This window comes from Alistipes sp. AF14-19, from assembly GCF_003461645.1.
GTDB lineage: Bacteria > Bacteroidota > Bacteroidia > Bacteroidales > Rikenellaceae > Alistipes > Alistipes shahii.
Window position 1 is genome coordinate 57,672 of record NZ_QTXM01000005.1, and the last position, 115,343, is coordinate 173,014.

Genomic DNA, 115,343 nt, shown 5'->3' on the forward strand with positions numbered 1-115,343 from the left:
GATGCGCGCCATTTTCGACGACGTGGACCTCGGGGTGCTGCACCGGCTGATGGACGTCAACTTCTGGGGTACGGTCAACTGCTGCAAGTTCGCATTGCCGTATCTTCAGGCGTCGAAAGGCTCCGTCGTGGGCATTTCCTCCGTCGCCGGGCTGCACGGACTGCCGGGCCGCACGGGCTATTCGGCTTCGAAATACGCCATGACGGGATTCCTCGAAACGCTGCGTATTGAGAACCTCAAAAAGGGATTGCACGTGATGATCGCCTGTCCGGGTTTCACCGCTTCGAACGTCCGCTTCTCGGCCCTCACGGCCGACGGGAAGCAGCAGGGCGCCACGCCGCGCAACGAGTCGAAGATGATGACCCCCGAGGAGGTGGCCCGCATCGTGGCGAAGGGCATCCTCCGGCGCAAACGTCTCTGCCTGATGGAGAGCGAGGGGCGCGCCACGCACTTCGTCAAGAAGTTCGCCCCGGCGTTTCTCGACCGGATGTTCTACTTGGTGATGTCCCGCGAGCCGGATTCGCCTTTCAAGTAGCCGGAAGTCGGATGACAGGGGCGGGAACTTACGAAAGGTTCCCGCCTTTTTGCACCCTTTCCGCGGGACCCGTTTTTCGGCGGGCGGGCGGGGGCGGTTGCCTGCCTACGGAGTATGTCCGCAGCCGCACCAAGGGCGGAGAGAAGGCGGGGTAGTCCTTCTTCCGTGAACGGAAAATTCCCCGGAACCTTTGCGGAAAGGTTCCGGGGAATTTTCTGGGTGGAAGCCGGTTCTCCTATTTGGAGAAGATCGACGAGATTTCCTTGTAGTTGTGCACGCGCTCGATGACGTCGGCGAAGAGGTCGGCGACCGACAGGACGGTGAATTTGTGCAGGTCCTTGTTGGGGTTGAGCGGAATGGTGTCCGTCACGATCACCTCCTCCAGCGCGCTTTCGTTGATGCGCTCGTAGGCCGGGCCGGAGAGCACCGGGTGGGTGATGGCCGCGCGGACGCTCTTTGCGCCGCGCGACATGAGCATGTCGGCGGCCATGCAGATCGTACCGGCCGTGTCGATCATGTCGTCGACGATCAGCACGTTGCGGCCTTCGACGTCGCCGATGGCCGTCATCTTGCCCACGACATTGGCCTTGGCGCGCTCCTTGTGCGAAATGATGATCGGCGTGCCGAGCAGTTTCGAATAGGTGTTTGCCCGCTTGGCGCCGCCCATGTCGGGCGCTGCGATCGAGAGGTCTTCGATGTTGAGGCTCTTGATGTAGGGCACGAAGATGCCGCTGGCGTAGAGGGCGTCGACCGGAACGTCGAAAAATCCCTGGATCTGGTCGGCGTGCAGGTCCATCGTCATCACACGGTCGACACCTGCGGCCATCAGCATGTTGGCTACCAGCTTGGCGCCGATCGGCACGCGGGGACGGTCCTTGCGGTCCTGACGCGCCCAGCCGAAGTAGGGCATCACGGCCACGACCTGATGGGCCGAGGCGCGGCGCGCGGCGTCGATCATCATCAGCAGTTCCATCAGGTTGTCCGAGGGCGGGAAGGTCGATTGGATGATAAAGACCGTACAGCCGCGGATCGACTCGTTGTAGCAGGGCTGGAATTCGCCGTCGCTGAAGCGCAGGACTTCCGACTGTCCGAGCGTCGTGCCGAAGCTCGCGGCGATCTTTTTGGCCAGATACTCCGAATCGCGACCGGTGAAAATTTTGATTTTGTGGATAGCCATAGATTTCGAGGATTTTTTTGACGTTGCAAATATAGAACAATACGATGAAAAAACACGCCCGCCCGGGCGTGTTTTTTCAACATTCGGTTAAACTTTTCCGCTGCGGCCCGGTTTTCATTCCGTAGCCCCGGGACGTTTCTTCCCGTTGCGTGACGGCAGGGGTCAGTTCTGTCGCAGACATTCGCCGATGAAGTCGAGGATCTCTTCGCGCCCCACGGCCTTTTCCGACGAGGAGACGAACATCGGCGGCAGTTCCTCCCACTGCTGGGCGAGTGCGGTCCGGAACCGTTCCACGCTCTTTTCGCGCTGGGTTTTCGAGAGCTTGTCGGCCTTGGTGAAGATGATGCCGAAGGGGATGCCGTTTTCGCCCAGCATCTCGATGAACCGCAGGTCGATCTTCTGGGGTTCGAGGCGGATGTCCGCCAGCACGAACAGGAAGTGCATCTTCTCGCACTTGATGACGTAGTCGGTGATCAGTTTCGAAAACTCGCTGCGCTGTGTTTTCGACGTGCGGGCGTAGCCGTAGCCGGGCAGGTCGACCAGATACCAGGCATCGTTGATGCGGAAGTGGTTGATGAGACGTGTCTTTCCGGGCGTCCCCGACACCTTGGCCAGCCCTGTGCGGGCTGTGAGCATGTTGATGAGCGACGACTTTCCGACGTTGCTGCGCCCGATGAAGGCGATGTCTTTCAGGTCGTCCTTCGGGACCTGCGAAATGCGCTCGGACGAGCATTTGAATTCGGCTTTGGTGATCTGCATCGGTATCTGGTTTTATACAAAGGTACGAAAAAGCCGGATGGCTGCAAAACCGGATTGCGTGCGGCTCCGTGAAACCTTCCGACTGCTAAAAGGGTCGTTACGACCCCAAAGGTACGAAAAAGCCGGATGGTTGCAAACCTGGGTTGCGTGCGGCTCCGTGAAACCTTCCGGCTGATAAAAGGGGCGTTACCTCCTTAAGGCCGCGGAAAAGTCCGGATTGCGCCTGCGATTTGCGTAACGCAGGGGGCGGCTACTTTTTCCACGCGAGCGACACCCACAGCGGACAGTGGTCCGAGGCGACGGTCGAGGTGTCCACCTGCCGCTCGGTGACGACGGCCGATTCGGGCAGTCCGCGGCCGAGGATGTAGTCGATGCGGATGGAGGGCTTGTCGGACGGGAAGGTCATCTGCGTGGTGTCCGAAAGGGGCCGGAATGTGCCGCCCAGCCCGTCGAGGACGGTTTTGGCGACCTTCATGTTGAAGTCCCCGGCCAGCAGCACCGGTTTGCGGCAGGTGTCGGTGACCGTGCGGATGATCGGCAGCGACGCGCGCTGGTCCTCGGGCGTAAGCGAGAGGTGGGTGACGCAGACCACGTAGTCGGGAAACTCGGCGACGAACAGTACGCGGGACTCTTCGCGTCCCGGAAGCGGGATGCGGCGCACGGCGAGCGGTTCGTCGCGCGACAGCAGGCCGACGCCGTAGGCGCCGCCGTCGTAGTCGATGGCGCGGCAGAAACGGGCGTGCATGCCCGTCATTTCACCCAGCTCCCCGGGGATGAAGCGTCCGGCCATGCGTCCGGTCACGCTGTCCAGTTCCTGAAGGGCCACGATGTCGGGGGCCGTGCGGTTGATGATCTCCGCCACGCGGCCGAGATCCTGAACATTGTCGATGCCGCGGCCGTTGCGGATGTTGTAACTCATAAATTTCAGGGTCGTCTGCCGCTGCGTGCAGGCGCCCAGCAGCAGGCCGCACACGGCGGCCGGCAGGAGAATGCGCAGAAAGGGTTTCATGTCGGGAAAGTCAATTTTCCACAAAGATAAGGCAACCTGCGCGAAAGATCAAATTTATTTCCTCCGGAAATGCGGGTTTAGCATCCGATTTGAAGCGGACGACGTGTGATTCCAAAATTTTCGCAGTCTATGAAAACACCTTTCCTGACGATGCTGTGCGCCGCTGCGCTGGCCGTCTTCCCTCCGCAGGCCGAAGCCTGCACCCGCGCCGTTTACCTCGGACCCGACGGCATGACCGTCACGGGCCGGACGATGGACTGGCGCGAAGATCCGCTCACCAACCTCTACATCTTCCCGCGGGGCGTCGTGCGTCGCGGTGCGAACACGGACAAGACCGTCTTCTGGACCTCGAAATACGGGTCGCTCTCGGCCGCCGGTTACGACATCGGCATCACCGACGGCATGAACGAAGCTGGGCTGGTCGCCAACCTGCTGTTCCTGCCCGAGTCGGTCTACGAACGTCCCGGCGACACGCGCCCCGTCATGGGGTTGAGCGTCTGGACGCAGTATGTGCTCGACAATTTCGCCACCGTGGACGAGGCCGTGGCCGAACTTTCGAAGGAGAAGTTCCGCATCGACGCTCCCGACCTGCCCAACGGCGTGCAGTCGCGGCTCCACCTGGCGATTTCCGATCCTTCGGGCGACAGCGCGATCTTCGAGTATCGCGACGGCAAACTGGAAATCCACCACGGACGGCAGTGTCAGGTGATGACCAATTCGCCCTTTTACGACGACCAGCTGGCGATTCTCGGCTACTGGCGGCAGATCGGCGGCCTGACGATGCTGCCGGGGACCAACCGCGCTTCGGACCGCTTCGTGCGGGCGTCGTTCTACATCGACGCCGTCGTGCAGACCTCCGACCCGAAGATCGCCGTGCCGGCCGTGATGTCGGTCATGCGCAACGTCTCGGTTCCCTACGGCATCTCCACGCCCGACAAGCCGCACATCGCCTCGACGCGCTGGCGCACGGTCTGCGACCAGAAGAACCGGGTCTACTATTTCGAACCGACGCTGGCCATGGAGACCTTTTGGGTCGACCTGGCGGCGATCGACTTTTCGGAGGGCAGCGGCGAGCGCATCCTCACGCTTGCCGGCGGGCAGACCTATGCGGGCGACGCCACGGCGAAATTACGGAAATCGGCCAAGCCCTTCGTCTTTCTTTTCGGAGTTTAGGGGGAACGTAAAATGCGCAATTTCGGCTTCGCTGAAACAATTGCACGATATTTACGTCAGCAAACTAAATAATTGTGAATTATGAATTGTGAATTGTGAATTGTTCAGCGGAGCCGCGGGTATTTGTTGTTGAACCGGTATCCGACGCCCAGCATCAGGAAGTTGGGCATGTGGAAATCGCGGAGACTGTAACCGATGTGGACGTAGGAACTGCGCGTCACGGCCACCTTCAGGGTAAGCATCTGGTAGAAGGCTTTCAGGTCGCCGCCCTTGTGCAGGAAGTTGGTTCCCAGACCGACCCCGATGTTGAAATAGGGCATCACGAACTCGGCACGGGCCGAGACGCCGAGCGCCAGCTGCCTGTCGACGCCGGGTTTCTCCACCGTCAGGTCGGCGCTGCTGCCCATCTCCACGATCTGGTCGGCGATGGCTACGTTGGCGCTGCCGTCGTACACGCCGTCGAGCGACACGCCTGCACGGAACTTGTAGCCGAAGTTATACATCGAGGCGAAGTTGAATCCCAGAACCGTGTAGGCATCCGGCGCGGCATACTGCTTGTCGCCCACTTCGATGCCTTTGCGCCGCCACGAGCCGAAGAACGTGAGGTCGTAGCTGAAATGGCGCGGGAATGCGGGGCAGACCGTCCGCGGGGCCATTTCGGACGACTTCCGTCCGAAATTGTAGGTCAGGCCCGCGCGCAGTCCCACGGCGTTGAGTCCCGCGTTGGGGAATTTGGTGTTGCCGTTGGAGAAGTGCGTGAGGCTCAGGCCCGCCGTGAAGTCCACCTCGCGCGTGACGCGCCAGTCGAGGAAGAAATCGGCGTTGAGATAGGCGTTCATCTTCGAACCCATCATCTTGTTGAGGGGGTTCACGGCGTCGTCGTAGGGTTTCCAGCCGAACGAGAGGCCGAAATTCCATTCATAGTTGAACGACAGCCGCGGGCTGATCCGTGCGATGCGCGCGCCCTGGAACAGGTAGACGGCGATCGGGTTTCCGAGTTCGTCGGGGTTTCCGAAGTCGTAGTAAGCGGCCCCGATGCCCTGATAGGCGCCGCCGTAAATTTGGTCGGGGATTGATCCGGGGCGGAACTGGAACGAGTAGCGGAGGTGTCCCGAGAGGGAGAGGTCGATGGGCTGTCCGGCGCGGTTCTCGCCTTCGACGAAGGGGTTGGTCGGGAAGATGTATTCAGGGCGGAACTCCGCGCCGATGCGGTGCATGAAACGACGCCCGGAAGCGGTCGTGTCGCGGGTCGGGACGATTGATCCGTCGGCGTAGCGGGTGGCTGACGCCCGCCCGGAACTGTGGGGTTGCGTCGCTGTCCGCCGCCCATGGAGGTATCCGGCTCGGTATCCCGCCTCGTATCCGGCTTTGTAGCTTGCGCGGCAGTCGTTGTCCCAGCCTTTGGGGATCGCTGCGCTGTCCGCCGCAATCACTTCGGCCGCCGTTTTTTCCATTCGCTCCGAACGCGGTTCCGAAGCCTGTGCCGGGCTGTTCAGAAACAACATGCCGAAGAGCGTATATTTCAGAATCGGGGCCCGCAAGGCAAATTTCATAGCAGGGTAGAAGTTCGAAAGTTTCGGCGAATATACAAATTTTCCCCGGAATCGAGACCGTTTCGGCCGGAATTGTCGCGAAGTTTTTTATCTATTATGTGAAATAACGGATTATTTTTAGTTGAAATGTGTAATTGAATATTTATATTTGTATAAGCGCCTGTACGGGTTTTGATGATCCAACTGGAGACCGGGAGGGAGACGGCGAGCCTGACATCCCGCTAACAGTTATTCTTACAGAAGATAAATATGCTGTATGTATCGGCGTGGGTGTCGCTTCATACAGTGCAAAATATCGGGAAGCAAGATGAAAGAGACGGATACTATGCAGTCGTATAAATACCTGCAAGCCATTTTTGGGGACAAGTGGGTCGATTGGGGCGTGAGCGTCGGGTTTCTCCTGCTCATCGCGAGTTGGTTCGTTCCGCGGAATACGGTGGATTTCTTGGTTGATTTCATCGTTACGGGGCTTATGCTGGTTGTGGCGATCCGGATCGGCTGTGTGATCGTCCGTGTCCGCCGGGGTGATGAATTGTCGCGGGAGTCCGCCCGGTCGGTTCGTTTCCGGGAGGTGATGGGCAATGTCGTCTTTCTCTCGTTTTTTGTCATTGCATTACTGCTGATCGCCTGGCGTTATTTGCGGTAGCGATCCGGCCGAATGCCACTAAAAAATCCACCTTGGAAGAGGTGGATTTTTTAGTGGCGGAATATGCGGCTTAATACCCGAGTATGCGCAGCGTCGAGCGGTAGGATTGCTCCCTGGCGAACAGGTCGCCCGAAGTGTAAGTCCCCCTTCTCAAAGGGGGATTTAGGGGGGGATTGTCTGTGCGGTGTATTGCACGCGCCCCGTCGGGGCGTTCGGATTTAGTACCCGAGTATGCGCAGCATCGAGCGGTAGGACTGCTCCTTGGCGAACAGGCGCGTGTAATACTCGTTGTCCGACTTGTCGCGGTCGATGATCACGTGCTTGGGTGCGGGGATCAGGCAGTGCTGGATGCCGCCGAAGCCGCCGAGCGACTCCTGGTAGGCTCCCGTGTGGAAAAATCCGATGTACTGCGTGTTGCCCGCTTCGAGTTTGGGCAGGAAGATGGCGCTGGTGTGGCACTCCGAGTTGTAGAAGTCCTCGCTGTCGCAGGTCAGCCCGCCGAGCAGCACGCGCTGGTATTCCTTGTCCCAGTTGTTCACGGCCAGCATGATGTAACGCTGGTTGATGCCCCACGTGTCGGGCAGGGTGGTGATGAACGACGAGTCGATCATGTACCAGTTCTCGCGGTCGTTCTGCTGTTTCTGGTTGACGATCGAGTAGAGCACCGCGCCGCTTTCGCCCACGGTGAACGAGCCGAATTCGGTGAAGATGTTGGGTTCCTCGACGCCGTTGCGTTGGCAGATGTTCTTGATCTGCGCCACGATCTCCTCGGTGAGGTACTCGTAGTCGTATTCGAAGTTGAGCGAGTTCTTGATCGGGAAACCGCCGCCGATGTTGAGGCTGTCCAGCTCGGGACAGATGGCCTTCAGCTCGCAGTAGACGTTCATGCACTTCGACAGCTCGTTCCAGTAGTAGGCCGTGTCCTTGATGCCGGTGTTGATGAAGAAATGCAGCATCTTGAGCTGGAATTTCTTGCTGTTGCGGAGTTTTGCCTTGTAGAAATCGACGATGTCGTTGTAGCGGATTCCCAGCCGCGAGGTGTAGAAGTCGAACTTGGGTTCCTCCTCGCAGGCGATGCGGATGCCGACCTTGCACTTCTTGGTGAACGAGTCCTCGAACAGCTCCAGCTCCTCCTTGTTGTCCAGCACGGGGATCGTGTTCGAGAAACCGTCGTTGACGAGCTGGGCGATATTCTCGACGTACTGCGGGCGTTTGAAACCGTTGCAGATGATGTAGCGGTCCTTGTCGATGATGCCGCCGTCGTAGAGGGCGTTGATGATGTGGATGTCGTAGGCCGACGAGGTTTCCAGATGGATGTCGTTCTTCATGGCCTCTTCCAGCACGAACGAGAAGTGGCTCGACTTGGTGCAGTAGCAATAGTTGTACGAACCCTTGTAGTCGACCTTCGCCATCGCCACGTTGAACATGCGCTTGGCGCGGTTGATCTGCTGGGAGATCTTCGGCAGGTAGGTGATTTTGAGCGGAGTTCCGTACTGTTTGATCAGTTCCATCAGCGGAATGTCGTGGAAATTCAGCTCGTTGTCCTCGACGGAGAACTCATCCTGCGGGAAATCGAACGATTGTTCGATCAGGTCGATGTACTTGTCTTTCATGGCTCGTTCGGTAAAGTTTTTACAATCCGGCCCGGTTACTTTGCAATTTTCGGGCGAAAGTAGCTCGCCCGGATTTTGGAAAAAATCGGGATGCAAAATAGGCGAATATTTTTCGGATAACCAACACTTTGCCCGATTATTTTGAAAAAGCCCTCCGGAATATTGCTTTTTCCGCTGAAAAAGGGTAATTTTGAACCCGGATTTAAAGGATTTTCAACCGTGCTGATTCATACCCTGATACAATATCTGGAGTCGCACAGGCGGCTCGTCGTACCCCAACTCGGAACGTTCATCGTCAAGGAGCCGGGCCGGAGCGTCGTCTTTTCGGAACTGCTCAAGCGCGACGACGGCGTGCTGCGGGGGCTTCTCCGCGCCGAGGGGATGGGCGAACTGGAGGCCGCGGGCGAGATCGACCGCTTCGTTTTCGAGATCCGCCACGCCGTGGAGCATGGCTCGGAGTACCGCCTGGAGGGCTTCGGGGTGATGAAACCCGGTCCCAATGCGACCATCGCCTTCGTCTACGAGCCGCAACCCGCGTCGGAATCCCCCGTGCAAGAACCGGCTGCCGGGAAACGTCAGCCGCTGCAACCCGAGAAGGTGGCCGAGGCCGTCAAGACGGCTTTCACGGAGCCGCGCGTGTCGACTTCGGCGAAGATGAATCCCGATCCTTCGGTGCGGGGGCTGCGCTACGGCAAGCCGCCGAAGAACACCGATGCCTACCGCTACGTCGACCGCGTGCCGCGCCGCCGCGCCGACCGGTTCATCTGGATCGCCGTGATCGCCGCCCTGCTGGCCGTGGCGGCCATCGCCTTCGGACTTTGGCGCGACGCCCGGGAGAAGCAGGCCGAAAACGAATACATCGAACTTCCGCAGGCGGCGGAACTCCCGTCCGCCGCGTCCCAACCCGAACAACTCAAATAAATGACAGAGATCACCACCGTAAAACAACGCTTCGGCATCATCGGCAACTCCCCGCTTCTGGACAGGGCGCTGGAGGTGGCCCTGCGTGTGGCCCCTACCGACCTGACGGTGCTCGTTACGGGCGAGAGCGGTGTGGGCAAGGAGTTTTTCCCGCAGGTTATCCACGCCTATTCCGCGCGCAAGCACAGCAAATACATCGCCGTCAACTGCGCGGCGATTCCCGAGGGTACGATCGACTCCGAACTGTTCGGCCACGAGAAAGGCTCCTTTACCGGCGCCGTGGAGGCCCGCAAGGGGTATTTCGAGGAGGCTGACGGCGGTACGATCTTCCTGGACGAGGTGGCCGAACTGCCGCATCCGACGCAGGCGCGCCTGCTGCGCGTGCTTCAGACGGGCGAGTATATCCGCGTCGGTTCGTCGAAGGTGCAGAAAACCAACGTCCGCGTGGTCGCCGCCACGAACATGAACCTCCAGGAGGCCATCGCCCAGGGGCGTTTCCGCGAGGACCTTTACTACCGTCTGGGGACGGTCCCCATCACGGTTCCCTCGCTGCGTGAACGCCCGGAGGACATTCCGCTGCTGTTCCGCAAGTTCGCCGCCGACGTGGCCGTGCAGTACCGCATGCCTGCCGTGACGCTCGACGATGCGGCGCGCGAGATGCTGAAGAACTACTACTGGCGGGGCAACATCCGCCAGCTGAAGAACGTCGCCGAGCAGATTTCGGCCATCGAGCAGACCCGGGTGATCACCTCCGAGGTGCTGGCGAAATACCTGCCCCCGCAGGGCGGGGGCGCGCCGATGGCCGCCGGGACGATGCGCATGGACGACACGATGTCGACCGAGCGCGAACTGCTCTACAAGGTGCTGTTCGACATGCGCGCCGACATCAACGACCTCAAGCGGATGATCTCCGAACTGATGAAGGGCGGCGTGCCGTGCCCCGAGCCGGTCCGTGACGTCAAGGCCCTGCTGCCGACCACGGCGCAGAGCAGCTACGTTCCGGCCGTCGCTTCCTATCCCCAGCCTCCGGTCTATGCCGAGAGCGAGGAGGTGACCGACGAGCCGCCCCGCGAGATGACCAAGGCCGACATGCAGCGCGAGCAGATCATCCGCGCCCTGCGCCGCAACAACGGCCGTCGCCGCGAGGCCGCTGCCGAACTTTTCATGTCGGAGCGCACACTATACCGCAAGATAAAGGAGTTAGGAATTGAAGACAATTCCTGACTCCAATTAAAAATTAAGAATTAAAAGAATGCGCAGATTCCGAGATAATTTTTCATTTTTCATTTTCCGTTTTTCATTGCTGGCTATCGCCGCGGTGATGACCGGCTGCGGCGTGTCCATCAAATACTCGCTGTCGGGCGCCTCGATTCCGCCCGACGCCAAGACCTTTTCGGTGGCCTACTTCCCCAACAACGCCACGATGGTGTCGCCGATTTTGAGTTCCACGCTCACCGAGGCGCTGGTCGACATGTTCACGCGCCGCACGCGCCTGATGCAGGTCGACGAGGGCGGCGACTTCGCCTTCGAGGGCGAGATCGTCAACTATACCTCGACGACGGCTTCGGTTTCGAGCGACGACTACGCCCTGCTCAACCGCTTGACGATCACCGTCAAGGTGCGCTTCACCAACGCCCTCGACGAGAAGATGTCGTTCAACCGCACCTTCCAGGCCTACGAGGACTACGACTCCACGAAACTGCTTACGGAGGTCGAAGGCGAGCTGATCCCCCAGATCGTCGACAAGATCGTGACCGACATTTTCCAGGCCGCGGCCTCCAACTGGTAATTCCGACGCGCGATGTCCGACCTGAAAACATACTTTGCGGCGCCCGGCCGGGCGGAGACGCCTTCCGCTGCCGAAGCCGGGGACCTTGCGGTGCGCTTCCCGTGGTTCCTTCCGGGGCGTATCCTGCGCGAGACGCTTACGGGCGAATCCGATCCACGGGTGGCGCTGACGGCCCCGTGGCGGGCCGAGAGTTCGCTGCGCAGGGCCGCCGTCGACGCCTCGGCGCTCACGCAGCTCTCCTCGGAGGAGATCATCGACCGTTTCCTTCAGGAAGAGGACCTGCGCATCGTCGCCGGCGAGGGCGAACCCGAGGAGGAGGTCGTTCTGCAGCCCGAACTGGACGACGACGACGAGGTGGTCACCGAGGAGCTGGCCGAAATCTATCTCGCTCAAGGCCTTCGGGACAAGTCCGTGGCGATTTATCGCAAATTAAGTTTGCGAAATCCCGAAAAAAGTGTTTACTTTGCCGAACTTATTGGCAAAATAGAAAACAATATTAAAATTTAAGGTAATATGTTATACACGATTTGCATTGCCCTGATACTCGTTGCGAGCGTACTGGTGATCCTGGCGGTATTGGTGCAGAACCCCAAGAGCGGCATGGCCGCCAATTTCGGCGCGTCGAACCAGGTGATGGGTGTGCGCGAGACTACGAACTTCCTGGAGAAATTCACCTGGTCGATGGCTATTGCCATCGTGGTTTTGAGCCTTGCGGCTACGTTGGCCATGGACCGCGGTCTGGTCGCCGACAGCAATTTGGAGATTTCGAAGGACGCCAAGGCGCTTCAGGAGCGGGTCATCGAATCCGAGGCCGCCGCTACGATGCCGCAGGCCGAGATTCCCTCTGCCGGACAGACCGAGCAGCAGCAGGCCGAGTAGCCTCCGCGCTCCGTCCGGAAACGCCGGAGGGGGGGGGAGACCTCGCCGTTATAGAAGACCGTGGATTCTTTCCGCGGTCTTTTTTTCGCCCGTCCGGAGGAGGTCCCGCATGGGACGATTCATCGGGGGCCGGAACGGTCCCGCAACAGAGACCCCGGAGGGGCCGCCTTGCAATATCCGAGGTTGTTTGCCTCCCGGAACGGGACGGTGAATTCCCGCCCGTGTTTTGCGCCCGGCCGGAACCTCTCCGATTCATGTATTGGAAAAGCCCGCGGGATGCTCCGCGGGCTTTTTTTGTGCCGCTTCGAATCGCTCCGGGAGGAGCCCCCCCCTGGGCGAAAACGGTCAGAGATGCTGCGGACTGAAAGCCCCGATGGTCTTGATCCGCTCCTCGAAATCGTCGCGCGAGACGAGCGTGTGCCCCTTGATCTTCGACCGGTAGTTGTAGATCGTGCTCACGGAGTAACGCAGCAGCGCGGCGATTTTCGACGAGTCGTTGATGCCCAGCCGGATCAGCGCGAAGATGCGCAGCTCGGTCGTCAGCAGCTCGCCCTTTTTCGGCTCGATGCGCGCCTCCTTGTCCAGCAGGGAGTTGAAATCCTCGATGAACGTGGGGTAGAGTTGCAGGAACGTCGTGTCGAAGTTGCGGTAAAACTCCTCCAGTTCGCGGCTGTCGCCGTCGGTCGGGGAGTACTCCTTCCGCAGTTCGTCGACGCGGCCGTCGCGCAGCAGGCGGCGTACGTGGCGGCGCGAGTCGATGATCTTGTCGATGTACTCCGAGCACATCGTCAGGAAGATGCCGATATACTCCTCCTTCACTTCGTTGGCCTCTGAAATCTGGCTGTTCAGTCCTGCCAGTCGCTTGTTGATGTGCTGGAGGTCTTTGTTCGAGATGTTGAGCCGGTTGTTGGCCTGCTGCAATTCGAGCCGCGCGAGGTTCAGCTTGCGGTTCTGCCGCAGGACGAAGACCACGCCCCCGAGGGCCAGCAGCATGAAGCAGCCGATCGACACGACGAAGATGTTGTACATGGCGTCCATCCGCTGCCGCCGGACCCGGTAGGCCTCTTCGATGACGTGCAGCGCCAGTGCGTCCTGCCACGGGCGGAGCCGCGAATTGAAGAACCGTGCGTCGTCCATCACGATCCGCATGTAACGCATGGCGCGCTGGATGTTGTCGTCGTCGAGCAGCGTGTTGGCGAGGCTTTTCAGTGCGGCGTTGTCGCGGATCGCCAGCTGGATGTCGGTCATCGCCGAGCGTGCGAACCACACCTGCGCCGTGGGCGTGTCGTCCATCAGGTCCGCCACGAGGGCGCGCATGTACGACGCCTCGGCATATTCGCGCGAAAGGGGTTGCAGGGTGCTGCACAGCCGTTCGGAAATCTCCACGGCCTGCGGGTAGTCGCGGGCGCCGATCGCCTGGCGGAGCCGGAAGTTGAGGTGCGTGACCGACTCCGGTTCGGTGTTCTCCACGATCAGCTGGGCGTAGATCACCGTAAGCCGCCACGATTCGTGTCCCTGCGCCGAGTCGTGGGAGTAGAGCTGGAGTTCGTCGTTGAGTTTGTGGCGGGCGATGTAGTAGTCGACCAGCTGCCTGCGGTCCAGCGCCGTGGTGTCGACCAGTTTCAGCATGTTCGCCGCTTCGAGGTAGATACCCGCCGAACTGTACAGGTAGGCCAGCTGGATACGGCTCTCGTTGAGGTGCCCCGCGTCGTTCATGCGTGTCGCCAGGGCGATGTTGCGGTAGAGGTAGTCGATGGTCGAATCGGCCTGGTAGGGGGTGTATTCGTCGATCAGCTGCTGGTTGAGGATGTAGCGCTGGGCGTCCGAGAAATCCGATTTCCGGAGGATGTTTTTCAGCGATTCGATCCGCTGTTCGCGTCCGGCGATGTAGGAGTCCCGGTGCGAAAGGGTGGCGTCGAGCTGTGAAAGCACGCTTTTCAGGTCGTTTTGTGCCGAGGCGGCGAGCGTTGCGGCGAGCAGCAGTACGGTTGACAGAAGGTTTCTCATGTGCGGACGGTTCACGGTTTGTTCCTGACAAAGATCGGAAAAAGGACGGATGGTTCCAAGACCGAATCGGGTACGGTGCGGTACTTTCCGGCTGATAAAAGTGTCGTTACGGCACCAAAGATAGGAATAATCCCGGGAAAATCAATACCGGGCGGCGCGCTTTCCGCCGGTCGGACCGTCCGGCCGTTTTTCCCGGCAGGACAGGCGGCCGGCCCGGCGAACGGAACGTGCTCCGGGAGCCGGATTTATTTAAAATATTTTATTATATGCCGTTTCCAGGGTTCCGAGGCGGTTGTGAAAATTCCGATCAATCTACTTTTTTTTGCAATCGTCAAATAATTAATATATTGAATATCAAGTAGGTGTATTTTTATAAACGGGTTTTGAGTTTACAATTTGCTGTTTAATTTTTTTTCATGTCGCGGAGGATAGTTACTTTTATTTAAACGGAAATAAGGCGATGAAGTGTCGATTTTTTAAGAACTGCGCCTTACCTATTTATAATATTAACTTAAAACTTAAAAACCTTAAATTCCTATGGCACATTTTTGCAAGAAACTGCAAGCGGACTGCCGGAGAGGGTGGATGCTGGCACTGACGGCGATGCTGATCGTCTTTGCGCCGGCGGCCTTCGCCCAGTCGGCGCCGACAGTGACGGGAACGGTCACCGACCAGTCGGGACAGCCCGTTATCGGAGCCACGATCATCGAGCAGGGAACTACGAACGGCGCTACGACGGGCGTGGACGGCTCTTATTCCCTCAAACTGCGAGGGGGGGGGAATTCTGCTAACCTGATTTTCCAGTCGCTCGGATTCGTTTCGCAGACGGTCGCCGTGAACGGCCGCACGAAGATCGACGTGAAACTCGCCGAAGACGCCGTGGCCCTCGACGCCGTGGTGGCGATCGGTTACGGCACGGTCAAGCAGAAGGACCTCACGACGGCCGTTTCGGTCGTCAAGACCGACGACCTGGCCCGCCGCCCGATCACCTCGGCCTCGGGCGCCCTTCAGGGCAAAGCCGCCGGCGTGCAGGTCATCCAGCCCAACGGCTCGCCCGGACAGGGCATGGTGGTCCGCGTCCGCGGCGCTTCGTCCATCTCGTCGAGCAACGACCCGCTCTATGTGGTCGACGGCGTTCCCGTGGGCGAAGGAAACTACGCCATCGCTTACCTCTCTCCCAACGAAATCGAGTCGATGCAGGTGCTGAAGGACGCCTCGTCGGCCGCCATCTACGGTTCGCGCGCCGCCAACGGCGTGGTGCTCATCACCACCAAGCAGGGCAGCCGGAAACGGGGCCCCGAGATTTCGTTCTCGACCTTCGTCGGCATTTCGAAGGTGACCAAGAGCTACGACGTGCTCAATGCCCGGCAGTACCGCGACCTGATGGAGGAGAACGGCGCCGTGTCGGGGCTTCCGGCCGATCTGACCGACCGGACCGACTGGTTCGACGAAACCTACTCGACGGGCGTCAACCAGAACTACCAGTTCTCGGTCTCCAACGGCGATGAAAACTCGTCCTATTACCTCGGCGGCGGCTACACCAACGAAAAGGGCATCATCAACACCACTTCTTCGGACCGTTACAACGTGAAGGCCAGCTTCGACAAGAAGATTTTCAAATGGGTTTCGGCCAACGCCTCGACGACTTTCTCGCACTACACCACCAAGGGCACGATCATCTCGGGTCAGGGCGCCAACCGCGCCGGCGTGGTGGTGTCGGCCATCACGACCCCGACCTACGCGCCGATCTGGGACCCCGAGAATCCCCAGCAGTTCTACAATAATTTTTACGGCGCCAACCTCACCTCGCCGCGTGAGAACATGGCCCGCACGGATTACAACCAGGATGTCACCGACCGCCTGCTGCTCTCCGGCGGCCTGACGTTCTACCTGGCCAAGGATCTGACCTTCAAGTCGACGGTTTCGATGGACCGCCGCTGGGTCCACTCGTCGTCGTTCCTCGACCCGATCCGCACCTCCTACGGACGGACGCAGCACGGAACCGCCTCGGACACCCGTTCCGACGATATGCGCATGATTTACGACAACATCCTGACCTGGAACAAATCGTTCGACCGCCACAGCCTCGAAGTGATGGCCGGCACGTCGGCCACGACCTCCGTGTGGGAGCAGTTGAGCGGCTCGCGCTCCTATTTCTCCTCGACCAACAACAACGCCATTCCCAACCTGAACGGCGGTAACAACGGCGGCGTCCGCGGCCAGAGCTACGGCAAATCGGAGTGGTCGATCATGTCCTATCTGGCGCGCGTGTCGTACAACTACGACAGCAAGTACCTCGTGACGGCCAATTTCCGCGCCGACGGTTCCTCGAAGCTGGCTCCCGGCCACCGCTGGGGTTACTTCCCCTCGTTCTCGGCCGCGTGGCGTATCTCGGGAGAGAAGTTCCTGCGCGACGTGTCGTGGATCAACGACCTGAAACTGCGCGCCGGCTGGGGACAGACCGGTAACCAGGCGGGCCTGGCGGAGTACGGCTGGATGCAGCAGTACAGCACCAACTACTACGACTGGACGCTGACCGAGAACGCGCAGGCCGTGCCGACGGTCGGCGGTCGCAAGAACATCAAGAATCAGGACCTTACGTGGGAGACCTCTTCGCAGACCAATGTCGGACTCGATTTCGCGCTGCTGAACAACCGCCTGAACCTGTCGCTCGACTATTACTACAAGTACACCAAGGACATGCTGATGGACGTGCCGCTGCCGTCGCCCTATCCGAGCATCTACCGCAACGACGGCGAGATGTCGAACCAGGGCTTCGAGATCACCCTTTCGTCGGTCAACATCGCCCGGAAGGATTTCAACTGGTCGACCGACCTGAACGTTTCGCTCAACCGCAACAAGGTCGAAAAACTCAACCTGAAGCAGGTATACTACTACGCCACGACCTCCGACGCGACCAACGACAACGTCGTGCGCATGACTCCGGGCCACCCGCTTTCGATGTTCTGGGGCTATGTCTCCAAGGGGGTCGATCCCGAGACGGGCGACCTGGTTTACGAGGACCGCAACGGCGACGGCGAGATCACGCCGCTGGACAAGACCTGGATCGGCAACGCCAATCCCAAGTTCACCTTCGGCATGACCAACAACTTCTCGTGGAAGGGGCTTAACCTGAACATTCTGATCACGGGCTCCTACGGCAACGACATTTTCAACGCCTCGCGCATCGAGACCGAGGGCATGGCTTCGGCCAACAACCAGACCACCACGGTCCTGCGGCGCTGGCGCATTCCGGGCCAGCAGACCGACGTGTTCCGCTCGGACAACCCCGCCTGGAACGTGAAGAATTCGTCCTACTGGGTCGAGGATGGCTCCTACCTCAAGGTGAAGAACATCACCCTGTCGTACGACATCACCTCGCCGAAGCTCAAGCGCATCAACATCACGCGCATCCAGCCTTACATTTCGCTCCAGAACTTCATCACCTGGACCGGCTATTCGGGCTACGATCCCGAGGTGAGCCAGTCGGAAAGCGCCACGCAAATGGGCATCGACTGGGGAACCTATCCCAACGTGCGCACGGTCGTCGTGGGTCTGAATCTTACTTTCTAACCGCTGAAAAAAGAACCGATTATGAAAAAGATATTTTTAATTGCCGCGGGTCTCTCGCTGGGGGTTGCCACCACGTCGTGCAGCCTTGAGAAATTCCCCGAGACGATGTATGCCGAGAACAACACCTCCGGCACGGGCGACAGCGAGACGGCCATCAACACCCGCGAACTGCTCGAAGGCCAGCTTACGGCCATGTACAACTACATGAAGGGCGACCTTCAGACCTACTGGTATCAGCTGACCACGCTCGCCGAGGCGCGCGCCGACAATGCCTACGGCGGCAACATGGCCGAGACGAAGGTCGTCAGCGTCGAGTCGAACCACATCGACAGCGACAACGAATTCGCCTCGAACCTGTGGAACTACTCGATGAACGCCGTGGACTATGCCAACCAGGTCATCTGCAACATCGATCTGGTGAAGGAGAACGATCCGTCGCTCACCGACAAGGAGTATCAGGAGTGGCTCTCCGAAGCGCTCTGCTGGCGTGCCTATATCTGGATGAACATGATGCAGCTTTTCGGAGAAATCCCGATGCTGACCGAAATCCCGCCCGCCATCAACGCCGGGAACGTCGAGGAGGTCTATCCGCTCTATTTCCCGGCCCGCGTGTCGAAGCAGACCGTCGGCGAGCAGATCGTCAAGGACATCGAGGAGTATGCCTGCAAATACGCCCCCGACATGGACGCTTCGAACAAGTTCCGCATCACCAAGGGTTTCGCCTACGGCCTGATGGCCCGTTTCTACTCCATGCGCGAGTTCCGCGACTGGTCGAAGGTCGTCTCGGCCTGCGAAGCGGTCGAAGGGATGGGGTACAGCCTTTGCGACAAGTACGGCGACCTGTGGGCCTACACCACCGGCGATACGGGCATGGCTGCGATGAACACCCGCGAGTCGATTTTCGAGGTGCAGTGGACCAGCCAGACCTCGGGTTCGTGGATGTGGATGATGTTCCACCGCAACGCCTATGTCCCGGGCGACAGTTTCTCGTGGGCCAAGTGGTGCACGCCGTCGCGTAACCTGACGAAGGCTTACGACGCCGAGGGCGACACCGAGCGCAAGAATGCGTCGGTCGTCTACGACGAATGCGGCTGGTCGTACCACTATCCGAGCGACGAATACGCTTTCATGCACAAGTTCCCGACCAACGTGACCCCGGTTTACCTGATGCGTCTGGCCGAGATCCGGCTCCTGCATGCCGAAGCGCTGGCCAATACGGACGATCCGGGAGGCGCCGCCGACATCGTGGACGAGATCCGCGGCCGCGCCGGCATTGGCAAGCTGACTGCGGCGCAGCGCGCGTCGGCCGACCTGATGCGCGAAGCCGTGCTCCACGAACGCCGTCTGGAACTGGCCATGGAGGGCTTCCGCTGGTTCGACCTGATGCGTTACGGCGACGACTATTCGAAACTGTTCGAAATCTGCGACGGCGTCAACATCAAAGGCTCGGCGTCCTACGACTCCTACTTCCAGACCCGCCGCGCGATGAACGACAACCGCGTGCTGATGCCGGTGCCGACTTCAGTGCTGGAGGATAACACCAACATCGAACAAAACCTGGGCTATTAACCTTAAAATTGCGATTCTGCCATGAAATTTACGATCAATAACAACCTGCGCCTGCTGACCTGCCCGCTGCTGCTCGCCGGAGCCGTATGCTGTTCCAGCGGGAACGATGGCGACACGCCGGCTCCCGGTCCTGGCCCCGATCCCTCGCCCGTGACGGGCGATGTTCTCGCCTACGTCACCTCGGCCGACGGCAACCGCCTGTTCACGGAGGAGGGACTCGACTACTCGAAGGTCTCGATGTCGCCCTACCGGGTCACGATCGACCCCTCGACGACCTACCAGACCGTCGACGGTTTCGGCCCGGCCATCACCGGCGCCACGTGCTACAACCTGCTGCAAATGTCGCAGGCCGACCGCACGGCGATCCTCCGGAAGTGCTTCGACCCCGAGACCGGAGCCGGTTTCAGCTTTATCCGCGTGCATATCGGCGGCTCGGACTTCTCGATGGACGAATACACCTGCTGCGACCGGGAGGGCATCGAATTCTTCGCCATTCCCGCCGTGGAGAAGGATGGCATCTTTCCGGTGCTGAAAGAGATTCTGGAGATCAATCCCGAAATCAAGATCATGGGTTCGCCGTGGTCGTGCCCCAAATGGATGAAGGGCACGGTCGCCGACCCCTCGAAACCCTACGATTCGTGGACCGGCGGGCGTCTCAATCCCGCCTATTACGACGATTACGCCGAGTATTTCGTGCAGTGGGTGACCGAGATGGAGGAGAACGGATTCCCGATCTACGCCATCACGATGCAGAACGAGCCGCTGAACAAGGGCAATTCGATGTCGCTCTACATGCCGTGGGAGGACCAGCTGGCCTTCGTCAAGAAGCTCGGCCCGGCATTCCGCAAGGCGGGCATCGACACCAAGATCCTCTGCTACGACCACAACTACAACTACGATAACGTCGCCGGCCAGCAGAACTACCCGCTCAACATCTACGCCGACGCCGATGCTGCGCAGTGGGTCGATGGCTCGGCCTGGCACAACTACGGGGGCAGCGTGAGCGAGCTGGACAACATCCGCGCCGCCGCGCCCGACAAGACGATCTACTTCACCGAGGCCTCGATCGGCACGTGGAACTACAATTTCGAGAGCTGCGTGATCGACGACTTCGAGTCGATCTTCCTGGGGACGCTGAGCCGCTACGGCAAAGGGGTTCTGCTGTGGAACCTGATGCTCGACGACAAGGGCGCTCCGAACCGTCCTGGAGGCTGTACGACCTGCTACGGGGCCATCGAGATCAGTTCGTCGGATTACAAGACGCTCAAGTACAACAGCCACTATTACGACCTGGCCCAGTGCGCCAAGGTCATCCGGCCGGGTGCCGTGCGCATCGGCGCGTCGGGTTACACGGCGTCGGGGCTGACCTACCTGGCCTTCCGGAATCCCGACGGATCGAAAGCCTTCGTGGCGCTCAACAGGAGCGCCGGCGAACAGACCGTCGCCGTGTATGAAAACGCCGACCGTTCGTTCAAATACACCATCCCGGCCAAGTCGATCGCCTCGTTCCGCTGGGGCGCCGGAGCCGAAAACTAACCTTTAAAATTCGCAGAACATGAAAACGCTGAAATACATCGCACTGTCGCTGCTCGTCGCTGCCTCGACGACGGCGTGCAAGGACGATCCCGAACTGCTCACCACCGACGTCGGTCCCGAGATGACCGTCGTTTCGGCCGATGCGTCGGGCGTCTACGGCGGCAAGGTCGACTTCGAGGTGACGATGACCGACCGCTATGCGCTCTCGACGCTCAAGGCGCAGGTATTCTTCGACGACGAGATGGTCGCCGAGGAGGTGATCCGCACCAAAAGCGACGGAACCTACACGGGGGCTGTGACGCTTCCCTTCTACAAGAACATTCCCGACGGCGAGGCCACGCTGCGCTTTGTGGGGCAGAACGTGCGCTTCGGAACGACGACCGTCGACCGGCCGCTCGCCGTATCGCGTCCCAAGCCCGCCTACCTGACGTTCTTCCTCGATGACGCGGAGTACCGCATGGAGCCTACGGGTAACGACTACGAATACGCCGTGACGGACGAGTTCCCGCAGAAGCCGCAGGGCTACATCGCGACGCCCGAACTCGACGCCGCTGGCTCGGTGGTGACCTTCGGCTACGACTCCGGGGCCGGCGGCATCGTCTCCGATTCCACCGACGCCATTCCCTTCGCCAATTCGAATGCCGGGGAGTTCACGATCACCTTCAACCTGCTGACCTTCGAGGGGTCTCCTTTCATCAAGCTGCTCTTCGGCGAGACGGAGATGACGATGGTCGACAATGACAATTACAGCATCGTCACCACGCTGACCGAGGGCCGGACCTACACGCTGACGGGCGTTTCGGACTTCGCCGACTGGGATGTGGACCGCGACTTCTTCGAACGCGCCGATGTTTCCGATCCCGAGACGCTGACCTTCCTGCCGATGACGGGCATGTACAAGGTGACGGCCAATTTCAAACACAGCTACCTGCGTATCGAGGCCATGAAGTCGGCCACGGAGTATGCGTCGCTCGCCGCCGACGGTTCGGGCAATGCGATCTGGACGGTCGGAGCCGGTATCGGCAAACCCGTCATCAAGAACGGCGACGGTTGGGATATGGGCTCCACGGGCTTGTGTCTGGCTCGCGTTGCGGACAAGAAATTCCAGATCTCGCTGGTGGCCGGCGTTTCGATCAACGCTTCGAACTTCGACTTCAAGTTCTTCTGGCCGAAGGACTGGGACAAGGGCGAATTCCTGGGTAAGACGGATGCCTCGTTTGCCAATCCCTACGGGGTCCTGACCACTACCAGCGATTTGATCGAGATTTCCGACGGTGGCAACTTGGGGCTTGCCGAGGGCAAGACGCTCGACTTGGGCGGTATCTACCGCTTCACGATCGACGTTTCAGGCGGCACGATGGCCGCGGTGCTGACCGTCGAGAAAGTGGGCGAGCAGGAGCTTCCGCCCGCCGACATCACCGTCAACGGAACGCCGATGGCCCAGCTCGACGTGGACAACTACCAGCTGGACCTCGACCTGACGCAGGGCCAGACGCTGACGCTGGGCGGCGCCGACGCCTTCACGCCGGCGTGGATCAATCCCGACTTCTTCGAGGCGGCCTCCGCGACGAGCGTCAAGCTGGTCCCCGTCACGGGCAAATACCGCATCACGGCCAATCTGGCGACCCGGGTGATTGATGCGCTGGTGCTCAACGCCGACGGCTCGGGGCTTGCCACGTTGAGCGACGACGGCCACGGGGCGGTTTATTTCATCGGCTACGGCATCGGTTCGCCCGCGGCCGTGAACGAACCGGGCTGGACCACCGAAAAGGGCGTCTGCGTGCCCGAATCCGCTCCCGGCATCTACACGATGACGGCCCAGGCGGGTCTGGAAGGCAGCACGACCCTCGGACAGCGTTTCCGCGTGAGCGGCTGGAGCGGCAAGTTCTTCCGGAACCGCGGCTGGGACGGTCTGGGAGCCTTCACGCTGGCGCCGGGCGCCGAGGCGTTCTTCTCGATCGCCGGGGACGGCAACATCGAGATCGCCTCGGGAGTCACCCTTGAGGAGGGCGCGACCTATCGTCTGACACTCGACGTGACGGCGGGAAAAGACAACCCCGTTTTGTCGCTGGTTAAGAAATAATCGTTAATTTTGCAAACGGAGTGCGCGGCCTCTCGACTGTGCACTCCGTTTGTGAATATGCACTAATCCATTCCAGACATGAAAAATAAAATTCTGTTGAAGAGTCTCGCCGGGCTGTGCGCCCTGGCGGCGGTCGCCTGCGGAGGCGGGCCGGGGCCGCAGGGCAGCGTCGCCGTCTACCTCGACGAGTCGCAGCCGATCGAAAAGCGGGTCGAAGACGCCCTTTCGCGCATGACCCTCGAAGAGAAGGTCGCCATCCTGCATGCGCAGTCGAAATTCTCGTCGGCGGGCGTTCCGCGCCTGGGCATTCCCGAGGTGTGGTGCACCGACGGCCCTCACGGCATCCGCCCCGAGGTCCTGTGGGACGAATGGGATCAGGCCGGCTGGACGAACGACTCCTGCACGGCTTTCCCGGCGCTGACGTGCCTTGCCGCGACGTGGAATCCCGAAATGTCGGCGCTGTATGGCAAATCCATCGGCGAGGAGGCGCGCTACCGCGAGAAGGACATCCTGCTGGGACCCGGCGTGAACATCTACCGCACGCCGCTCAACGGCCGCAATTTCGAGTACATGGGCGAGGACCCCTACCTCTCCTCGCGGATGGTCGTTCCCTACATCGAGGAGGTGCAGAAGAACGGCGTTGCCGCCTGCGTGAAACATTTCGCACTCAATAACCAGGAGACCCACCGCCACGGCATCGACGTCGAGGTCGACGACCGTGCGTTGAACGAGATCTATCTCCCGGCGTTTAAAGCCGCCGTTCAGGAGGGCGGCGCATGGGCCGTCATGGGCGCCTACAATAAATACAAGGGAGAGCATTGCTGCCACAACCGCTACCTGCTGAACGACATTCTGAAACGCGACTGGGCCTTCGACGGCGTGGTCGTCTCCGACTGGGGCGGCACGCACGACACGAAGCAGGCCGCCGAGAACGGTCTCGACATGGAGTTCGGTTCGTGGACCGACGGTTTGAGCTGGGGTGCCAGCAACGCCTACGACAACTATTACCTCGCCGCCCCCTACCTCGATATGCTCCGCAAGGGCGAGGCTTCGACGGCGACGCTCGACGACAAGGCGCGCCGGGTGCTGCGGCTGATTTTCCGCACGGCGATGAACACCCGCAAACCGTTCGGGTCGCTCAATTCGCCCGAACATCTGGCCGCTGCGCGCCGTATCGCCGGCGAGGGCATGGTGCTGCTGAAAAACGAGGGCGGGGTGCTGCCCATCGACCTCGGGCGTGCGAAGACCATCGCCGTCGTGGGCGAGAATGCGATCAAGATGATGACCGTGGGCGGCGGCTCCTCGTCGCTCAAGGTGCGGCACGAATATACGCCGCTCGAAGGCATCCGCGCCGCTGCGGCCGGCAAAGCCGAGGTGATCTACGAACGCGGCTACGTCGGCGACGTGACGGGCGACTACAACGGGGTGAAGACCGGGCAGGATTTGAGCGAGAGCCGTTCCGAGGCGCAGCTGATCGCCGATGCCGCGGCCGCGGCCCGCAAGGCCGACGCGGTGATCTTCGTCGGGGGGCTGAACAAGAGCAACCACCAGGACTGCGAAGGCGACGACCGCCTGCAATACGGCCTGCCGTATGCGCAGGACAAAGTGATCGGGGCGCTGGCCGAAGCCAATCCCAATCTGGCGGTGGTGATCGTCTCGGGCAACGCCGTGGCGATGCCGTGGATCGACCGTGTTCCGGCGGTGCTGGAGGCGTGGTTCTCGGGTTCCGAGGCGGGCAATGCGCTTGCCGACGTGGTGTTCGGTGCGGTGAACCCTTCGGGCAAGCTGCCCTTCACGTTCCCCGTGCGGCTGGAGGACAACGGCGCGCATGCGCTGGGCGAATACCCGGGCGCGGACAAGGTGAAGTATAACGAGAGCATCTTCGTCGGTTACCGCTGGCACGACAAGGAGCAGCTCAAGCCGCTGTTCGCCTTCGGCCACGGGTTGAGCTACACCGCCTTCGCCGTCGGCAACGTGAAGGCCGACCGTACGACGCTCGCCCCGAACGGCAGCATCCGTATTTCGGCCGACGTGACCAACACGGGCGACCGTGCGGGCGCCGAGGTCGTGCAGCTTTACATCGGCGACGAGCAGTCGTCGCTGCCGCGTCCCGTGAAGGAGCTGAAAGGTTTTCAGAAAGTTTCGCTGAATCCCGGGCAGACGCGGACCGTGACTTTCGAGATCACCCCCGGGATGTTGCAGTACTACGACGACGCAAAGGGTGCGTGGGTGGCCGAGCCGGGCGCGTTCACGGCCTATGTGGGCGCCGCGTCGGACGATATTCGCGGCACGGTGGAATTCGAGTTGAAATGATTCCGCAGCCGGAAAGGAGAAGTCCGCGACCTCTGACAGGTCGCGGACTTTTTCATTGTTCGGTCCGGATGCGATAGAGGGCGTGCCTGCGCAGGGGATGCCCCTCGGGCAGGGCGGGGTGGTCGAACTCTCCGACGCACGTCATGCCGAGCTTCTGCATCACGCGCCGGGAACGCCCGTTTCCGACGAACGTGAAGGCGACCAGTTCCGGAATGCCGAGTTTCGCGGCGTGTGCGATGCATGCCCGGGCCGCCTCAGTGGCGTAACCCTGGCCCCAGGCGTCGTGCCGCAGCCGCCAGAGTATCTCGACCTGGCCCTCCAGCCCGCCGGAGAACGTCACGCGGTGCAGTCCGGTGAATCCCAGCAGCTCTCCGTCCGAAAGACGTTCGACGGCATACGGACCGAATCCTTCGGTCGAAAACTCGTCGCGGATGCGGTCGAGCAGGTCGGCCGACTCTTCGGCGGTGAGCGTCGCGGGGAAATACTCCATGACCCGCTCGTCGGCGTTCATGGCGGCGAAAGCCGGCTGGTCTTCCTCCCGCCATGCGCGCAGTGCGAGGCGGGCCGTTCGGGACGGGTAAAGCATACTTGCTTATTTTGGGTGTTCGGGGAGTGTTGCGGAAGCGCGGAACGGAATGGCCGGTCCGGAAACCTTCTGCCGCCCCTGAATCCGGTGCCGCTTATTCGGCGACCTCCTTTTTCGAGCGTTTGCGCGTGTTGATCGTCAGGTAGCGTTGCAGGGTCTGCTGCAACCGCACGGGGTCGATGTTCAGGCGGATTTCGCCGCCCTGTGCGATCGAGATGTCGCCCGTCTCCTCCGAGACGACGACGATGATGGCGTCCGAAATCTCGCTCATGCCGATCGCCGCGCGGTGCCGCGTGCCGAACGACTTGGGCACGTCGCTCTGCGTCACCGGGAGGATGCACTTGGCCGCCACGATCCGGTCGCCCTCGATCAGCGCCGCGCCGTCGTGCAGCGGGGCGTTCTTGAAGAAGATGTTCTTGATCAGCGACGTCGACACCTTGGCGTCGAGGGCGATGCCGCCTTCGGCGATCAGCCGCAGGTCGCTCTGCTGACCGATGACGATGAGCGCCCCGGTCTTCGTCTCGGACATCTCGCGGCAGGCCGTGACGATCGGCACGACGTTGGTCTGCACGGTGTCCTCGCCCGTCGAGAAGATGCGGGTGATGAAGTTGAAATGTTTCTGGCGCATGCCGATCATCTGCAGGAAGCGCCGCAGTTCGGGCTGGAAGACGATGATCAGCGCGATGGCTCCCACCGAGATCAGCTGTCCGAGGATCGTCGACAGCAGCTCCATGTTCAGCGCCCGGACGACCACCCACAGCAGGTAGACGGCAATGATTCCCGAGAGAATGTACGGCGCATTGGTTCCCTTGGTCATGCGGTAAATCCAGTACATGATCACGGCCACCAGAATGATGTCTATCAGGTCGACGAATGTGAACGGAACGAATCCCATCGTGTATCAGAAAATTTATCAGGTTTCAGTTATCGCACAAAGATACGAAAAAGTTGGGCCGCTGCAAAACCGGACCGCATGCGATTCGGCAAAACGCCGCGACTTTCCGACAGTGTCGTTACGACGCCCAAGATATAAAAAATACCGACTTCCGCCGTGCGGGGAAGCCGGTTTTTTTGTTTTTCGCGGGCGGGGCTACTTCTTCTCGGCCTTTTTGTCGGCGGCATACAGCTCGTTGACCTTCGCCAGCACGGCGGGGGTGATGTTGAGCGTCGTGTCCGCGTCGATCAGCGCCGAGGCGTTGAGGATCAGTTTGTACTTCTTGCCGCTGTTGATCTCCTGCACGGCGCGGTGCAGCAGGTCCTGGGCGCGGTTGGTGAACACGTAGTTCTCCTCGTCGAGCGTCTGGGCCTCCTTCTGGGCGTTGCTCTGGTAGGAGGCCACCTTCTTCTGGATGCTCTCCTGCTGTGCCTGCGCGTCGCGCGAGGTGATCAGTCCCTTTTCGTACTTCTGCTGCAACTGGGCGGCTTCGGCCTGGAGGTTCTGTTCGCGCTGCGCCCAGCTCTTCTGCGCCTTCTCGGTCTTCTCCTGAAGCGCTACGCCTTCGTTCTTGTAGAGGTCGCACTGGGCCAGCACGGCTTCGACCTGAACGTATGCGATGTCGCTCGAAACAACCTGCTGCGCCGCCGCCTCGGCCGCAACTTCGGCCTGCCCGGTGGTCTTCGTGCCGCAGGCCGCGAGGACGAGAGCCGCAGCCAGCGCCGGAAAGAGAGTTTTTTTCATATCGTTTTTTGGTTTGTTTAGTTAATTATTCAGCATTTGAGACACAAAGGTAAAAAAAAATCTTTACTTTTGCCCAACCCGCAGCAAAATTTGAAACACATGTACGAATACATCAAGGGCACAGTCGCCGAAGTGGCTCCCGCTTACGCAGTTATCGACGTCGGCGGGGTGGGCTACTACCTCCATATTTCGCTCGAAACCTACTCCGCGATCGAACACGAGACCGAGACCCGGCTCTACGTCCATTACGTCGTGCGCGAGGATGCGCAGCTGCTCTACGGCTTCTCGACCAAGGCCGAGCGCGAGTTGTTCCGCCTGCTGATCAGCGTTTCGGGCGTGGGCGGCAACACGGCGCGTATGATCCTTTCGACTTATTCGCCGCGCGAGTTGCAGGGAATCATCACGGCGGGCAACGCCGTGCTGCTGAAAAACGTCAAGGGGCTGGGCCTCAAGACGGCGCAGAAGATCATCGTCGAGTTGAGCGGCAAGCTCATGGCGCCGGGCGCCGACGACGGAGGGGCGCAGCCCGGGGCGGGCGGGAGCTTCGACGAGGCCCTTGCGGCGCTGTCCATGCTGGGCTTCGCCCGCGCCCCGGCCGAGAAGGTTCTGCGGGGCGTTCTGCGCGAATCTCCCGCGGCTCCGGTCGAGGAGCTGATCCGAATGGCGTTGAAAAAACTCTGAATCCGCCATTCCGGAAGTGCGGATATGCCGCATGTGTGGTCGGAAACCGTAAACTTTTGGAAAATAGGTCTGAAAGTCTCCCGGCATTTTGTTTTGGATCTATTTTGTCTTATATTTGCGTCGCCTAACAAAACGCCTCATTTTAATTCGCCTCTATGGAAGACATTCCGCTTGGATTCATTTTGATTCTGTTCGGCTTCTTTGTCGCGGCTATTGTGCTGACAGCCATCGTTATCGTGTGGAAGCAGCGCAGGTTGCAGCGGCTTAAGGACCCGCACAAGGACTATTACCGGAAAAAGGGATAGCCGGTTTTTCTGATCTTTTCAAGTACGCCCGCATGCAAAGCGGGCGATTTTTTACGTTTCTTGTTCGTAAATCGGATTGTTTTTGTAAATTTGCACGATTATATGCCGATGAAACGAATATTCGCCACATTGATTTTCGCCCTGCCCCTGCTGTTCTGCGGTTGCTCGGAGGAGGAGGACATCCTTCCCGAACAGCGCCAGAAGATCGTCTCGTATCTTGAGAGGACGCACTCCCCGGCGCTGATCCCGGAGTCGCAGGTCGAGACCGGGAGCCAGCAGCGGTTCTACACCATGTCGGGCAGCACGGTTTACCGGTATATCGACAATTTCTACCGGGACGGGCGGAGCGAGCTTCCGGAGGTCACCGCCGCCGCGAAAGCGACCATCACCTTCCGGGCCTACGTCTTCGCCTTCTCGAACATCACCGATTCGACCTTTCCGTTCTACTCGAACGATCCCGCCTTGCAGCAGGCCTACGAGGACATGGGGCTGACGCCCGGAGCGTGGTCGTTCGAACCGCTGACGCTCGATATGCGCGGCGACATACTAAACGGGCTGCGGCATGCGTTACTTGGTTGTCGCGAAGGCGACGTCGTCGAAGCCTACATGACCTACAATATGGCTTACGGGGACAAATATGTGAGCACGATTCCGAGAGAAAGCCCCGTCGCGTGGTTTTTCACGGTCGAAAGCGTGGAGTACGACGAATAGACAGAACACCGAATTTATAGAATTGTATAACAAGATATGAAGTTGATCACCCGTTTTCTCTACCTCTCGGCAGCCGGCATCATGCTGCTGACATCCTGCGCCAAGGAGCAGACCGAGTCGTATGACAAATTCGAGAACCAGGCCCTTGAGGCGTGGATGACGCAGAACCGCCGGGAGCTGCTGAAAAATTACCAGCCCGAAGGCGGCTATTACGTCGAAATCCTCGCTGCCGGGAATCCCGACGCCAAGCCGGTGAACGACACTGCCTGCTGGGTGAAGTTCGACTTCTCGGGCCGCGATTTGAGCGGCAACATCGTGCTTACGCGCCGTGCCAATGAAGCCCGCCAGCTCGGCACGTTCACCAAATACACCCACTACGTTCCCTTCTACCGCTACTGCGGCACGGAGAATACGAGCCTGATGGAGGGCACTTTCCTGGCCATGCGCAATACGCTGCACCTCGATCCGGACTATGCCGCCGGCAAGGGAGTCGATCCCGAGTTCCTGCTGCGCGAAGGCTCCAGGGTGCGGCTCTACCTTCCCTCGCGCATCGTCGGCAACGGCGTGGAGGGCGACGGCGGCTACGAGGGGCAGTTCGACTTGAGCGCCAAGCGTCCGCTCATCGTCGATATGGAGATCTGCGATACGGTGAAGAACCCGCTGGAGGCCGAAGGCTCCTTGGTGGACGCCTTCTGCGAGGCCAACGGCGGAATGGTGATGTTCACCAAGGACGGCGAGGACGATTCGGAGAAACGCCCGACCGATCCCGAGGATGCGAAACATCCCTACAACCGTGCCGAGCGGTGGGTGAGCGCCTGCGATACCGTGGCGCAGCTCTATGTCGACGTGCGCTACGACCCGGCCAAGGAACTTGCCGGCGACAGGTTCACCTTCTCGTTTCCCGTCGGCAGCGAACGCAACGAGCCGTATAACGTCGGGTTCGAACCCTACAACGGCTCCGATCTGGAGAAGAAGATCGCCGAGGCGCTCGTGAAGCGTTTCCACGGCGAGGGCGACGACTACGAAGCCTACAAGGGCGTTGCGGACCTCGACGCCGATTCGGTCGGCATGGAAGGTACGGCCAAGATCTGGTATATCGGCCGTTTCCTCGACGGGTTCATCTTCGACACGAACATCGACGAGGTGAAGCAGATCATCTACGGCGAGGTGCGCAAAACCGGTTCGGCGCACTCGTACGACGTGCAGAATCCCGATCTGATAACCGCGTTCTATTACATCGTCCCGCATCTGAAATACGGGCAGTGGGCGACGCTGGTCACCACGTCGACCAATGCCTACGGCACGACGGGCAAGAGCGGCGGTTCGAGTACGTCGACCTCCTCGAACGGCTACACGTCGAGCTATTACGATTACCTGAACTACCTGAACTATTCGCAGATGTATTACGGCAATAACGGCTATTACGGCGGTTATTACAACGATTACTACGGCTACGGCGGTCTGGGCAACTACGGCTATTACGGCGGTTATTACGGGGGCTACGGCGGCAATTACGATTCGGGCGAGACCGTAACCACGACCGAGGTCTATACCGACATTCCGTCCTTCTCGCCGCTGATTTTCCAGATCTACATCGAGCCTGACGGCGAATGATCCGCTTTTCCGGCGGTGTGGAATGCACCGTGAAATCTGAAAAGTCCCCGCTTCGGCGGGGGCTTTTGTTTTGGAACAGGGGACTTTCGCTTCTTTTCTTTCGCGTTGCATTTTTATTACACTTTTTCAGGCAGAAATTTTGCAGTTCCGTAAAATTGTATTAATTTAGTTGTGTAGAACCATCAACCAAAAATTCAACGGATATGATTATCACATTTAACGAGTTGCGCCGTATCAAGGACCGGTTGCCCAGCGGCAGCTCGCAGCGCATTGCAGATGAGTTAGGAATCGACGTAGACACTGTCCGCAATTACTTCGGCGGTAAGCACGAATCGAAGGAGTGCGTCGGCGTGCACTTCGAACCGGGACCGGACGGGGGTGTCGTTACGTTGGACGATACGACGATTCTCGATGTTGCAATGCGCATCTTGAGCGAGCAGTAACGGAGTTATAGCGATTTGTCCGGCATCCGCCGGAAGAAGGGCCTGCGTTTTGCAGGCCTTTTTGTTTGTGCTTTTGTCACCGAGAGTACATGAAACATTCCGCGGTCCTCGCCCGCGGGGTATCGCTGCCTTTTGGTGGCAAAGATCTTCGCAGTCCGGCGACGGCGGGTCCTTTTAGTCTTTTCGTTCGCCCCAGCCCTTGGGAGCGTCCGCTTGAGCGGCGCGGGTTGTTTGCAGCCCGGCAACCTGCGGGTTTTTTGCTGCCGTTGCGTTCTCCCCAGCCCCCCCCCTTGGGGGCGATCGTAGGCTTCTGTGCTTTCTGCTTGTCCCGGACGCATCCTTCCCGCCGCGGAACGCGGCGAACGATTCCGGCCCGATGCCGTAGCCGTGAAACGAAGGCCCGGCTAAAAGTGGCAAGAAACGGGGCCGGGGCGCGTGCGCCCCCGCGAATAGGCCCCCGTTTCGAACGTTAGCCGGGACGAAGTAGGCGGAGGCATCTGCCGGGGAGTTTTTGGGTACCTTTTTGCGGAAAAAAGGTACAAAACACCCGCGACATCGTCGCGGCTTTCTCTGTACTTTTGATGGCAAAAGTACCAAAACCATCCGCATGTCGCTTTTCGCGGGAACAACCTCCGGCCCGCGTTGAGCGGGCGCAGTAAGATCAAGCCTTTACAGCCTCCCGCTCCGGGCACGCGGGCTGTCGGTTGTTCTTCTTCCGCTCCAAGCGATAATGCGGCGGTTGAAACCCGCTTCCAGGGGCGATCGTAGGCTTCTGTGCTTTCTGCTTGTCCCGGACGCATCCTTCCCGCCGCGGGACGCGGCGAACGACTCCGGCCCGATGCCGGAGCCGTGAAACGAAGGCCCGGCTAAAAGTGGCAAGAAACGGGGCCGGGGCGCGTGCGCCCCCCCGAATAGGCGCCCGGTTCGAACGTTAGCCGGGACGAAGTAGGCGGAGGCATCTGCCGGGGAGTTTTTGGTACTTTTTGCGGTCAAAAAGTACATAAGTTTCCGCGGGCGGAGACCGCGGTTAACCGCTGACCAAAAAGCGGCAAAAAACGCAAGTCGCCGGACTGCGAACACCCCCGAGTGCGCCGCGCCCCTCAAAAACCGCTTTTCAGGCGGGTGACAAAATGCCGTGCGCCATGACGTTGCACGGCATTTTTCTGCCATCGGGCTGACAATTTGGCAGGGATTGCCGATCGGCACGACCTTTGTTCGGTTCGAGGGCGTAACCGGCGGCCGGAGTCGGAAAAAGCCCGGACCGGCGGATACGCAACCGAAAAATAAACAATTAAAACATATTACTATTATGGCAAAGATTATCGGTATTGATTTAGGAACCACGAACTCCTGCGTGGCAGTGATGGAGGGCAACGAGCCTGTTGTAATCCCCAACTCCGAGGGACACCGCACGACCCCTTCGGTCGTGGCTTTCACGGCCGACGGCGAGCGTAAGGTCGGCGACCCCGCGAAGCGTCAGGCGATCACCAACCCCAAGCGCACGGTCTTCTCGATCAAGCGTTTCATGGGTGAGACCTACGACAAGGTTTCGGCCGACATCGCGCGCGCTCCCTATGCCATCGTCAAGGGCGACAACAACACCCCGCGCGTGGACATCGACGGACGTCAGTACACCCCGCAGGAGATTTCGGCCATCATCCTCCAGAAGATGAAGAAGACGGCCGAGGATTACCTGGGCCAGGAGGTTTCGGAGGCCGTGATCACGGTTCCGGCCTACTTCTCCGACTCGCAGCGTCAGGCTACGAAGGAGGCGGGCGAGATCGCCGGTCTGAAGGTCCGCCGCATCATCAACGAGCCGACGGCCGCCGCATTGGCCTACGGCCTCGACAAGAAGTCCAGCGACCAGAAGATCGCCGTGTACGACCTGGGCGGCGGAACGTTCGATATTTCGATCCTCGAACTGGGCGACGGCGTTTTCGAGGTGAAGTCCACCAACGGCGATACGCACCTCGGAGGCGATGACTTCGACCACGTGCTGATCGACTACATGGCCGAGTCGTTCAAGGCCGAGCACCAGATCGACCTGCGTCAGGACCCGATGGCCTTGCAGCGTCTGAAGGAGGCCGCCGAGAAGGCGAAGATCGAACTGTCGTCCTCGACCACCACGGAGATCAACCTGCCGTATATCATGCCTGTCAACGGCATTCCGCAGCACCTGGTGATGACGCTCACGCGCGCCAAGTTCGAGCAGCTGTGCGACCACCTGATCCGCAAGACCATCGAGCCTTGCAAGCTGGCGCTTCGTGACGCGGGTCTGGACGCCTCGCAGATCAGCGAGGTGATCCTCGTGGGCGGTTCGACGCGTATTCCCGCGATCCAGAAGATCGTCGAGGAGTTCTTCGGCAAGACCCCGAACCGTTCGGTCAACCCCGACGAGGTCGTGGCCATCGGCGCCGCCATTCAGGGCGGTGTGCTCACGGGCGAGGTGAAGGACGTGCTGCTGCTCGACGTTACGCCGCTGTCGCTGGGTATCGAGACCCTGGGCGGTGTGATGACCAAACTCATCGACGCCAACACGACGATCCCGACGCGCAAGTCGGAGACCTTCTCGACGGCTGCCGACAACCAGCCTTCGGTGGAGATCAACGTCTGCCAGGGCGAGCGTCCGCTGGCCCGCGACAACAAGTCGATCGGCCGCTTCCACCTCGACGGCATTCCCGCCGCACCGCGCGGCGTTCCGCAGATCGAGGTTACGTTCGACATCGACGCCAACGGCATCCTGAACGTTTCGGCCAAGGACAAGGGCACGGGCAAGGAGCAGAAGATCCGCATCGAGGCCTCCTCGGGCCTTACCGAGCAGGAGATCCAGCGCATGCGCGACGAGGCCAAGGCCAACGAGGAGAAGGACAAGGCCGAGAAGGAGCGCATCGACAAGATCAACGCCGCCGACTCGAACATCTTCACCACCGAGAAGCAGCTCAAGGAGTACGGCGAGAAACTTCCCGCCGACAAGAAGGCCGCCATCGAGACGGCGCTCGGCAAGCTGAAGGAGGCGCACAAGAACGCCGACGTGGCCGCCATCGACACGGCGATGGCCGAGCTTAACGCCGCATGGCAGGCCGCTTCGCAGGACATCTACGCGCAGCAGCAGGCACAGCAGGGCGCACAGCCCGGAGCCGATGCCGGTCAGCAGTCGCAGTCGAACGCCGGCGGCCAGCAGGGCGGCGGCGACGGGCAGCCCGAGGATGTGGAGTTCGAAGAGGTGAAGTAGGGCTTCGCCAATTAAAAATTAAGAATTAATTCGACGCGAAAGGGCGCGATTCCTGCGGGAGTCGCGCTCTTTATTTTGCCCGGGATGTAAAATTTGCTATCTTCGTCCGTAAAAATCGTTTCCGATGGCTTGGCTGTATCTGATTCTGGCAGGACTTTTCGAGATGGGGTGGCCGCTGGGGTTCAAACTTGCGAACCTCTGCCCGCGTTACCATTTTCTTTTTCTGGCCCTTTCGGTCGTGTCTATGGGCGTGAGCGGCTGGCTGCTCTACGTGGCCCAGAGGACGATCCCGATGGGTACGGCCTACATGATCTGGACCGGTATCGGGGGCGTGGGAACCGTGGTCCTCGGCATCGTTTTCTTCCACGACGCCGTGACCTTCTGGCGGATGTTCTTCCTGTCGCTGGTCTTCGTCGGCATCGTCGGCCTGAAGATGGTGCATTAGGCCCGCTCCGCCCGCCACATTCCGTAGAGGATCAGCGCCGCTCCGGCCAAAGCGGCGAGGGTGATCCGCTCGCCGATGCAGAGTGCCGCCGCGACGATCGTCACCAGCGGGTTGAAATAGATGTAGTTGGTTGTCCTGACGGCTCCCAGACGATGCATCGCGGCGTTCCAGAGCACGTAGCAGAGCATCGAGGCCACGACGCCCAGAAAGAGCAGGTTGCCCCACACGACGGGCCGCGACAGCACCTCCCAGTCCGCGCCGAAAGGCCGGAACGCAAAGACCGGGAGGATCGTCACGAGTCCGTAGAAAAAGACTTTCCGGGTGATGAAGATAGCGGGGTAGCGGCCTCCGAGGCGTTTGATCACCAGCGAATAAACCATCCATAGCATCGCCGCCGAGAGCGCCAGCATGTCGCCCCGCGGCGAGAGGCGGAGCACGAAATGCCCGTTGAGTACCACGAGCACCATCCCCGCGAATGCCAGCGTCGAGCCTGCGATCTGCCGCCGCGACATCCGCTCGCCGCGATAGAAGAGGCTCATCACCACGGCGGTCCACACGGGCGCCGTGCAGACGATCAGCGAAACGTTCGAGGCCGGGGCGTACTCCAGAGCCATGTTTTCGGTAAGGAAATAGAGCGACCCTCCGCTCAGCCCCGCGGCCGCCAGCAGCAGTTCGTCGCGCAGGTTCGCGGCCCACATGCGTCCGCGGGCGAAGGGCAGGATGCAGACGTATGCCATCGCGAACCGGAGCAGGAAAATTTCCGCCGGAGTCAGCGAGTTGGCGATCAGGACCTTCGTCGAAACGAACGTCGCGCCCCATACGGTCACCGTGAACAACGCCGCGAGGTGGTATTTGTATTCCGTGTATTTTATCATACGGCTCCAAAAATACGGATTTTTTTGCGCCGGCGCACTACTTTTCACCTTTCACCTTTCACTTTTCACTTTATTTTTCTATCTTTGCGTGCTATTGTGCGTAATGACAATAATTACAACAAATAACAATAACTATTTTTCACTCAAATGCAAAGTAAAGGTTTTATTAAACTCATTGCGGTCCTGCTGGCTCTCGCGTGTGTTTATCAGCTCTCGTTTACGTTCAAGACGCGTGGCGTAGAGAAGCAGGCGGCCGCTTATGCCGCGCAGTTCCCCCTCGACCAGCAGGGCGAGGCCGAACAGCATTACCTCGATTCGGTGCAGAACCTGCCGGTTTACAACCTGGGCTTCCGCAAGTTCACCTACAAGGAGTGTAAGGAGAAGGAGCTGAACCTGGGTCTGGACCTCAAGGGCGGTATGAACGTCATGCTGGAGGTGCAGGTCGAGGATGTCGTGAAGGCTTTGGCCGGCGACAGCCAGAACGACCCGGCTTTCATCGAGGCGATCGGCGTGGCCAACGAGGCGATGAAGCAAGGCTCTTCGACCGACTATATTTCCGACTTCGTGAAGGCGTATTCGCGCCTTTCGAACGGCCGTCCCATCGCCGAGCTTTTCGTAAGCCCCGACCGCAAGGACATCACGCTCGAAAGCTCGGACGCCGACGTCGAGAAGATCCTCAAGAAGGAGACCGAGGCTGCCATCGGCGCATCGTTCAACGTGCTTCGCAGCCGTATCGACCACTTCGGCGTTACGCAGCCCAACATCCTGCGCCTCCCGAACTCGCACCGCATTCTGGTCGAGCTTCCGGGCGTGAAGGAGCCGCAGCGCGTCCGCGACCTGTTGCAGGGAACCGCTTCGCTGGAGTTCTGGACCACCTACGACGCCAATGAGATCTTCCCCGCGCTTTCCGCTGCCGACAAACTCATCAAGGCCGAACTGGCGCAGGCTCCCGCCGCTGCGCCCGAGACCGCTGCCGCCGAGGCTGCCGTTGCCGCCGGGACTCCCGCCGTCGAGGCCGAGGGCCTGATCGCCGAGGTCGGCGCCGCCGATTCGACCGCCACGGCCGAGACCGCCGTTCAGGAAGGCAACTTCGACCACTCGCAGAACCCGCTCTTTGCAGTCCTCAATCCCCGCTTCGCAGGCGGCGCCTCCATCGGAGCCGCTTACAAGGCCGACATGGCAGCCGTCAACGAGTACCTCGCCCAGCCGGCCGTCCGCGAGCTGTTCCCCGCCGACATCATGTTCAAGTGGGGCGTCAAGGGCGACGACAAGATCGACGGTCGTTTCTACCTCTACGCCATCAAGGTTTCTACGCCCGACGGCAAGGCTCCGCTCGACGGTTCGGTCGTTACGGAAGCCACCGAGCAGTACGCCCAGCGCGGCGCCACGGCCGAGGTTTCGATGACCATGAACGCCGAAGGTACGCAGGAGTGGTCGCGCATGACGGGCGAAAATATCGGCAAGTGCATCGCCATCGTTCTCGACGGCTACGTCTATTCGGCTCCCCGCGTCAACTCGAAGATCGACAAGGGACAGTCGCAGATCACCGGCGATTTCACCATCCAGGAGGCCAAGGACCTGGCCAACGTGCTCAATTCGGGTAAGGTTCCCGCTCCGGCCAAGATCATCCAGGATACGGTCGTAGGTCCTTCGCTGGGCCAGGAGTCGATCAACGCCGGTATGATCTCGTTCGTGATCGCCTTCATCCTCGTGCTGCTCTACATGGGTCTGTTCTACAAGACGGCGGGCTGGATGTCCGACGTCGCGCTGCTCACGAACGTCTTCCTGCTGATGGGCGTTTTGGTGTCGTTCGGCGCCGTGCTGACCCTTCCGGGTATCGCGGGTATCGTGCTGACGATGGGTATGGCCGTCGATGCGAACGTGATCATCTACGAACGTATCAAGGAGGAGCTTCGCGGCGGCAAGGGTCTTTCGCTGGCCATCAAGGACGGTTTCTCGAAGGCCTATTCGGCCATCATCGACGGTAACCTGACGACGATCATCACGGGTATCGTGCTGTTCATCTTCGGCAACGGTCCGGTTCAGGGCTTCGCCACGACGCTGATCATCGGTATCATCACCTCGTTCTTCTGCGCCATCTTCATCACGCGCCTGCTGATCGAGTGGATCGTCGGCAAATGGGGTCACATCACCTTCTCGCGCCGCTGGTCGGAGAACTTCCTCAATAACACGCGCGTCGACTTCATCGCCAAGCGCAAACTGGCTTACGGCATCGCCGTTGCCCTGATGGTTCTGTCGTGCGTTTCGTTCTTCGCCCGCGGTCTGAACCTCGGCGCCGAGTTCACGGGCGGCCGCGCTTACGTGATCCGTTTCGACAAGCCCGTTTCGGCTGAAGAGGTTCGTCAGAATGTGGAGAAGGCTTTCTCGCAGTTCGCCGATGCCGACGCTTCGTCGATCAGTTCCGAGGTGAAGCAGTACGGCAAGGAGAACCAGATGCGCATCGTGACCCAGTATCGCTACGACGACACGTCGGACGAGGCTACCTCGGAGGTCGAGCAGATCATCTACGACGCTCTGAAACCGCTCTACTCGTATGACATCACCTTCGAGCAGTTCCGCAATACGCAGACCGACGCCAACGGTATCCTGACGGCCGACAAGATCGGTCCCTCGATCGCCAAGGACATGACGTGGAACGCCATCTATTCGGTGCTCTTCTCGCTCATCGCCATCGGTCTCTATATTACGTTCCGCTTCAAGCGCTGGCAGTGGGCTTCGGGCGCCACGGCGGCCCTGGCCTTCAACGCCCTGCTGATCATCGGCATCTTCTCGATGTTCTACGGTCTGCTGCCCTTCAACCTCGAGGTCAACCAGGCGTTCATCGCCGCGATCCTGACGATCATCGGCTATGCCATCAACGACACGGTGGTCGTCTTCGACCGAATCCGCGAGTACCTGGGTCTCTACCCGAAGCGCAACCTGAAGGAGACCGTGAACAACGCCATCAACTCGACGCTGTCGCGTACGATCAACACCTCGGGCACGACGCTCGTGACGCTGCTGGCCATCTTCTTCTTCGGCGGCGAGACGATCCGCGGCTTCATCTTCGCGCTGATCATCGGCGTGGTCGTAGGTACGGCCGCCACGATCTTCCTCGCGACGCCGATCGCTTACGATCTGATGACGAAGCGCGCCAAGACCGACGTGGAGAAGTAATGGATAGACTCCCGATCCGACAAAAACGGACCGCACCGAGAGGTGCGGTCCGTTTTTTCAAATAAATTTGGCATTGCGGCCGGCTTGCACTATCTTTGCGGGCAAGCAGACGCCCGCTTGGGCAGGCTGCGGCTCGGCAATGTGCAAAATAAATTTGATATTGCCCCGCCTTGCACTATCTTTGTCATACGGATATTATAGGTTCCCATGATGGAAAATTGGTTGAAATGGATGCACCGCTACGTGTCGCCGGTTTTTCTGGCGCTGCTCGTCGCGTCGTTCATCCTTTGGTATATCGCGAAATTGAGCTATACGTACACCACCGAGCAGACCGTGAGGGTGAGTGTCGACGGACAGCCTTTCGAGGTTACCTGCGTGGTCGAGGGCGTCGGTACGAACCTTTTCGGCTACCGGGTCTACATGAACAAGACGCTGCGCATTCCGCTTGCGGAACTCAAGACGAAGCGTTCGTATGAGGAGGGGCACGAGGGTAAACTCATCATCGACCCCCAGTCGCTGCAAAACGCCCTTGCGCCGCGGTTCAGCGACATCAAGATCATTTCCATCGGGGACATTCCCGAAATCGACGTTCCCCGTAACCCATGATGAAGGTCGGAATCACAGGCGGCATCGGCAGCGGCAAAAGCACCGTTTGCCGTCTTTTCGCGCGTTTGGGCGTCGCGGTCTATGACTCCGATGCCGGGGCCAAACGGCTGATGACGGAGGATGCGGAGCTGCGCCGGCGCATCACGGACCGTTTCGGGGCCGAAGCCTATGCGGACGGGACCTTGAACCGTACCTACCTTGCCGGGCGGGTCTTCTCCGAGGCGCAGGCCCTCGCCGACCTGAACGCCATCGTCCACCCGGCCGTCCGGGCCGATTTCGCGGCGTGGGCCGAACAGCAGGAGGGCGACTACGTGATCCTCGAAAGCGCCCTTCTTTTCGATGCGGGGTTCGATGCCTGCGTCGACCGCACGGTTGCCGTCCTCGCCCCCGAGGCGCTGCGCATCGAACGCACCTGCCGCCGCGACGGGCGCACACCCGGGGAGGTCCGCCTCCGTATCGCCGCCCAGACGGACGACGATACGTTGAGCGCGAAGGCCGACTACACCCTTGTCAACATCCTCGAATCCGACCTTGAACCCGCTGTCGCGGAATTGCACCGAATTTTCAGCCATGAAGCCCATGAACATTGATTTTTCCTCGCCGCAGGTGATGGCGATTCTTAACGTCACCCCCGATTCTTTCTATGCCGGCAGCCGCACTCCGGAGGCCGAATCCGTCGAGCGCCGCGTCCGCGAAGCCGTGTCCGAAGGGGCGCAGCTGATCGACGTCGGGGGCTACTCCTCGCGTCCCGGGGCCGACGAAGTCCCCGCCGACGAGGAGTGGCGTCGCGTCCGGCTGGGCGTCGGGACCGTGCGTCGGCTGGCGCCCGGCATGACCGTCTCGGTCGACACGTTCCGCAGCGAAGTCGCGGCGAAGGCTGTCGAAACGTTCGGGCCGCTCGTCGTCAACGACATTTCGGCCGGGGAACTCGACCCTGCGATGCTCTCCGTCGTTGCGGACTGCGGCGTACCCTACATCGCCATGCACATGAAGGGCGATCCGAAAACCATGCAGTCGCAGACCGACTACCGGCGCGACATCGTCACCGAGGTCGTCGGCTATTTCCGCCGCCGCACCGACGAGATGCTCGCCGCGGGCATCCGGCGTGAAAACATCATCCTCGACCCCGGCTTCGGCTTCGCCAAGACCACGGAGCAGAACTACGAATTGCTCGCGGGTCTGCACCGCCTCTGCGCGCTGGGTTACCCGGTGCTGGCGGGGCTTTCGCGCAAGTCGATGATCTATAAGGTCCTCGACGCCACTCCAGCCGAATCGCTCGCCGGAACCGTTGCCCTGGGCTGGGAGTGCCTGCGCCAGGGTGCGGCGATACTCCGCGTCCATGACGTGCGGGAAGCTGTGGACACGGTCAAACTGTTCAATATGTTCCGCCAATGATACGGGCTACCGACATACACAAGAGTTTCGGCACGCTGGAGGTGCTGAAAGGCGTTTCGCTCGACGTGGCGCAGGGCGAGGTGGTCTCCATCGTGGGGGCCAGCGGCGCTGGCAAGACCACGCTTTTGCAGATCATCGGCACGCTGTCGCGTCCCGACGGCGGGCGCGTGGAGATCGACGGCCGCGATGTCTCGGCCTTGGGCGATCGGGCCTTGTCGCAGTTCCGCAACGAGCGCATCGGCTTCGTGTTCCAGTTCCACCACCTGCTTGCGGAGTTCACGGCTTTCGAGAACGTCTGCATTCCGGGGCTGATCGGCCGGCGTCCGCGCGTCGATGTCGAACGCCGTGCCGCCGAACTGCTCGACATGATGGGCCTCGCGGCGCGGCGCGACCACAAGCCCGGACAGCTTTCGGGCGGCGAGCAGCAGCGCGTGGCCATCGCCCGTGCGCTGGTCAATTCGCCCGCCGTGTTGCTGGCCGACGAACCCTCGGGCAACCTCGACTCGCACAACCGCGACGAGATCCATCGCCTGTTCTTCGACCTGCGCGAACGGCTCGGCCAGACCGTCGTGATCGTCACCCACGACGAAAACCTCGCCGCAATGGCCGACCGGAAGATCACCATGTCCGACGGTCTGATCCTCGGCTGCGAAACGGTCCGGTAACATGAAAAAACTGCTTTGGCTGCTTCTTCCGGCTCTTGCCGCCTACGGTGCGTGGGACCTCGTGCGCGAGGTGCGCGGGGCGTGGACCTCGGACTACTCCCGGACCTATTCGCGCGCCGTGGGGCAGACGATGTCCCGGGCGTTCGATTCGCTGAACCTCTCCGGACGGGGCGTCCGCATCGGGGTGCTGGACGCGGGTTTCGGGGGCTTCCGCACCGACCGCTGGACGCGGGGGCTGCACGTCGCCGCCTGGCGCGATTTCACGGGCGGCGACGAGACGGCATTCTTCGACGACGCCACAGACCACGGCACAAGGGTCTGCACCAACCTCGGAGGCCGTTCGGGCGATACGATCCGCGGGCTGGCATGGGGTGCGGAGTATTATCTTGCGAAAACCGACCGTGCCGAAGTGGAGCCTCGCGCCGAGGAGCGGCAGCTGATCCGCGGCATCGAGTGGCTCCTGGCGCATGACGTCGACGTGATCTCCTCGTCGTTGGGCTATACGACGTTCGACGATTTCAGCGGCTATACGCCCGCGATGCTCGACGGCTGCACCTCGACGCTCTCGCGCTACCTCGACAGCCTGCTCACGGCGCGCCCCGGACTCGTTTTCGTGCAGAGCGCCGGCAACGAGGGCGACAAGGCGTGGCGCAATGTCTCCTTTCCGGCCGATGTCCGGCAGGTCATCACGGTCGGTTCGTGCGATTCCGACGGTGTTTCCCGCTCCCGCTCCAGTGGTGTCGGACGCGAAGATGTCGGCTATGTGAAGCCCGATTTCGTCGCCGGAGCCTCGCCGTTGGGAACTTCGTTTTCGACGCCGGTTATCGCGGGGCTTTGCGCCTGCCTGCTCGAATACCGTCCTATGGAACGCGGCGAACTCATCGGACTGCTGCACGCTTCCGGCACGCGGGCCGCAGCTCCCGGCTGCGAACTGGGTTACGGCATCCCGCAAACCGATGTCTTGCTCCGAATGCTCCGCACGCCATGACGAACACCGATCTGAAGGAGCTGCTCGACGCGCTCCACGACAAATACAACAGCCCCGACTTCATCGCCGACGATCCGATTTCGGTACCGCACCGCTATACGGACCGCGCCGACCGCGAGATCGCGGGATTTTTCTCCGCGACCATCGCCTGGGGCAACCGTAAGGCCATTGTCCGCAGTGGCCACCGCATGATGCACTTCATGGACGACGCTCCGGCGGATTTCGTGCGCAACGCCTCGCAGCGCGAACTGGCGCTGCTTTCGTCCTACGTCCACCGCACGTTCAACGGCGGGGACCTGCGCGATTTCGTGCTGGCCCTGCGGCGTATGGAGGAGCGTCACGGCGGCATCGGGAATTTCTTCGAGACGCGCTATGAGGCCGCGCAGAGCATGCCCGCCGTGCTGGCCGACTTCCGGCGCGAGTTTTTCGCCGGGGAGCACGCTCCGCGCTGCGAGAAGCATGTTTCGTCCGTCGAGCGCGGCGCGGCCTGCAAGCGGCTGTGCATGTATCTGCGGTGGATGGTGCGCCGCGACGACCGGGGTGTCGATTTCGGTCTGTGGCGGCGTATCCCGATGTCGGCCCTCTACCTGCCGCTGGACGTCCATGTCGGCGAGACGGCGCGTGCGCTGGGACTGCTTGGCCGCCGCCAGAACGACTGGCGGGCCGTCGAGGAGTTGACGGACGCCCTGCGCGCATTCGATGCGGAGGATCCTGCGCGGTACGATTTCTCACTGTTCGGCGCAGGCATGGACGGCTATTTGAATGAACAATGAATAATACTCATAAATCCCGCTTCTTAAGCGGGTTTCGGTTTAAACAATTCACGGTCCGTCAGGACCGCTGCCCGATGAAGGTCGGGACCGACGGCGTTCTGCTGGGTGCATGGGCCGCGGTGCGGCCGCAGGACCGGCGGATGCTCGACATCGGCACGGGCACGGGGCTGATCGCCCTGATGCTGGCCCAGCGCGCCCTGGAGGCGCATGTCACGGGCGTCGACATCGACGATGTCGGGCAGGCCCGCGAGAACGCCGCCGCTTCGCCCTGGAGCGGCAGGGTGGCGTTCGCTCAATGCCCCGTGCAGGAGTTCGAGACCCCGGAGCCGTTCGATCTGATCGTCTCCAACCCGCCGTTTTTCGTCGACTCGCTCACCTGCCCCGACGGGGGACGCACCGCGGCCCGCCATGCCGTGCACCTGCCGTTCGGCGACCTGCGCGACGCCGTCCTCCGCCTGCTGGCTCCCGGAGGCCGGTTTGCCGTCATCCTTCCCACGGCCGAAGCGGAGCGTTTCCTCGCGGTCTGTGCCGGGCGACTGGCCCTCGTGCGCCGCACCGACGTGCGCACCACGCCCCGCCGCCCGGCCAAACGGGCGCTGATGGAGTTCGTCCGCGCCGACCGCCCCGCCGCCCCTCCCGCCGATTGTTCCGCCGACCGCCCCGCCGACCCTCCCGCCGATTGTTCCGCCGCCGTGCCCGAGGTCTCGGAACTGGTCGTCGGCACGGGAGAGCACGAATGCTACACGCCCGAATACCGCGCCCTGACCCGTGATTTTTACCTGAAATTTTGACGGCACGCGAAAATAAGCTACATTTGTGAAACCGCAATAAAATTTTCGGACCATGAAATTCAGACTTTTGGCATTTGCCCTGCTGCTTTCGGGCGGCGTCTCGGCCCAGAACCCATACATCTCCCTTCAGGGCGCGAACGAAACCGCCGGCGGCCTTACCGTCGCCCAGCCGCGCACGATCCTTGCCGTCGACGTCACCGTCGAACACGACGTCACCTTGAGCGGACCCTATGCGCGTTATGCGCAGAAATACCTCGGGGTGCGCGCTCCGCTCACCGACAAGACCGTGTGGAGCGTCACCGGGGCGCAGATCGCCCTGCTCGACGGCGACACCTACCTCAATGCCGCGGCTCCGGCTCCGGCCTCGACCCGCGTGCTGTCGCACACCGCCTCCGAAAACGAGTTCGCGCGCTTGCAGCCGGACAAGACTGACATGACGACGCCCGCGCTGGAGGACGCCGCGCGCACCGCCGCCGCGCAAATCTTCTCGCTGCGCCGCCACCGCATCGAGCTGGTCACGGGCGAAGCGGGCGAGAACGTCTTCGGCGAGGGCCTGAAGGCCGCGCTGGAGGAGATCGACCGTCTGGAGCAGAGCTATCTGGAGCTGTTCCTCGGCAAGCGGATCGTCTCGACCGAGACCCGCCGCTACGTGGTCTGCCCGCAGGCCGACAAGAAACAGTATATCGTCTGCCGCTTCAGCCCTGCGGCCGGACTGCTTCCCGACACGGACCTTTCGGGCGACATCGTGCTGTTGCAGATCGAACCTTCGGGCGTCGCGAAGAGCGACCTCGAGGCCGGTCCGAAGGAGACGCAGGTCGTGGCGTGCCGCGTGGCCGATCCCTCGACCTGCATCGTCGTCTCGGGAGGCCGCGAGTATGCCCGCGCCGTGCTTCCTGTTTTCGAATTCGGCCGTACGATCAACGTCGCCCTGCCGCGCCGCAAATAATCTTCCGATGGATTTCACCTCCCGCATGGCGGCGCTGCTCGGGGCATTCCGCCGCGAGCGCAACGGCGCTGTTGCCGATTCGATGCGCTTCTACGGCGCACCCTGCGGCCTGAATTACGGCGTGAGCCTGCCGACGCTCCGCACGCTGGCGCGTGCCGAGGCCGCCGATCACGATTTCGCCAAATACCTCTGGCGGCAGGATGTCCGCTGCCTGCGCCTTGCCGCGCTGCACATCGCCGATCCGGCGCGCCTTACGCCCGGGGAGTTCGCCTTCTGGGGCGACGGGCTTCTCAATTCTGAAATCGCCGCGGAGGCCGCCTTCGCGCTGTTGAGCCGCATCGGGGCGTTCCCCGAACTGTTCGCGGCGTGGATTGCGCCCGATGCCGGGTGGCTGCGGCAGTATGCGGCCCTGATGGCCGCGGCCCGCGTTCCGCATCCTTCTCCGGCGTGGGCCGTTCCGGCTGCGGCCGTCGTGCACGGGGCCGCTGCGGCCAGCATCCCGGAAGCGCACCTGCTGGCTCATGGCGCCGTGGCGCTGTTCACGGCCCTCGGGACGCGAAACGAAGAGAACCGGCAGGCGGTTCTCCGCGCGGCCGGCTCTCTGGGTCAGCTCCCTGCCGAAGCCTGCGTCCACGAGGAGCTGGCCTGGCGACTGGAGGTTTAGGGCTGCATCACCTGTTCGCGCTTTTCGAGTTCGTTCAGCACGTTGATCAGGTGTTCGTACCCCACGCGGCCGCTCTCGCGCCACAATACCTCTCCGCGGCAGAAAAACATCAGTGTCGGGACCGACATGATGTTGTAGCGCCGTATGATTTCACGCATCGAGGGGTCGTCGATGTCCGCTTTGTAGACGTCGACGCGGCCGTTCATCCGCTCCCGAAACTTGTCGATGGCCGGCATCATCATCCGGCACGGCCCGCACCAGGTGGCGAAGAAGTCTACGAACGTCAGCGCGTCCCGCCAGATGATCTTGTCAAAGTCCGTCATGGTCATATCTTCCGATCAGTTTATTTCCACCCACGATATTCCCGCATAGTTCTTCTCCGCAAGTTCCTTTTCGACGTAGCTGATCGTGCGCCGCAGGCCTTCGATGAGCGGTGTGCGGGGCGCCCAGTCCAGTTCGCGCCGTGTCGCCGAGATGTCGGGCGTGCGGCGGCGTATGTCGTCGATGCGCGCTTCGGCGTGGACGATGTGCGAGCTGCTGCCCGTCAGGGCGATGATCTTCTCGGCCAGCGAGCGGATCGTCACCTCGTGACTGCTGCCGAAATTGGCCGTGCGCGTCGTCTCGGCCGGCGGGGCCTCCATCAGCCGCACCAGTCCGTCGACCACGTCTTCCACCCAGCAGAAGGTCCGCAGCTGCTCGCCGCTGCCGTTGATCGGAATGTCGCGGTTCTGCAACGCCGCCACGATCATCTTCATCACCTCGCGCTGGTCCATCAGGTCGGCGCCGCTGCCGTAGGTGTTGAAGATGCGCGCGATGCGTGCGTCGACCCCGAATTCATACTGGTAGGCGCGGTGCAGGGCCTCCCCGGCCCGTTTGCCTTCGGCGAGGGTGCGGTGTGTCGGACAACCGTCCGCCGCCTCGACCGAGGTGTCGCGGTATCCCGTGCCGTAGATGTCTCCGGTGGATGCGTAGAGGATGCGTGCGTGCTCCGAACGGGCCGTGTCGAGGGCGTTTATCGACCCCAGTATGCTGACCTTGAGCGACTCGACGGGCAGCGCCTTGTTGTAGCGCACGCGCGAGGGCGCCGCGAGGTTGTAAATCTCGTCGCAGCGGATGCCGAATGCGTTGACGATGTTGTGGCGGACGTACCGGAATTCCGGGTGCGGCGGCATGTCGCGCAGCAGCGGCGAATCGGCGGTGTCGCGTATGTCCACGCAGAAGACTTCGTGCCCGTCGTTCAACAGACGCAGGCACAGGTGGGAGCCGATGAATCCCACGCCGCCCAGTACGACTATTCTCTTTTGCATTTTCTTCCCTTTTACCGGGGAAAAAGCAAAATCCATTCCATACCGGCGGCAATCCGGCCGGAAGCCCATGCGAGGTCGGAAGATTCGCTCTCCGGAACTTCTGTCGCGTTTTCAGGCGGCAGCTCGCGGTGGTCCGCTCGAAGGGCTGTTACGAGCGGCTCCGCAGGGCGGAGCTGCGGCCTGCCGATTCACCCGAGGCGAATCGAAAATCTTCCGGCCGCGACTGCCAGAAGCCGCTCCTTTCCTTATCTGTTGTTTTTGATGTCGGCCTATTCTGTGAAAAGCGCCTTCGGGAGCTGGTCGACGCTGTTTATCGGGACTACCTCGATGCCTTTGGGACGCTTGCCGCCTTTGGCCAGATAGCCCGACACGATGATGCGCCTGAATCCGAGCCTTGCGGCCTCGCTGATGCGCTGTTCGGTGCGGGGCGCGGGGCGCACTTCGCCCGACAGGCCTATTTCGCCGGCGCAGCAGACCCCCTCGGCCACGGGACGGTCGTAGTAGGACGAGATCACCGCCGCCACGACCGCGAGGTCCAGCCCCGGGTCCGCGACCTTGAATCCGCCCGCGAAATTCAGGAAAACGTCTTTCTGGAACATCTTCATCCCCACGCGCTTCTCCAGCACGGCCAGCAGCATGTTCATGCGCCGTGCGTCGTATCCGGTCGTCGAACGCTGGGGCGTGCCGTACGCCGCACCGCTCACCAGCGCCTGCACCTCGATCAGGTAGGGCCTCACGCCGTCGGCCGATGCCCCCACGGCGATGCCGCTCAACGGCTCCTCATAGTGCGTCAGCAGGATTTCCGACGGATTGTCAACCCCCCGCAGTCCGGCGTCGAGCATCTCGAAGACCCCGATTTCGAACGTCGCTCCGAACCGGTTCTTGATACCCCGCAGGATGCGGTAGATGTTGTTGCTGTCGCCCTCGAACTGCAACACCACGTCGACGATGTGTTCGAGTATCTTGGGACCGGCTATCGAGCCGTCCTTGGTGATGTGGCCGATGATGAAGATCGACGTTCCGGTCGATTTGGCGTATTTCAGAAGCGTCGCCGCGCATTCGCGGATCTGCGACACGCTTCCCGCCGACGAGTCCAGGAGGTCGGTGTAAATCGTCTGTATCGAGTCGATCACCACCAGGTCGGGACGGTGCTCGGCGATCTGCGCCACGATGTTTTCCAGCAGCGTTTCGGGATAGATCAGGCACTCGTCGTTGCCGATGCCGATGCGCGCGGCGCGCATCTTGATCTGCTCGGCCGACTCCTCGCCCGAGACGTAGAGGGTTTTCAGTCCGTTCGCCGCCAGCGCGATTTGCAGCGAGAGGGTCGATTTGCCGATTCCCGGCTCGCCGCCCACGAGGACCAGCGACCCCGGGACCATCCCGCCGCCCAACACGCGGTTTACCTCGGCGTTTCCCAGATCGAGGCGGACGTGCTCGCTTTCGCGGATGTCCCTCACGCGCTGAGGCTTCGCCGCGGGCAGGGGACCCGCCGCGACCGCCGGGACCGAACCGCTCTCGCGGGCGATGATCTCCTCGGCGAACGTGTTCCATTCGCCGCACGAGGGGCAGCGTCCCAGCCATTTCGGGGCTTCGAACCCGCAGTTTTTGCAGAAAAATGCCTTTTTGACCTTTGCCATACGTCCTCCTATTTTGCGTTTGCCGAGGTGTACTCCCGGCGCACGGCCTTCGTGATTCCGGCTTCGGGGTAGAGAGCTTGGTACTCTTCGGTCAGGTCGACCGTCAGGAGGGTCTTGCTCGTGCCGTCCTCGGCCTTGTAGGCCGAGACGACGCAGGTGTACTTCATCGCCGGTTCCGGACAGTAGACGAGGATGTCGGTTGCGCCCGGGTCCTTGAAGAAGACGCCCCGCACCCGGTCCGCCTCCGCCGTCTGTCTGATCCGGAGGCGCCCGCCGTTGTATTTGGTGAATTCCAGCACGTAGCTTCCGCCCGCCTTCACGGGAGCCGCCGCTTCGATCTCCTCCCTGATCCGTTCGACCACGGGGTCCGTTTCGTTTTCCCCAGCCTTCGTCTCCGGTTCCGTGGGATCGGTGGGGTTCGTGGGGTCTGTTGGGTCTGTTGGGTCTGTTGGGTCTGTTGGGTCTGTTGGGTCTGTTGGATCGGTGGGATCAGTGGGGTCGGTGGGATCGGTTGGGCCCGGTTCGGGGTCCGGAAGGGTGATTTCGGCCTCGACGCGCACGACGGGATAAACCGCCGTGTAAAATGCGTCGGAATCGTCTCCGCAGGCGGCTGCCAGCAACAGCAGGCAGGTCGTGCCGTATTTCAGTTGTTTCATCATAATCCGGAATCTTCGTCGATCAGTATTACCAACACCCGTTTGTCGGGCCAGCATCGCAGCATTTCCATCCGGGTGTTGCAGATGCGGTCCTGCGAGTTGCAGTCCGCGCAGACGCCCGTTTTGGCGCAGGGGGTGCGGAATCCGGGGTGTCGCGCTACGTTCTGCGGGGCGGCGATCCGGCGGATGCGCTCCTCGGCCTCGTCGCGGTCGGCCACGATCTTGTTGCGTCCCGCCACGATGATCACCTTTCGGGGACCGAATGCCACCGGTGCGATGCGGTTGCCCACCTTGTCCAGCCAGTGCAGTGTTCCCTGCTCCGTCACGGCGTTCACGCCCGTGATGAAAAGGTCCGACAACAGCGCGCGGCGGCGGATTTCCAGCCGCTCCTCGTAGGGCTTCGAGGCGTCGAATCCGTCGAGCAGCGTCAGCCGCCCGTTGCTCCGCAGCCACTCGACGATGCCCGTTCCGCGCATCGTCATGGAGTCGCCGAACGACACGAGTTGCGGGTTTTCGGCCTCCACGACGGCCTTCATCAGGGCGAAGGCCGCTTCGGCGTCCTTCACCACCTCGGCCTCGAAACGGTGTCTCCGCAGCGCCGCGGCGCAGGCTTCCGTTTTTTCCGCAGTTCGGTTTGTCATCGGCTCCGCATTTATTTGATAAAGAACCGGTAAATGTCGTTGCCGTTGGCGTAGAGCAGCAGGAACAGAATGATGATCAGTCCGACATACTGCGCCGCTTCGAGCACCTTGTCGCTCACCTTGCGGCCCGAGATCATCTCCCAGAAAGTGAAGATCGCGTGCCCGCCGTCGAGTCCCGGGATCGGCAGAATGTTCATCACCGCGAGGATGATCGACAGGAAGGCGGTCTTCATCCAGAAGTCCTGCCAGTCCCACGTGGAGGGGAAGATGCTGCCGATGGAGATGAATCCGCCCAGCTCCTCGTACATCTTGGTTTTGGGCTGCACGATCATCTTCAGCTGGTCCCAGTAGGAGGAGATCACCTTGCCCGTCCTTTGAATACCGGCCGGAATCGCCTCCAGGAACGTATATTTCTGCGTGCGCAGCGCGAGGCCCTTGCGGATGACTCCGAGCGTGCCGTTCTCCGAGACGGGCGCTTTGAATTCAAAGAGCATGTCCCCTTCCCGCAGGACTGTCAGCAGCACCGAATCTCCGGCGTGCGCCTTCAGGTATTGGCCGTAGCCCGCAAAGTCGAGACCCGAAACGTTGTCGATGGCTACGATCTCGTCTCCCTTCCGCAACTGTGCGACGGTCGGGTTTACGACGCTGTCGATCAGAAAGGGGATGCGGGGCAGGAGAAAATTTTCGTATCCCTTCTGCTGGCGCATCGAGATCAGCTCGTCGAGCGGGAGGATCAGTTCCACCTGCCGTCCGTTGCGTTCGACCACGACGCTGCGGTCGCTTTCGGTGATGATCAGCGAGTTTACGACCTTGTTGATGTCGTCCGCCTCTTCGCCGTCGATGCTCACCAGCCGGTCTCCGTCGTGGAATCCGAGTTTGTGCCCGGCCTCGTTGAAGTTGTAGCCCCACTTGGCGTCGGCGTTCGAGAAATAGGTGTCGCCCCACGTGTAGCAGATGCCGATGTAGATGGCCACGGCCAGCACGACGTTCATCACCACGCCGGCGATCATCACCAGAAAACGCTGCCAGGCGGGTTTGGCGCGGAACTCGTCCTGTTTGACGGGCTGTTTCATCTGTTCCGTGTCCATCGACTCGTCGATCATGCCGGCGATCTTGACATATCCGCCCAGCGGCAGCCATCCCAGACCGTACTCGGTGTTTCCGCGTTTGAATTTGAACAGCGAGAACCATGGGTCGAAGAAGATGTAGAATTTCTCGACGCGGATTTTGAACACCCGCGCCATGATGAAGTGACCCATCTCGTGAATGCCTATCAGGATGGTGAAACAGAGGAAGAACTGAATGATTTTTACAAGAATGTCCACAAGCTTTAATTTTTAATTTTTTAATTGTAGGAACTCCGCCGCCAGCGCGCGGGCTTCGGCGTTCGCCTCGGCGTAATCGGCCAGGGTGGGCGAGGGGACGAATGCGGCGTGCTCCAGCGCGTAGCGGATGGCGCGCACGATGTCGAGCCATGCGCATTTGCGGGCGAGGAACGCCGCCACGGCCACCTCGTTGGCGCCGTTCATCGTGCAGGCCGCCGTGCCGCCGCGCCGCAGACAGTCGTAGGCGATGTCGAGCGCCGGGTATTTCGCGCGGTCCACTTCGGCGAAGGTCAGCTGCGGATGGTTCAGGAAGTTGAACCGCTCGCCGGGACGGTTCGCCCGGTCGGGGTACAGCAGCGCGAAGCTGATCGGCAGGCGCATGTCGGGCGTTCCGAGCTGGGCCTTGATCGCGCCGTCCTCGAATTCGACCATCGAATGGATGATCGACTGCGGGTGGAGCAACACCGAAATCCGTTCCGCCGGGGTCCCGAACAGCCAGTGGGCCTCGATCACCTCGAACCCCTTGTTCACGAGCGTCGACGAGTCGATCGTGATCTTCGCGCCCATGTCCCACTGGGGGTGGCGCAGGGCCTGCTCCACCGTGACGTTCGCCAGCTCTTCGGCCCGGAAGTCGCGGAATGCGCCGCCGCTGCACGTGACGATCAGCCTTCTGACCGGGGCGCGCTCGCCCACGAGACACTGGAAGATGGCCGAATGTTCCGAGTCGATCGGAATCACCGGGGCTTTCCGCTCCCGGGCCAGCGGCATCACGCAGGCGCCGCCCACCACGAGCGACTCCTTGTTGGCCAGCGCGAGCTTCTTGCCCGCCTCGATGGCCGCCACCGTGGGAGCGAGTCCGGCGTAGCCCACCAGGGCGTTCACCACCACGTCCGTGCCGCCTCCGGCCGCGACCTGCGCCACGGCCTCCTCTCCGGCATATACTTTGGTGTCGGTTCCCGCGAGTGCGTCGCGCAGCTGCGCGTAGTGCTGTTTGTCGGCGATCACCGCCGCGTCGGCGTCGAATTCCCGGGCCTGCCGGGCCAGTCGTTCCCAGTTGCGGTTGGCCGTGAGGACGCGGACCTCGAAGCGGCCGGGGTTTTCGCGGGCGATGTCGAGCGTCTGCACGCCGATCGAGCCGGTCGAACCCAGTATTGCGAGTCTTTGTTTCATGCGTTTGTCAGAAGACGATGTACCCCTCGGGGTCCACGGGTTTGCCGTTGTTCCAGAGTTCAAATTCGAAGAGCCGGACCTCTCCGTCCTGCACTTCGGCGTTGTAGCCGATCAGTTCGCCCGAACGGATGGTCTGGCCGGTCGTTACGAGCGACTGCGAGAGGTTCTTGTAGACCGAGATCAGGTTCCCGGCGTGTTGCAGGACCACGATGTAACCCGTCTCCGGGGTCCAGAGGCTCTGAACCACCGTGCCGTTGTCGATGGCCGTGATGCGGTCGGCGGCGGTCGCGGCGATCTTCACACCGAAATTTCCCTGCCGGATGTCGAATTTTCCGGTTATGATTCCCTCGACGGGCGTCGCCAGCTCGATGGCCTCGCGCACCTTGCGCCGCGAGCCGCCCTGTCCGGCGATGGCGTATTCGCCGTCGCCCTCCATCTGGGCCCGCAGGAGCGAGTCTTCGTGCGAGGGCATCACCAGCACCTTGCTGATGCGCGACGAGTCCGACGAGGCGAGCACGCGCGCCACGGGCGTGCGTCCCTCCATGATCAGGGCTATGTTCTCGTTGTAGGTCAGCATGTCGTTCATCATGCGCTCCATCGAGTCGAGCCGGATGATGTTCTGCACGAGGCTTTCGCGCGAACGGTCGGCCTCGGTGCGGTATCCGGGCAGGAATTCCAGGATGGGGGAGTACGCCACCAGCGACAGCGTGAGGATGAAGAGCATCAGCATGAACGCCACCAGTCCCGCGAGGATACTCGCCGGCGAGAGGTGCATGTGCCACTCTTCGGTGTTGTCCGTGGCGTTGAGCATGTTGAACCGGCGTTTGCGGAACAGGCCGCGCCACCATGCCCGTATGGTTTTCAGAAATTTCATCTCTCCGGGTACGATTTCTCTTTGTTAACCCTACAAAGATAGGCAAATTTGCATAAATCCTTTGCGGGGCGCGCTTAATTTTTTACCTTTGTGGATGTTTTGAACCAATGTCATAAACAGATAAAATAACATGGTAAAACCCACATTACTGGTACTCGCCGCGGGCATGGGCTCCCGCTACGGGTCGCTCAAACAGATGGACGGTGTCGGTCCCAACAACGAGGCCATCATCGACTATTCGGTCTACGACGCCATCCGCGCCGGTTTCGGCAAGGTCGTCTTCGTCATCCGCCACTCCTTCGAGAAAGAGTTCCGCGAGGTCTTCTCGGCCGACCGTTTCGGCGGGCGCATCGCCGTGGATTTCGTTTTCCAGGAACTCGACTACCTGCCCGAAGGTCTTGCCGTTCCCGAAGGCCGTGTCAAGCCGTGGGGTACGAACCACGCCGTGATGATGGCAGCCGATGCGGTTCACGAACCCTTCGCCGTGATCAACGCCGACGATTTCTACGGCGCCGAGGCCTATAAGACCATCGGGGACTACCTGGCGCAGCTTGGCGAGAGCCGCAACAGCTATTGCATGGTCGCTTACGACCTGAACAAGACGCTTTCGGAGAACGGTACGGTTTCGCGCGGCGTCTGCGGCGTCGATCCGAAAGGCGACCTCACGTCGATGGTCGAGCGGACGCAGATCGAGCGGATGCCCGACGGCCGGATCGTCTTCCACGACAACGGCGCCGACGAGCCTCTTGCCGAGGACACTCCCGTTTCGATGAACCTCTTCGGCTTCACGCCCGACTTCTTCACCTACTCGAAGGAGTACTTCAAAGTCTGGTTCGAGGCCAACAAGGACAATATCAAGTCGGAGTTCTACATCCCGACGATGGTCAACAAGCTGATCGGCGACGGCACGGCTACGCTCCGCGTGCTGCGTTCGGCCGCCCAGTGGCACGGCGTCACCTACAAGGAGGACAAACCCGCGCTGATGGCCGCCATCGAGAAGATGATTGCCGAGGGTAAATATCCCCGGAATCTCTGGGCGTAGTTTTCGATTCTCACGGGCATCTTTCGCCCTGCCTTGTCCGGCCCGAACGGGAAATACTTCGGTATGTCCCGTCCGGGCCGAACTGCGTTATGGCAAAATCTGCTCCGCGATAATCAAAAACCGGTTCCGCTTCAGATGCAGTCATTTCCGTAATTCCCTCGAACGGGACGAATGGGACGTACTCGAGTACTACCCATCCGTCCCGTTCTTCGCGATGCCCGGAACTTGCCAGCTCCTATTGTCTCTGTCATTATAGGCCTACCTCTGCCTGTTTTTGCCACCGCCTGTATACTTCTGCCCGCCGCTCTGCCGCTCTGCCGCTCCAGCCCGCCTGCAAAAAAAGCGAGACATTCCAAAGTCTCGCTTTTTTATTATCCGGTTTGGGCCTTCGTCAGCCCCCCCCCGACTTTCTGCGCGTCAGTCCAGAAAACCTTCCCGGACGAGCTGCTCGCGGATCTTGGCCCAATCGGCCACGGGATGTTTCTCTCCGTCGACGAACCGCAGCGGACAGCCCAGATTGCAGTCGTCGATGTAAAGGTCTGCATGAATCTTCGGCGACGAGGTCCAGCGCTTCTGCGACGGATTTTCGTTCACGGCGTAGAGCGGAATGCCCCGGACGCGGAACCATTCCACCGCGCGGTCCAGCAGTTTTCCATGCCGCATCGAGTAGAGGATCAGTCGGCAACCGTTGTCCGTCAGCTCTTTCAGCACGGGCGCCGCTCCCGCATCCTCACCGATCTCCGGGTAGGCATGCGTTACGACCGTACCGTCGAAGTCGATGGCTATTGTTGCGTCGTGAATGGCCATCGTTACCGTTTTACTTTATGTGCCAGCGACCGGAAGAAGTGCTTGATGCGTTTGCGGTAGCTTACTTCCTTGTAATCGTCTCCGTAGCCGTATCCATAACCGTAGCCGTAGCCATACCCGTATCCATATCCGTGACGGCGGGCGCGGGTGCTGTTTAGAACGATGCACATGTTGTGGAGCTTCTTCTCGCGGTAGAGCCGCTCGATGTCGGGCAGCTGGCGCCGGTCGAGCACACCCTCGCGTACGATGTATATACAGAGGTCCGCAAGCCGGTCGGTGATAATTGCGTCGGCCACCGACATGGCGGGCGTACTGTCGAGGAAGACATAATCGTATCTGCCGCGCATTTCGGCGATGAGCTTGTCGAGTTTGTCCGAAAGGAGCATCTCCGCCGGGTTGGGCGGCTGCACTCCTGCGTAAATCACGTCGAGATTCTGGTGGAATCCGGAGTTCTGGATCATGCTCTCCACATCGGAGACCGTTCCTGCGAGATAGCTCGTGATGCCGGTTTTGCTGTTGCTGTGGCCCAGCTGGGACGACAGGGCATGGCGGCGCAGGTCGAGGTCGATCAGCAGCACGCGCTTGCCGGCCATGGCGAGGGTCATGGCCAGGTTCGTCGCCACGAAGGTCTTGCCTGCGTGCGGGTCCGACGAGGTGAAGAGAATGGTGCGGATGTCGGTTCCGGCCGAGACGCTCATAAACGTCATGTTCGAGCGCAGAATGCGGAAAGCCTCCGACAGGGCGTCGCGGCCCGTTTCGCGCACCACGATCCCGGCCTTGCCGCCGCCCTCGTGGTAGGGGATGTCGCCCAGGAACGGGGCGTTGACATTGTCCTCGATGTCCTTGCGACCGCGGATGGTCGTGTCGAGCATGCCGATCAGGTAGAGCAGGCCGAAGGGAATGGCCAGACCCACGATCAGGGCGATGCCCAGAATCATCATCGGTCGGGGCGATACGGGAGCGTTGCTGCCGTAGGCGTAGTCGATCGACCGCGAGTTGCTCTCTGCCACGGCGTAGTTGAGCTGGTTCTCCTCCTGCTTGTTCAGCAGGTAGAGGAACAGTTCTTCCTTGATCTTCTGCTGGCGCGTGATGCCCAGGATGATCTTCTCCTGCGAAGGCATGGTCGAGATGCGGATGTTGGCCTGCGTCTCCTCCTTGCGCATGGCGTCGCGCTGGATTTCGAGCGTCGAGATGTTGGAGTCGAGCGACGAGATGATCGAACGCCGCACGGCGGCCAGCAGGTTGTCGAGGTCCTGAATGACGGGGCTGCGCTCCGAACTGTTCTCCAGCAGTTTCTCGCGGCGCAGGATCGCCGAGTTGTAATCTTCGATTTGCTTGGCGATGGCCGTGTTGGTTCCCGCGGCCGCCATCGCCGGAATCAGTTCACCGACGTTTTTCGGGTCGTTCAGGTAGGTGCGAATGTACTCCGCCACGTTGATCTGGTTTTCGAGCGAAAGACCTTCCGTCTTGTAGCGCGAACTTTCCGACACGCTGCGCGCGGCCTCCGAGGTGATGTCCACCATCCGGTTGTCCTTCTTGATGTCCTCGATATTGCGGTCCACGTCGCCCAGCTCGCGTCCGATAACGTCCAGACGGGCCTTGATGAACTTGCCCGTGGCGACCGACACGCGGCGCTTGTCCTCGATGGCGTCTTCGTTGTAGGCCTCGATCAGCGTGTTGATCACGTCTTCGGCGCGCCGGGGGACGGTGTTGTTCATCGAGATGGTCACCACCGAAGCCTGCTTGTTGGCCACGTCGCTTTTCACGGCTGCGCGGTAGGCGTTAGTGGTCCGTCCCAGCGAACTCTTGGTCACGCGGATCGGAACCCCGATGTAGTCGGGGGCCATGTAGAGCGACTTCTGCACCACGACCTGACCCACGGGAGTCGGGATCGTGTCACCGTAAGCCGCCGTGATGACGCTGCGGCTCTCGTGCTTGGTGACGAACTGGTCTTTGAATTCGCTCAACCGGATTTTGTCGTCGTCGATCGGCGTGATCTCCATTGCGAGCGACTGGTTGTCGTTGTCGTTGATGAACTTCACGTCGATCGGGGCCTGGCCGTAGAGGTCGCGCCGGCGGAGCCCGTCGCTCACCGAATAGTTGACCGTCAGGTTGAGCTGCTTGACCACGTTGGTCATCAGACGCCGCGACTGGAGGATGAATACTTCGTTGTCGACGTTGCGGCGGTTCTGGAATCCCGCCAGATCGCTGAATGCCGTGAGATCCACGTCTCCGCCCTTGCGGCTGTCCTTGACCAGAATGGTCGCCGTGCGGCTGTAAATCTTCGGGGTGCTGGCCAGATAGTAGTAGGCCGCGCAGAGACAGCATACGGTCGAAAGCACGAACCAATACCAGTTGGCGATCACCATGCGGATGATGTCGTGCAGGGTGATCGTGTTCGTCAGTTCTTCGTTGTTGGTCTGTATCTGTGAATTGATCTGTTGTTCTGCCATGGAGCCTTGCTATTTGGTGAGGGTTACGATGAGTGTCGCCACCGAAATCGCCGTTCCCACCAGCGAAAGGTAGAAATTGCGGTTCTGGCTGATCTCGCCCGTCTGCGCCTTGTACTTGTTGGGTTTCACGTATACCACGTCGTTCTGCTGGAGGTAGAAAGCCGGGGAGTTGAAGATGTCGGTCGATGTGAGGTCGAGGTATTCGATCGTGCGCACGCCGTCCACCTCGCGCGTCACGGCCACCTCCGAACGCACGCCGTATACGGTCATGTCGCCGGCCATCGCCAGAGCGTCGAAAATCGAAACCTTGTCGCGTGTGACATCGTAGAATCCGGGGCGGGCCACTTCGCCGATGACCGAAATCTTCATGTCGGCGAACTGTACGTTGACCGTGGGGTCGTTGATATATCCGCCGTCGATGATCTTCTTGGCGATGGCCTGGGCCAGTTCGCTGCGGGTCTTGCCCTTGCATTCGATCTTGCCGATCACGGGCATTTCGAGCATGCCGTTCTCGTCGACGGTGCGCATCTGGAGCGCCTGCGAGTTTGCCGCGCTGGAGACGTTGGTTCCCGTGAGCGAATTGTAGGAGGTCGCCGAGTTGAACGGCACTGCCAGTTCGGGGTCCTTGCTGTTGACGACGATCGTCAGCCGGTCGAGCGGCTTGATGCGGATCTGTCCGTTTTCGGCGATTTGTTCGGGTGTGAAGGGCTGGGCGTCCTGCAGATACCATACGCGCTTCTGTGCGGAGCACGAAACGAGCAGTATGCCGAGGACCGCTGTCCCGATGAGAAGGCAGAGTTGCTTCATTTTTAATAAGGCGTTGATTGTAATTACGTGCGCAAAGATATAAATTAATTCTGAAAAACAGCCGCTTTTCGAAGGTGATATTTTACAAGTATGTAGGTAATGCGTTGCCGGATACGTGTTTTTTTTGCAAAAAAATCGTATCTTTGGTATCCGAAATTCAAAAAATGATAGACTGCTGCATATTCGATTTGGACGGAGTTGTCGTCGATACGGCCCGCTACCACTATCTGGCGTGGGCCGCGCTGGCTCGTGAACTGGGCTTTGAATTCACGCCCGTGCAGGGCGAAGCGACCAAGGGTGTGAGCCGCATGGCGTCGCTGGAGATCGTCCTGCGCGCCGGAGGACTTGAGGGGCGTTTTTCCGCCGCCGAGAGGGAGCGTCTCGCCGCCGAAAAGAATGCGCGTTACCTGCGTTTTGTTTCGCAAATGACACCCGCCGAGGTGCTTCCGGGCGTGGCGGCGTTTTTGCACGACGTGCGCAGCCGCGGCGTGCGGACGGTGCTCGGCTCGGCGTCGAAGAACGCGGGGACGATCCTCGACCGGTGCGGCCTTCGGCCGCTGTTCGACGCCGTGGTCGACGGCAACGAGGTTTCGCGGGCCAAACCCGATCCCGAGGTTTTCCTGAAGGGTGCCGCCGCCGTGGACGCCGCGCCTTCCGTGTGCGTGGTCTTCGAGGACGCCGCCGCGGGTATCGAGGCTGCTTCGCGTGCGGGCATGCGTTCGGTGGGCGTCGGGGGCGGTGCGTCGCTTTCGGCCGCCACGATGCGGCTGGAAACCTTCGCGGGGTTTACGTTTGAACAATTGGCGATGAAGATCGACCGGGACTGATTGCAACCCCGGCGCAACGCCGCGGAAGGCTGCGGCCGGGGCGGTGAAACGAGCGATAAAGAGTATAGATTATGAACGACGGATATGTAAAAACCGATCCCTGGCGCCTCGTCGAGGATCGCTTCGACCCTTCGCGGGCGCTCTCTTCCGAGTCGCTCTTCGCGCTGGGCAACGGCGTGATGGGCGGCCGGGCCAATTTCGAGGAGCGTTACTCGGGCGAGACGCTTCAGGGCAATTATATCGGCGGGGTCTATTATCCCGACAAGACCCGCGTGGGGTGGTGGAAGAACGGCTACCCGGAGTATTTCGCCAAGGTCCCGAACGCCGCGTTCTGGATCGGGGTCGATGTCGCGGTCGACGGCGAGCCGCTCGACCTGGCGACCGTCGCGGAGGTGAAGAGCTTTTACCGCGAGACGGACATGCGCCGCTCGGTGCTGACGCGCCGCATGAGGGTCGTGCTGAAAAACGGCGTCGAGGTGGCCGTCGAGACGGTTCGTTTCCTCTCGCTGGCGCGCCGCGAACTGGGCGTCGTGAAATACGCCGTCACGCCGCTCAACCGGGCGGCCCGGATCACCTTCTCGCCCTATGTCGACGCCGACGTGCGCAATGCCGACGCCAACTACGACGAAAAGTTCTGGGAGGAGGTCTCGACCGAGGCCGACGCCACGCAGAGCCGTACCAAAAAGAGCGGTTTCGAGGCGGCCTGGGCGCAGGCCGTCGAGCTGGACGGCGCCGAGTGGCATTGCGAAACCCGCCCCGAGAAGGTCCGGGCCACCGCAGCGGTCAGCCGTGAAAAGGGCTGCGCCGCCGTCTTATATAAATATGCGGGCATCTGCTCGTCGCTCAACCACGCTCCGGCGGACCTTATCGCCGCGGCGCGCTGCGTCGCGGCTTCGGGACAGGAGGCGGGCTTCGAGGCCCTGCTCAAAGAGCAGACGGCCGCCTGGGCCGCCCGCTGGCACGGCTGCGACATCGAAATCGGGGGCGACGCCCGGGCGCAGCAGGGCATCCGCTTCTGCATCTTCATGTTGCTGCAAACCTATACCGGGGTGGACACCCGTCTGAATATCGGTCCGAAGGGCTTCACGGGCGAGAAATACGGCGGCGTGACCTACTGGGACACCGAGGCCTACTGCCTGCCGTTCTACCTGGCCACCGCCGGGCGGGCCGTCGCCCGCGAACTGCTCGTCTACCGCTACAACCAGCTCGACAAGGCCATTGAAAACGCCGCGAAGCTGGGCTTCCGCGACGGTGCGGCGCTCTACCCGATGGTCACCGTCAACGGCGAGGAGTGCCACAACGAGTGGGAGATCACCTTCGAGGAGATCCACCGCAACGGCGCCGTCGCCTACGCGATTTTCAACTACATCCGCTATACCGGCGACACGGCGTATTTGGCCGACTGCGGGCTGGAGGTGCTGCTGTCCGTGGCGCGCTTTTGGGCGCAGCGCATCACGTGGTCCGGGGCGCGGCAAAAATATGTCATGCTGGGCGTCACGGGTCCCAACGAGTACGAGAACAACGTCGACAACAACTGGTATACCTCCTACATCGCCTGCTGGTCGATGCGCTATGCCGCCGAGTCGGCGGCGTGGGTGCGTGAAAACCGGCCTGCGGACTACGCGCGCATCTGCGCGAAGCGACGTTTCGACGAGACGGCCGAGACGAAGCGGTGGCTCGAAATCGCCGACGGCATGTACTTCGGCGAGGACCGCGAACTGGGCATCTTCCTCCAGCAGGACGGCTATCTGGACAAGGAGCAGACGTTGGCCAAAGACCTCGACCCTGCGGATCGCCCCATCAACCAGCGCTGGTCGTGGGACCGCATCCTGCGCTCGTGCCTGATCAAGCAGGCCGACGTGTTGCAGGGGCTTTATTTCTTCGGCGACGATTTCGACCTCGACACCGTCCGCCGCAACTTCCGCTTCTACGAGGCGCGCACGGTCCACGAATCGTCGCTCTCGCCCTGCGTCCACGCCATCCTCGCCGCGCGTATCGGCGATCTGGACAAGGCCTACGAACTCTACCTGCGCACGGCGCGCCTGGACCTCGACGACTACAACCGCGAGGTCCGCGAGGGCTGCCATGTCACTTCGATGGCGGGTTCGTGGCTCTCGGTGGTCGAGGGTTTCGGGGGCATGCGCGTCCGCGACGGCGTGCTGTCGTTCGACCCGCAGCTGCCGGCCGCGTGGGAGTCCCTCTCGTTCAAGGTCAATTTCCAGGACCGGGTCCTGACGGTCCGGATCACCCGCAATGCGGTCGAGGTGGCGAACGAAGGTGCCCCCGTCGAACTTGAAATCCGCGGCGTGCGCCGGCTGATCGCGGACAAGGTAATTATGAATTGTGAATTATGAATTGTTTTTGGCCGCAGGCTGTCCTGTATGAAATGAACGTGCGCCAGCTCACGCCCGAAGGCACGCTGCGCGCGGCAACTTCAAAACTGCCTTTCCTCAAAGACCTCGGCGTCGACGCCGTGTGGCTCATGCCGGTCTATCCGATCGGGGAGGCCGGGCGCAAAGGCTCGCTCGGCTCCTACTATTCGATCCGCGACTACTGTGCCGTGAACCCCGAGCTGGGCACGATGGCCGACTTCGACGCCTTCGTCGCCGAGGCCCACCGCCTCGGCATGCGGGTCCTGCTCGACTGGGTGGCCAACCACACGGCGCGCGACGCGCGGTGGATCGCCGAAAAGCCCGCCTCGTGGTACGAACGCGACGCCGCGGGCCGTCCCGCCGTGCCGTGGGACTGGTCCGACACCGCCAAACTCAACTACGCCGACCGCGACGTGTGGCGCGCGCAGGCCGACGCCATGGAGTTCTGGCTCACGCAGCACGACGTCGACGGATTCCGCTGCGACATGGCGATGCTGGTTCCCATCGAGTTCTGGAACGAGACCTCGCTGCGCCTGCGGCGTGTGAAGCCCGATCTGTTCATGCTGGCCGAGGCCGAGGAGCGGAATCTTTTCGAGGAGGGGGCTTTCGACGCCTGCTACGCCTGGCGGATGCACCACCTGATGAACGACGTGGCCCGGCAGCGCACCCGCGTCACGGCTCTGCGCGACTACATCTACGCCGACCGCGACGACTATCCCGACTCGGCCATGCGGCTGGCGTTCACGTCGAACCATGACGAGAATTCGTGGAACGGCTCCGAATTTTCCAGATTGGGCGATGCGCGCGAGATCATGGCGGTCTTCACGTTCGTCGTGCCGCGCGGCCTGCCGCTGATCTACACCGGGCAGGAGATCGGCTACGACCATTCGTTCGCCTTCTTCGACCGCGATCCGATTCCCCGTTACGAGGCCAACGCTTTCACCGGGTTCTACCGCCGCCTCACGGCGTTGCGCCACGACAACCCGGCCCTGGCGGCGGGGGAGCGGGGCGGCGCGATGACCGAGATCCGCAACAACGCCGAGGACTGCCTGATGACGCTGGTCCGCGAGACGGCTGACAACCGTGTCGTTGCGGTGATGAACCTCTCGCCCTACGCCATCCATGCCGATTACTATACGGGCATCTACGCCGGGATGTACACCGACGCCATGACGGGCGAGCCTTACGAGCTTCGCGGCCGCGTCGAGGAGGATATGGCCCCGTGGAGCTACCGGATATTGTGTAATTAAAAATTGAGAATTAAGAATTAAAAATTATTATTTGCGAATGATTGGCTGTTGTAATGCTCTTTGCAGCCCGACTGTTCGGGCCGTTGTGATGCAGTCTGCGTTATAATTTTTCATTTTTCATTTTTAATTCTTCATTTTCTTTATCTTTGCCGCATGAGAAACATTGCGATCCTTTGCCTGCTGCTCGCCTGTGCGCTGCCCGCCCTTGCGGGAACCTACCGCGCGGACGAGATTCCCAATGTTCAGCGTATGGACCGGCGGCGCTATGTCTCCGATCCCGACGGTATCCTGTCGCCTGCCGCCGTGGCGCATATCGACTCCGTCTGCGCCTCGCTGCGTGAGCGGGGCCTCGCGCAGGTCGCCGTCGTCGCCGTCGACGACATCGCGGGCGGCGATACGTTCTCGTTCGCCGTCGATCTGTTCCGCAGCTGGGGCGTAGGCTCGGCCAAAAGCAATAACGGACTGGGCATCCTGCTGGTGAAGGACCTGCGTGAGATACGCTTCGTCACGGGCGGCGGCCTCGAAGGCATCCTTCCCGACGCGCTCTGCAAACGCATCCAGCTCAACTATATGCTTCCGGCCTTCCGCGAGGGGGATTACAGCGCGGGCATGGTCGCCGGGGTGGGGGCTGCGGCCACGATCCTCGAAGGCGGCGAGGTCGATCTGGGCGGCGACGCCGACGAGGACCTTCCGGCATGGATGATCTTCACGATCGTCTTCGGCTTCGTGATCTTCCCGCTGGGCATGGTGCTGGCGAACTACTATTTCTCCCGCCGTTGCCCGAAGTGCCGTAAGCTGACGCTGAAACAGCAGTCGCAGCAGGTGTTGAGCGTCACGCGGAACTACCGGCTGGTCGAATATACGTATGTCTGCCCGAACTGCGGTGCGGTCGTGAAGCGGCGTTCGCGCAACCTGCGCGACGACAATTTCGGCGGCGGGGCCGGGGGCGGCACGATCATCGGCGGCGGCTTCGGACGCGGCATGGGCGGCGGCATGGGCGGCGGCTTCGGAGGAGGCTCCTTCGGCGGCGGAGCCGGTTCGCGCTGGTAGTTTAAGGTGCAGAGTTCCGGGGCGTTGCATGTTGGGCTGAAAAGCGTCTGCAATTCGGTTGCGTCGCGACAAGCCCTTCCCCTGAAGGAAGGGTTTGGGACGGGGTCTGGCTTGTAAACGGCGCCGGAGGCTGCGACTGCAGCGGTTTGATGCGAAATGAGTTTAAATATATAAATAGCTTCTGTTATGAAAAAATGGATTTGGATCGGCGTAGTCGCCGTGGTGGCGATCTTCTTTTATGCGACCTATAACGGTTTTGTGAACAGGGAGGAGGGGCTTAAAAGCGCCTGGTCCAATGTCGAGACGCAGTACCAGCGGCGTGCGGACCTGATTCCCAACCTGGTCAACACCGTGAAGGGCTACGCGGCCCACGAGACGCAGACCTTGAACGAGGTTACCGAGGCGCGCGCCCGGGCCACGTCGATCAACCTTTCGGCCGACGACCTGACGCCCGAGCGGCTCGCACAGTTCCAGCGGGCGCAGGCCGAGGTGCGCTCCGCGCTGGGCCGCCTGATCGCCGTGTCGGAGAGCTATCCCGACCTGAAGGCCAACCAGAATTTCCTCGAATTGCAGGCCCAGCTCGAAGGGACCGAGAACCGCATTGCCGTCGCCCGCAAGGACTTCAACGCCGCGGCGCAGCAGTACAACGTTTCGGTGCGCCGCTTCCCGGCCAACCTCGTCGCGCGGATGTTCGGCTTCGGCCAGAAGCCCTATTTCGAGTCGGCCGAAGGGGCCGCGGCCGCTCCGCAGGTCACCTTCTAAATGATCTCGGAACGTTCCCGCGGTTATGTGCTGGGAGCCATAGCCGCGGCCAGCTACGGACTGAATCCGCTCTTTGCGCTGCCGCTTTACGGCGCGGGCCTGGGAGTGGATTCCGTGCTGTTCTACCGCTATGTGCTGGCTGTGGTGATGCTGGGTGCGCTGATGCTGTTCCGGCGGCAGTCGTTCGCCCTGCGGCGGCGCGACGTCCTGCCGCTTGCGGCTATGGGCGTGCTCTTCTCCGTCTCGTCGCTGCTGCTTTTCGAGAGTTACAACCTCATGGACGCCGGCATCGCCTCGACGATCCTGTTCGTCTATCCGGTGATGGTCGCGGTCATCATGGCCGTGGGTTTCCGCGAGCGGGTCACCGCCGCCACGGTCGTCTCGATCGCCCTGGCGTGCGGGGGCATCTCGCTGCTCTACAAAGGGGGCGACGGCGCGACGCTCAACCTCGCGGGCGTCGTGCTGGTCTTCCTTTCGGCGCTCTCCTATGCGGTCTGGATCGTCGCCGTCAACCGCTCGTCGCTCAAGGACCTTCCGACCGAGAAACTCACCTTCTACTGTCTGGTTTTCGGCTCGCTGGTCTATGTCGTTCGGCTGCGGGGCTGTGCCGATCTGCAACCCGTCCCTTCGCCCCTGATGTGGGTCAACGCCGTTGCGCTGGCGCTTTTCCCGACGATCGTTTCGCTGGTCGCGATGGCCGGGGCCATCCGCCGCATCGGCTCCACGCCCACGGCGATCCTCGGGGCGCTGGAACCCGTCACGGCGTTGTTTTTCGGCGTCGCGGTCTTCGGCGAGCGGTTCACGCTGCGCATCGGAACCGGCGTTTTGCTGATCCTCGTCGCCGTGACGCTCATCATCGCCGGCAAATCAATCCGCATCCCCACCTCCGTCACGCACCTGGCCCGGTGGATGGCCCGTCCGCGCCTGCCGCGCTGGGCCGTGCGCTGGGCGCGCCGCCTGCCGCTGCCGCGTATCCGCCGTACCCGCTGACGGATTTTGCAAAAACGCGCCGGCGCCGGAGGAATCTCCTCCGACGCCGGCGCGTTTGTCTTCGTACCGTTACAGCCGGCTCTTTTCGTCGGCCGACCCCGCCTCGACGGCTTTGCGCTTGAAGGCCTTCCCCGACTTGAAGTTGTAGGTCAGCCCGATTCGGAACGAGCGGTTGCTCCACGTCTGCCGGGCGTTCATCGTGCGGACGAATCCGTCGCCGTGCGCTCCGATCACCTGTCCCTGGTCCAGAAGGTTCTGCACCGAGAACGAGGCGGTGAACCGGTCGCCGAAGCGTTTCTTCACGCCGGCCTGCAACCGGTGGTCGGGTTCGACCCAGCAGTTGCCCAGGTCGATGCGGCTCTGATAGTTGTACGAGAGGTCGATGTAGAATTTAGCCGGGAGCGTGAAGGTCGTCGAGATGCTGCCGAATGCCCAGTTGTAGAAAGTTTCGGCGCCGTGCTGCTCGACGCGCTCACCGTGGCGCATGTAGGTGAAGTTGGCGTTCAGTTGCCACCATTTCGCGGGCTGGAAAGGCAGATTGACCGAGACGTAATAGTTTTTGGTGCGGTCGTAGTTGACCCATGCCAGTTGCAGCAGGTCGGGATTCTCCGGGTCGGCCTGTATCGTCTGCTGAATCTCGCCGCTGACGAGCTGCACGCCGGCCGTGAGGGTGTATTTGTGGGCGGCCACCAGCGTGAGGTTCACGTCCTGCTTGAACGCCGGGTCGAGCGACGGGTTTCCCGTCTGGTAGGTGTAGTCCGAAATCTGCATCCGCTGGGGGTTGAGGCACCAGAAGCGCGGCCGTTCGATGGTCCGGGCGTATTGGGCGATCAGCGACCATCCTTTCTCCTTCGAAAGGGCGAAGGAGACGTTGGCGTTTGGAAAGAGCGAGAAATAATCCTGTCCGACGCTTTTTCCCGTCGTGTGGGTGTATTCGCCGCGCAGACCAGCCACGAGGCCCCAGCGGCCGAGCTGCGCCGAGGCGACGGCGTAGGCCGCCGCGATGTTCTCCGTGTAGTCGATCGTGAAGCTCTGGTTGTCGTTGCGCGTCCATGCGTCGCCCTTGAGGTATTCGTAGAGCGCGTCGTTGTGCATGTCGTTGTAGGTGTATTTGGCTCCGGCCTTGAGCGTCCAGCGGGGCGAAAACCTCTTTTCGAGGGCCAGCGTCGCCGTGGCGATGTTGTAGACGCTCTCGGTGTTGTCGCGGTAGGTCGAATCCGCCGTCGCTCCCGGAGCCGTCATGCGGCTGAAGTTGTCGTTCTCGGAGTCGGTTTCGCGGCGCGTGTAGTCGGCAAGGAGTTTGAGCGTCGAGCCGAGCGTGTCGATCTTGCGGATGTAGTTGAACGTCGCCGAGTAGTTGTTGCGGATGTCGAGTTTGTCGAAATGGCTGTCCGTGCGTGTCACCGTGCCGGCGTTCCGGAAATCCGTGTAGGTGTCGTTCGGCTCCCCGTTCCGGTTGCGCCAGTACTCGAACTCCGCGCCGACGCTGTTCCTGCCGTCGATCTCGACCACCGCGCCGGCGCTGGCCCCGAGGCTGCGGTTGCGGCCTTTCATCGACGAATGTGCGTTCAGCTCCTTGTCCGCGGCCTCGTAGCGCGTCTGCTCGCCGGTGGTGGTCTCGTCCTTTCCGAAAGATCCCCATGCCGAGGCGTAGAAGTCCACGCGGCCCGAATGCAGGTTGATGTTGGCCGACGGATTGTACCTGTGTACGATCTCTCCCTGCGTCGTGTTGAACGCCACCGAGCCGTTGACGCCGTTCTCGCGGCGTTTTTTGAGCGTGATGCGGATGATGCCTCCCGCCGAGTCGGCGTCGTAGTCGGCGCCCGAGGTGGGCACGACCTCTATTTTCTGAATCTCCTCGGCCCGGAGCGACCGCAGGTAGGTCAGCAGCTGTTCCGGCTCCATGCGCAGTTCGCGGTCGTTGACGTAGACCTTCGAGCCGCTCTTGCCGTTGATTGATATTTTCTCCCCGTCGATCCATACGCCGGGGGCGCGTTCCAGCAGTTCGATGCCGTCCTTGCCGATGGCCGCCGGGGCGTTCGCCACGTCGACCACGAACCGGTCGGCCTCGCGGCGCACCAGCCGGGCCTTTACCTCCACGCTTTCGATGCCGGTCGCCGAGGTCCGCATCACGAAATCGCCCAGATGGTTCTCCTGCTCCACGCGCACCGGCTTTTTCACGGGGTCGAATCCGAGGTACTGAATCAGAAGCGTGTATTCGCCGGGAGCTGCTTTCAGCGCGAAACGTCCTTCGGCGTCGGTGGCCATGCCGGCCACCTGCTCGGTTCCTTTCAGCAGGACGACCGTTGCGTATTCGACGGCTTTTCCCTGTTCGTCCACCACGCGGCCCGTCGAGGGGCAGAGATGCGCCGCAAAGAGCCGGGTCGCGGCCGCTGCGAGCGTTACGATAAGGAGGATCAGTCTTTTCATAATATTCTGTTTTGCACTTTATTTGTCGGTGCAAAGATATGTAATAATATTTATACTATGCAAGACATAGTACTGTAAATTTCAGAAAATTTTCGATACTTATGTATATGGAGGCCCGCGGTTCTTGCGGGGGTGTTTTCCGGGTGTAAAGATACCCCCCCCCGGCTGCGAACCAAATTTTTCCGCAACTTTTTTTCGCGGTCCCGCTTTTTCGCCTCCTGAAAACAGGTGCAGTGAATATTTTGTTGAAAATTCGCCGACTGGCGGGGTAGGAATCCCGGGAAATAATTCCTAAATTTGCAGATTGAATTAATGTGGCTAATTGTCCCCGGACGTCTGATACGGGCTTTTTTCAACCGGCTGCGCCCTTTGCCGGGTCCCTCCCGGAGGCTGGAATCCGGGGCGGGCCGGATTTGTGGACGCGGCCCGCGGCCGCGGGTTCGGACAGTCTGTTTTACAAATGCTGTAATAGAACGATGATCGTATGTTAAGTGCTTTATACTACCTTTTGCTGGTGCTTTTGTGCACGCTTTTTATGATTCTGTCGGCCCTTGCGCTGGTCGTCTGCTATCCCTTCGACCGGGGGCGCCGGACGGTGCATGAACTGTCGCGCATCCTGGTGCGGATTTTCTTCTTTCTGCCGCCTTTCTGGCGGCAGCGGGTCATCGGCCGCGAACTGATCGACCGGAAGAAGCGCTACGTCATCGTCATCAACCACAACACGGTGATCGACATCCCGGCGCTCTACTACATTCCGCTCAATTTCCGCTGGGTGTCGAAGCGCGAGGTCTTCAAAACGCCCTTCTTCGGCCAGTTCCTCCTGCTGCACGGCGACATCTGCATCGACCGCGGCCACGCCGCCGAGGCGTTGGAACAGCTGGTCCGCGACGGGAAAAAGTGGATTTCGCGCGGGGCTTCGGTGGCGATTTTTCCCGAGGGCACGCGCTCGAAGGACGGTGAGATCCACCGCTTCAAGGCCGGGGCCTTCACGCTGGCCAAGGAGGCCGGCGCGGATATCCTTCCCGTGGTGCTGGACGGAACCAAGACGCTGATCAAAAAGAACCTGGCATTCAACTGGGGCAACCGGATCACCGTCCGCGTGCTGTCTCCCGTTCCGGCCGAACGGGTCGCCGCGCTGGAGACGCATGAACTGATGCAGGAGGTGCATGAACGGATGTGCACGGCGCTGGGAGAAGTGAGAAACGAAAAGTTAAAAGTGAAAGATCAAAAGTGAAATGTCGCAAATAAAGGTTGGAACACGAAAAATTCAAAAAAAGTTGCGTTGAACTTCCCGCCGATTTTTTAATTTCTCACCTTTCACCTTTCACTTTTCACCTTAATTAAGTTATGGCAGATTTACTCAATAATACCAACTCGAACGCAAACAATTACGGCGACGACGCCATCGTGACCCTCTCGCCGAGGGAGCACATCCGCCTGCGCCCCGGCATGTACGTCGGCGTGGTGGGCGACGGTTCGCAGCCCGACGAGGCGCTCTACGTGCTGATCAAGGAGGTCGTGGACAACTCGATCGACGAATTCATCATGGGCGCGGGCCGGCAGATCGACATCACGCTGGCCGACAACGTCGTTACGGTGCGCGACTACGGCCGCGGCATCCCCCTCAAGTCGCTCGCGGCGGCCGTCGGGCAGATGAATACGGGCGGCAAGTACGGAGGCGACGCCTTCAAGAAGACCGTGGGCCTGAACGGCGTGGGCGTCAAGGCCGTGAACATGCTTTCCGAAGAGTTTACGGCCCGTTCGGTCCGCGACGGCGAGGCCCGTACGGTGACCTTCGCCAAGGGTCTCGAAGTGAGCGACAGGTGGGAGAGCGGCGTCAACGAGAAGAACGGCACGTTCATCTCGTACCGCGTCGACAAGGAGATTTTCGGCGAATATGCCTACAACCTCGAATACGTCGAGCAGAAAATCCGCAATTACAGCTACCTGAACCTGGGTCTGACGCTCAATTTCAACGGCAAGAGCTACGTTTCGAAAAACGGTCTGCTGGACCTCGTGAACGACAACATGACCGAGGACCCGCTCTACCCGCCCATCCACCTCACGGGGGAGGACATCGAAGTGGTGATCACCCACGGCACGGGCTACGGCGAGAGCTACGACTCGTTCGTCAACGGCCAGCACACCACGCAGGGCGGCACACACCAGACGGCCCTGCGCGCCGCCGTCGCCAAGACGGTCAAGGAGTTCTACCACAAGGACTACGACCCGTCGGACATCCGCACGTCGATCATCGCGGCCATTTCGATCAAGGTCACCGACCCGATCTTCGAGAACCAGATGAAGACCAAGTACGGTTCGAAGGAGGTCGAACCGGGGGTCTCGGTCAATAACTTCGTGGCCGACTTCCTCACCAAGCACCTCGACGACTACCTGCACAAGCACGCCGAGACGGCGCAGATTCTCCAGCGGAAGATTGTCGAGAACGAGAAGGAGCGCAAGGCGATTTCGGGCATCCAGAAGAAGGCCCGCGAGACGGCCAAGAAGGTGAGCTTGAACAACAAGAAACTGCGCGACTGCAAGATCCACCGCACGGACCGCAACGAGCTGGCCGAACAGTCGATGATCTTCATCACGGAGGGCAACTCGGCGTCGGGCTCCATCACCAAGAGCCGCGACGTGCGTACGCAGGCGGTCTTCTCGCTGCGCGGCAAGCCGCTGAACTGCTACGGGCTGACGAAGAAGGTGGTCTACGAGAACGAGGAGTTCAACCTCCTTCAGGCGGCGCTGAACATCGAGGAGGACATGGACAACCTGCGCTACAACAAGGTCGTCATCGCCACCGATGCCGATGTCGACGGCATGCACATCCGCCTCTTGATGATGACCTTCTTCCTGCAATTCTTCCCCGAGGTGATCCGCCAGGGGCATCTGTTCGTGCTGCAAACCCCGCTGTTCCGCGTGCGCAACAAGAAGGAGACGCTCTACTGCTATTCCGAGGAGGAGCGCCTGAAGGCCGTGGCCCGGTGCGGCGCGAACGCCGAGATCACGCGATTCAAGGGTCTGGGCGAGATTTCGCCCGACGAGTTCAAGGAGTTCATCGGCGAGAACATGCGCCTGGACAAGGTCCGCATCACCAAGGACGACCCGATCCACGACCTGCTGGAGTTTTATATGGGCAAGAATACGTATGAGCGTCAGGGCTTCATCATCGACAACCTGCGCATCGAGGAGGACATCGTCGAGCAGGACCTTGCGATTAATTAAAAATTAAGAATTAAAAATTAAAAATTCCGATTTCATGGCGGAAGAGAACGATAAGACGGGGCGCGACGAAGCGCTCAACGAGGACGCCTCGACTCCCGAAACCGCGGACGACGCGACGGACGAAACGCCTGTGGCCGAGGCTCCGGCCAAGGCGGGCAAATTCGACCGCCTGACGCAGGAGGAGGGCGGCGTCCGCAAGCTCACGGGCATGTATAAGAACTGGTTCCTGGACTACGCCTCGTACGTGATCCTCGAACGCGCCGTGCCGCATGTCGAGGACGGACTGAAACCCGTCCAGCGGCGTATCCTTCATGCGATGAAGGTCGTCGACGACGGCCGTTACAACAAGGTCGCCAACCTCGTGGGTCAGACCATGCAGTACCACCCGCACGGCGACGCGTCGATCAAGGACGCGCTGGTGCAGCTGGGGCAGAAGGACCTGCTGATCGACTGTCAGGGCAACTGGGGCAACATCCTCACGGGCGACGAGGCCGCCGCGGGCCGTTATATCGAGGCGCGTCTTTCGAAATTCGCCCTCGACGTGGTCTTCAACAAGAAGACGACGGAGTGGATGCTGTCGTACGACGGCCGCAAGGAGGAGCCGGTGACGCTGCCCATCAAGTTCCCGCTGCTGCTGGCCCAAGGGTCCGACGGCATCGCCGTGGGACTGGCTTCGAAAATCCTGCCCCACAACTTCGTGGAGCTGATCAACGCCGCCATTGCGCACCTCCAGGGACGTGATTTCCAGCTTTACCCCGATTTCCCGACGGGCGGCATGGCCGACGTGAGCCGCTATAACGACGGCCTTCGCGGCGGCACGGTGAAGGTGCGGGCGAAGATTTCGAAGATCGACAAACGGACGCTTGCCATCACCGAGATTCCCTATACCACGACCACCGAGTCGATCAAGGATTCGATCATCAAGGCCAACGACAAGGGCAAGATCAAGATCCGAAAGGTCGACGACAATACGGCCGACAAGGTCGAAATCGTCATTCAGGTCTCGCCCGACGAGTCGTCGGACAAGACCATCGACGCGCTCTACGCCTTCACCGACTGCGAGGTGTCGATCGCCCCGAACTCGTGCGTCATCTGGGACGAGAAGCCGCACTTCCTCGGGGTTTCGGAGATCCTGCGCCGCTCGGCCGAGCACACCAAGTCGCTGCTGGGGCTGGAGCTGAAAATCCGGCTGGGCGAGTTGAGCGAGGCATGGCACGCCGCCTCGCTCGAACGCATCTTCATCGAGAACAGGCTCTACCAGTTGATCGAGGGGTGCAAGAGCCGCGAGGAGGCTTATTCCGCCGTGGATAAGGGTCTGGAACCCTTCAAGATGCGGCTGCGACGTGAAGTGACGCTTGAAGACGTGCAGAAGCTCACCGAGCTGAAATTTATCCGTATTTCGCGTTACGACAGCGAGAAGGCCGACAACGAGATCCGCCAGATCGAGGAGGACCTGAAGTCGACGCAGTACGACCTGGACCACCTCACCGAATACGCCGTGGCCTACTACGAGCGCATCCGCGACAAGTACGGCAAGGGCAGGGAGCGTCGCACCGAGTTGCGCGAATTCGACTCGATCGAGGCGACGAAGGTGGCCGTCACGAACGCCAAGCTGTACGTGGACCGGGCCGAAGGGTTCTTCGGCATCGGCAAATCCATGAAGGACGCGGAATTCGTCTGCGACTGCTCGGACATCGACGACGTGATCGTCTTCACGAAAGACGGGCGTTACGTGATCACCAAGGTTTCGGACAAGGCCTTCTTCGATAAAAACATCTATTATATCGGGGTCTTCAAGCGCAACGACGACCGCACGATCTACAACGTTCTCTACCGCGACGGGAAGAACGGTGCGATTATGATGAAGCGCTGCGCCATCAAGGGCATCACGCGCGACAAGGAGTACGACATCACCAAGGGAACCGCCAAGAGCGAGATACTGTATATGTCTGTCAATCCGAACGGTGAGGCCGAGGTGCTAAAGGTTTACTTCAAGCCCCGTCCGCGCCTAAAGAAGGTGATCGTCGATCTCGATTTCTCGACCCTCGCCATCAAGGGGCGCCAGAGCCAGGGCAATCTGTTCTCGCGCTACGGCATCCACAAGATCGTGCTGAAGGAGCGCGGCACCTCGACGCTCGGGGGGCAGGACATCTGGTTCGACGAAGATGTCCGCCGGCTGAACGCCGACGGGCGCGGCAAGCTGCTCGGCGAGTTCAAGGGTGACGACCGCCTGATCGTCTGGACCTCGAAGAATCAGTACTACATCACGGGCTACGACCTGATGCAGCACTTCCCCGACGACACGGTCCTCGTGGCGCGTTACGAGTCCGACCGGGTTTACAGCCTGTGTTACTACGACCGCGGCCAGAAGTATTACTACATGAAGCGTTTCACGGCCGAGATGTCGGACAAGATTCAGGATTTCCTCGACGCCGACGCCGATTTCATCTGCGTGACGGACCGCGCCGGGGCCAAACTGGAGATCACCTACAAGGGGGCGCACGCCTCGCGGCCCGCGGATGTGATCGACGTCGACGAGTTCGTGGGCGTCAAGAGCCACCGCGCCAAGGGCAAACGCCTGACGACCTACGACGTGGACCGGCTGCGGATGATCGAACCCGAACTGCCTCCCGAACCGGAACCTTCGGAGGATGAGTCGCTTGACGACGGTCAGCTGACGGACGCTTCAGCTGACGCGGCGCAACGCGCTGCGGCAGAGGGGAAAGCTTCCGAAAAATCCGCCCTGAAGGAGCCGCTCGGCGCCAAGCCCGCCCCGGGAAAGGCTTCGGCGGGCCAGCCCTCGGCCGGAACGATCGTCGGAGGCGTGGAGTTCGAGGTGGAGCGTCCGAAAGGCGACGCCGGCGAGATGATCGACCCCGAACAGCTGAACCTGTTTTAACGAACCGCCTGCGATGAAACCTCTCTTTCTGGTCGGATATATGGGCTGCGGCAAGAGCACCCTCGGACGTAAGCTGGCGCGGCGTCTGGGCGTCGATTTCATCGACACCGACGCGCTGGTCGAGGAGCGCGAAGGCGCCTCCGTGGCCGACGTCTTCCGTTACGAGGGCGAGGAGCGTTTCCGCGAGGCGGAGCGCCGGGTCCTCGACGAGGTGATCGCCGGAGCCTCCTTCGCCGTGGTCTCCACGGGGGGCGGGCTGCCCACGTGGCGCGATAACATGCCGTGCATGAACGCCGTCGGGCATACGGTCTACCTGCGCCGCTCGCCGGAGCAGATCGCCCGGCGGTTAAGCCCCTACGGACGCCGCAAGCGGCCCCGTCTGCAAGGTCTCGACGACGAACAGCTGGTGGCCTTCATGCGCGGCGACATGGCGGCCCGCGAACCGTTCTACGCGCAGGCTTCGCTCGTCGTCGACTGCGACCCGATGTCCGACGACGAGCTGGTCGAACATATCGTGCAAACTTTCTCCGACCGTGGCTGACAACAGACCCATAGGCATTTACGACTCGGGGCTGGGCGGACTGACCGTCTGGCGCGAGGTCCGGCGTGCGCTGCCCGGCGAATCGCTCGCCTACCTCGGCGACGGCGCCAACTGCCCCTATGGCTCGCGGCCCCGCGAGGAGGTGCAGGCGCTGGCCGACGCCGCCGTGGCGCGGCTCGTGGAGCTGGACTGCAAGATGGTCGTCGTGGCCTGCAACACCGCCACGGCCGCGGCCATCGGCTTCCTGCGCGAAAAATACGCCGGTATGCCCATCGTCGGCATGGAGCCGGCCGTGAAACCGGCCTGCCTGGCGACCCGCAGCGGGGTGGTGGGGGTGCTGGCCACCGAACGGAGCCTCGACGGCGAGTTGTTCCGCCGCACGGCCGCCCGGTACGGCAGCGGCATCGAAGTCCTGACCTACCCGGGCACGGGTTTCGTGGAGCTGGTCGAGGGGGACCGGGAGGATACGCCCGAGGCCGAAGCCGCGGTGCGCGCCGCCGTGGAGCCGATGCTGGCGCGGGGCGCCGACCAGATCGTGCTGGGGTGTACGCACTATCCCTTTCTGACGCCCGTGATGGAACGCATCGTCGACGGACGGGCCGCGATCGTCGACCCGTCGCCCGCCGTCGCCCGCCGCGTCGGGCAGCTTTTGGACCGCTACGGCCTGCGCGCTTCGGCGGATAACCGCCCCGCGCTCACGTTCCGCACCTTCGCCGACGAGCTTTACCGCCTGCGTCTCGAACGGAAGGTTGCGGCGTACCTGTAAGACGCTCCCGGCTCCATACCCTCCCCCTCATTCGCGGGCGGGAACGCTTCCGGCCGGAATCGCTCCGGGCGATTGAAAAGTTTGCGGCGCCTTCGGAATTGTCGGAAAAAATTCGTACCTTCGCTCGATAATAGCGACATTCTGGAATGGCATCTAAAAATACATCCTCCAACAGCCGGCAGGCCGTTCAGCGTTCCAACAGCGACAGTGCGCGCTGGATCGCCGGACTGCTGTTGCTGTTCATCGGTCTGTTCGCCGCCGCTGCGGTGTTCTTTTCGTTTTTCAGCTGGGCCGCCGACCAGAGCGGGCTGCAAAAATCGGTCGAGGAACGGGTGACGCTCGGCATCGAACCGGAAAATCTCTGCGGCTGGGCCGGAGCGCGGCTGGGGATGTTGCTGGTCGATCATTCGTTCGGGCTTTTCGGCATCCTGATCCCCGCGATGATCGTGCTGGTCGGCGTGCGGATCGTCCGTCAGCGGCCGCTGCTGTTCAACCATTCGATCCTTTCGCTGTTTCTGATTATGATCCTGGGGTCGCTGACGCTGGGATTCGCCTTCGCCAACCGCTGGAGCCTCTGCTGCTCGACGGGGTGGGGCGGCGCTTTCGGCATCGCCTCTTCGGCCCTGCTGCGCACGCATATCGGGGCTTTCGGAACGCTGATCCTGCTTGTCGGCGGCTGGATACTGACGGGTGTTTTCATCAACCGCAACTTCATCAACAAGGTCAACGAGGCGGGCAACGTGGTGGTCGACAAGAGCGGGAAGGTCGTCGAGATCCTCAAGCACAAAGTCGTGCTGCACGGACGTGCGGCCGGGGAGGACGGGGCTGCGGAGGATATTCCCGAACCGGCTCCGAAACCCGGGCCGAAGGCGGCCGCACCGCAGCCCGCGCCGTCGAAAGCGGCGGAACCCGCGGCGCAAAAACCCGCCCCGATCCGTGTGGAACGTCCGTCGGAGCCCGTTGCGGCTCGGAAGTCCGTGCCGGAAGAGGACGAAAATCCCTTCCTCGAACTGACGCCCGACGGGAAACCCGTCGCCGGGGAGACTGCCGCGGAGCAGACGCCCCCTCCCGCGGAGGACGGGGAGTTCATCGAGGTGGACCTTTCGCGTCCCGAGGGCCGTGTGGTGATCGGCCGCAGCGGGCTGGTCGAGCTGGAACGCCCTGCGGTGCGCGACGCCGTGGCTGCGGAGCCTGCCCCGGAGGAGGTTCCGGAGAGAGAGGCCGCACAGTCCGATCCCGATGCGCCCTTTACCGAGATCACCGTGCTGGACGACGCGCCCGCCGCGGAGCCGGAGGGCGTCGTGGTGACGGTCGAGGCCAACGAGGCGAAACTTCTCGACGAGAAGGCGATCCCCACGGAGAGCTACGACCCGCTGAAGGACCTGGTGAACTACCGCAAGCCGCCCGTGACGCTGCTGGAGGACTACATTTCCGATTCGGAGGTCTCGGACGAGGAGATTTTCGAGAACAAGACCAAAATCGAGGATACGCTCAAGAACTTCGGCATTCCCATCCAGCGCATCAAGGCCACGGTGGGTCCCACGGTGACGCTCTACGAGATCGTGCAGGCGCAGGGAATCAAGATCTCGAAGGTGCAGGGCCTCGAAAACGATATTGCGCAGAGCCTCAAGGCACTGGGTATCCGCATCATCGCGCCGATTCCGGGCAAGGGAACCATCGGCATCGAGGTTCCCAACCGCGACAAGCAGGTGGTTTCGATGTATTCGGCCGTGCGTTCGCTGCGTTTCCAGGAGTCGAAGGCCGAGCTTCCGGTGGTGATCGGGCGCACGATCCAGAACGAAAATTACGTCTTCGACCTGGCCAAGATGCCGCACCTGCTGGTCGCCGGAGCCACGGGACAGGGCAAGTCCGTGGGGCTGAACGCCATCATCACCTCGCTCCTGTACCGCAAACACCCCGCGCAGCTGAAGTTCGTGATGATCGACCCCAAGATGGTCGAGTTCTCGCTCTACGCCAAGATCGAACGCCATTTCCTGGCCAAGATGGAGTCGGAGGACGACGCGATCATCACCGACCCCAAGAAGGCGGTCTATACGCTCAACTCGCTCTGTACGGAGATGGACAACCGTCTGGAACTGTGTAAGAAGGCCGGGGCGCGAAACATCGCCGAGTACAACGAGAAATTCACCTCGCGGCGGCTGAATCCGATGAACGGACATCGCTACCTCCCGTATATCGTGGTGGTGGTCGACGAGTTTGCCGACCTGATAATGACGGCCCGCGAGGTCGAGGGACCGGTCATGCGCCTCGCGCAGAAAGCCCGCGCCATCGGCATCCACCTGATCATCGCCACGCAGCGTCCCGACGTGAAGGTCATCACGGGCGGCATCAAGGCCAACTTCCCGGCCCGCATCGCCTTCCGCGTGATGCAGATGATCGACTCGCGCACGATCATCGACCAGCCGGGGGCCAATCAGCTTATCGGCCGGGGCGACATGCTTTTCTCGAAGGACGGCGACCTGACGCGTATCCAGTGTGCGCTGGTCGAGACCCGCGAGGTCGAGCGCATCTGCGAATACATCTCCAAACAGCAGGGCTACACCGAGGCCTACACGTTGCCCGACTATACGCCCGACGGCGGCGACGCTCAAATGGGCAGCGAGGAGTCCTCGGCGCCCGTGAAATACGACTCGCTCTTTGCCGAGATCGCCCGCGACGCCGTGTCCGGAGGTCAGATCTCGACCTCGATGATCCAGCGCAACTACGAGGTGGGCTTCAACCGCGCCGGCCGCATTATGATGCAGCTCGAAAGGGCCGGCATCGTCGGTCGCCAGCAGGGAGCCAAACCGCGCGACATCCTCTACCACGACTTGCCTTCGCTGGAGGCGAAATTGCAGGAACTGGGATTGTTTTAAGTCTTCGGCTTAAAACAATCCCAGTTCCTGTGGTTAAGAATTAAAAATTAGGAATTGAAAATTGCGGGAGCTGACACTATGGGAAGACGAAAATTTTTCATTTTTCATTGTTTCATTGCCGTATTGTTTTGCGGCATATTGCAAGGCAATGCGGCGCAGCCTCGTGCCACGGAGATACTGGAACGCCTTGCGGCGGGATTCCGTGCGATGGACGGCTATGGCGTGAAGTTCGGGGTCGTCTCGGGCGACTACGAAGCCCGCGGCAGCTATGTCGTGGAAGGCGACAGCTATTACCTCGTGCTGGGCGACGCGGAGGTTTTCGCCGACGGAGCCGTGCGCCGCGAGGTCGACAACCGCCGCCGCGAGGTGACCGTTACGGAGGTCGACACCGCGAGCCGCAACATCCTGAACAATCCGGTCCGGGCCTTCGATTTTCTGGGCAGCGAATATACGCCGTCGCTCGTCTCCGAAGCCGACGGCCGCACCGTCGTGCGGCTGACGCCCGCCGCCGGGAACGACTCCCCGGCAGGCGATGTCACGCTGACGGTCGACACCGCTACGATGCGCCCCCGCTCGCTTTCGTACGACTACGACGGCGAACAGGTGCTGGTGAACGTGCTGGAGGTCGCGCCCCTCGCTGGGCACGTCCGGCGGTTCGATAAAAATGCCTATGCCGGATATGAATTCATAGATTTTCGGTAATTTTTGATGAAATGAAACACCGGGCCGCTATGCGATTGCGTACATGGCGGCCCGGTGTGTTTTCGGTCAGACTGTTGTTACAAATCTTCGCCGTTGGCTTTATTATATTCATTCTCGTAAAACATATAGATGCGATATTTTCCAGCAGATTCTTCAACGAGCATAAACCCAACACGTTTATTTTGAGCTGCCATATAACATTTTCTGAGGATGGAGGCGCGTTCAAGCATTTTTTCAGGTGATACTTCTCCTATCGGACCTGTCAGATAACCCAATGCTTGTTCCTTGGTAACGGAGTCCGGAAGTTGTGAATAAAAAGCCGCATAGCGTTTGTTATTTACACCCATTTCATAGGAAAGGTGTTCATCGTCGGGAATTGTCTGTTCCTTATCGGGTTCGGTGTTAGGTATATACTTTGGATTGTTTTCAAATTGTTCGCAAAGTCTATTGAATCGAATTTTAATAGCTGATTCATCTAAAATATATTTATCTATCAATGTAATCCCACAGACTTTATAGTTGTTTGTATTAATGAGTAATAGAACATCGGTTCCATTGAACTCGCCTTCCAAAACATCTTTGCCCGCTATGGCGGGAGTGAACCCTTTGGCTTTCAGTTTTTCAATCATGGCGGGTTTGTATCCGTCAACCGGAATGCCGAGGAATTTCGTCACGTCTTTCTCCTCTTCCTGCGCTTGCATGGTCGCGGTGCACAAGAGAGCAATAGTTACACACAAAAGTTTCTTCATGGGTGTTGCTGTTTTGTTTTACTTAATTAAACTAAATGGATATGAATTTTAATTTGAATCAAATATAGCGAAAAAAGGCGATAATTTCTATGGTTTGAAGTGCTTTTTTATCTAATTTTCGAATGTCGGACGGCATCGTGTTTTTCGGCCTTTTCTCCCAGCAGTTTGCCGGGAGATTTTTTTCGGGCCGTCAGATCGCCGGAAAAGGGGCAAAAACGGGGTGGTTCGCTGAAAATATCGCGCGCACGAAGCAGATTTATTCCCCTAAAGTTGCTCAAACCGGAAATAAATCGTATTTTTGTTCGTTAAAAGAACGGTAATTTTCGACGGGTGTCGACGGGCCGGTTGCGGCGCTTGTGAGCGTTGAAAATTTGAATTGGAGATAATTCGGTCGAAATTCCGGTCGCGATGCGACGAGGCTCCCGTCTTGGCGGGCGCCGGAGCGGGCCAAGTATGTAAACGCGGCGGGACGCCGCGAAAGCCCGCTTCGAAACGGAAAGACGAAGAATAACAGAATTAAGTATTAATATGTTAACTGAAGAAGAAAAGAATGCCGGTTTGACGGGGCGTATCATCCCCATCAATATCGAAGAGCAGATGAAATCGGCGTACATCGACTACTCGATGTCGGTCATCGTGTCGCGTGCGCTGCCTGACGTGCGCGACGGCATGAAGCCCGTGCACCGCCGCATCCTCTACGATATGAGCGCGGAGCTTAACCTCTACTCCGACAAACCCACACGTAAGTCCGCCCGTATCGTCGGCGACGTGCTCGGTAAGTTCCACCCCCACGGCGACACGTCGGTCTACGACGCGATGGTCCGCCTGGCGCAGGACTGGTCGATGCGCTACCCGCTGGTCGACGGACAGGGTAACTTCGGTTCGATGGACGGCGACTCGCCTGCCGCCATGCGTTACACCGAGGCCCGCATGAAGAAAATCACGGACGAAGTGATGGCCGACATCGACAAGGAGACGGTCGACTGGACGCTGAACTTCGACGACACGATTCCCGAACCCACGGTCCTGCCCACGAAAATCCCGCTGCTGATCGTCAACGGCGCCAGTGGTATCGCCGTCGGTATGGCCACGAACATGGCTCCGCACAACCTTTCGGAGGTGGTCGACGCCTGCTGCGCCTATATCGACAACCCGGAGATCACGGGCGAGGAGCTGCTGCACTACGTCAAGGGGCCCGACTTCCCCACGGGCGGTATCATCTACGGCTACGAGGGAGTGAAGGAGGCGATGCTGACGGGCCGCGGCCGCGTGATGATGCGCGCCAAGACCGACATCGAGCATACGCCCAGCGGCCGCGAGTGCATCGTCATCACGGAGATTCCCTACATGATCAACAAGGCCGAGATGATCAAGAAGATCGCCGACATGATCAACGACAAGAAGATCGACGGCATCTCCTACATCAACGACGAGTCGGACCGCAACGGCCTGCGGATCATCATTATCCTGAAGCACGACGCCGTTGCGAGCGTGGTGCTGAACACGCTGTTCAAGAACACGCCGCTGCAAACGTCGTTCGCCGTGAACAACATCGCGCTGGTCAACGGCCGGCCGCAGATGCTGCCGATGCGCGACCTGATCAAATACTTCATCGAGCACCGCCACGACGTCGTCGTGCGCCGCACGCGCTTCGACAAGCGCAAGGCCGAGGAGCGTCTGCACATCGTGCAGGGTTTGCTGATCGCGCAGGACAACATCGACGAGATCGTGCGCATCATCCGCGCCTCGCAGACGCCCGACGCCGCCAAGCAGACGATGATCGAGCGTTTCGAGTTGTCGGACATCCAGGCTTCGGCCATCATCGAAATGCGCCTGCGCGCCCTAACGGGACTCGAAAGGGGCAAGCTGCTCGCCGAGCGCGACGAACTGGAGAAGCTGATCGCCCACCTGACGGAGGTGCTTGCGAACGTCGGCATGCAGATGCAGATCATCAAGGACGAGCTGCTGGAGATCAAGGAGAAGTACGGCGACGAACGCCGCTCGGAGATCGTCTACGCTTCGGAGGAGTTCAATCCCGAGGATTTCTATGCCGACGACGACATGGTGATCACCATTTCGCACATGGGCTACATCAAGCGCACGCCGCTGGCCGAATACCGCACGCAGAACCGCGGCGGCGTGGGGGCCAAGGGCAGCGCCACGCGCGACGAGGACTTCATCGAGCACATCTACGTGGCTTCGATGCACAATACGATGCTCTTCTTCACCGAAAAGGGCCGCTGCTTCTGGCTCAAGGTCTACGAGATTCCGGAAGGCGCCCGTTCGTCGAAGGGCCGCGCCATCCAGAACGTCATCCAGATCGAGCCGGACGACAAGGTCCGCGCTTACATCAACGTCAAGAGCCTGGCCGATGCGGAGTACGTGAACAACAACTACATCATCATGTGCACCAAGGACGGCACGATCAAGAAGACCAAACTGGAGGCCTACTCGCGTCCGCGCCAGAACGGCGTGAACGCCATCGTCATCCGCGAGGGCGACCAGCTGATCGAGGCCAAGCTCACCAGCGGCAACGCCGAGGTGATGATCGCCGCCCGCGACGGCAAGGCCATCCGTTTCAACGAATCGACGGTGCGTCCGATCGGGCGTGTCGGCGCCGGAGTGCGCGGCATCTCGATCGAGGACGGGGACGAGGTGGTCGGCATGATCTGCGTGGAACCCGATTCGAAGCAGGACGTGCTGGTATTGAGCGAGAACGGCTACGGCAAGCGTACCGATCTGGACGAATACCGCATCACCAACCGCGGCGGAAAGGGCGTGAAGACCATCAACATTACGGAAAAGACAGGCAAACTAATTTCGATACAGGCCGTTACCGACGACAACGACCTGATGATCATCAACCGTTCGGGACTCACCATACGCACCGCTGTCAGCCAGATCCGCCTCGCGGGCCGCGCTACGCAGGGCGTGCGTATCATCAACCTCCGCGAGGGCGACGCCATTGCTTCGGTGATGGCCGTGCCGGCTGCCGGGGAAGAGGAGGAAGTGCAGCCCGCGGAAGGCGTTGAGACCGGAGGCGAAACCCCCGGAGCCGCCCCCGCGGAGGAATAAGAAAAAGAAACAACAAAAACTTTAAAATTTCAGTTTACCATGAAGAAAACGATTTTGACGGCTCTTGCGGCGCTGCTCGTGGCAGTTCCCGCCGTGAAAGCCCAGAAAGTGAACAAGGAAGCCCTTCTCGCCAAGATCGAAAAGAGCGACGCCGACATCGCCAACGAGAAGAAGGCGGCGAAGGCCGCGACGTGGCTCGCCCGCGGCAAGGCTTTTTACGAGGTGGCCGTGGAGCCTACGAAGAGCATCTTCGCCAACATGGAACCGACGATGCTGAAACTGGCTGTCGGCGAACCCAAGTCGACGACGAAGGAGACGCTCAACGGCACGGAGTACGACGCATGGGTGTATCCCTATTTCACGGCTTACGTCAAGGACAACAAGGTCGTGACGTGGAAGCAGAGCAAATGGGTGCTGAAAGACGCTCCCAAGAAGGCCATCGAGGCTTACAACAAGGCTTATGAACTCGATCCCAAGACGGCCGAGAAGGTCAAGGAGGGTCTGAAGCAGGTCAGCGACTTCTGCTCGCAGGTGGGCAACGTCGGCATCGACTCGGGCAACTACGTCGAGGCCGCAGACGCTTACGTGACGGCTTTCGAGGCGCAGTCCAGCCCGGCTTACGAGAAGGCCGACCCCGCGCTGCTCTACTATGCGGGCTACCTGCTGACCGTCGACGGCTCGAACAACCCCAAGTCGTTCGCCAAGGGCGGCGAGTACCTGACCAAGGCCATCGACCTGGGCTATGCCGACGAGGAGGGTAATATCTATTACTACCTCTTCCACTGCCTCTACGGACAGAAGGACCTCGACAAGGGAAATATTATGAAAGCGAAGGACGTGCTGCTGACGGGTATCGGGAAGTTCCCGAAGAACGAGCGCATTCTCGACGGCCTGATGCAGCTTTACACCGCGGAGCAGGGCGTGGGCGACCCCGCCGACCTGATCGCGCTGATCGACAAGGCCATCGAGGACAATCCGTCGAACGTGGACCTCTGGTTCGGCCGCGGCCGTATCTTCTACGCGCTGAAGGACTACGATCAGAGCATCGAATCGTTCAAGAAGGTCGTGGAGCTGAAGCCCGACCTGTTCGAGGGCAACTACTACCTGGGTGTGTTCTATACGATCAAGGGCGACGCGCTCAACAAGGAGATGAACGAGAAGCAGTACAGCAGCCAGGCGGTTTACGACGCCGATCTGAAAGTCGTCAACGATGTCTACAAGGAGGCTGTGCCCTGGTTCGAGAAGGCGCACCAGATCAAACCCGACGATGTTGATACGCTGGAGTTCCTCAAATCCATCTGCTTCCGTCTGCGCGACGAGGCCGGCATCATGGAGAAGTACAACACCTACAATGCCCTTTACAAGCAGGTGAAAGGCATCGAATAGCCGCTTGACGGGCGGGGATTCAGCGGCGATGGTTCGCCGGTCCCGCTCTTTGAACGGAGTTGCGCTGCCGCCCGTTCGGCAGGCGTTATGAAAAAAGCCCGGCTTTCCAGCCGGGTTTTTTGCATATGGAGGGGGTAAATGGCATTACGAAACGCCCTGCACCCTGAATCCCGCCTTTTGACCGTGCGGGCGCGGGGCCGGGGAGCAGCGTTCCGGCCAACCGGCCGCTTTGCCAATCCCGCCTTTTTGCCGTGCGGGCGCGGGGCCGGGGAGCAGCGTTCCGGCCAACCGGCCGCTTTGCCAATCCTGCCTTTTGGCCGTGCGGGCGCGGAGCCGGGGAGCAGCGTTCCGGCCAAAAGGCCGCTTTGCCAATCCCGCCTTTTTGCCGTGCGGGCGCGGGGCCGGGGAGCAGCGTTCCGGCCAAAAGGCCGCACCCTGAATCCGGCGTCTTACGCCGGTTAGCGGGCGATGCGGCCCGAGACGGAGCCGCGGGCCAGCTGTTCGACCTCTGCGGCCGTGAACTGGTTGTAGTCGCCCGGCACGGTGTTTTTCAACGCGCAGGCCGCGGTTCCGAAGTCCAGCGCAAACTGGGCGTCGTGGGGATGCGCGGCCATTCCGTAGAGCAATCCGCCCACGAAGGCGTCGCCCACGCCGACGCAGTCGACCACGGGGTCGATGTCGTAAACCCGCGTGGAGTGCAGACGTCCGCCCGTGTAGAGCGTTCCCGAGATCAGGTGGTGGTTGGCGCTCAATACGCTGCGCAGTCCGAAGACGATGCTCCGGCAGCGGGGGAAGCGCGCCGCAACCTCCGCCGAGGCCCGTTCGTAACCCGCCGTATCGGGACGGTAGGCGGCGTCGCGGGCCGCAAACTGCGGCAGCTGCATGCCGAGCACCTTTTCGTATTCGTCGTCCGTGCCGAAGAAGGCGTCGCACTGCTCCATCAGCGGTGGGAGCACCTCCTGCGGCTCCTTGCCGTATTTCCAGAGGTTCTTGCGGTAGTTGATGTCGCACGAGACGGTCAGTCCCGCCGCGTGCGCCGCCGCAATCGCCTCGGCGCACACGGCCGCCGTGCCGGCGCTCACCGCGGCCGAAATTCCCGACCAGTGGAACCACGAGGCGCCGCGGAAGATTCCGTCCCAGTCGATCATCCCCGGTTGCAGGGTGTCGAAGGCCGAGTCGGCGCGGTCGTATACGACGTGCGACGAGCGCATCGCGGCGGCCTCCTCCATGTAGTAAATCCCGAGCCGCTTGCCGCCGCGCAGGATGGCGTCCGTCCGTACGCCGTAGCGGCGCAGGTCGTCGATGCAGGCGTCGGCCACCCGGTTGTCCGGCAGGCGGGTGACGAATTCGCTTTGCAGGCCGTAGTTGGCCAGCGATACGGCGACGTTGGCCTCGCTTCCGCCGTAGCTGGCGCGGAAGAGGTTCGTCTGGTTGAAACGCAGGTAGTCGGGCGGCGTGAGCCGCAGCATGATCTCCCCGAAGGTAACGATCTTTTGTCTGTCCATGATTTTTGTGAAATAGATCCCACAAAGTTACTACAAAAAAGTGAAATGCGGAAGAATATGGTAATGGATTTGATTTACAGGGGTTTCATTTACGCTGCCAATTATTCCGAGAGCCATTACAATCCATGCCGAAGCCAAATCAAGACGGAGCTACGTTACTTGTTCGTAACCACGCTCAATAGGTGACGAAATGGACACGAATAACGAAACAAGGCTTTAAGGATTAGTGAGTTACTGACAACTCACGCAAAAAATCCGGTAACGAAAAAAGATTGCGCCGTTCTTCCGCAATTTGCGTATCAGAGGAGGGCTCTTCACCAACTAATTTTGAACAAAAAAATTAAGGACGATGAAGAGTACATTTTCAGTTATTTACTACCTCAAACGTCAGGTAGTGAAAAAAGACGGGACGGTTCCCGTCATGGGACGCATCACGGTGGACGGCAGCCAGACGCAATTCAGTTGCAAACTGACCATCGATCCCAAGTTGTGGGACACCAAAGGGGGACGTGTCACGGGCAGAAGCACGGCGGCACTCGAAACGAACCGCATGCTTGACAAGATGCGGGTGCGCATCAACAAGCACTATCAGGAAATCATGGAGCGTGACAACTTCGTCACGGCAGAGAAGGTGAAGAACGCCTTTCTCGGACTGGAACACCGCTATCACACGCTGATGCAGGTGTTCCAGCAACACAACGAGGACTATGCCAAGCAGGTGGAAGCAGGCATGAAAGCCAAAGGCACACTCTTGAAGTACAAGACCGTTTACAAGCACCTGCAAGAGTTTCTCAACATCCGTTACCACGTGAAGGACATCGCGTTGAAAGAGCTTACCCCCGCTTTCATTTCCGACTTCGAGATGTTTCTGCGCACGGACAAACACTGCTGCACCAATACCGTGTGGCTGTATGTATGCCCACTTCGGACGATGGTGTTCATCGCCATCAACAACGAATGGCTCACACGCGACCCGTTCAGGGAGTATGAAATCAAGAAGGAGGAAACGACACGCAGTTTCCTGACCAAAGACGAAATCCGCCTGCTGATGGAAGGTAAACTGAAGAACGCCAAACAGGAACTATACCGCGACCTCTACCTGTTCTGCGCCTTCACGGGCTTGTCATTCGCCGATATGCGCAATTTGACGGAAGAGAACATCCGCACCTACTTCGATGAACACGAGTGGATAAACATCAACCGCCAGAAGACGGGCGTGGTGTCTAACATCCGCCTGCTTGACATTGCGAAACAAATCATCGACAAATACCGCGGGCTGTGCGAAAACGGCAGGATTTTCCCTGTTCCCCACTACAACACGTGCCTCGCCGGAATCCGTGCCGTCGCCAAGCGTTGCGGCATCACCAAGCACATCACGTGGCATCAGAGCCGCCATACGGCAGCCACGACGGTGTTCCTCTCCAACGGTGTACCCATCGAAACAGTCAGTTCCATGCTGGGACACAAGAGTATAAAGACAACGCAGATATACGCGAAGATAACCAAAGAGAAGCTCAACCAAGACATGGAGAACCTTGCCGCAAGATTGAACCAAATCGAGGAATTTGCAGGATGTACCATCTAAAACAGAGACGCCATGAAACGTGACATAATCATTATAGAGGACAAGACGGTCAGCGTAACCGGTAACGAGGTATGGATGACCGCCGGGGAAATCGCCGAAGAGTTCCATGCCACCGTCCCGGCAGTGAACGCCGCCATCAAAGCCATCCGCAAGTCGGACGTGCTGAACGACTACGAGGTATGCCGCTACATACAGCTTGAAAACGGCCTGTACGCGGATGTTTACTCGCTTGAAATCATCATTCCAGTAGCCTTCCGGCTGAACACATACTATACACACGTGTTCCGCATGTGGCTGGTGGAGAAGGCACTCTCAAAGGAAAAGAGGCAGGCATACGTGATGTTCATACAGAACGGGAAAACCGGATATTGCTGAACACGCATACAGACAACGAAAAAGGAAACGGACAACGCCATCGGGTGCTGTCCGTTTCCTTTTTTTTTCATGCAACCGCCTTATTCCAGCGGCTTGAGGTAATTCGCCTCCAACAGTTCACGCAGTCCCGATTCGGGATAAAGCACCTTACCTGCCAGAAGGATAAAGGGCAGCATCCTGTTGTTGCGATACTCCTGCAAGGTGCGGCGGCTTACCCGGAGCATTTCCGCCACCTCCTTGTCCGTCAGGTAATGTTCCCCGTCCAGTGGCGGACGGTAACTTTCCAAAAATGCGGAGAGCCATTTGGAGCCTTTGAGCATATTCTGTATCGCGGTGGCAACCTGCTCGTCCTCCATTGAGAAAACCTCGTTGTTCTCGTTCATCATAACATCGGATTAAGTGGTTAATAAAAACAGAGTCATTTTCCATCGGGATAGATCGTGCCGATAAGCGGAATAAGCCGCCTGACCTCCTCCGGCCTGTAATAGAACCTGCGGTTCATCTGCGAATAGCCGATAAGCCGCCTGTCACGCAATGACTGCAACGTGCGCGGGCTGATTCTCAACTGCCCGCAGACCTCCTCGCCCGTGAGCCACCTTTCCAGCCGCCCGCCGTCGCTTTTGCGCCTGAGGGCGGCGACTTTCTCCGAGAGGGCGTTGAATGACGCCAGCATCATCTCGAAGGTCTTTTTCTCGATAGATACGATTTCCATATACCAAAACATTTAATGATTTACCGCAAAGGTAACGCAGCCGCCTTGAATGCGTGCCGTTTTCCGCTATATGGCAGTTTGTTGCGCCGGTTGTCCGGGTTACGGAGTCACTTTCAAAGAAAATCTTACGTGAGTCACGTAGTGAGTTGTTAAAGCTCCTTTTGTTTATTGCCGAATTTTGCCGCAGAGAAACAAAAGAAAGGACAAAATATGAAAGTGATAACGATTGAAAGTTCCGCCTTCACCGCCCTGACGGAACAGATAGCCGAGATAGCGGTCTATGTGCGTGCCGTTTCCGGTGAGAGGAAGGGAGAGTTTTCCGACATGCTGCTCACCACCCGCGAGGCGGCGCACCTGCTGAACGTGAGTACCCGTACCCTCCAACGTATGCGCAGCGAACAGCGCATCGCCTATGTCGTGCTGCGCGGCAAATGCCGCTACCGCCGGTCGGAAATAGACCGCCTGCTCGCAGACTGCACCGTGGCAGAAGATGCAGCGACACTGACGGAACTGAAACGCAACCACACGCTGCGCACGGGCGGCGGCAAACCCAAAGGAAGGAGGACATAAGATATGGAACTGCTTACACGAAACAATTTTGAGGACTGGATGCAGAAGCTGATGGAACGGCTCGACCGTCAGGACGAGCTGCTGCTCTCCCTGCGACCGTCCGGCAAAGCCCCGAACCCGATGGAAAGTATCAGGATGTTCGACAACCAAGACCTCTGCATGCTGCTCCAGATAAGCAAGCGTACCCTGCAGCGCTACCGCAGCATCGGTGCATTGCCGTACAAGACGCTCGGCAAAAAGACCTATTACAGCGAGGAGGACGTACTGACATTCCTCTCCGAACACGTAAAGAATTTCCGCAAGGAAGATATAGCCTTCTACAAGGCGCGTATCCATAATTTCTTTAATAAATAACCCATTAAAACATTTTTCAAATGGCAAAGAAAACAACAGAAAAAGACGTGCTGATAGTCCGCGACGAGAAGACGGGCGAGATTAGCGTGGTAGCCGGGCTTAACGTCGACGGCTCACCCAAGCGTACCCCCGCAAAGGCGGAGAACGCGCAGAGTTTCCTGCAATTCGACAGGCACGGGGACGTGCTGGACAACTTCTTCAAGAACTTCTTCCGGCAGTGCAAGGAGCCCAGCCGCTTCGGTTTCTACCGTGTCGCGGCGGACCAAGCCGACAAGCTGCTGGAAGTTATCAAGGACTTGCTGAAAGACCCCGAGGGCAACAAGGAGATGCTTGCGCCCCACAAGGTGGACACCTCCGGCTACGAAAAGAAAGTACAGGAGGAGCAGTCCGCCGAAAAGCAGGAACAACCGGAACAGAAACAAGATGACGAACCTAAAAAACAGGAAGAAATGGAACAGAAAAACGAACAGAATCAGGAAAACCCGCAGCAGGCGCAGAGCAACCGGGGCTACCAACCCATCGACGAGAGCAAGATCAACTGGAAGGAGTTGGAGGAGAAATGGGGCGTGAAGCGCGACGACCTTGAAAAGTCGGGCGACCTTGACCGGATGCTCAACTACGGCAAGTCCGACTTGGTGAGGGTGGCGCCCAATTTCGGCGGAGAGGCTTTCGAGCTGGATGCCCGCCTCTCCTTCAAGGAGGACGGCGAGGGCAACGTCAGCCTTGTGCCGCACTTCATCCGCAAGGAGCAGAAACTCGACGAGTACAAGGAACACAAGTTCTCCGACGACGACCGGAAGAACCTGCGCGAAACGGGCAACCTCGGCAGGGTTGTGGACCTCGTGGACAGGGAAACGGGCGAGATCATCCCCTCGTTCGTCAGCATCGACCGCAAGACGAACGAAATCACGGATGTCCCGGCAAACAAGGTGCGCATACCGGAGCGCATCGGCAAGACGGAAATCACCAAGCAGGAGCAGGACATGCTGCGTGCCGGGCTGCCTGTGCGCGACAAACTCATCGAGCGCAAGGACGGCAGGAAGTTCGTCACCACCCTGCAAGTGAACGTGGAGCAGCGCGGCGTGGAGTTCGTGCCGGGAACCGGCAGGTCGCCACGTGCCGCACAAGCACAGGAAGCCAAGAACAACCCCACACAGGGACAGGCGCAGGGTACGGAAAACACAGCCAACACGAACAAGGAGCAACGCCGCAACACGTGGACGAACGCCGACGGCAGCATCCGCCCCATCAGCAAATGGAGCGGCGTGGACTTCACCGAGCAGCAGAAAGCCGACTACGTGGCTGGCAAAGCCGTGAAACTGGAGAACGTGACCGACAAGCAGGGCTTCCACGCCACGATGTACATCAGGTTCAACCCGGAGAAGGGACGCCCGTACCGCTACGACACCAACCCCGATAACGCGCAGAAGGTCGCGCCTTCCAACGAGAGCCGCACGCAGGTGGCGGTGAACAGCGAGGGCAAGACCAACGAGGCTACCAAGAACCTGAAGGAGCCGTTGCGGAAGGGACAGACCGCCCCGAAGGACACCGCACAGCAACAGCAGCAGGAGAAGCCGCAAAAGAAAAACAATAAGGGCATGAAGATGTAATCCGGTGTCCGCCACTAAATCCGAAGTAACATTTGTAAAATTCAAAACGACAGAAAAATATGAAGACAATCATTGCAGAGAAGTTATCACGAGTTATGATAACTTTTCTTATCACAAGTAAATTATTATCCAAAGCTATAAGCTAATACACCAAATAACTGACAGATAATCAATCAAACTCGTGATAATAATGTTCTGATAATAATATGCTATATTGTGGAGAGAGTAATGTTGCTCCCTCCAAATATAGTATTATGGACAATAAAAATCATTTTGAATCCAAAGTTTCGGATTTTTTAGAAGCGTTGCGTAAAGCCGGATATTCAGAATCGACTATCCGACAGTATAAAAAGACCTGTCGTCTTTTTATCGTTTACATGGATATAAACTACATACAAGACTGTAATGTAGAATCCATCGATTTGTTTTTAAAGACTATGCCACAAGAAAAAACGCGGTTGATACATGGAACCAATTATCGATTACTGCTATTCGTTAATTATCTTACGGATAGAACTATCCAAAAACCAGTTGTAAGATACGTTATACGCAAATTCTCAGGAGAAATAGGAGGCATTATGACAAAATACCTTCATCTCTTGGAAGAACAAAGACTATCTCCTAAAACGATAGATGGCTACGAACATGTGTTCAGCTATTTTCTCAGGCATTTGTCTTTGAGGAATGTATCCCGCATCTCAGATATAGGTGAGGATGATGTGCTAACTTTTATATCTTCCAGCCAAAACAGTAAACAAAGAGTATTGGCAACGATGCGTGCATTTTGTCGTTACCTGTACGAACAAAAGCTTATCAATAAGAATATTGATTATGTGATAGGAAGAAACCGTTATATTGTAAAAGAAAAACTACCGTCGACATACACTTGTGAAGAAGTCTTGCAAATAGAATCTTCGGTAAATCAATCCACTCCTGTAGGAAAACGAGATTACGCCATGCTCCTATTAGCAACACGGTTAGGACTACGTTCCTCCGATATTGCCGGATTACAATTCAGTAATTTAGACTGGGATAGAAACATTATCCGCCTGATACAGTACAAGACTAAACGTGAAATAGAATTGCCACTCTTAAAGGATGTAGGAGAAGCTATCATCAATTATGTGAAATATGGCAGACCGAGTTCTTCTTCCAAACAGATATTCCTATCCTCTTTAGCCCCATATAATCCTGTGAATGGGGCGGTGGTTTCCTTGTCGGTCAGAAAGATTATCTGCCATTCAAGAATAGATACAAGGGATAGAAAAAAAGGTCCTCACGCTATGAGACATACTTTAGCCAGCCAGCTATTGCGTAATGGCATATCACTGCCCGTCATTTCTGAGACATTAAAACAACAAATATACATAAAAAGCCGGACAATCGCAAGCCGGATTGCGCCCGCTTCGGGAAAGGGTTCCGACAGAGAAAGGCCCGGTCGTCGGACCGGGCCTTTCGGAAAAAGCAGGACGGCATGCCTGCCCTTTTTGGACGGATTTTTAGTTGAGGACCGTCACTTTGAGCGGCGTCACGGCGGCGGCCTGCGCCTGCCCGATCTCTTCGATCCACTCCTTCATGTCCTCCACGCCGCCCTGGCTCCAGCCCGAACCGGCGTAGTAGGTCAGCGTCCGGCCGGGTTTCACGGCCTTGACGGCTACGGCGTGGCCCAGCGTGTCCGTAAGCATCTCGGCTCCCGGCAGGATCACGCCCAGGTAGATGTCGCCGTCGCGTGCGGGATCCTTCGAGTCCGAAACAGCCTCGCATAGAGCCATCCAGCCTTCGCCCGTGAGTATCTGTTTCACGTCGTGGCGCACGAAGCCCGCGGCGATCGGCATCTCGGTGAATGCTCCTTCGTAGATGTTGTCCATGCGGTTGAAGCGCTGGTTGGCGTCGAGCGAGATGATCTTGGTGAGCGTTACGGGCGTGCCGTCGACATCGAACGGGGCGTAGGTCAATTCGACCGAAGTGCGGATCGGTCCGTTGTCGAGTGTGCGGGCCGTGGCGTAGTTGTGGCCCATCATCCAGAATTTACCGCCGGCGAAGGGCAGCGATGCGCCCGAACCGAGCGTCACGCCCACCTTGTAGCAGTCCATGCCGTCGCCGTAGTTGTGGTGGTAGTTGCCCCGGGCGTACCACTCGTCGATCACCAGTTTGTCGGTGCACTTTACCCATACGTCGATGCCCGGAGTGACGAGCTTCTCGGGAGAGGTTTCGAGCGCCGGGCCGTAGAGGCGGTAGGCTACCTTGTTGTTCTCCCAGGCGTAGTCGTCGTAACGTTCGGGAACCGTGCGGCCGAACGCCTCGGCGGGGTAGTTCTCGCGCTGGCCTGTGACCAGTTTGAACCGCTTGCTTTCCATCGGGTCGGCGTCGGTCTGGAAGATCAGCGCCTGCGGCTCCGTTCCGCCGCGGAAGAGGACCTGCGAGGGGATCTGCTCGTTGTCGTCGTTCAGGACGACGATGTTGTCCGGCGTCACGCCTTTGAGCGCGGCGACTTCGGACCAGGCGATTTCGACGGTTTCGTCATCGCGTTCGGTCGGGGTCGTGTTGGCGACTTCGACCTTCAAAGCGGGTGTGCAGGAGGCCGTCAGGAGGGCTGCAACCCACATAATCGGTTTTTTCATAAAATTAGAATTGAAGTTTTTCCGTTGTTTGTAGGCAAATTTACAATTTTTCCGTATATTGGTCAACCAAAACGGTAAATATTCTATTTAATTCGGTAATTTTTCATATTCCGAGTGGCGGAAAGTTACTAATTTTACGTTATGAAAAAGAGCCTGATACGTATAGAATTTAACCGCGATACCTTTTATTTTTTATGAAACAGTTCAACGACGACAACTTCCTGTTGCAGACCGAGACTGCGCAGCGTCTTTACCACGACCATGCGGCCAAGATGCCGATCATCGACTACCATTGCCACCTGATTCCCGAGTACGTGGCTTCGGACCACCGTTTCGACAACCTGTCGAAGATCTGGCTCGAAGGCGACCACTACAAATGGCGCGCCATGCGCACCAACGGGGTCGATGAGAAGTATTGCACGGGCAAGGATACGACCGATTGGGAGAAGTTCGAGAAGTGGGCCGAGACGGTTCCCTATACGATGCGCAACCCGCTCTACCACTGGACCCACCTCGAATTGAAGACCGCCTTCGGGGTGACGAAACTGCTCAACCCCGCTTCGGCCCGCGAAATTTACGACCATTGCACGGCGCTGTTGCAGCGTCCCGAATACCACGCCCGCGGCCTGATGCGCCGCTACAACGTCGAGGCGGTCTGCACGACGGACGATCCCGTGGATTCGCTCGAACACCATATCAAGGTCCGCGAGGACGGTTTTGCGACCAGGATGCTCCCCACGTGGCGTCCCGACAAGGCGATGGCCGTGGAGGTTCCGGCCGATTTCCGCGCTTATATGGAGAAGCTTTCGGAGGTTTCGGGCGTCGCGATCACGAAATTCGCCGATGTGATCGACGCGCTGCGCGTGCGTCACGAGTTCTTCGGGTCGGTCGGCTGCCGCCTTTCGGACCACGGCATCGAGGAGTTCTACGCCGAGGATTATACGCAGGCCGAGATCGACGCTATTTTTAATAAGGTATACGGCGGGCAGACGCTGACGCCCGAGGAGATCCGCAAGTTCAAGACCGCCATGCTGGTCGAGTTCGCCACGATGGACCATGAGGCCGGCTGGACCCAGCAGTTCCACTACGGCGCCATCCGCAACAACAACAGCCGCATGTTCGGCCGGCTGGGTCCCGATACGGGCTTCGACTCGATCGGCGACTTCGCGGTCGGCAGGCAGATGTCGAAATTCTTCGACATGCTCGACCGCAACGACCGCCTTGCGAAGACCATCATCTACAACCTCAATCCGCGCGACAACGAGCTGGTGGCCACGATGATCGGCAATTTCCAGGACGGCCGCTACGGCGCCGGGAAGATCCAGTTCGGATCGGGGTGGTGGTTCCTCGACCAGAAGGACGGCATGGAGAAACAGATGAACGCCCTCTCGACGCTGGGTCTGTTGAGCCGCTTCGTGGGCATGCTGACCGACTCGCGGTCGTTCCTTTCGTACCCGCGCCACGAGTATTTCCGCCGCACGCTGTGCAACCTCGTCGGCAACGACATCGAGCAGGGCCTGCTGCCCGCCTCGGAGATCGACTTCATCGGCCGGGAGATCATCGAGGGCATCTGCTACCGCAACGCCAAGGACTATTTCAAATTTTAAGCTGTCATAATACCATGAAAATCGTAACATTAGGTGAAATCATGCTGCGTCTTTCGACGCCCGGAAACACGCGCTTCGTTCAGTCCGATTCGTTTGACGTCGTCTATGGCGGCGGCGAGGCCAACGTGGCCGTTTCGTGCGCCAACTACGGCCACGAGGCTTACTTCGTCTCGAAGCTCCCGAAGCACGAGATCGGCCAGTCGGCGGTCAATGCGCTGCGCAAATACGGCGTGAGGACCGATTTCATCGCCCGCGGCGGCGACCGCGTGGGTATCTACTACCTCGAAACCGGGGCTTCGATGCGTCCCTCGAAGGTGATCTACGACCGTGCGCATTCGTCGATCGCCGAGGCCGATCCGCAGGATTTCGACTTCGATGCCATCATGGAGGGCGCCGACTGGTTCCACTGGTCGGGCATCACGCCCGCGATTTCGGACAAGGCCGCCGAACTGACCCGTCTGGCCTGCGAGGCCGCCAGGCGTCACGGCGTGACGGTGTCGGTGGACCTGAACTTCCGCAAGAAGCTCTGGACCAAGGAGAAGGCGCAGTCGATTATGAAGCCCCTGATGCAGTACGTCGATGTCTGCATCGGCAACGAGGAGGACGCCGAGCTGTGCCTCGGGTTCAAGCCCGACGCCGATGTTGAGGGCGGCGAGACCAACGCCGAGGGCTACAAGGGCATCTTCCGCCAGATGGCCGCGACGTTCGGGTTCAAGTATGTGATCTCGACCCTGCGCGAGTCGTTCTCGGCGACGCACAACGGCTGGAAAGCCATGATCTACAACGGAGAGGAGTTCTACGAGTCGAAGCGTTACGACATCGACCCGATCATCGACCGCGTGGGCGGCGGCGACTCGTTCTCGGGCGGCGTGATTCACGGCCTGCTGACCAAGCCGACGCAGGGCGAGGCCCTGGAGTTCGCCGTGGCGGCATCGGCCCTGAAGCACACGATCAACGGCGACTTCAACCTCGTATCGGCCGAGGAGGTCGAGTCGTTGGCCGGAGGCAATGCCAGCGGACGGGTGCAGAGATAATTAAAAATGAAAAATTAAGAATTAAAAATTATGGCTCGCTTCAATAAAATGCAAGTTCTGGAGGCCATCGGTAAGACCGGCATGGTTCCCGTATTCTATCATGCCGACGCCGACGTGGCCGAGCAGGTCGTGAAAGCCTGCTACGAAGGCGGCGTGCGCGCTTTCGAGTTCACCAACCGCGGCGATTTCGCTTCGGAGGTGTTCATCCGTCTGGTGAAATTCGCCGCCGCGGAGTGCCCGGAGATGATCCTGGGCATCGGTTCGGTGGTCGACGCCCCGACGGCCGCGATGTACATGCAGTACGGCGCCAACTTCGTCGTGGGTCCCTACCTGAACGCCGAGGTGGCCAGGGTCTGCAACCGCCATCTGGTTCCCTACACCCCCGGCTGCGGTTCGGTGACGGAGATCGGCACGGCGCAGGAACTGGGCTGCGACCTGACGAAGGTCTTCCCCGCGGGCAACGTCGGCGGCCCGTCGTTCGTCAAGAACGTCAAGGCCCCGCTGCCGTGGTCGAACATCATGGCCACCGGAGCGGTGGAACCCACCGAGGAGAACCTCACGGCGTGGTTCAAGGCCGGCGTTTATTGCGTGGGCATGGGCTCGCAGCTCTTCCCGAAAGAGGTCGTCGCCGTGAAGGACTGGGCGGCGATCACCGAAAAATGCCGTTTCGCTCTGGACGTGATCGCCCGGGTGCGTTAAAACCGATTCCGTAAGTTCGGTAGTCCGGCGGCGGCCCCGCTCCGCCGCCGGACGCCGTTCCTACGGCTCACCAATTCCTGAACACTACTTAATTAAACCCCATAATGACAAACAACAAATCGACTCTCGCTGGGAAGATGACGCAGTATCGCTGGGTCATCTGTGCGATGCTCTTCTTCGCAACGACTGTTAACTACCTCGACCGTCAGGTGCTCTCGCTGACGTGGGACGAGTTCATCAAGCCCGAATTCCACTGGAACGAGTACCACTACGGGCTGATCACTTCGATCTTCTCGATCGTCTATGCCGTCTGCATGCTCTTCGCGGGCCGTTTCATCGACTGGATGGGCACCAAGAAAGGTTATCTGTGGGCCATCGGCGTCTGGTCGATGGGAGCCTGCATGCACGCCCTCTGCGGCATCGCCACCGAGGCATGGGTGGGGCTTCCCGACGCCGCCGCGCTGCGCGCCGTCGAGGCCGGGTCGGCCCTGGCCGCGACCATCGCCATGGTCAGCATGTATTTCTTCATCGCCGCGCGCTGCATCCTCGCCCTGGGCGAGGCGGGCAACTTCCCGGCAGCCATCAAGGTGACCGCCGAGTACTTCCCCAAGAAGGACCGCGCCTACGCCACCTCGATCTTCAATGCCGGCGCTTCGATCGGCGCGCTGTTCGCCCCGCTGACCATTCCGCTGCTGGCGAAGGCCTGGGGCTGGGAGATGGCCTTCATCGTGATCGGCGCCCTGGGCTTCGTCTGGATGGGCTTCTGGGTCTTCATGTACAAGAAGCCCTCGGACCACCCGAAGGTGAATGCCGCCGAGCTGGAGTATATCGAGCAGGACCAGCACGAAGTGGTCGACGGCGAGACGGTCGGCAAGGAGCAGGAGGGCGAGAAGATCTCGTTTTGGAGAACGCTCTCGTTCAAACAGACGTGGGCCTTCGCCTTCGGCAAGTTTATGACCGACGGCGTGTGGTGGTTCTTCCTCTTCTGGACCCCCTCGTACCTCAATTCGCAGTTCGGGATCAAGATGTCCGAAGGGCTGGGCGTGGCGCTGATCTTCACGCTTTATGCCATCACGATGCTGTCGATCTACGGCGGCAAGCTTCCGACGATCATCATCAACAAGACGGGGCTGAACCCCTATGCGGCACGCATGCGCGCCATGCTGATCTTCGCGTTCATTCCGCTGCTGGTGCTGCTGGCGCAGCCCATGGGCACGATCTCGCCGTGGTTCCCGATCATCCTGATCGGTCTGGGCGGCGCGGCGCACCAGTCGTGGTCGGCCAATATCTTCTCGACCATCGGCGACATGTTCCCCAAGTCGGCGATCGCCACCGTGACGGGCATCGGCGGCATGGCCGGCGGCGTAGGCTCGATGATCCTGCAATGGTTCGCCGGCTGGCTGTTCGTATATGCCGACGAAACGGCGATGCAGTTCATGGGTTTCGAGGGTAAGCCCGCCGGATATTTCGTCGTCTTCTGCATCTGCGCCGTGGCTTACCTCATCGGCTGGATCGTGATGAAGACGCTGGTTCCGAAATACAAACCGATTGTATTGGATTAACTTAAAAACCGGACATACAATGATCAAGCAACTGAACAAGTCGACTGTCGAAACGGTCGGCCGCCCCGTTCGCATCCTGCAATTCGGCGAAGGCAACTTCTTGAGAGCCTTCGTGGACTGGCAGATCGACATCGCCAACGAGAAGGGCGTCATGGATGCAGGCGTGGCCGTTTGCCAGCCGATCATCGACCCCGAGCGCAAGGTGCTGGGGATGATCGACCTGATGCACCGGCAGGACAACATGTACCACGTCTATCTGGAGGGCATCGAGAACAAACGGCCCAAGAAGGACGTGCGGCTGGTGAAGAGCATCATGGATTCGTTCAATCCCTATGTGGACTATGCGAAATACGAGGCGTATTTCCTCTCGCCGGAGCTGAAGATCACCATTTCGAACACCACCGAGGCGGGCATCCGCTACGAGGAGGGCGACGATCTGACGGCCTGTCCGCCGAAGTCGTATCCCGCCAAGATGACGGCGCTGCTGTACAAGCGGTTCAAACATTTCAACGGCGACCCGACCAAGGGCCTTTGCATCATCTGCTGCGAGCTGATCGAGAACAACGGCTCGACGCTCCACGAATACGTCATCAGACATGCCGAATACCACAAGCTCGGGCAGGATTTCATCGACTGGGTCGAAAACAGCTGCCACTTCTGCGACACGCTCGTGGACCGCATCGTCCCGGGCTTCCCGCGCGAGCAGATCGGCGAGATCAGGGAGGAGATCGGCTATGACGACAACCTCGTGGTGAAGGCCGAGCTGTACCACCTGTGGGCCATCGGCGGCCCGGGCTACAAGGAGGTGATGAAGGAGCTGCCGCTGGACAAGGCGGGGCTGCATGTGATCTTCATGCCGTCGATCAAGCAGTTCCGCGACAAGAAGGTCCGCATCCTGAACGGGTCGCATACGGGCATGGTGCCCATCGCCCTGCAAATGGGCTGCGAGACGGTGATGGACGCTTTCAATACGCCCGACATCGAGCGGTTCGTCAACGACATGGTTGCCGAGGAGGTGATCCCGATGATCGACGAGGACCGGGACGAGCTGAAGAAGTTCGCCGCCGGGATTCTGGAGCGTTTCTACAACCCCTTCATCAAGCACATGCTCCGGTCCATTTCGCTCAACTCGCTTTCGAAATGGGAGGCGCGCAACTATCCGACCGTGCGCGACAACTGGTTCAAGGCGCAGCGGCTGGCCGAACGCGAAGCATTCACGTTCGCCGCGCTGATGACCCTCTACGGGCCGAACAGCGGTTTCGAACCCGACGACACGAGGGAGTTCGTGGACTACATCCGCGCCAACTGGGATTCGGCCGACATGGAGGCTACGATCGCGAAGATCGTGAAGGAGAGCGGCATCTTCACCGTCGATTTCTCGGAGGTTCCGGGCTTCATCGGGACCGTTGCGGGCTATGTCCGCGACATCGAGACGCTGGGCATGAAAGATGCCTTGAAGAAGTTTTTAGGAGCGTAACCAGTCAGCTGTTCCGGTGCGGCGTTTCGGACGGTTCGTGGCACGGCCTCCGGTCGTGTTCACAAGTCCGACCCACCCCGAACCCCCGCCTCGGCGGGGGCTTTGCGGGACCCGGACATGCGGCTTATTTTATTGATATGAAACGGTTTCTGAAAATCAACGCTGCGGACAATGTCGCCGTCGCACTGGCCGACGACCTGCACGAGGGCGAGACGCTCGATGTCGAGGGCGTCGCCGTGACGCTCCGCGAGGACGTTGCGCGCGGCCATAAGTTCGCCCTGCGCGACATCGCCGCGGGCGAGAACGTCGTGAAGTACGGCTATCCCATCGGTCACGCCACGCAGGACGTGCCGCAGGGCGGGTGGATTCACACGCACAACCTGAAAACCAACCTCCGCGACGACCTCGAATACACCTATGCCCCCAAGGTTTACGATGTCGGGTGCCCGAAGCGCGACGTGCGGGTGATGGGTTACCTGCGCGGGAACGATACGATGGGCATTCGCAACGAGTTGTGGATCGTGCCCTCGGTGGGGTGCGTCAACGGGCAGGCGCAGGCCATCGCGGAGCGTGTGAAGCGCGAGTGCGACTGCTCGCACCTCGACGACGTGCGGGTCTACACCCACAATTACGGCTGTTCGCAGCTGGGCGACGACCACGCCAATACGCAGCGGGCGCTGGCCGCGCTGGTGCGTCACCCCAATGCGGGCGCCGTGCTGGTGCTGGGCCTCGGGTGCGAGAACAACCAGGTGTCGGCCCTGAAAGAGGTGATCGGCCAATGGGACGACGAGCGGGTGAAGTTCCTCGTCGCCCAGGAGGTCGAGGACGAGATCGAGGCGGGATTCGAAATCTGCTGCAGGCTGGTGGAAAAGACCAAAGCCGATAAGCGTCAGCCGCTTCCGCTCGCTTACCTCAAGGTGGGCTTGAAGTGCGGCGGCTCGGACGGTTTCTCGGGCATCACGGCCAATCCGCTGGTAGGGCTGTTTTCCGACTGGCTGATCGCGCAGGGCGGCACGACGGTGCTGACGGAGGTTCCCGAGATGTTCGGCGCCGAGACGATCCTGATGGACCGCGCCGCGGACCGCCGGGTTTTCGACGGAACGGTCTCGCTGATCAACGATTTCAAGCGCTATTTCCGCCGGTTCGACCAGCCGATTTATGAAAATCCCTCGCCGGGCAACAAGAAGGGCGGCATCACGACCCTTGAGGAGAAATCGCTCGGCTGCGTGCAGAAGGGCGGGGCGCAGCCCGTCGTCGACGTGCTGACCTACGCACAGCCCGTCACGAAGCCGGGATTGAACCTCTTGCAGGCTCCGGGCAACGACCTGGTGGCCGCTTCGGCGCTGGCTCTCTCGGGCTGCCAGCTGGTGCTCTTCACCACGGGACGCGGCACGCCTTTCGGGTCGTTCGTGCCCACGATGAAGATTTCGACCAACACGCAGCTCGCGGAGTTCAAGGCCAACTGGATCGACTTCAACGCCGGCACGCTGGTCGAGGACGAGGAGCCGCAGGCCGTGCTGGAGCGTTTCATCGGCAAGGTGCTGGCCACGGCCGGCGGCGAGCGTCTCAAGCACGAGGAGACGGGTTTCAAGGAGATCGCCATCTTCAAGACGGGGGTGACGTTGTAGCGTGTAATTGCGTTCACCGAACCTATGATGAAATCCGCTGTAATCATAACGATCCTTCTCCTGTCCTCGTTCGTCGCCTCGGCAGAGACGGTCTATACCGTCGACTGCAACGGCGGCGGGGATTTCCGGACCATTCAGGCGTGTTTCGACGCCCTGCCGTCGAAGCCTGCGGAGTGGCGCACGGTGCGGATTATGCCCGGCGTCTATCGCGAGAAGGTGACGCTCGACGTCTATAAGGACAAGGTCCGGATTCTGGGCGATGAAATGGCTGAAACCCGCATCGTCTGGGGCGACTATGCCGGCAAAGTCGTCGACGGCCGCGAGCTGACCACCTACGACAGTTATACGATGTCCGTTCAGGCCGACGATGTCTATCTGGATTGCCTGACCGTCGAGAACGATGCCGGAAGGGTAGGGCAGGCCGTGGCGCTCGAAACCCGCGGTGACCGCATCCATCTGTATCATTGTGCGCTCATCGGCGATCAGGACACCTTCTTTGCTCGCGGCTACGTTTCGCGCGTACATGTCGAGAATTGTTATATCGAGGGAACCACCGACTTCATTTTCGGCCCTTCGATCGTGCTGTTCGAGTGTTCGACGATCCATTGCAAGGCCGACAGTTTCATCACGGCCGCTTCGACCACCGAGCGCAACGAATACGGATTCGTCTTCTCCTGCTGCCGTGTGACGGCGGCCGAAGGGGTGACGCGGGTTTACCTCGGGCGTCCGTGGAAATCGGCGGCCCGCACCGTGTGGCTGGAGTGCGAATTTCCCGCGGCGATCCGTCCCGAGGGGTGGCGCGACTGGCGGTTGTCCGGGTCCTATGCGATCTTGTCGTAGATGGTTTTCAGCCGGCGGGTCATAAAGAACTGGATCACTCCGCGCAGGAACATGTAGAGCGTGAAGGCCAGCCATAGGGCATTGTTGCCGATCAGCGGGTAGCAGGCGTAGTAAATGGCGAAATAGGCCGCCGTGGCCCAGAACATCGAGTCGCGCATGACGCGCGTTTCGGTGGCTCCGACCATGATGCCGTCCATGATGAAGGGCATGGCCGAGGCGATCGGGATGAGGATGATCCAGACGATGTAGCGTCCCGCCAGCTCCTCGATCACCCCGGCGTTGGGCGCCGAGTGGTCTACGAACACGCCCACCAGGTCGCGCCACCAGACGAGATAAATCCCCACGAAGACCACCGATACGAGCGTTCCCCAGGCGATGCACCTCCGCAGGCAGTCGCGCAGCGACACGCTGTCGCGCGCGCCGATGAAACGTCCCGTGAGCGCCTCGGCGGCGTAGGCGAAGCCGTCGTTCATGTAGGAAAAGAGCGTGAAGAGTTGCAGCAGCAGGGTGTTCACGGCCAGCAGCGCGGGGTCGTCCATGCGTGCCGACGCCCCGGTGAAGAAGGTGTAGACCGCGACGATGCAGAACGTGCGCAGGATGATGTCGCGGTTGATGATGAAGAACGTCTTCAGCGGTTTGAGGTCCAGCACCTCCGACCAGTCGATCCCGGTGAGGATCGGACGGTATTTGGCGGCGAGCAGCAGCGCCGAGAGCGCCACGCCGGTCCATTGGGCGATCACCGAGGCGTAGGCGATGCCCACGATGCCCATATCCATCCCGAAGGCGAACCAGAGGCTGCAAAGGATGTGCACGATGTTGACCGTGACGGCCGTCAGCATGGGGAATATGGCGTTCTGCATCCCCGTGAACCAGCCGTTGAACCCGAAGAGCACGATGCCCGCCGGCACGGCCCAGATGCGGGCGTAGAAGTAGTCGCGGGTCATTTCGCTGCCGTTCATGGCCCAGAGGGCCAGTTCTCCCACGGGGTATTGGAGCAGGATCATCAGCACACCCATCACCGCCGACACCGACAGCGCGCGGGCCAGCATGTTGGTGCACTCGCGGAAGTCGCCCGCGCCGAACGCCTGGGCCGTCAGCCCGCTGGTTCCCATGCGCACGAACGAGCAGTTCCAGTAGATGAAGTTGAAGATCGAGACGCCGATGGCCAGCGCGCCGATCGTGGCGGCGGAGTCGGCTCCCCAGTGTCCGGCGATGGCGGTCGATACGATGCCCATGAGCGGCACGGTGATGTTCGAGACGATATTGGGGAGCGCAATGCGCAGTATTTCGCGGTTCATGTTCATAACGGATGCAAAGATAGCGTATTTGTGGTGTGTTTATTCGCAGACTACCCTAAATTGAAATAACATAGTTTCAGATCAATATTGATTTTCAGCAACCTTTTTTCGAAATTTGCAGGGACAATACCCCGGGAGCGTTGCGTATTGAAAAACATTTTCTATCTTTGTCTTGCTGTCCACACGGACGGCGACATATTTGGTAGAAGTGTTTCGCTTTTATTCTTGAATGGAAATCTGGAAAATTTCTCGTGAACAGGAATAAGCAATACAAACACTCATTGCCGTGTATAGCTATATCATTCCCGATATACTATCCGGTGTGGGGTATTGTTTATTTGTTCACGGGTATTCCAGAACCTCCATTCAGATAAACGAACGGCTCCACACTTTCTTTTTATGAATCTGCCGTACAGGAGCCGGGTGGCAATCTATATAACATGTTGCTATGAAAAAGATGCTGTTGGGAATGTGCCTGCTATTGTGCGCATGCAGCGAGAGCCCGGAGCAATCGGAAAAACCCGATGAAGTCATATCCATTATCGACCGGGGCGGGATTCCGGAGACAGTCCCCTCGCAGGGTGGAACTTATGGCGTTCGGTTTTCCTCCCGGGAAAATTGGTTCGTCGCGCTTTACTATACGGATTCCGCGGCGAATTGGATTTCGGTTTCTCCGATGTCGGGCGATTCGGGCGACGGTGAGATATTTATTTCCTTGAAATCCAATACAACGCTTGCGGACCGGAAGTGCTTTGTGCGAATCATGGCGGGAGATTCGCAGACGACGATCGAAATCGGGCAGGCCCGACAGAATTCGGTCTCCTTGTCGTCGCAGCAATTCTGGCTCGACGCTGCGGCCGGTGAGTTTCAGATACAGGTGCAGGCGAATGTCGTCTATCAGGTAAAAATAGAGGCTGACTGGATCGAATTGGCCTCCCCGGAGAATGAATCGCTGCTTACCTTCAGGGCAAAAGTTAACGTTGGAGACACACGTACCGGGACAATCGTCGTTTCCGGAGGCGGCGTTTCCGCAAAAGCGGAGGTCACGCAATTCGCGCCGTCGGAAATAATCCGTTTCCCCGATGCGAAGTTCAAATCTTATCTTATGCGGTACGATATTACGGGGGACGGCGAAATATCGCGGCAGGAGGCGCTTCGAGTGGAAACGATTTCGTGTGGTGGTATGGAGATAGAATCGCTCGAAGGAATCGAATACTTTCCGAATCTGACCTCGCTGCATTTTTCCAACAATCAAGTGCGGAGACTCGATTTGAGCCGCAATACGAAATTGAACTCCCTGGGTTCCCGGTTCAATCCGCTGGAGTGGCTCAATCTCGGGGAAACGCTTCCGACCCGGTATACAGGAGGTTATTCGTGGGGTGAAGATCCGCATTTTGAAGCGTTGACCTCGGAATCATTTGAGATAATCAGTTCCAGAATGACAACTTTGGGCGTTTATAGCGACATGTCATCGCAATGGAACAACCTCGATCTGCGGATTGTCGATGTGTCGGGGTGTCCGATGCTGGAAAGTCTCGGGTGCTCATGGGGTAATCCTAAACTGGAAGAGATTTGGCTGAAAAAAGGGCAAACAACCCGTGTAAGTTGTGACAGTGAGAATGTGCGGATACTCTATAAATAATAAAGCGATGGATTATAAACCCAATTTAAATAAAGATGAAAAAGAAATGGATGTTTTGCCTGTCGGCCGTGTTGCTGACTTTTGCCGCCTGTTCGGACGATGAGAAGGGGACCGACGAACAGCCCGGTCCGATTATCGGCGAATGGGTATTCGAGAAAAACGAGGTCTATCGGAATGGGAAACTCGCCGAAAGTTTCACGGCGGTCGAAACGGCCGACAAGATGATAGCGATCTTCCGGGAAGACGGTACCTATCGCTACTACGATTATCCGCCGAAGGAGTATTACAACGGAACGTACACTTACGAGGAGTCGACGAAAACCCTTTCGATGCGGAGCGACGATGTCGATTATTCCGACGGTTCCGACCCGCAGGTCTGTCACGCAGAGGTGACGACTACCCGGATGACATGGACGTATCCGGCCGATGAAGACGGGTATGTGACTGTAGAGTATTATGTGCGGAGGTAAGCGGCATTGAGCCGTGATGTTTCATCGCCGCCGGAAAGGGTTGAATGCAGACCTGATTCCGGCGGCGTTTTTTGGGTATGGGTTTATCCCGGGGTGGCCGCGGACGGCGGTGTTCCGGAGTGTTGCCGTTATTTTGTCAGATGGAGGAAGAATGTGAAATTCCATTGTCGAAACAGTTTTAACCGGGGTATTTATCGTCCGGGGTGGTTTTTATCTCCGATTCGGGCACGCAATGTGTTGTTATCCCCGAAACTTGCACTATCTTTGCGGGCGAACAGACGCCCGCCTGGATAGACTGCGGTCCGGCAATGCCCCGATGATTCGGCATCGCTCCCGTTCTGCGCTATCTTTGCCTGCGACAATATTATTAGTAGAGAATAGAAAATGAAAGATCCTAAAAACGACTCGACCCCGGTGCTCGAACGCTTCGGACGCGACAAACGCAAGCGCACCGTAGTGGCTACGGCGGAGCGTGTCGAGCGTCGCCCGCGTTTGCAGCGTGATGCCGCCGATTCGGAGCAGCCCTCCTTTGAAAACAGGCCCGAACGCCGGGCTTCGTATAACCCCCATTTCACGGCCGACAACCGTCCGGTCTTCGAGAAGCCGCACTACGGCGACAAATCCCGCGGGGAGGGCGACCGCCCGCGCCGTTCGTATGACGACCGCCCGCGTCCCTATGGCGACCGTCCGCGTCAGTATGACGATAAGCCGCGTTCGTATGGCGACCGTCAGCGTCAGGACGACGACCGTCCGCGGCGTTCCTTCGGCGACAAACCCCGCTACGACGGTGACCGTCACCGCAGCGACGAGGAGCGTCCGCGCCGCAGTTACGGCGACAAGCCGGCCTACGGCGAGAAGAAATTCGGACCCAAGAAGTTCGGCGACAAGCCCTACGGCGAGAAGAAGTTCGGCGAGAAAAAATTCGGGGATAAGAAATTCGGCGACCGGAAGTTCGTCGACAAACCGTTCAAACCTGCCTATAAGAAACACGACGACAAACCGGCGTCGTATCCGAAATTCAATCCCGAGAAGCAGACGGGCGAGATGCGCCTGAACCGCTTCATCGCCCAGTCGGGTATCTGCTCGCGCCGCGAGGCCGACGATTTCATCACGGCGGGCGTCGTTTCGGTCAACGGCAAGATCGTCACCGAACTGGGAACCAAGGTGCTGCCGACCGACGAAGTGCGGTTCAACGACGAGCCGGTGCAGGGCGAGAAGAAGGTCTACCTGGTGCTGAACAAGCCCAAGGGCTACGTCACTTCGCTCGACGATCCCCATGCCGGAAAGACGGTCATGGAGCTGGTCTCGGGCGCCTGCACGGAGCGCATCTACCCGGTGGGACGTCTCGACAAGAACAGCCTCGGGCTGCTGTTGTTCACCAACGACGGCGACCTTACGAAGCAGTTGACGCACCCTTCCTACAAGAAGAAGAAAATCTACCAGGTGACGCTCGACAAACCCCTGACGCGCGCCGACATGGACCGCATCGCCGAGGGCGTCACGCTCGAAGACGGCGAGATCTTCGCCGACGAGATTTCCTACGTCAAGGAGAACAAGCAGGAGGTGGGCATCGAGATCCACTCGGGCCGCAACCGCATCGTGCGCCGTATTTTCGAGTTCCTGGGGTACACCGTGACCAAACTCGACCGCGTTTACTATGCGGGTCTCACGAAGAAGAACCTCAAGCGCGGAGCGTGGCGGTTCCTGACCCGCGAGGAGGTGGAGCGGCTGAAGTCCGGGCAGTATGAATAGGAAGTCCGGGCTGTATGCATAAATGAAAAGAGCGATTCTCACGAATCGCTCTTTTCATTTCATTTAATGCGTGTCCCGATACCAGTTCGTCATCCGGTTTTCGGCGACGTACTTCGTCGAAGGCTCGCTCACGGAGACGCCCGTATAGAAATGCACGGGGTTCGACCCGTTGTTGTATTGGGAATAGAACTGCTTCGTGCACAGACGGCTTTCGGGGGGAAATGCCCGGTCGAGTTGCGTCGTGAATTCCTTGACGAGCGCCGGGTCGCCGCAGCTCAATTCGACGTAATGCCCCAAGTCGTAGAAAAGGTGTGTCATCAGTCCCTCGTAGTACTGGAGCTGCGAGAGTTCGAACGGCTGTTTGCCTTTTTCGTTGATGCGGCGCATCACCTCCGCCAGCGCGTCCAGCTGCGACGTGACGGCCAGTGAGATGCAGCCCGACTGCTCTTTCCAGGTCGTGCTCTGGTATTCGTTTTCGTAGAGGTTCCAGAACTCCCGGCAGGTTTCCGCGAGCCGGTCCGCGACCGGTCCCGTTTCGAACAGGTGGGGGACGATCCGGTCGTAGGGGAATCCGTCGCCCATGACCTCGCAGGGCGACGCCACGATGTAGCCGATGACCGAACGCAGGTCGTAGAGCGTTTCGATGTTGGCCATGAAGCAGTCGTCGAAGATCAGGTAGTCGAAACGGAACTGCTGCGCTTCGAGCGCCTCCTTCAGCTCCGTGATGTTCAGTTCGTAGCCCTTGTCGCCGAACGAACGGGTCTGCTTGGCCCCCGGGGGCGCGGCCCATAGGTCGTCCTCGGCGGAACGCCGCATCGAGTAGGAGAGCGAGCCGCTGGCGACCGGAATCCACGCCTTGCCGTGGCAGCCGATGATCAGCCCGTAGTTTTGGGCCGGAGCCAGCTCCGCGGCATCGGCGAACAGCTGCCGCACCTTTTCGGGGTTTCCGGCGTTGAAGCCGTCGTAGGTTTTGAGCGTCGTTCGTTCGCACCGTTCCGTCGCCGGGTCGTAACGGATCTCCTGCAGGACGGCCGACGAATGCTTCTCGGGCTGGTAGCAGACCAGAATGCGCCCGTCGCCCGGGATTTGGTTCGTCACGGCCGCACTGACGCCCTCGATGTTGCGCTCGTAATAGTCGATCAGGCTTCGTCCGGGCATGTACAGCAGAAGGGTCTGCGTCGCCACGGCGGGCCGCTGGTAGACCTCGACCGGATAGCCGTCCTTGTTGGCGGGGTGGCGGACGGTTATCGTGCCCAGCTTCCGGCGCGCCTTGGCGGAGTTGGGTTCGGAAGCGGTCACCGTGACCGTCGTCTCCCCGCGGGCGCCGCCGTCCGGCGTCACGGCGAATCCCTCGCCGGTATACGACAGCGTCCACGGTTCTTCGGCCGACACGGTGAACGTCGTTCCGGACGAAGCGTCGCCCGGGAGGTGAATCTCTCCCGTCGAGACCTCGATTCGCGGCTCGCGGTCTTTTTCGCAGGCCGCGAGCGTCAGCAGCAGGGCGAGGCAGAGCGTATGCCGGAGAATGCGGATCATTTATAGGTGCGGGGTTTGAGGTTGTTGAACTGCCACGTGCGGTCGCGCTGGTAGGTGTAACCCTCCGGTTTGTTCCAGTAGACGCGGCTGAAATCGAAATAGAATCCCTTGCGCTTCTTGCCCTCGACCACATAGGGAACGACCAGCGGCACGAACTCCACCGTGCGGCTGACGATGCGCGCCTTGCCGAACGAAAGCCCTTCGGCGGCCAGCACGTCGAGCGCGTGGTCGAACATCAGCACATGGCGCGGGGTCTTCTGCGTGAATCCGTCGCCCGAGCCGAGGATCGTGCGGATGACGCCGTTCATGCGGTCCGACCAGGCTTTTTCCTGCTCCTTGTCGCCCAGCGCACCGTAGGCGAACGACATGAGGTTGAGGATTTTGGGGCTGAACGGATCGCGTTTCAGGGCGTCGTTTCCCATCGAGACCATCGTTTCCAGCGTGGCCCTGTCGGGTTTGTCGGGGTCGATGCCCGAGGCCAGCATCAGCATTTTGTCCAGATCGGGGTTCACGGCCAGCGGCTTGTATTCGTCGCGGTAGGCGTATCCGTAGTAGAGGTAGTGGTAATCCTCGTCGGTCAGCGTCTCGTCGCCCGCGTTGTAGCGCATCATCAGCGCGGGGTAGTAGAACGCGGACTGGGCGTCCATCGTCCGGTCGAGGATCATGTCCTCGTCGGGGACTCCGGCGGCGGCCAGCGCCGGAACCAGCAGTGAGAGAAGCAGCAATCGTTTCATAGCGGTCGTTTCCGGTACAAACGCAAAATCAGCGCAAATCGTATCTGGCGATCAGCTCTTCGAACTTCGCGCGGAGTTTTCCCGATCCGGCGACCAGCGGCAGGCGCATCGTGTCGCCGATGCGTCCCATCACCGAGAGGGCGCATTTCACGCCCACGGGGTTGCCCTCCTCGAAGAGCGCGTGCACGGCTTCGTCCAGCGCGGCATAAGCCTTTTCCGCCGCGTCGAAGTCGCCCGCCTTGGCATGGTTCACGCACTCCATGAACCGCTGCGGGAAGGCGTTCGCCGCCACGGAGATCACGCCGTCGCCTCCGCGGCGCATCAGCTCGATGGCCATGCCGTCGTCGCCCGACAGCACGAGGAATCCCTCGGGACGGTTGTCCAGGATGCGCTGCATCTGCCCGATGTCGCCCGACGCCTCCTTGATGCCGATGACGTTGCGGAAGTCGGCGGCGCAGCGGAGCGTGGTCTCGGCGGTCATGTTGACGCCCGAGCGGCCCGGGATGTTGTAGAGGATCACCGGCAGGGGCGAATGCTCCGAGACGGTGCGGAAATGCTGATAGAGACCCTCCTGCGAAGGTTTGTTGTAATAGGGCGTCACGCTCAAAATGGCGTCGGCGCCCCGCAGGTCGAATTCGCGCAGCTGGTCCAGCACCTCCGAGGTGGAGTTGCCGCCGCAGCCCATCACCAGCGGCACGCGGCCTGCGATCTGGTTGGTGATGAACATGGCGATCACGGCGCGTTCGGGCATGTAGAGCGTGGGGGTCTCGGCCGTGGTGCCGAGTGCGACGATGTAGTCCACGCCGCCGTCGATCACGTAGTCGATCATGCGGGCCAGCGCCTTGTAGTCGACGCGGCCGTCTGCCGTGAAAGGGGTGATCATCGCGGCGCCCACGCCGGAAAGTTTGTGTCGTAGCATAATGTCTCTGATTGTCGTTTTATCTGTTGTCGTTTTGCGTCAGTCCTCAAAGCAGGCGTCTTGCGCCTGTCAGAATAATTCCTGTTGTGCGGCCTTTTCCACCGGGCCTCCGCCTTCGATCATGGCGATGAACTCCTCCTCGGAGATGATCCTTACACCCAGCTTCTCGGCCTTCTTCAGCTTCGCCGGGCCCATCTTGTCGCCCGCCACGAGGTAGTCGACGCTGCCCGACACCGCCGCGAGGTTCCGGCCCCCGTGCAGTTCGATCAGCTCCTTCATTTCGTCGCGGCTCCGCGTGAACTTGCCCGAGACCACGAAACTCCGGCCCGCCAGCGCCTCCGACGCCAGGCGGCGCGCCTCGGCTTCGAATTGCAGCCCCGCGGCGCGCAGGCGGCGGATGATCCGCAGGTTGTCCTCCTCGGCGAAGTATTCGATGATGGCGTCGGCGATGCGTCCGCCCACCTCGTCGGCCTCGACCAGCTCCTCGCGCGTGGCCCGCATCACGGCGTCCAGCGAGCGGAAATGCTCGGCGAGGTATTTGGCCGTGGTCTCGCCCACGAAGCGGATTCCCAGCCCGAACAGCACGCGCTGGAAGGGAACCGCCTTCGAGCGTTCCACCGAGCGGATGATGTTGTCGGCCGACTTCTCGCCCAGCCGGGGCAGGGGGGCCAGTTGTTCGGCCCGCAGGTCGTAGAGGTCCGCCACGTCGCGCACGAGTCCGTTTTCGTAGAGCAGTTCGACGGTCTCCTCGCCCAGCCCCTCGATGTCGAGGGCCTTGCGGCGGATGAAGTGGATGATGCGCCCGATGATCTGGGGCCGGCATCCGCTCTGGTTGGGGCAGTAGTGCTTGGCCTCGCCTTCGTAGCGCACCAGCGGCGTCCCGCACTCGGGGCATACGGTGATGTACTCGAACGGACGGCTGTCGGCCGGGCGCTGCGCGAGGTCCACGCCGATGATCTTCGGGATGATCTCGCCGCCCTTCTCGACGTAGACCGTGTCGCCCGGGCGGATGTCCAGCTGGGCCATCTGCTCGGCGTTGTGCAGCGTCGCGCGCCGCACGGTGGTTCCGGCCAGCAGCACCGGTTCGAGGTTGGCGACGGGCGTGATAGCCCCGGTGCGTCCTACCTGGAACGACACGCTGTCGAGCCGCGTGGCGGCCCGTTCGGCCTTGAACTTGTAGGCCACGGCCCACTTGGGGGCCTTGGCTGTGAATCCCAGCTGGCGCCGGACGGCGAAGTCGTTGACCTTGATCACCACGCCGTCCGTCGGGAAGGGCAGGCGGCGCCGTGCGGTGTCCCAGTGTTCGATAAATGCGTCGATCTCGGCGACGCTGCGGCAGATGCGCGCCGCGTCCGAGACCTTGAACCCCCACTGGCGGGCCTTTTCGAGGCTCTCCCAATGGCTCGTGAAGGGCAGCTCGTCGCCCGCCAGCTGGTAGAGTGTGCAGTCCAGTCCGCGCCGGGCCACCACGGCCGACGACTGCTGCTTGAGCGTCCCGGCGGCGGCGTTGCGGGGGTTGGCGAAGAGCTGCTCGCCGTTGGCCTCGCGCTCGGCGTTGAGGCGGTCGAACGAGGCGTAGGGCATCAGGATCTCGCCGCGGATTTCGAAGAGGTCGGGCCAGTCCGTGCCCCGCAGGCGCAGGGGCACCGTGCGCACGGTGCGGACATTGGCCGTCACGTCGTCGCCCTCGATGCCGTCGCCGCGGGTCACGGCGCGCACGAGCCGTCCGTGCTCGTAGGTGAGCGAGATGGCCGTGCCGTCGAATTTCAGTTCGCAGACGTAGTCCGTGGCCCCGGCTTCGCGCTCGATGCGGCCGATGAACTCGTGCAGTTCGTCCAGCGAGTAGGTGTTGCCCAGCGACAGCATCGCGTAGCGGTGCTTCACGGTCCGGAACTCGGCCGTCAGGTCGCTTCCCACGCGCACCGAAGGCGAGTTGGGGTCGGCGTATTCGGGGTGTGCGCGCTCCAGATCCTGAAGTTCGCGCATCATCGCGTCGAACTCGAAATCCGAAATCTCGGGGGCGTTTTCGACGTAATATTTGAAGTTATGCAGTTCGAGCTGCCGGCGCAGCTCTTCGATCCGTTCGCGTACCATAATCCTTAAATAACGTGTGTAAAGTTACATATTTTGTCCTTAACAACGGGTGAATTTGGTGTAAAATCAAAAAAAATGCAAAAAAAAATTGCAGATGTGGTGCGATATTCAAATTTTGCTTATAATTGCAAAAAATTTCGAGACACTACCATGACTAAACCGAATATCGTGAAGAAACATATTGCGACGAGTTTTCATAACCTCAGCCCCGAGTTGCAGGAGGCTGTGAAGGCGAAATACCCGCTGGGATTCACCGATGCGATGATCCGTGTCGACAAGCCCAACGGCGATTTTTTCTATGCCGTTCCCTATGATACGGACGAGATAGCCTACATGGTGAAGATCGACGTGAAGGTCGACGACAATTCGCACGACGACGACGACAAGGACTACTACGACGACGAGATCAAGGGGGCCGACGACATTCAGGGCGACGACGACAGCTCGGACGCTTCGGACGCCTCCGACGACGACGTGAACATCTGACGCCGCCTATGGTCCGCGCCCTTCCCGTCCTGCTCCTACTGCTCTCGGCGGCCTGCGGCCTTGCCGAGGACGAGCGCGACGAGAAGAACAGATACATCTACCTGACATTTTACGACAAGGCCTTCGAGGCCTACTGCCTGGGCGAATTCGACGTCGATGGCGACGGCCGCATCTCGCGCTACGAGGCGCAGCGTGTCCGCACGGTGGAGTGTCCGGAACGGGGCGTCGCGTCGCTCTCCGACCTGAAGGAGTTCACGCGTTTGGAACGGCTCGACTGCCGGGGCAACGCGCTCACGCGGCTGGACGTCACGATGACGCGCCTCGAATGGCTCGACTGCTCGGACAACGGCCTTGTGTCGCTCGACGTGAACGGCCTGCGCGGCCTCGCATACCTCGATTGCGGCGGCAACTCGCTGCCGCGCCTCGATTTGCAGTCGAACGCCTCGCTCGCAACGCTTCTTTGTCCGGACAATGCCCTCGCGGGGTCGCTGGACGTGACCTCCTGCGCCTCGGGGCTGCGTGCCGACGTGCGCGGCAACCCCTCCCTTGCCACGGTCTACTGCCTCGCCTCGCAAAGCGTCGACTTCAACGGACCGACGGAACTCATCCGCAAGTGATTTCCGGCATGAAACGGCCCGGCGGGCCGTTGCGGGGATTTCGGTTCCGGGCGGAACGGCCCCGCTTCCGAGTGCGTTATTTCCCCATTTACGGCAAAAAACCGTCCGAAAAGGACGGTTTTTCTTCATAATTTGTTGAAAAGTCCGGCGGCGGCCTTGGGCTTTTCGGATAATAATTCGTACCTTTGGATGCAAAAAATGTCTTTTGCAAACATAAAACAGAACCGGATACAATGAAAAAAGTTGACGTTATCCTCGGCCTGCAATGGGGTGACGAGGGCAAAGGGAAGGTTGTGGACGTGCTGACGCCTCGTTACGAGGTGGTGGCCCGCTTCCAGGGCGGTCCCAATGCCGGTCACACGTTGGAATTCAACGGCGAGAAATACGTGCTCCGCTCGATTCCTTCGGGCATTTTCCAGGGCGGCAAGACCAACATCATCGGCAACGGCGTGGTGATCGACGCGGTGCTTTTCCGCGAGGAGGCCGAAGCGTTGGCTGCCAGCGGCCATGACCTGACCAAACAGCTCTGCATTTCGAAGAAGGCCCACCTGATTCTGCCCACGCACCGCATGCTCGACGCCGCGTACGAGGCGGCCAAGGGCAGCGCCAAGATCGGCACGACGGGCAAGGGCATCGGTCCCACCTATACCGACAAGGTAAGCCGCAACGGCATGCGCGTAGGGGATCTGTTGAGTCCCGATTTCGAAAGCATCTACGCTGCGGCCAAGGCGCGCCACGAGAAGATCCTGAAGAGTCTCGACTATCAATACGACATTGCCGAGCTGGAGAAGCAGTGGTTCGAGGCGGTCAAATACCTCCGCCGCTTCCACATCATCGACAGCGAATATTTCGTCAACGACTGCCTCTCGCAGGACAAGTCCGTTCTGGCCGAAGGCGCGCAGGGAACGCTTCTGGACGTGGACTTCGGCTCCTATCCGTTCGTCACCTCGTCGAACACCGTCTGCGCGGGCGTCTGCACCGGGCTGGGCGTCGCCCCGAACCGCATCGGCGAGGTCTTCGGCATTTTCAAGGCTTATTGCACGCGCGTGGGCAGCGGACCGTTCCCCACGGAGCTGTTCGACGAGACGGGCGAGCGGCTGTGCGACATCGGCCACGAGTTCGGCGCCGTCACGGGCCGCCGCCGCCGCTGCGGATGGCTCGATATGGTGGCCCTGAAATATTCGATCATGGTCAACGGCGTGACGCAGCTGATTATGATGAAATCCGACGTGATGAACGATTTCGACACGATCCGCGTGGCCACGGCCTACGAGATCGGCGGCC

Annotated in this window: 97 protein-coding genes and 1 pseudogene (2 of these 98 cut by a window edge); 66 read left to right on the forward strand and 32 right to left on the reverse strand. The window is 60.2% G+C overall.

Going from position 1 to position 115,343, the window contains the following annotated elements:
* Window positions 1-535, forward strand: the 3' portion of a protein-coding gene (locus DWW03_RS06295; RefSeq protein ID WP_118406541.1) for an SDR family oxidoreductase. Its footprint begins 281 nt before the window's first position; 535 of the gene's 816 nt are visible here — the last part of the coding sequence; its start codon lies beyond the left edge, outside the window; it ends in the stop codon at window positions 533-535.
* Between the two features lie 235 nt (window positions 536-770).
* Here the strand turns inward: DWW03_RS06295 and DWW03_RS06300 are convergent, their stop codons facing one another.
* From DWW03_RS06300 to DWW03_RS06310, 3 genes are all read right to left on the reverse strand, one after another.
* A complete protein-coding gene (locus tag DWW03_RS06300; RefSeq protein WP_015545860.1) occupies window positions 771-1,712 on the reverse strand; it encodes a ribose-phosphate diphosphokinase in 942 nt (313 codons plus the stop codon).
* A gap of 162 nt (window positions 1,713-1,874) precedes the next feature.
* Window positions 1,875-2,471 (reverse strand): ribosome biogenesis GTP-binding protein YihA/YsxC, encoded by a 597-nt coding sequence (gene yihA / locus DWW03_RS06305; RefSeq protein ID WP_015545861.1) that lies wholly within the window; start codon window positions 2,469-2,471, stop codon window positions 1,875-1,877.
* 250 nt (window positions 2,472-2,721) lie between these two features.
* On the reverse strand, window positions 2,722-3,480 hold the full coding sequence (locus DWW03_RS06310; protein ID WP_022061901.1) for an endonuclease/exonuclease/phosphatase family protein: 759 nt from the start codon (window positions 3,478-3,480) through the stop codon (window positions 2,722-2,724).
* Between the two features lie 129 nt (window positions 3,481-3,609).
* Here DWW03_RS06310 and DWW03_RS06315 point away from each other — a divergent pair, with 129 nt between their 5' ends.
* Entirely contained in the window at window positions 3,610-4,653 is a 1,044-nt protein-coding gene (locus tag DWW03_RS06315) for a linear amide C-N hydrolase (protein ID WP_022061902.1), read from the forward strand.
* A 104-nt stretch (window positions 4,654-4,757) separates the two neighbouring features.
* Here DWW03_RS06315 and DWW03_RS06320 read toward each other — a convergent pair whose 3' ends face one another.
* Window positions 4,758-6,206, reverse strand: a complete 1,449-nt coding sequence (locus DWW03_RS06320; protein ID WP_022061903.1) for an acyloxyacyl hydrolase — start codon at window positions 6,204-6,206, stop codon at window positions 4,758-4,760.
* A 307-nt stretch (window positions 6,207-6,513) separates the two neighbouring features.
* On the opposite strand from DWW03_RS06320, the gene DWW03_RS06325 reads away from it, so the two are divergent.
* The gene (locus DWW03_RS06325; RefSeq protein ID WP_118406506.1) at window positions 6,514-6,852 is read left to right on the forward strand and encodes a hypothetical protein; all 339 of its coding nucleotides are present in this window, start codon (window positions 6,514-6,516) and stop codon (window positions 6,850-6,852) included.
* A 218-nt stretch (window positions 6,853-7,070) separates the two neighbouring features.
* On the opposite strand, the gene DWW03_RS06330 is transcribed toward DWW03_RS06325, so the two are convergent.
* The gene (locus DWW03_RS06330; RefSeq protein WP_118406507.1) at window positions 7,071-8,465 is read right to left on the reverse strand and encodes an arginine decarboxylase; all 1,395 of its coding nucleotides are present in this window, start codon (window positions 8,463-8,465) and stop codon (window positions 7,071-7,073) included.
* Between the two features lie 219 nt (window positions 8,466-8,684).
* Between DWW03_RS06330 and DWW03_RS06335 the strand changes: the two genes are divergently transcribed.
* The 5 genes from DWW03_RS06335 to secG are packed head-to-tail and all read left to right on the forward strand — an operon-like array spanning window position 8,685 to window position 12,054.
* Window positions 8,685-9,386, forward strand: a complete 702-nt coding sequence (locus DWW03_RS06335; RefSeq protein WP_118406542.1) for a hypothetical protein — start codon at window positions 8,685-8,687, stop codon at window positions 9,384-9,386.
* Window positions 9,387-10,610 (forward strand): sigma-54 interaction domain-containing protein, encoded by a 1,224-nt coding sequence (locus DWW03_RS06340; RefSeq protein WP_015545866.1) that lies wholly within the window; start codon window positions 9,387-9,389, stop codon window positions 10,608-10,610. It begins immediately after the preceding gene.
* Between the two features lie 28 nt (window positions 10,611-10,638).
* Window positions 10,639-11,175 (forward strand): LptE family protein, encoded by a 537-nt coding sequence (locus DWW03_RS06345; RefSeq protein WP_022061206.1) that lies wholly within the window; start codon window positions 10,639-10,641, stop codon window positions 11,173-11,175.
* Between the two features lie 12 nt (window positions 11,176-11,187).
* Complete coding sequence (locus tag DWW03_RS06350) at window positions 11,188-11,682, forward strand: hypothetical protein (protein ID WP_118406508.1); 495 nt, start codon at window positions 11,188-11,190, stop codon at window positions 11,680-11,682.
* 6 nt (window positions 11,683-11,688) lie between these two features.
* Window positions 11,689-12,054: a preprotein translocase subunit SecG gene (gene secG, locus DWW03_RS06355; protein WP_015545868.1), complete on the forward strand. Its 366-nt coding sequence runs from the start codon at window positions 11,689-11,691 to the stop codon at window positions 12,052-12,054.
* Window positions 12,055-12,399: 345 nt separating this feature from the next.
* Here the strand turns inward: secG and DWW03_RS06360 are convergent, their stop codons facing one another.
* Window positions 12,400-14,061 carry a DUF6377 domain-containing protein gene (locus DWW03_RS06360; RefSeq protein WP_118406509.1) on the reverse strand — a complete coding sequence of 554 codons (1,662 nt, stop codon included), beginning with the start codon at window positions 14,059-14,061 and terminating at the stop codon, window positions 12,400-12,402.
* A 537-nt stretch (window positions 14,062-14,598) separates the two neighbouring features.
* On the opposite strand from DWW03_RS06360, the gene DWW03_RS06365 reads away from it, so the two are divergent.
* From DWW03_RS06365 to DWW03_RS06385, 5 genes are all read left to right on the forward strand, one after another.
* Window positions 14,599-17,634: a SusC/RagA family TonB-linked outer membrane protein gene (locus DWW03_RS06365; RefSeq protein WP_118406510.1), complete on the forward strand. Its 3,036-nt coding sequence runs from the start codon at window positions 14,599-14,601 to the stop codon at window positions 17,632-17,634.
* Window positions 17,635-17,655: 21 nt separating this feature from the next.
* On the forward strand, window positions 17,656-19,203 hold the full coding sequence (locus DWW03_RS06370) for a RagB/SusD family nutrient uptake outer membrane protein (RefSeq protein WP_022061211.1): 1,548 nt from the start codon (window positions 17,656-17,658) through the stop codon (window positions 19,201-19,203).
* 21 nt (window positions 19,204-19,224) lie between these two features.
* Window positions 19,225-20,739, forward strand: a complete 1,515-nt coding sequence (locus DWW03_RS06375) for a glycoside hydrolase family 30 protein (protein ID WP_022061212.1) — start codon at window positions 19,225-19,227, stop codon at window positions 20,737-20,739.
* A 19-nt stretch (window positions 20,740-20,758) separates the two neighbouring features.
* A complete protein-coding gene (locus DWW03_RS06380) occupies window positions 20,759-22,822 on the forward strand; it encodes a DUF5125 domain-containing protein (protein ID WP_022061213.1) in 2,064 nt (687 codons plus the stop codon).
* Between the two features lie 78 nt (window positions 22,823-22,900).
* Window positions 22,901-25,135, forward strand: a complete 2,235-nt coding sequence (locus DWW03_RS06385; protein WP_118406511.1) for a glycoside hydrolase family 3 C-terminal domain-containing protein — start codon at window positions 22,901-22,903, stop codon at window positions 25,133-25,135.
* Between the two features lie 52 nt (window positions 25,136-25,187).
* Here the strand turns inward: DWW03_RS06385 and DWW03_RS06390 are convergent, their stop codons facing one another.
* The 3 genes from DWW03_RS06390 to DWW03_RS06400 all read right to left on the reverse strand — a co-directional run bounded on the left by DWW03_RS06390 (window position 25,188) and on the right by DWW03_RS06400 (window position 27,399).
* Entirely contained in the window at window positions 25,188-25,721 is a 534-nt protein-coding gene (locus DWW03_RS06390) for a GNAT family N-acetyltransferase (RefSeq protein ID WP_022061215.1), read from the reverse strand.
* 94 nt (window positions 25,722-25,815) lie between these two features.
* Window positions 25,816-26,616, reverse strand: a complete 801-nt coding sequence (cdaA, locus tag DWW03_RS06395) for a diadenylate cyclase CdaA (protein ID WP_015545876.1) — start codon at window positions 26,614-26,616, stop codon at window positions 25,816-25,818.
* A gap of 195 nt (window positions 26,617-26,811) precedes the next feature.
* The gene (locus DWW03_RS06400; RefSeq protein ID WP_015545877.1) at window positions 26,812-27,399 is read right to left on the reverse strand and encodes an OmpH family outer membrane protein; all 588 of its coding nucleotides are present in this window, start codon (window positions 27,397-27,399) and stop codon (window positions 26,812-26,814) included.
* 99 nt (window positions 27,400-27,498) lie between these two features.
* Here DWW03_RS06400 and ruvA point away from each other — a divergent pair, with 99 nt between their 5' ends.
* The 7 genes from ruvA to DWW03_RS06435 all read left to right on the forward strand — a co-directional run bounded on the left by ruvA (window position 27,499) and on the right by DWW03_RS06435 (window position 34,830).
* On the forward strand, window positions 27,499-28,080 hold the full coding sequence (gene ruvA / locus DWW03_RS06405) for a Holliday junction branch migration protein RuvA (protein WP_015545878.1): 582 nt from the start codon (window positions 27,499-27,501) through the stop codon (window positions 28,078-28,080).
* A gap of 155 nt (window positions 28,081-28,235) precedes the next feature.
* Window positions 28,236-28,385 (forward strand): hypothetical protein, encoded by a 150-nt coding sequence (locus DWW03_RS16570; protein WP_022061217.1) that lies wholly within the window; start codon window positions 28,236-28,238, stop codon window positions 28,383-28,385.
* Between the two features lie 108 nt (window positions 28,386-28,493).
* Window positions 28,494-29,096 (forward strand): hypothetical protein, encoded by a 603-nt coding sequence (locus DWW03_RS06410; RefSeq protein ID WP_118406543.1) that lies wholly within the window; start codon window positions 28,494-28,496, stop codon window positions 29,094-29,096.
* 36 nt (window positions 29,097-29,132) lie between these two features.
* The gene (locus DWW03_RS06415) at window positions 29,133-30,710 is read left to right on the forward strand and encodes an FKBP-type peptidyl-prolyl cis-trans isomerase (protein WP_118406512.1); all 1,578 of its coding nucleotides are present in this window, start codon (window positions 29,133-29,135) and stop codon (window positions 30,708-30,710) included.
* Between the two features lie 203 nt (window positions 30,711-30,913).
* A complete protein-coding gene (locus DWW03_RS06420; protein WP_015545881.1) occupies window positions 30,914-31,153 on the forward strand; it encodes a hypothetical protein in 240 nt (79 codons plus the stop codon).
* A gap of 1,309 nt (window positions 31,154-32,462) precedes the next feature.
* Window positions 32,463-34,385: a molecular chaperone DnaK gene (gene dnaK, locus DWW03_RS06430; RefSeq protein WP_118406514.1), complete on the forward strand. Its 1,923-nt coding sequence runs from the start codon at window positions 32,463-32,465 to the stop codon at window positions 34,383-34,385.
* Window positions 34,386-34,509: 124 nt separating this feature from the next.
* A complete protein-coding gene (locus tag DWW03_RS06435; protein WP_015545882.1) occupies window positions 34,510-34,830 on the forward strand; it encodes a DMT family transporter in 321 nt (106 codons plus the stop codon).
* Here DWW03_RS06435 and DWW03_RS06440 read toward each other — a convergent pair.
* Entirely contained in the window at window positions 34,827-35,705 is an 879-nt protein-coding gene (locus DWW03_RS06440; protein WP_022061361.1) for a DMT family transporter, read from the reverse strand. The two genes, DWW03_RS06435 and DWW03_RS06440, sit on opposite strands and share 4 nt — an antisense overlap.
* A 147-nt stretch (window positions 35,706-35,852) precedes the next feature.
* Between DWW03_RS06440 and secDF the strand changes: the two genes are divergently transcribed.
* The 10 genes from secDF to DWW03_RS06490 all read left to right on the forward strand — a co-directional run bounded on the left by secDF (window position 35,853) and on the right by DWW03_RS06490 (window position 45,710).
* The gene (secDF, locus tag DWW03_RS06445; protein WP_118406515.1) at window positions 35,853-38,882 is read left to right on the forward strand and encodes a protein translocase subunit SecDF; all 3,030 of its coding nucleotides are present in this window, start codon (window positions 35,853-35,855) and stop codon (window positions 38,880-38,882) included.
* A 210-nt stretch (window positions 38,883-39,092) separates the two neighbouring features.
* Window positions 39,093-39,488, forward strand: coding sequence for a hypothetical protein (locus DWW03_RS06450; RefSeq protein WP_044054649.1), 396 nt, complete (start codon window positions 39,093-39,095; stop codon window positions 39,486-39,488).
* Window positions 39,485-40,078: a dephospho-CoA kinase gene (gene coaE, locus DWW03_RS06455; RefSeq protein ID WP_015545885.1), complete on the forward strand. Its 594-nt coding sequence runs from the start codon at window positions 39,485-39,487 to the stop codon at window positions 40,076-40,078. Before DWW03_RS06450 ends, coaE begins: the two co-directional genes overlap by 4 nt.
* Window positions 40,079-40,097: 19 nt before the next feature.
* Window positions 40,098-40,883, forward strand: coding sequence for a dihydropteroate synthase (folP, locus tag DWW03_RS06460; protein ID WP_118406544.1), 786 nt, complete (start codon window positions 40,098-40,100; stop codon window positions 40,881-40,883).
* A complete protein-coding gene (locus DWW03_RS06465; protein WP_118406516.1) occupies window positions 40,880-41,548 on the forward strand; it encodes an ABC transporter ATP-binding protein in 669 nt (222 codons plus the stop codon). Before folP ends, DWW03_RS06465 begins: the two co-directional genes overlap by 4 nt.
* A 1-nt stretch (window position 41,549) precedes the next feature.
* Complete coding sequence (locus DWW03_RS06470) at window positions 41,550-42,536, forward strand: S8 family serine peptidase (RefSeq protein WP_118406517.1); 987 nt, start codon at window positions 41,550-41,552, stop codon at window positions 42,534-42,536.
* Complete coding sequence (locus tag DWW03_RS06475) at window positions 42,533-43,309, forward strand: TIGR02757 family protein (protein ID WP_118406518.1); 777 nt, start codon at window positions 42,533-42,535, stop codon at window positions 43,307-43,309. Before DWW03_RS06470 ends, DWW03_RS06475 begins: the two co-directional genes overlap by 4 nt.
* Before the next feature lie 74 nt (window positions 43,310-43,383).
* On the forward strand, window positions 43,384-44,100 hold the full coding sequence (locus DWW03_RS06480) for a tRNA1(Val) (adenine(37)-N6)-methyltransferase (protein ID WP_118406519.1): 717 nt from the start codon (window positions 43,384-43,386) through the stop codon (window positions 44,098-44,100).
* Window positions 44,101-44,152: 52 nt separating this feature from the next.
* A complete protein-coding gene (locus tag DWW03_RS06485) occupies window positions 44,153-45,046 on the forward strand; it encodes a DUF4831 family protein (RefSeq protein ID WP_118406520.1) in 894 nt (297 codons plus the stop codon).
* Between the two features lie 7 nt (window positions 45,047-45,053).
* Window positions 45,054-45,710 (forward strand): DNA alkylation repair protein, encoded by a 657-nt coding sequence (locus DWW03_RS06490; RefSeq protein WP_118406521.1) that lies wholly within the window; start codon window positions 45,054-45,056, stop codon window positions 45,708-45,710.
* Here the strand turns inward: DWW03_RS06490 and DWW03_RS06495 are convergent.
* The 8 genes from DWW03_RS06495 to DWW03_RS06530 all read right to left on the reverse strand — a co-directional run bounded on the left by DWW03_RS06495 (window position 45,707) and on the right by DWW03_RS06530 (window position 53,320).
* Window positions 45,707-46,039 carry a thioredoxin family protein gene (locus tag DWW03_RS06495; RefSeq protein WP_015545893.1) on the reverse strand — a complete coding sequence of 111 codons (333 nt, stop codon included), beginning with the start codon at window positions 46,037-46,039 and terminating at the stop codon, window positions 45,707-45,709. The two genes, DWW03_RS06490 and DWW03_RS06495, sit on opposite strands and share 4 nt — an antisense overlap.
* A gap of 9 nt (window positions 46,040-46,048) precedes the next feature.
* Window positions 46,049-47,017, reverse strand: a complete 969-nt coding sequence (locus DWW03_RS06500) for an NAD-dependent epimerase/dehydratase family protein (RefSeq protein ID WP_118406522.1) — start codon at window positions 47,015-47,017, stop codon at window positions 46,049-46,051.
* Window positions 47,018-47,286: 269 nt separating this feature from the next.
* Window positions 47,287-48,654 carry a DNA repair protein RadA gene (gene radA, locus DWW03_RS06505; protein ID WP_015545895.1) on the reverse strand — a complete coding sequence of 456 codons (1,368 nt, stop codon included), beginning with the start codon at window positions 48,652-48,654 and terminating at the stop codon, window positions 47,287-47,289.
* Between the two features lie 8 nt (window positions 48,655-48,662).
* A complete protein-coding gene (locus DWW03_RS06510; RefSeq protein WP_118406523.1) occupies window positions 48,663-49,313 on the reverse strand; it encodes a hypothetical protein in 651 nt (216 codons plus the stop codon).
* Window positions 49,310-49,951 carry a lactate utilization protein gene (locus DWW03_RS06515; protein WP_015545897.1) on the reverse strand — a complete coding sequence of 214 codons (642 nt, stop codon included), beginning with the start codon at window positions 49,949-49,951 and terminating at the stop codon, window positions 49,310-49,312. The genes DWW03_RS06510 and DWW03_RS06515 overlap by 4 nt, the downstream gene beginning before the upstream one ends.
* A gap of 11 nt (window positions 49,952-49,962) precedes the next feature.
* Window positions 49,963-51,276, reverse strand: coding sequence for an RIP metalloprotease RseP (gene rseP, locus DWW03_RS06520; protein ID WP_022061601.1), 1,314 nt, complete (start codon window positions 51,274-51,276; stop codon window positions 49,963-49,965).
* A gap of 12 nt (window positions 51,277-51,288) precedes the next feature.
* Window positions 51,289-52,446 carry a 1-deoxy-D-xylulose-5-phosphate reductoisomerase gene (locus tag DWW03_RS06525; protein ID WP_022061600.1) on the reverse strand — a complete coding sequence of 386 codons (1,158 nt, stop codon included), beginning with the start codon at window positions 52,444-52,446 and terminating at the stop codon, window positions 51,289-51,291.
* Window positions 52,447-52,453: 7 nt separating this feature from the next.
* Window positions 52,454-53,320: a murein hydrolase activator EnvC family protein gene (locus tag DWW03_RS06530; protein WP_022061599.1), complete on the reverse strand. Its 867-nt coding sequence runs from the start codon at window positions 53,318-53,320 to the stop codon at window positions 52,454-52,456.
* A 130-nt stretch (window positions 53,321-53,450) separates the two neighbouring features.
* On the opposite strand from DWW03_RS06530, the gene DWW03_RS06535 reads away from it, so the two are divergent.
* Window positions 53,451-54,362 carry an NDP-sugar synthase gene (locus DWW03_RS06535; protein WP_022061598.1) on the forward strand — a complete coding sequence of 304 codons (912 nt, stop codon included), beginning with the start codon at window positions 53,451-53,453 and terminating at the stop codon, window positions 54,360-54,362.
* Between the two features lie 417 nt (window positions 54,363-54,779).
* On the opposite strand, the gene DWW03_RS06540 is transcribed toward DWW03_RS06535, so the two are convergent.
* From DWW03_RS06540 to DWW03_RS06550, 3 genes are read right to left on the reverse strand one after another with little or no spacing between them, the layout of a single operon-like run.
* The gene (locus tag DWW03_RS06540) at window positions 54,780-55,169 is read right to left on the reverse strand and encodes a hypothetical protein (RefSeq protein ID WP_022061597.1); all 390 of its coding nucleotides are present in this window, start codon (window positions 55,167-55,169) and stop codon (window positions 54,780-54,782) included.
* A 2-nt stretch (window positions 55,170-55,171) separates the two neighbouring features.
* The gene (locus DWW03_RS06545) at window positions 55,172-57,622 is read right to left on the reverse strand and encodes a GumC family protein (protein ID WP_022061596.1); all 2,451 of its coding nucleotides are present in this window, start codon (window positions 57,620-57,622) and stop codon (window positions 55,172-55,174) included.
* Window positions 57,623-57,631: 9 nt separating this feature from the next.
* Window positions 57,632-58,429, reverse strand: a complete 798-nt coding sequence (locus DWW03_RS06550) for a polysaccharide biosynthesis/export family protein (RefSeq protein WP_015545903.1) — start codon at window positions 58,427-58,429, stop codon at window positions 57,632-57,634.
* 164 nt (window positions 58,430-58,593) lie between these two features.
* On the opposite strand from DWW03_RS06550, the gene pgmB reads away from it, so the two are divergent.
* The 6 genes from pgmB to DWW03_RS06580 all read left to right on the forward strand — a co-directional run bounded on the left by pgmB (window position 58,594) and on the right by DWW03_RS06580 (window position 65,680).
* Window positions 58,594-59,256, forward strand: a complete 663-nt coding sequence (gene pgmB / locus DWW03_RS06555; protein WP_015545904.1) for a beta-phosphoglucomutase — start codon at window positions 58,594-58,596, stop codon at window positions 59,254-59,256.
* A 71-nt stretch (window positions 59,257-59,327) separates the two neighbouring features.
* Window positions 59,328-61,610, forward strand: coding sequence for a family 65 glycosyl hydrolase domain-containing protein (locus DWW03_RS06560; protein ID WP_022061595.1), 2,283 nt, complete (start codon window positions 59,328-59,330; stop codon window positions 61,608-61,610).
* On the forward strand, window positions 61,607-62,878 hold the full coding sequence (locus DWW03_RS06565; RefSeq protein ID WP_022061594.1) for an alpha-amylase family glycosyl hydrolase: 1,272 nt from the start codon (window positions 61,607-61,609) through the stop codon (window positions 62,876-62,878). Before DWW03_RS06560 ends, DWW03_RS06565 begins: the two co-directional genes overlap by 4 nt.
* A 153-nt stretch (window positions 62,879-63,031) precedes the next feature.
* Window positions 63,032-63,928 (forward strand): TPM domain-containing protein, encoded by an 897-nt coding sequence (locus DWW03_RS06570; protein WP_118406525.1) that lies wholly within the window; start codon window positions 63,032-63,034, stop codon window positions 63,926-63,928.
* 186 nt (window positions 63,929-64,114) lie between these two features.
* Entirely contained in the window at window positions 64,115-64,690 is a 576-nt protein-coding gene (locus DWW03_RS06575) for a LemA family protein (RefSeq protein ID WP_022061526.1), read from the forward strand.
* The gene (locus DWW03_RS06580; RefSeq protein ID WP_118406526.1) at window positions 64,691-65,680 is read left to right on the forward strand and encodes a DMT family transporter; all 990 of its coding nucleotides are present in this window, start codon (window positions 64,691-64,693) and stop codon (window positions 65,678-65,680) included.
* Window positions 65,681-65,749: 69 nt separating this feature from the next.
* Here the strand turns inward: DWW03_RS06580 and DWW03_RS06585 are convergent, their stop codons facing one another.
* Window positions 65,750-68,110 (reverse strand): outer membrane beta-barrel protein, encoded by a 2,361-nt coding sequence (locus tag DWW03_RS06585; RefSeq protein WP_022061056.1) that lies wholly within the window; start codon window positions 68,108-68,110, stop codon window positions 65,750-65,752.
* Between the two features lie 484 nt (window positions 68,111-68,594).
* On the opposite strand from DWW03_RS06585, the gene DWW03_RS06590 reads away from it, so the two are divergent.
* The 7 genes from DWW03_RS06590 (at window position 68,595) to DWW03_RS06620 (ending at window position 79,122) form a co-directional block, all read left to right on the forward strand.
* Window positions 68,595-69,344, forward strand: a complete 750-nt coding sequence (locus DWW03_RS06590) for a lysophospholipid acyltransferase family protein (protein WP_022061057.1) — start codon at window positions 68,595-68,597, stop codon at window positions 69,342-69,344.
* 113 nt (window positions 69,345-69,457) lie between these two features.
* The gene (locus DWW03_RS06595) at window positions 69,458-71,338 is read left to right on the forward strand and encodes a DNA topoisomerase IV subunit B (protein WP_015545908.1); all 1,881 of its coding nucleotides are present in this window, start codon (window positions 69,458-69,460) and stop codon (window positions 71,336-71,338) included.
* Window positions 71,339-71,372: 34 nt separating this feature from the next.
* Window positions 71,373-74,237: a DNA gyrase/topoisomerase IV subunit A gene (locus DWW03_RS06600; RefSeq protein WP_022061411.1), complete on the forward strand. Its 2,865-nt coding sequence runs from the start codon at window positions 71,373-71,375 to the stop codon at window positions 74,235-74,237.
* Window positions 74,238-74,250: 13 nt separating this feature from the next.
* A complete protein-coding gene (locus tag DWW03_RS06605) occupies window positions 74,251-74,778 on the forward strand; it encodes a shikimate kinase (RefSeq protein ID WP_015545910.1) in 528 nt (175 codons plus the stop codon).
* Window positions 74,771-75,544, forward strand: coding sequence for a glutamate racemase (gene murI / locus DWW03_RS06610; RefSeq protein ID WP_044053929.1), 774 nt, complete (start codon window positions 74,771-74,773; stop codon window positions 75,542-75,544). Before DWW03_RS06605 ends, murI begins: the two co-directional genes overlap by 8 nt.
* A 146-nt stretch (window positions 75,545-75,690) precedes the next feature.
* Complete coding sequence (locus tag DWW03_RS06615; RefSeq protein ID WP_118406527.1) at window positions 75,691-78,420, forward strand: DNA translocase FtsK; 2,730 nt, start codon at window positions 75,691-75,693, stop codon at window positions 78,418-78,420.
* Window positions 78,421-78,498: 78 nt separating this feature from the next.
* Entirely contained in the window at window positions 78,499-79,122 is a 624-nt protein-coding gene (locus tag DWW03_RS06620) for a hypothetical protein (RefSeq protein ID WP_229095977.1), read from the forward strand.
* Window positions 79,123-79,199: 77 nt separating this feature from the next.
* Here DWW03_RS06620 and DWW03_RS06625 read toward each other — a convergent pair whose 3' ends face one another.
* Window positions 79,200-79,871, reverse strand: coding sequence for a hypothetical protein (locus DWW03_RS06625; protein ID WP_118406528.1), 672 nt, complete (start codon window positions 79,869-79,871; stop codon window positions 79,200-79,202).
* 122 nt (window positions 79,872-79,993) lie between these two features.
* Between DWW03_RS06625 and DWW03_RS16430 the strand changes: the two genes are divergently transcribed.
* The 3 genes from DWW03_RS16430 to DWW03_RS06635 all read left to right on the forward strand — a co-directional run bounded on the left by DWW03_RS16430 (window position 79,994) and on the right by DWW03_RS06635 (window position 84,332).
* The gene (locus DWW03_RS16430) at window positions 79,994-80,191 is read left to right on the forward strand and encodes a hypothetical protein (RefSeq protein WP_147344292.1); all 198 of its coding nucleotides are present in this window, start codon (window positions 79,994-79,996) and stop codon (window positions 80,189-80,191) included.
* A 208-nt stretch (window positions 80,192-80,399) separates the two neighbouring features.
* Window positions 80,400-82,946 (forward strand): DNA gyrase subunit A, encoded by a 2,547-nt coding sequence (gene gyrA / locus DWW03_RS06630; RefSeq protein ID WP_044053930.1) that lies wholly within the window; start codon window positions 80,400-80,402, stop codon window positions 82,944-82,946.
* Window positions 82,947-82,985: 39 nt separating this feature from the next.
* Complete coding sequence (locus DWW03_RS06635; RefSeq protein WP_015545916.1) at window positions 82,986-84,332, forward strand: tetratricopeptide repeat protein; 1,347 nt, start codon at window positions 82,986-82,988, stop codon at window positions 84,330-84,332.
* 458 nt (window positions 84,333-84,790) lie between these two features.
* Here the strand turns inward: DWW03_RS06635 and DWW03_RS06640 are convergent, their stop codons facing one another.
* The gene (locus DWW03_RS06640; RefSeq protein ID WP_022061146.1) at window positions 84,791-85,837 is read right to left on the reverse strand and encodes a sugar kinase; all 1,047 of its coding nucleotides are present in this window, start codon (window positions 85,835-85,837) and stop codon (window positions 84,791-84,793) included.
* A 349-nt stretch (window positions 85,838-86,186) separates the two neighbouring features.
* Here DWW03_RS06640 and DWW03_RS06645 point away from each other — a divergent pair, with 349 nt between their 5' ends.
* Both DWW03_RS06645 and DWW03_RS06650 read left to right on the forward strand, forming a co-directional pair.
* Complete coding sequence (locus DWW03_RS06645) at window positions 86,187-87,422, forward strand: site-specific integrase (protein WP_004308432.1); 1,236 nt, start codon at window positions 86,187-86,189, stop codon at window positions 87,420-87,422.
* Between the two features lie 12 nt (window positions 87,423-87,434).
* A complete protein-coding gene (locus DWW03_RS06650) occupies window positions 87,435-87,797 on the forward strand; it encodes a RhuM protein (RefSeq protein ID WP_118406529.1) in 363 nt (120 codons plus the stop codon).
* Window positions 87,798-87,877: 80 nt separating this feature from the next.
* Here DWW03_RS06650 and DWW03_RS06655 read toward each other — a convergent pair whose 3' ends face one another.
* Entirely contained in the window at window positions 87,878-88,183 is a 306-nt protein-coding gene (locus tag DWW03_RS06655; RefSeq protein WP_008616581.1) for a helix-turn-helix domain-containing protein, read from the reverse strand.
* A gap of 32 nt (window positions 88,184-88,215) precedes the next feature.
* The gene (locus DWW03_RS06660; protein WP_008645715.1) at window positions 88,216-88,509 is read right to left on the reverse strand and encodes a helix-turn-helix domain-containing protein; all 294 of its coding nucleotides are present in this window, start codon (window positions 88,507-88,509) and stop codon (window positions 88,216-88,218) included.
* Between the two features lie 210 nt (window positions 88,510-88,719).
* Between DWW03_RS06660 and DWW03_RS06670 the strand changes: the two genes are divergently transcribed.
* The 4 genes and pseudogenes from DWW03_RS06670 to DWW03_RS17055 all read left to right on the forward strand — a co-directional run.
* A complete protein-coding gene (locus DWW03_RS06670) occupies window positions 88,720-89,079 on the forward strand; it encodes a helix-turn-helix domain-containing protein (protein ID WP_009388859.1) in 360 nt (119 codons plus the stop codon).
* Window positions 89,080-89,082: 3 nt separating this feature from the next.
* Window positions 89,083-89,433, forward strand: a complete 351-nt coding sequence (locus DWW03_RS06675; RefSeq protein ID WP_008616574.1) for a helix-turn-helix domain-containing protein — start codon at window positions 89,083-89,085, stop codon at window positions 89,431-89,433.
* A 20-nt stretch (window positions 89,434-89,453) separates the two neighbouring features.
* Entirely contained in the window at window positions 89,454-91,043 is a 1,590-nt protein-coding gene (locus tag DWW03_RS06680; protein ID WP_118406530.1) for a DUF3945 domain-containing protein, read from the forward strand.
* A gap of 578 nt (window positions 91,044-91,621) precedes the next feature.
* Window positions 91,622-92,383 (forward strand): annotated as a pseudogene (locus DWW03_RS17055) (tyrosine-type recombinase/integrase); the annotation flags it as partial.
* A 159-nt stretch (window positions 92,384-92,542) separates the two neighbouring features.
* Here DWW03_RS17055 and DWW03_RS16845 read toward each other — a convergent pair.
* A complete protein-coding gene (locus DWW03_RS16845) occupies window positions 92,543-93,664 on the reverse strand; it encodes a DUF4861 family protein (RefSeq protein WP_118406532.1) in 1,122 nt (373 codons plus the stop codon).
* 194 nt (window positions 93,665-93,858) lie between these two features.
* On the opposite strand from DWW03_RS16845, the gene uxaC reads away from it, so the two are divergent.
* The 7 genes from uxaC to DWW03_RS06725 all read left to right on the forward strand — a co-directional run bounded on the left by uxaC (window position 93,859) and on the right by DWW03_RS06725 (window position 102,511).
* On the forward strand, window positions 93,859-95,271 hold the full coding sequence (gene uxaC / locus DWW03_RS06695; protein ID WP_022062279.1) for a glucuronate isomerase: 1,413 nt from the start codon (window positions 93,859-93,861) through the stop codon (window positions 95,269-95,271).
* A gap of 14 nt (window positions 95,272-95,285) precedes the next feature.
* Complete coding sequence (locus tag DWW03_RS06700; protein ID WP_022062280.1) at window positions 95,286-96,305, forward strand: sugar kinase; 1,020 nt, start codon at window positions 95,286-95,288, stop codon at window positions 96,303-96,305.
* 30 nt (window positions 96,306-96,335) lie between these two features.
* Complete coding sequence (locus DWW03_RS06705; RefSeq protein WP_118406533.1) at window positions 96,336-97,004, forward strand: bifunctional 4-hydroxy-2-oxoglutarate aldolase/2-dehydro-3-deoxy-phosphogluconate aldolase; 669 nt, start codon at window positions 96,336-96,338, stop codon at window positions 97,002-97,004.
* A 137-nt stretch (window positions 97,005-97,141) separates the two neighbouring features.
* Complete coding sequence (locus DWW03_RS06710) at window positions 97,142-98,566, forward strand: MFS transporter (protein ID WP_161989189.1); 1,425 nt, start codon at window positions 97,142-97,144, stop codon at window positions 98,564-98,566.
* A 19-nt stretch (window positions 98,567-98,585) separates the two neighbouring features.
* On the forward strand, window positions 98,586-100,043 hold the full coding sequence (locus DWW03_RS06715) for a tagaturonate reductase (protein WP_118406534.1): 1,458 nt from the start codon (window positions 98,586-98,588) through the stop codon (window positions 100,041-100,043).
* 137 nt (window positions 100,044-100,180) lie between these two features.
* On the forward strand, window positions 100,181-101,671 hold the full coding sequence (locus tag DWW03_RS06720; RefSeq protein ID WP_022062284.1) for a UxaA family hydrolase: 1,491 nt from the start codon (window positions 100,181-100,183) through the stop codon (window positions 101,669-101,671).
* 24 nt (window positions 101,672-101,695) lie between these two features.
* Window positions 101,696-102,511, forward strand: coding sequence for a pectinesterase family protein (locus DWW03_RS06725; protein WP_259301981.1), 816 nt, complete (start codon window positions 101,696-101,698; stop codon window positions 102,509-102,511).
* On the opposite strand, the gene DWW03_RS06730 is transcribed toward DWW03_RS06725, so the two are convergent.
* The gene (locus tag DWW03_RS06730) at window positions 102,493-103,815 is read right to left on the reverse strand and encodes an MATE family efflux transporter (protein WP_015545924.1); all 1,323 of its coding nucleotides are present in this window, start codon (window positions 103,813-103,815) and stop codon (window positions 102,493-102,495) included. The genes DWW03_RS06725 and DWW03_RS06730 overlap by 19 nt on opposite strands.
* Before the next feature lie 442 nt (window positions 103,816-104,257).
* On the opposite strand from DWW03_RS06730, the gene DWW03_RS06735 reads away from it, so the two are divergent.
* The 3 genes from DWW03_RS06735 (at window position 104,258) to DWW03_RS06745 (ending at window position 107,673) form a co-directional block, all read left to right on the forward strand.
* Complete coding sequence (locus DWW03_RS06735; protein ID WP_118406535.1) at window positions 104,258-105,451, forward strand: BACON domain-containing protein; 1,194 nt, start codon at window positions 104,258-104,260, stop codon at window positions 105,449-105,451.
* A gap of 35 nt (window positions 105,452-105,486) precedes the next feature.
* Window positions 105,487-105,921: a lipocalin family protein gene (locus DWW03_RS06740; protein WP_118406536.1), complete on the forward strand. Its 435-nt coding sequence runs from the start codon at window positions 105,487-105,489 to the stop codon at window positions 105,919-105,921.
* 384 nt (window positions 105,922-106,305) lie between these two features.
* Window positions 106,306-107,673: a pseudouridine synthase gene (locus tag DWW03_RS06745; RefSeq protein WP_022062288.1), complete on the forward strand. Its 1,368-nt coding sequence runs from the start codon at window positions 106,306-106,308 to the stop codon at window positions 107,671-107,673.
* Window positions 107,674-107,736: 63 nt separating this feature from the next.
* On the opposite strand, the gene DWW03_RS06750 is transcribed toward DWW03_RS06745, so the two are convergent.
* The 4 genes from DWW03_RS06750 to ligA all read right to left on the reverse strand — a co-directional run bounded on the left by DWW03_RS06750 (window position 107,737) and on the right by ligA (window position 112,956).
* On the reverse strand, window positions 107,737-109,209 hold the full coding sequence (locus DWW03_RS06750; RefSeq protein ID WP_022062289.1) for a clostripain-related cysteine peptidase: 1,473 nt from the start codon (window positions 109,207-109,209) through the stop codon (window positions 107,737-107,739).
* Entirely contained in the window at window positions 109,206-109,943 is a 738-nt protein-coding gene (locus tag DWW03_RS06755) for a DUF4919 domain-containing protein (RefSeq protein WP_022062290.1), read from the reverse strand. Before DWW03_RS06755 ends, DWW03_RS06750 begins: the two co-directional genes overlap by 4 nt.
* Before the next feature lie 28 nt (window positions 109,944-109,971).
* Window positions 109,972-110,862 (reverse strand): 4-hydroxy-tetrahydrodipicolinate synthase, encoded by an 891-nt coding sequence (dapA, locus tag DWW03_RS06760; protein WP_022062291.1) that lies wholly within the window; start codon window positions 110,860-110,862, stop codon window positions 109,972-109,974.
* Between the two features lie 69 nt (window positions 110,863-110,931).
* A complete protein-coding gene (gene ligA, locus DWW03_RS06765) occupies window positions 110,932-112,956 on the reverse strand; it encodes an NAD-dependent DNA ligase LigA (protein WP_022062292.1) in 2,025 nt (674 codons plus the stop codon).
* A 150-nt stretch (window positions 112,957-113,106) separates the two neighbouring features.
* Between ligA and DWW03_RS06770 the strand changes: the two genes are divergently transcribed.
* The 3 genes from DWW03_RS06770 to DWW03_RS06780 form a co-directional block, all read left to right on the forward strand.
* Window positions 113,107-113,442, forward strand: a complete 336-nt coding sequence (locus DWW03_RS06770; protein ID WP_022062293.1) for a hypothetical protein — start codon at window positions 113,107-113,109, stop codon at window positions 113,440-113,442.
* A gap of 8 nt (window positions 113,443-113,450) precedes the next feature.
* Window positions 113,451-114,059 (forward strand): leucine-rich repeat domain-containing protein, encoded by a 609-nt coding sequence (locus tag DWW03_RS06775; RefSeq protein WP_022062294.1) that lies wholly within the window; start codon window positions 113,451-113,453, stop codon window positions 114,057-114,059.
* A 233-nt stretch (window positions 114,060-114,292) separates the two neighbouring features.
* On the forward strand, window positions 114,293-115,343 hold the 5' portion of the coding sequence (locus DWW03_RS06780; RefSeq protein ID WP_015545934.1) for an adenylosuccinate synthase. Its footprint extends 215 nt past the window's final position; 1,051 of the gene's 1,266 nt are visible here — the first part of the coding sequence; the start codon lies at window positions 114,293-114,295; its stop codon lies beyond the right edge, outside the window.

Coding starts and splice junctions, on each gene's coding strand:
- DWW03_RS06300 (WP_015545860.1), bottom strand. CDS start 1,712: ATGGCTATCCACAAAATCAAAATTTTCACCGGTCGCGATTCGGAGTAT.
- yihA (WP_015545861.1), bottom strand. CDS start 2,471: ATGCAGATCACCAAAGCCGAATTCAAATGCTCGTCCGAGCGCATTTCG.
- DWW03_RS06310 (WP_022061901.1), bottom strand. CDS start 3,480: ATGAAACCCTTTCTGCGCATTCTCCTGCCGGCCGCCGTGTGCGGCCTG.
- DWW03_RS06315 (WP_022061902.1), top strand. CDS start 3,610: ATGAAAACACCTTTCCTGACGATGCTGTGCGCCGCTGCGCTGGCCGTC.
- DWW03_RS06320 (WP_022061903.1), bottom strand. CDS start 6,206: ATGAAATTTGCCTTGCGGGCCCCGATTCTGAAATATACGCTCTTCGGC.
- DWW03_RS06325 (WP_118406506.1), top strand. CDS start 6,514: ATGAAAGAGACGGATACTATGCAGTCGTATAAATACCTGCAAGCCATT.
- DWW03_RS06330 (WP_118406507.1), bottom strand. CDS start 8,465: ATGAAAGACAAGTACATCGACCTGATCGAACAATCGTTCGATTTCCCG.
- DWW03_RS06340 (WP_015545866.1), top strand. CDS start 9,387: ATGACAGAGATCACCACCGTAAAACAACGCTTCGGCATCATCGGCAAC.
- DWW03_RS06345 (WP_022061206.1), top strand. CDS start 10,639: ATGCGCAGATTCCGAGATAATTTTTCATTTTTCATTTTCCGTTTTTCA.
- DWW03_RS06350 (WP_118406508.1), top strand. CDS start 11,188: ATGTCCGACCTGAAAACATACTTTGCGGCGCCCGGCCGGGCGGAGACG.
- secG (WP_015545868.1), top strand. CDS start 11,689: ATGTTATACACGATTTGCATTGCCCTGATACTCGTTGCGAGCGTACTG.
- DWW03_RS06360 (WP_118406509.1), bottom strand. CDS start 14,061: ATGAGAAACCTTCTGTCAACCGTACTGCTGCTCGCCGCAACGCTCGCC.
- DWW03_RS06365 (WP_118406510.1), top strand. CDS start 14,599: ATGGCACATTTTTGCAAGAAACTGCAAGCGGACTGCCGGAGAGGGTGG.
- DWW03_RS06370 (WP_022061211.1), top strand. CDS start 17,656: ATGAAAAAGATATTTTTAATTGCCGCGGGTCTCTCGCTGGGGGTTGCC.
- DWW03_RS06375 (WP_022061212.1), top strand. CDS start 19,225: ATGAAATTTACGATCAATAACAACCTGCGCCTGCTGACCTGCCCGCTG.
- DWW03_RS06380 (WP_022061213.1), top strand. CDS start 20,759: ATGAAAACGCTGAAATACATCGCACTGTCGCTGCTCGTCGCTGCCTCG.
- DWW03_RS06385 (WP_118406511.1), top strand. CDS start 22,901: ATGAAAAATAAAATTCTGTTGAAGAGTCTCGCCGGGCTGTGCGCCCTG.
- DWW03_RS06390 (WP_022061215.1), bottom strand. CDS start 25,721: ATGCTTTACCCGTCCCGAACGGCCCGCCTCGCACTGCGCGCATGGCGG.
- cdaA (WP_015545876.1), bottom strand. CDS start 26,616: ATGGGATTCGTTCCGTTCACATTCGTCGACCTGATAGACATCATTCTG.
- DWW03_RS06400 (WP_015545877.1), bottom strand. CDS start 27,399: ATGAAAAAAACTCTCTTTCCGGCGCTGGCTGCGGCTCTCGTCCTCGCG.
- ruvA (WP_015545878.1), top strand. CDS start 27,499: ATGTACGAATACATCAAGGGCACAGTCGCCGAAGTGGCTCCCGCTTAC.
- DWW03_RS16570 (WP_022061217.1), top strand. CDS start 28,236: ATGGAAGACATTCCGCTTGGATTCATTTTGATTCTGTTCGGCTTCTTT.
- DWW03_RS06410 (WP_118406543.1), top strand. CDS start 28,494: ATGAAACGAATATTCGCCACATTGATTTTCGCCCTGCCCCTGCTGTTC.
- DWW03_RS06415 (WP_118406512.1), top strand. CDS start 29,133: ATGAAGTTGATCACCCGTTTTCTCTACCTCTCGGCAGCCGGCATCATG.
- DWW03_RS06420 (WP_015545881.1), top strand. CDS start 30,914: ATGATTATCACATTTAACGAGTTGCGCCGTATCAAGGACCGGTTGCCC.
- dnaK (WP_118406514.1), top strand. CDS start 32,463: ATGGCAAAGATTATCGGTATTGATTTAGGAACCACGAACTCCTGCGTG.
- DWW03_RS06435 (WP_015545882.1), top strand. CDS start 34,510: ATGGCTTGGCTGTATCTGATTCTGGCAGGACTTTTCGAGATGGGGTGG.
- DWW03_RS06440 (WP_022061361.1), bottom strand. CDS start 35,705: ATGATAAAATACACGGAATACAAATACCACCTCGCGGCGTTGTTCACG.
- secDF (WP_118406515.1), top strand. CDS start 35,853: ATGCAAAGTAAAGGTTTTATTAAACTCATTGCGGTCCTGCTGGCTCTC.
- DWW03_RS06450 (WP_044054649.1), top strand. CDS start 39,093: ATGGAAAATTGGTTGAAATGGATGCACCGCTACGTGTCGCCGGTTTTT.
- coaE (WP_015545885.1), top strand. CDS start 39,485: ATGATGAAGGTCGGAATCACAGGCGGCATCGGCAGCGGCAAAAGCACC.
- folP (WP_118406544.1), top strand. CDS start 40,098: ATGGCGATTCTTAACGTCACCCCCGATTCTTTCTATGCCGGCAGCCGC.
- DWW03_RS06465 (WP_118406516.1), top strand. CDS start 40,880: ATGATACGGGCTACCGACATACACAAGAGTTTCGGCACGCTGGAGGTG.
- DWW03_RS06470 (WP_118406517.1), top strand. CDS start 41,550: ATGAAAAAACTGCTTTGGCTGCTTCTTCCGGCTCTTGCCGCCTACGGT.
- DWW03_RS06475 (WP_118406518.1), top strand. CDS start 42,533: ATGACGAACACCGATCTGAAGGAGCTGCTCGACGCGCTCCACGACAAA.
- DWW03_RS06480 (WP_118406519.1), top strand. CDS start 43,384: ATGAAGGTCGGGACCGACGGCGTTCTGCTGGGTGCATGGGCCGCGGTG.
- DWW03_RS06485 (WP_118406520.1), top strand. CDS start 44,153: ATGAAATTCAGACTTTTGGCATTTGCCCTGCTGCTTTCGGGCGGCGTC.
- DWW03_RS06490 (WP_118406521.1), top strand. CDS start 45,054: ATGGATTTCACCTCCCGCATGGCGGCGCTGCTCGGGGCATTCCGCCGC.
- DWW03_RS06495 (WP_015545893.1), bottom strand. CDS start 46,039: ATGACCATGACGGACTTTGACAAGATCATCTGGCGGGACGCGCTGACG.
- DWW03_RS06500 (WP_118406522.1), bottom strand. CDS start 47,017: ATGCAAAAGAGAATAGTCGTACTGGGCGGCGTGGGATTCATCGGCTCC.
- radA (WP_015545895.1), bottom strand. CDS start 48,654: ATGGCAAAGGTCAAAAAGGCATTTTTCTGCAAAAACTGCGGGTTCGAA.
- DWW03_RS06510 (WP_118406523.1), bottom strand. CDS start 49,313: ATGATGAAACAACTGAAATACGGCACGACCTGCCTGCTGTTGCTGGCA.
- DWW03_RS06515 (WP_015545897.1), bottom strand. CDS start 49,951: ATGACAAACCGAACTGCGGAAAAAACGGAAGCCTGCGCCGCGGCGCTG.
- DWW03_RS06525 (WP_022061600.1), bottom strand. CDS start 52,446: ATGAAACAAAGACTCGCAATACTGGGTTCGACCGGCTCGATCGGCGTG.
- DWW03_RS06530 (WP_022061599.1), bottom strand. CDS start 53,320: ATGAAATTTCTGAAAACCATACGGGCATGGTGGCGCGGCCTGTTCCGC.
- DWW03_RS06535 (WP_022061598.1), top strand. CDS start 53,451: ATGGTAAAACCCACATTACTGGTACTCGCCGCGGGCATGGGCTCCCGC.
- DWW03_RS06540 (WP_022061597.1), bottom strand. CDS start 55,169: ATGGCCATTCACGACGCAACAATAGCCATCGACTTCGACGGTACGGTC.
- DWW03_RS06545 (WP_022061596.1), bottom strand. CDS start 57,622: ATGGCAGAACAACAGATCAATTCACAGATACAGACCAACAACGAAGAA.
- DWW03_RS06550 (WP_015545903.1), bottom strand. CDS start 58,429: ATGAAGCAACTCTGCCTTCTCATCGGGACAGCGGTCCTCGGCATACTG.
- pgmB (WP_015545904.1), top strand. CDS start 58,594: ATGATAGACTGCTGCATATTCGATTTGGACGGAGTTGTCGTCGATACG.
- DWW03_RS06560 (WP_022061595.1), top strand. CDS start 59,328: ATGAACGACGGATATGTAAAAACCGATCCCTGGCGCCTCGTCGAGGAT.
- DWW03_RS06565 (WP_022061594.1), top strand. CDS start 61,607: ATGAATTGTTTTTGGCCGCAGGCTGTCCTGTATGAAATGAACGTGCGC.
- DWW03_RS06570 (WP_118406525.1), top strand. CDS start 63,032: ATGAGAAACATTGCGATCCTTTGCCTGCTGCTCGCCTGTGCGCTGCCC.
- DWW03_RS06575 (WP_022061526.1), top strand. CDS start 64,115: ATGAAAAAATGGATTTGGATCGGCGTAGTCGCCGTGGTGGCGATCTTC.
- DWW03_RS06580 (WP_118406526.1), top strand. CDS start 64,691: ATGATCTCGGAACGTTCCCGCGGTTATGTGCTGGGAGCCATAGCCGCG.
- DWW03_RS06585 (WP_022061056.1), bottom strand. CDS start 68,110: ATGAAAAGACTGATCCTCCTTATCGTAACGCTCGCAGCGGCCGCGACC.
- DWW03_RS06590 (WP_022061057.1), top strand. CDS start 68,595: ATGTTAAGTGCTTTATACTACCTTTTGCTGGTGCTTTTGTGCACGCTT.
- DWW03_RS06595 (WP_015545908.1), top strand. CDS start 69,458: ATGGCAGATTTACTCAATAATACCAACTCGAACGCAAACAATTACGGC.
- DWW03_RS06600 (WP_022061411.1), top strand. CDS start 71,373: ATGGCGGAAGAGAACGATAAGACGGGGCGCGACGAAGCGCTCAACGAG.
- DWW03_RS06605 (WP_015545910.1), top strand. CDS start 74,251: ATGAAACCTCTCTTTCTGGTCGGATATATGGGCTGCGGCAAGAGCACC.
- DWW03_RS06615 (WP_118406527.1), top strand. CDS start 75,691: ATGGCATCTAAAAATACATCCTCCAACAGCCGGCAGGCCGTTCAGCGT.
- DWW03_RS06620 (WP_229095977.1), top strand. CDS start 78,499: ATGGGAAGACGAAAATTTTTCATTTTTCATTGTTTCATTGCCGTATTG.
- DWW03_RS06625 (WP_118406528.1), bottom strand. CDS start 79,871: ATGAAGAAACTTTTGTGTGTAACTATTGCTCTCTTGTGCACCGCGACC.
- DWW03_RS16430 (WP_147344292.1), top strand. CDS start 79,994: ATGTCGGACGGCATCGTGTTTTTCGGCCTTTTCTCCCAGCAGTTTGCC.
- gyrA (WP_044053930.1), top strand. CDS start 80,400: ATGTTAACTGAAGAAGAAAAGAATGCCGGTTTGACGGGGCGTATCATC.
- DWW03_RS06635 (WP_015545916.1), top strand. CDS start 82,986: ATGAAGAAAACGATTTTGACGGCTCTTGCGGCGCTGCTCGTGGCAGTT.
- DWW03_RS06640 (WP_022061146.1), bottom strand. CDS start 85,837: ATGGACAGACAAAAGATCGTTACCTTCGGGGAGATCATGCTGCGGCTC.
- DWW03_RS06645 (WP_004308432.1), top strand. CDS start 86,187: ATGAAGAGTACATTTTCAGTTATTTACTACCTCAAACGTCAGGTAGTG.
- DWW03_RS06650 (WP_118406529.1), top strand. CDS start 87,435: ATGAAACGTGACATAATCATTATAGAGGACAAGACGGTCAGCGTAACC.
- DWW03_RS06655 (WP_008616581.1), bottom strand. CDS start 88,183: ATGATGAACGAGAACAACGAGGTTTTCTCAATGGAGGACGAGCAGGTT.
- DWW03_RS06660 (WP_008645715.1), bottom strand. CDS start 88,509: ATGGAAATCGTATCTATCGAGAAAAAGACCTTCGAGATGATGCTGGCG.
- DWW03_RS06670 (WP_009388859.1), top strand. CDS start 88,720: ATGAAAGTGATAACGATTGAAAGTTCCGCCTTCACCGCCCTGACGGAA.
- DWW03_RS06675 (WP_008616574.1), top strand. CDS start 89,083: ATGGAACTGCTTACACGAAACAATTTTGAGGACTGGATGCAGAAGCTG.
- DWW03_RS06680 (WP_118406530.1), top strand. CDS start 89,454: ATGGCAAAGAAAACAACAGAAAAAGACGTGCTGATAGTCCGCGACGAG.
- DWW03_RS16845 (WP_118406532.1), bottom strand. CDS start 93,664: ATGAAAAAACCGATTATGTGGGTTGCAGCCCTCCTGACGGCCTCCTGC.
- uxaC (WP_022062279.1), top strand. CDS start 93,859: ATGAAACAGTTCAACGACGACAACTTCCTGTTGCAGACCGAGACTGCG.
- DWW03_RS06700 (WP_022062280.1), top strand. CDS start 95,286: ATGAAAATCGTAACATTAGGTGAAATCATGCTGCGTCTTTCGACGCCC.
- DWW03_RS06705 (WP_118406533.1), top strand. CDS start 96,336: ATGGCTCGCTTCAATAAAATGCAAGTTCTGGAGGCCATCGGTAAGACC.
- DWW03_RS06710 (WP_161989189.1), top strand. CDS start 97,142: ATGACGCAGTATCGCTGGGTCATCTGTGCGATGCTCTTCTTCGCAACG.
- DWW03_RS06715 (WP_118406534.1), top strand. CDS start 98,586: ATGATCAAGCAACTGAACAAGTCGACTGTCGAAACGGTCGGCCGCCCC.
- DWW03_RS06720 (WP_022062284.1), top strand. CDS start 100,181: ATGAAACGGTTTCTGAAAATCAACGCTGCGGACAATGTCGCCGTCGCA.
- DWW03_RS06725 (WP_259301981.1), top strand. CDS start 101,696: ATGATGAAATCCGCTGTAATCATAACGATCCTTCTCCTGTCCTCGTTC.
- DWW03_RS06730 (WP_015545924.1), bottom strand. CDS start 103,815: ATGAACATGAACCGCGAAATACTGCGCATTGCGCTCCCCAATATCGTC.
- DWW03_RS06735 (WP_118406535.1), top strand. CDS start 104,258: ATGAAAAAGATGCTGTTGGGAATGTGCCTGCTATTGTGCGCATGCAGC.
- DWW03_RS06740 (WP_118406536.1), top strand. CDS start 105,487: ATGAAAAAGAAATGGATGTTTTGCCTGTCGGCCGTGTTGCTGACTTTT.
- DWW03_RS06745 (WP_022062288.1), top strand. CDS start 106,306: ATGAAAGATCCTAAAAACGACTCGACCCCGGTGCTCGAACGCTTCGGA.
- DWW03_RS06750 (WP_022062289.1), bottom strand. CDS start 109,209: ATGATCCGCATTCTCCGGCATACGCTCTGCCTCGCCCTGCTGCTGACG.
- DWW03_RS06755 (WP_022062290.1), bottom strand. CDS start 109,943: ATGAAACGATTGCTGCTTCTCTCACTGCTGGTTCCGGCGCTGGCCGCC.
- dapA (WP_022062291.1), bottom strand. CDS start 110,862: ATGCTACGACACAAACTTTCCGGCGTGGGCGCCGCGATGATCACCCCT.
- ligA (WP_022062292.1), bottom strand. CDS start 112,956: ATGGTACGCGAACGGATCGAAGAGCTGCGCCGGCAGCTCGAACTGCAT.
- DWW03_RS06770 (WP_022062293.1), top strand. CDS start 113,107: ATGACTAAACCGAATATCGTGAAGAAACATATTGCGACGAGTTTTCAT.
- DWW03_RS06775 (WP_022062294.1), top strand. CDS start 113,451: ATGGTCCGCGCCCTTCCCGTCCTGCTCCTACTGCTCTCGGCGGCCTGC.